We start from the raw sequence: 115,343 nt of genomic DNA on the forward strand, positions 1-115,343 counted from the left end.
ACCGTGGCGAGCGGCGACCTGCGCCCCAGCGCGAACATCAAATGCTGGCCGACGCAGGAGCAGCTCGAGACCGACTTCGCGGCGGCGATCGGAGACCTCGGCTGGAGCGTCGAGCGCGGGCACGCCTTCGATGCGGCGAAGGGGCACGGCTTCATCGACAGCCAGCGGGTGGGCATCGAGGTGTTCAAGAACATCCCCGCGACGGCACCGTTGGTGGTGGTCGACGCGGTCTGGCAGTACAGCCATCACGTGCTCGCAGGGCTACGCACGCACCAGGGACCGATCCTCGTCGTTGCCAACTGGGCGGGCGACTTCCCCGGACTTGTCGGCCTGCTCAACCTGACCGGCAGCATGACCAAGGCCGGCGTCGACTACTCCGCACTCTGGAGCCCCGACTTCAAGGACGATTGGGCGCGCGACGGCCTGCGCACCTGGCTCGACACCGGCAAGATCGAGCACGACCAGTCGCACGTGCGCGACCTGCCGCGGCTCGACCCGGCCCTTCCCGAGGTCGCACTCGGCGCGGCGCTCGCCAGGCAGCTGACGGATGAGAAGGCCATCGTCGGCGTCTTCGACGAGGGCTGCATGGGCATGTACAACGCGATCATCGACGACGAGCTGCTCAACCCGCTCGGTATCTACAAGGAGCGCCTCTCGCAGAGCGCGCTCGTGGCCGAGATGAAGAAGGTCGGCGACGACGAGGCTCAGGATGTGCGGCGCTGGCTCGACGAGCGCGGCTTCACCTTCCACTTCGGCTCCGACGAAGCCACCGAGCTGACCGAGGCCCAGGTGCTCAGCCAGTTCAAGATGTACATCGCGGCCCTGCGCATCAGCGACGACTTCGGATTGGATGCGGTGGGCATCCAGTACCAGCAAGGACTGAAGGACACCGTGCCCGCCAGCGACCTCGCCGAGGGTCTGCTCAACAACGTCGAGCGCCCGCCGGTATTCAGCCGCGACGGCTCGCGCGAGCTCTACGCGGGTCAGGCGCTGCCTCATTTCAACGAGGTCGATGAAGGTGTGGCCGTCGACGCCCTGGTCACGAATCGCATCTGGAACGCGATGGGCTTCGATCCCGCAAACACGCTGCACGACATCCGCTGGGGCGAGGAGTACGACGGCGAGTTCGTCTGGGTCTTCGAGATCTCCGGGTCCGTTCCCGCGTCGCACAACGGTGGCTACGACAAGAGCTACAGCATGCGCCAGCCTCCGATGTTCTTCCCTCTCGGCGGCGGAACCCTGAGCGGTGTCTCGAAGCCGGGCGAGATCGTCTGGTCGCGCGTCTTCATCATGGACGGCGTGCTGCACGTCGACCTCGGTCGTGGACACGTCGTCGAGCTCCCCGCGGAGGAGACCCGGCGCCGCCTCGACGCGACCGACCCGCAGTGGCCGATCATGCACGCCGTGCTCGACGGCGTCAGCCGCGACCAGCTGATGGCCCGCCACAAGGCGAACCACGCTCAGGTGGCATACGCTCCGGACGCGGACGCAGCCGATCGCGCCCTCCTCGCCAAGGCCGCCCTCTTCTGCGAGCTCGGCGTCACCGTGCACCTCTGCGGCACCGTCAACATCTGACGCGCGCGTCCCGGCCCTGCCGCTCGCTGAGTCGCGTCGAACGCACCCTCCCAGCCCCCGGGAAGCTGCGTTCGGCGCGACTCAGTGCCGCGAGCGCGAGCGCGACCGGGCATGATGGCAGAGTGCGGATCGACGAGGTCACCCATTTTCTAGCGCTTGCCGCCGACGGGCATGTCGCGCATGCCGCCGAAGCTCTCGGCGTCTCGCAGTCGACGCTGTCACGGTCGATCGGGCGGCTCGAATCCGAGATGGGTGTGGAGCTCTTCGACCGCTCGAAGAACCGGCTGGAGTTGAACCGGTACGGGCAGATCCTGCTGACCCACGCATCCCGAGCCCTCACGGAGTTCGAGACCGCTCGGGCGCGGATCGACGCTCTGCGCGATCCGTCGGCGGGGACGGTGTCGATTGCCTACGTCACGTCGTTCGGATCGTGGCTGATCCCGCGGGTGGTCAGCGACTACCGCGCGCTCTTCCCGGCGATCCGGTTCGTGCTGAACGGCGGAACGGCAGACACCGTTCTCGAAGCCATCCGCGGTGGCGCGGCAGACATCGCCTTCCTCAGCCCCGATCCGCGCGATCCGGAGATCGACTGGCAACCGCTGACCTCCGAGCGGCTGGCCCTCGGGGTTCCGGATGCGCATCCGCTCGCAGCCACGCAGGGCGAGGTCGCGGTCAGCGAGCTGGAGGAGCTCGGCTTCGTCGCGCTCAAGCCCGGATCCGGCCTGCGAGGCATCGCCGACTCGTACTTCGCGATGCACGGTGTCGTTCCGCGGGTCGTGATGGAGGTCACCGAGCTGTCGACCCTGCGCGGGCTGGTGCGTGCCGGGATCGGTGTCGCGCTCCTGCCCGACACCGAGCAGGATGCCGGAATCACGCTCGTGCCGCTGAGCGACGAGGCGAACCGGGTGATCGGGGTGGCGACGAACCGCTCGCGGAGCACGTCCGCTGCGGCGGCCCAGTTCGCGCGATTCGTGCGGGAGGAGTGGTCCTGAGACCACGCCCCCGCGCTGAGTCAGCTCAGCTCACGGCTTCGACCGCGGCGAGGATCGCAGCGATGGTCACCTGCGGCTGCGACACCATCGAGACGTGGGATGCGGCGACCTCGGTGATCGTCGAGCCCGCGCGCTCCGCCATGGTGCGCTGGATGCCGATCGGGATGGTGCGGTCGTCGGTGCCGAGCACCGCCCAGCTGGGCAGCGTCTTCCAAGCGGGAACGCCCGAGGGTGCGACGTTCGCGCCCAGGGCCGCAGGCCGCTGACTCGCCACGATCAACCACCGGTCTGCTTCCGGCAGGTCCTGAGCGAACGCATCGTGCACCGTCGACGGCTTGAGGAACGCCTCGGCGTCACCCTCGGGGGCTCCGGGGTAGCCGGCGATGTCGAGAACGGTCGTCGGGTCGGGAACGTCGAGCGCGGATCCGGAACCGCCGAGAAGGGACACGACGGTGTCGCACTCGTCGGGGATGAATGCGTCGACGTACACGAGCGCCTTCACGTCGCCGCCGCCGAGCGCCGCATTAGTGATCACCGCGCCACCGTACGAGTGCCCCACGAGAACGACCGGGCCGCTCGTTCGCTGGGCAAGATAAGACGAGATGTAGGCCGCGTCGGCCGCCAGCCCGCGCAGCAGGTTCGGCGGAACCTGGACGGTGAATCCCTGCTCCTGCAGCTTGGACGTGACCGCGTTCCAGCTGGACCCGTCGGCCCACGCCCCGTGGACGAGCACGATGGTCGGTTTCTCAGACATGTGGTTCCCTTTCGTTCGCGCCGGGATAGCGACCCGAGAGTGACTCGGGTCACTCGAAAGCTAGTGCGACGATCGGACGACCCGCCAGGGTTGTCGCACGCTGTTAACACGGGCGACGGGCGCTCACATCTCCTCGTGCGTGTTCGGGTCGCCGCCGAAGAGGCGGCCGTCGGGCTTGCCCAGCGCCGTGATCGCGACGACCTCGTCGCCGTCGAGCTCGAAATCGAAGATCTCGAAGTTCTCCCGCTGACGTTCCGGCGAGGCGGACTTCGGGATGGGCAGCGAGCCGATCTGCGTGTGCCACCGGAGCACGACCTGGCCCGGAGTGACACCATGTGCCTCCGCCGCCCGCGTGATGGGCTCGGCCGTGAGCACGGGCGCGTTCTTACCGAGCGGGCTCCACGCCTCCGTCACGATGCCCTTTTCGCGGTGGTACTCGAGCAGTTCGGTCTGGGGGAAGAAGGGATGCAGTTCGATCTGGTTCACCGCGGGAAGAACCCCGGTCTCCGCCTCGAGCCGTTCGAGGAACTCGATCGTGAAGTTGGAGACGCCGATCGAGCGCACCGGACCGTCCGCACGCAGCTCGATCATCGCCTTCCAGGTGTCGATCCATTTGCCGACGCTGGGGTTCGGCCAGTGGATGAGGTAGAGGTCGAGGTAGTCGAGGCCGAGCGCATCGAGGGAGGCGTGGCACGAGGCGATGGTCTCCTCGTAGCCGTGGTGGCGGCCGGGGAGCTTCGTGGTGATCTGGATCTCCTCACGCGGCACCGAGGTCTCCGAGACCGCGCGGCCCACCGCATCCTCGTTGCCGTAGTTCACGGCCGTGTCGAGAAGTCGGTATCCGGTGTCGATCGCGGACAGCACGGCATCCGTGCCCTCCCGTCCACGTAGCGGGTACGTTCCGAAGCCGATGGCAGGCAGGGAGTTTCCGTCGTTCAGCGGGATTCTCGTGTCAGAGTTCATTCCTCTATAAGCAGCCGGATGCGCTCGCCGTGTCAAGCCCCGGGGCCCGGTTCGCCAGGTGGTGCCGGTGTTCCTTAGACTTTTTCGTGGAGGCCTGCCACATGACGACGACCATCCCGGAATCCGCCGCACCCCTGCTGCTCGGCCGCTACCGGCCGCACACGCTGATCGGACGCGGCGGCATGGCGTCGATCTTCCGGGCGCACGACGAGACCCTCGATCGGGATGTGGCCCTCAAGCTCTTCCGCGCGGGCGGCGCCGCCGACATGGACCAGCACCACACCGAATTGTCGGCGCTGGCGCGCCTGAGTCACCACGGCATCGTCTCGCTGATCGACGCCGGCATCGACTACTCGACGCCGGACGACCCGCGACCGTTCCTGGTGATGGAGCTCGTGCGGGGCACGGATCTGCAGGCGACCATCGATCAGCGTGCGCTCACGACAGAGGAGATCGCCGAGATCGCCTTCGACCTGGCCGAGGCCCTCGAGTACGTGCACGCCCGCGGCGTCATCCACCACGACCTCAAGCCGTCGAACGTGATGCTCGTCGAGTACGGCACGTCCACATTCCGTGCGCGGGCGCGTCTCGCCGACTTCGGCATCGCGCTCAATGCCTCTGAAGACACAGCCGACCACGGCCAGGAGACTACCGGCACCGCGGCCTACCTGAGCCCCGAGCAGGCGGCGCGGCTGCCGGTCACGACGGCATCCGACGTGTACTCGCTCGGACTGGTGCTACTGCAGTGCTTCACGCGCACGATCGCCTTTCCCGGTGGCCAGGTCGAGTCGGCGATGGCGCGTCTCTCGGCCGACCCGGCGATCCCCGCCGACCTCCCCGGACAGTGGACGCCGCTACTGACGGCGATGACCGCTCGCGATCCGGATGCGCGCCCCACGATGGCCGCCCTGGCGCTCGCGTTCCGCGACGAGATCTTCGCCGCGACCTCGTAACTCGGCGACGCGCTGGGCCGGTGACCGTCGAGGCCCGGCACAGGATGCGCAAAGCAGCCTCATAAGTTGATCCGCTCCACTGGGGTTCTGGCTAGGAGAAGGAGACTCCGATGACCGAGAAGAACACCGACCGGCGGTGGCGGGATGTGGACGGCGAACTCATCGACGAGGAGGACCGCGGTCTCGTCTACGACATCCGGACGCTGATCGACCGGCGACGCGTCCTCGGCATCTTCGGCGGCATCGCGACCGCTACGTTGCTTGCCGCGTGTTCAAGTCCCGGGGATGCGAGACCGAGCTCATCGGCCGCCGCTTCGACGCCGTTACCGAGCGGCTCGGCTTCGACCGACGCATCAGGAACCGTCTCGGAAGTGCCCGACGAGACGGCCGGACCGTTCCCCGGCGACGGCTCGAACGGCGTCAACGTGCTCGACGACTCGGGGATCGTGCGCAGGGACATCCGCTCCAGCTTCGGCTCGTCGACCAAGACCGCGCCCGGCGTCCCTCTGACGGTCCGCCTCGGGGTTCGGGATGCGTCGACCGGAGCCGCCCTCGCTGGCGCAGCCGTCTACATCTGGCACTGCGACCGCGACGGCGAGTACTCGCTCTACGGGAACGGCGTGCAGAACGAGAACTACCTTCGGGGCGTGCAACAGGTCGACGACACCGGCACGGTCACGTTCACGTCGATCTTCCCGGCCTGCTACTCGGGTCGCTGGCCGCACATCCATTTCGAGGTCTACAGAGACGTCGCGACCGCCATCGCCTCGGGCCCGATCGTGAAGACATCGCAGCTGGCCCTCCCGAAGGAGGTGTGCGACGCGGTCTATGCGACGAACGGCTACGAGCAGAGCGTCACCAACCTGTCCCGCACGAGCCTGGCGCGCGACATGGTCTTCGGCAACGACGGCGGGATCCACCAGATCGCGACGATGACCGGCTCGGTCGCGTCCGGCTACGCGGCGGCGCTGACGATCGGGGTGTGACCGCCAGCGCCCGGTCCCGACCGGCATCAGGCCCGGCCCGTAAGGATTGTGTTAGGAGTTTTCACAAAATTGTGAAACAAGCGTAGAGTCACGCGCATGGACACAGTGATTGAGGCCTCCGGCCTCGAGAAGCGTTTCGGTCGTGTGCGGGCCCTCGACGGGCTCGACCTCTCGGTCGCGGCGGGGGAGGTGCACGGTTTCCTCGGCCCGAACGGGGCCGGCAAGTCGACGACCATCCGCATCCTGCTGGGGCTCGCGAAGGCCAGCGGCGGCACGGCCACCCTCTTCGGGCGTGACCCGTGGAAGGATGCGGTCGACCTGCACCGACGCCTCGCCTACGTTCCGGGCGACGTCAGCCTCTGGCCGAACCTGTCCGGCGGCGAGGCCGTGGATCTGCTCGCCCGCCTCCGTGGCGGCACCGCGGACAAGGCCGGCTACGCGGCGCGCAAGAAGCGGCTCATCGAGGTCTTCCAGCTCGATCCGTCCAAGAAGGGTCGCGCGTACTCGAAGGGCAACCGGCAGAAGGTCGCGCTCGTCGCCGCCTTCGTGACACCGGCCGATGTCTACATCCTCGACGAGCCGACCAGCGGCCTGGACCCGCTCATGGAGGCGGTATTCAACGCCGAGGTCGCGCGCGTCGCCGGCGAAGGCGCGACCGTGCTGCTCTCCAGCCACATCCTCTCCGAGGTGGAGCTGCTCTGCGATCGGGTCAGCATCATCCGCGCGGGCAAGACCGTCGAATCCGGAACCCTGAACGACCTCCGGCACCTGACCCGCACCGAAATCGCGTTCTCCGACGAGGGGGTCACCGAGCAGCAGCTCGCACGGATCCCGGATGCTCACGACCTGCACACCGACAACGGCCGCGTGCGCTTCACGGCCGACAGCGACAAGCTCGCCGGAGTGCTGGCGGCGCTCGCCGAACTGGACACCAAGGGGCTGACCGTCGCGCCGCCCTCGCTCGAGGAGCTGTTCCTGCGCCACTACGGCGACGAGCTCGCGGAGGCGAGCGCACGATGAGCGCCACCACGACCGAGACCCGCCCTCCGTCATCGCGGCATGAGTCTCCTAGCAGCGCTGCCGCGCGCCCGCAGGGCGCCCTCCGTGTTCTCGGCGTGCTCCTGCGGCAGCGGCTCCGCCGCGACCGCTGGCAGCTCCTGATCTGGATCCTCGGGATCGCTCTGCTCGCACTGTTCTCGGCGTCGAGCATCCAGACCACGTACGGGGATGCGAATGGTCGCGTCGATCTGCTGACGCTCGCGATCGCGAACCCCGCCATCCTGATGCTGCGCGGTCTGCCTCAGGGATCGAGCCTCGGCGCCGTCACGTTCTTCGAGATCTTCACCTTCCTCGCCCTGCTCGCGGGGCTGATGAGCACGTTCCTCGCGGTGCGCCACTCGCGGGCCGAGGAGGAGAGCGGCCGTGCCGAGCTGGTCGCGTCGACGCCTGCCGCACGCATCCTGCCGACCGTCGCGACGCTCATCCACGGTGTGCTCGCGAACGTCGTTCTCGCCGTGGCCACGGCCCTCGGCTTCATGGCCCTCGGGCTGCCCGCCTACGGATCCTTCGTGGCCGGGGCTGCGGTCGGTGGGGCCGGCATCGCGTTCCTCGCGGTCGGCCTGCTGCTCGCCCAGCTGATGATGACGTCGCGCGGCGCCAACGGCTTCGCCTCGGCGGTCGTCGTGCTCGCGTATGTGCTGCGAGGCGTCGGCGATGCGACGGGAACAGTCACGGGCGACGGCACGCACATGATCGCATCCTGGCCCAGCTGGCTCAGTCCGATCGGCTGGGGTGAGCAGTTCGCCCCGTACACGGTGAACGATTGGCGACCTCTGCTGCTCGACCTCGCTCTCGCGGCCGTGCTCATGGTCATCGTGTTCGCACTGCAATCGGTGCGCGACTCGGGCGCCGGGCTCATCCCCGAACGAGCGGGGCGACGGGATGCGCGGCCGGCCCTCAACGGACCGCTCGGCCTCGCGTGGCGGCTGCAGTGGCCGACCATCCTCGGCTGGACCGTCGGCGGGCTGTTCACCGGACTCCTCGCCGGGGCGCTCGGAAGCGTCGTCAACTCGTCGATCGCCGACGATCCGAACCTGGCGGGCATCCGCGAGGCCATCGGCACGATCGGGTCGGGCGGATCCGGTCCGCTCACCCAGATCTTCGTGGCCGCGATCTTCTCGCTCGCCGGGGTGCTGGCCGCCGCCTGCGCAACGCAGGTCGCGATCCGGCTGCGGCAGGAGGAGGCTGCGGGCGCCGCCGAGGTGATGATGTCGACGCCGCTGTCGCGTGTGCGCTGGCTGCTCGACTTCCTGCTCGTCGGGGTGATCGCCATCGTGCTGGTGCTGCTGGCCGCCGGCATCGCGTCCGGACTCTCCGCCGTGGCGTCGGGCGAGGATGCGTCGCTCATCAACGACTCGTTCGCCGCGGCCGCTGCGCAGTTGCCGGTCGCGTTCGTCTACCTGGGCGTGCTCGCTCTGGTGTTCGTGGTGGTGCCCCGCTGGACGATCCCGCTCGCGTGGACGCTGCTCGGCCTCGGCGCATTCATCGGCATCTTCGGCGGGCTCATCGGGTTCCCGAAGGGCGTCCGCGACCTCTCCCCGTTCAGCCACGCCCCGGTCGTCGTCGGAACCGTCGACTGGACAGGCGGGTTCTGGATGTTCGGGATCGCCATCGTCGCCACCGCGGCTGCCGCGCTGCTGATCCGCCGCAGAGACTTCGCGATCGGGTGACGGATCGGGTGACGGCCCGCCGAACTGGAAGGATGGACACATGAGCAGGGACGAGCGGGCGCTGGGTGACGTCGTCGAGCGCGCCGCCGCCACCCTGACCGCCGCCGGGTTCCCCAAGATGCCCGCTCGCGTGCTCATGGCTCTCACCGTCACCGAGACCGGGGGCCTCACAGCCGTCGAGCTGTCCGAACAACTCGGCGTCAGCGCCGCCGCGATCTCGGGCGCGGTGCGGTATCTGCAGACTGTCGGGATCGCGCGGCGCGTCTCGCAGGCCGGGAGCAGGCGCGACATCTACGAGCTCCCCGAAGACGCCTGGTACGAGGCCCTCACGAGCAGCAACGACATCTACGAAGTGCTGGCCGTGCAGGCGGACGCGGGCGCGGCTGCGATCGACGACCCCGCATCCGTCGCCCGCGCCAGGCTCGTCGAGATGGGCGAGTTCTACCGCTTCATCGGCAGCAAGATGCCCGAACTCCTCGAACAGTGGGAGCAAGTCCGCAGCCGCCAAGCGGACTGACCCGGCACCCGCACTGCCGGTGCCGCGCCAACCCACCGCTCGCCCGCTCGCGGCCACTGTCGCGCGCCCATCCCGGTCTCGAGTCGCGCCTTGCGCACCTTCCCGCGCTCCCGGAACCTGCGCGAGCTGCGACTCACCCCGCCGCCCGGTTCGCGAGTGGCGCCGAATCGACCTTCCGCGCGGTCGGGAAGGTCGATCTGCCGCAACTCACCGCCACACCTCGCCGAGGCCGTGTCGTCCTGGTCTCGAGTCGCGCCTCACGCACCTTCCCGCGCTCCTGGAACCTGCACTCGCTGCCACTCACCACGCCGCCGGGTTCGCGGTTCGCGAGTTGCGCCGAATCGACCTTCCGCGCGGCCGGGAAGGTCGATCTGCCGCGACTCGGCGCCGGTTCGCCCGTAGGCTGGCACAATGACTGACTCTGCCACCGAATCCGGCATCGACACCTCTGAACTCGACCCCTCCGTCCGGCCGCAGGACGACCTGTTCCGGCACGTCAACGGCAAGTGGATAGACCGCACCGAGATCCCGGGCGACAAGGCCCGCTGGGGCTCGTTCATGATCCTTGCCGAGGAGTCCGAGGCGGCCGTGCGCGACATCATCCAGGAGGCCACGGATGCGGCCGAGGGCACCGAGGAGCGCAAGTTCGGCGACCTCTTCACCAGCTTCATGGACGAGGAGCGCATCGAGCAGCTCGGAACCCAGCCGATCGAGAGCCAGCTGGCGCTTGCGAGCGATGTGGACAGCATCCCGAGCCTCCTCGAGACGATCGGCAAGCTGGAGCGCCACGGCCTCGCCGGCTTTTACCAGCTGTTCGTGGACAACGACCCGGGCAACCCCGAGCGGTACCTCGTGTTCGCCGAGCAGGCCGGCATCTCGCTGCCCGACGAGTCCTACTTCCGCGAGGAGACGTTCGCGCCCATCCGTGAGGCGTTCGTGGCGCACATCCAGCGCATGTTCGAACTTGCCGGGCTTCAGGATGCGCCCGAGCGCGCCCAGCGCGTCTTCGACCTGGAGAAGGACATCGCCTCCCACCACTGGGACAACGTGAAGTCGCGCGACTCCGAGAAGACGTACAACCTGTACAGCTGGGCGGATGCGGAGGCCCTGTTCGCCGGAGACGCCAAGGACGGCGCCGACCTCAGCACCTGGGAGAAGGCGCTCGGCGCGCCCACGGGCGCCCTGGCCGAACTCGTGCTGCGGCAGCCGTCGTTCACTGCGGGGCTCGCGAGTTTGCTCACCGACGAGCGTCTGGAGAGCTGGAAGGACTGGCTCGCCTGGCAGGTCATCCACGGCACGGCTCCTTATCTCAGCGGTGACTTCGTCGAGGCGAACTTCGACTTCTACGGACGCACGCTCACCGGCACGCCGGAGATGCGCGTCCGCTGGAAGCGCGGCGTCTCGCTGGTCGAGGGCGCGATGGGCGAGGCCGTCGGCCGCATCTATGTGGAGCGGCACTTCCCGCCCGCGTCGAAGGAGAGCATGGATGCGCTCGTCGGCAACCTGATCGAGGCATACCGCCAGAGCATCCGGACCCTCGAATGGATGGGCGAGGAGACGCGCAACCGGGCGCTCGACAAGCTGGAGAAGTTCACGCCGAAGATCGGCTACCCCGTGAAGTGGCGCGACTACTCCACCCTCGTGGTCGACCCGGCCGACCTCATCGGCAACGTGCGCGCGGCAAGCCTGTTCGAGTTCAACCGCGAGCTCGGCAAGATCGGCAAGCCGCTCGATCGCGACGAGTGGTTCATGACCCCGCAGACGATCAACGCGTACTACAACCCCGGCTTCAACGAGATCGTGTTCCCGGCGGCCATCCTGCAGTTCCCGTTCTTCGATGCGAGCAGGGATGACGCGGCGAACTACGGTGCCATCGGCGCGGTCATCGGGCACGAGATCGGCCACGGCTTCGACGACCAGGGCTCCAAGTACGACGGCGACGGCCGCCTGCAGGACTGGTGGACAGAGGCCGACCGCACCGCGTTCGAGAAGCGCACGGGCAGCCTGATCGAGCAGTACAACGCACTCGCTCCGGCGCAGGTTCCCGACCACCACGTGAACGGTGCCCTCACCATCGGCGAGAACATCGGCGACCTCGGTGGGCTCGGGATCGCGTGGCGCGCGTACCGCATCTCGCTCGGCGGCGAAGAGCCGCCCGTGATCGACGGTCTCACCGGTGCGCAGCGGTTCTTCCTGTCGTGGGCGCAGGCCTGGCAGCAGAAGGGTCGCGACGCCGAGGTCATCCGTCTGCTGGCGATCGATCCGCACTCGCCGAACGAGTTCCGCTGCAACCAGATCGTGCGCAACATCGACGCGTTCTACGAGACGTTCGACGTGACCGAGGGCGACAAATTGTGGCTCGCCCCAGCAGAACGCGTCACCATTTGGTGAGTACATACAGACCCTGCGGAGAGGGCGCGCATGACCCCTCTCCGCGGGGTACTATCGAGCAGCAGCGGAGGGGCGGTCCGCAAGCCGATTAGCTTGACGAACAGGCCACACTCTTCAACCCGATGAAGGACCAACCTCCGCCGTGACGATCCAGACCCAGGCATCCGAACGCCGTAGCCGGCACAGCGCCATCAGGCGCGGCCGTCACCGTGGCGCAGAGTCGAACAGCAACTTCACGCGGGGTTTCGCGGCCCTCGGTCAACTGGCCATCAACGGCGTGCAGGTCTCGGCGCGCGCGACCGACCTCGCCACCGGAACGGTGCTGTTCTCGGTCGACGACCACGTGGTGATGCCCACCGCGAGCATCGGCAAGGTCCTGCTCCTCGTCGAGGTCGCGGCGCGGCTGCAGAGCGGGGAGCTCAGCCCCCTCACCGTGCTCGACCGTTCGCCGGCGGATGCGGTGGGCGACTCCGGCATCTGGCAGCACCTCCAAGCACCCGCGCTCCCGGTCGCCGATCTGGCCGCTCTTGTCGGGGCGACCAGCGACAACCTGGCCACCAACGTGCTGCTGCGTCGCGTGGGCCTCGAGGCGGTGAGCGCGCGCACGGAGGCGCTCGGCCTCACCCGCACCGCGCTGCTCGACCTCGTGCGCGATCACCGCGGGCCGGATGACGCCCCGCAGCTCTCCGTGGGCAGCGCGAACGAGCTCACCTGGCTCTTCTCGGCTCTCGCGCGCGGCGAGATCGTGGACCCGCCGACCAGCCAGCGCGTCATCTCCTGGCTCTCCCTCAACAGCGACTTCTCGCTCGTGTCGAGCGCGTTCGGGCTCGACCCGCACTCGCACCGCACTGCCGAGCACGGCATCCTCCTCGTCAACAAGACGGGTACGGATGCGGGCGTGCGCAGCGAGGTCGGCGTGCTCCGCGGCCCGAGCTCCGGAGTGACGTACGCGGTGTCGATGTACTTCGACGACTCGACGCTGCCGGCCCGACTCGCCGTGATCGACGGGATGCGCACCATCGGCCTCGACCTGCTCGAGTACGTCGCGTAAATCCTCGCGACCGCTCAGCCGTTCTTGACCCGATCCCGCAGGAACGCGTCCTCGTCGGCGTAGTCGAACCATCCGTCGGCTTGCGCCCGCGCCGCCATCGAGGGAAGACCTGCTCCCAGCTCTCGTCGCGACGCTCGGCGAGTTCGACTTCGCGCACCGTCCAGTCGACGGCCGCGGCTACCGACTCGGCGTAGCCGACCGGTTGCCGATACCCGAGCTCGACCGTCGCTGCAGCCATGCTCAGGATGAGCGGACGCGCCACGGTCCACGGCGTCGAGCCGAGGGTGCCGACCGGGGGACCGGCGAAGGTGACGACCTCCACCTCCCGGTCCATCGCCTGGAAGACGGTCCGCGCGATCTCGGCGACGCTCAGATTGTCCTCGTCGACGGCGTTCAGGATGCGCTTCCCCGGCTGCTCCGCGCAGAGCGCGACGAGCTCCGCGATGTTCACCGTCGACGACGTGCTGAACCGGTTGCTGCCGTTGTCGGAGAGCACGACCCGCTTGCGGTGGTCGAGGCCTCGCTTGATGAAGAACCACTCCCGGAGCGCCGGGCTGAAGGGTCCGTAGATGGCGCCCGGTCTCAGGATGCTCACGGGCAGGTCTTCGTAGTCGAGCAACCGCCGCTCCATCGCCGCCTTCAACGGGGAGTACGTCTTATCGTCGTTGTCGACCGTCGCATCCGTCTCGCGCAGCGGAATCGGGTAGTCGGGAAAGTCCTCGGGTCCGGTCACGATGTCGAGGTAGCCGCCGTTCGCGCCGGTGTAGACGCTGCCGGTCGAGATGACGACGAGCGAGCCGACGTCGCCTTGCAACTTCGCGAGCTGGTCGGCGTGCCGGGGCTCGTATGCGACGGTGTCGAGCACCAGGTCGTGCCCGCGGGCCTGCTCGAGCAGCGCATCCGTGTCGTCGCGGTCGAGGCGGATGGTGCTCACGTCGAGGTCGGCCAGTGCCGCATCCCCGGAGTGCTGCCCGCGGTGCGCGACCAGCACCGACCAGCCGTCGTGCGCGAGCCTTCTCGCGGCAGCGGCACCGATCTGGCCGGTGCCTCCGATGATCATCGCCGTGCGCGTGGTGTCCACTGCCATGTCAACAACCTACGCTCGCGCCCGCCCGACAGGCGACGGCCCCGGGCTCAGACCTCTTTGAGGCGCTTGGCGAGGTACGCGTCGAGCTCGTCGACGGGGATGCGCTCCTGCTTCATCGAGTCGCGGTCGCGCACGGTCACGGCGTTGTCCTCGAGCGAGTCGAAGTCGACCGTGACGCAGAACGGCGTTCCGATCTCGTCCTGGCGACGGTAGCGTCGGCCGATCGCGCCCGAGTCGTCGAAGTCGACGTTGCGGCGCTTGCGCAGGGAGTCGGCGAGCGAGCGGGCGAGCGGCGACAGGGCCTCGTTGCGGGAGAGCGGCAGCACGGCGACCTTGACCGGCGCGAGGCGCGGGTCAAGGTGCAGCACGGTGCGCTTGTCGGTGCCGCCCTTGGCGTTCGGCACCTCCTCCTCGTCGTACGCGTCGACCAGGAACGCCATGAGCGCGCGGGTGAGCCCGAACGACGGCTCGATCACGAACGGCACGAACCGCTCGTTCTTGTTCTGGTCGAAGAAGCTGAGGTCTTTGCCGGACGCCTCGACGTGCACGCGCAGGTCGTAGTCGGTGCGGTTGGCGACGCCCATCAGCTCGCCCCACTCGTTGCCGGTGAAGTTGAACTTGTACTCGATGTCGACGGTGCGCTTCGAGTAGTGCGCGAGCTTGTCCTTCGGGTGCTCGAACCAGCGGATGTTCTCCGGGGTCATCCCGAGGTCGACGAACCAGTCCCAGCAGAGGTCCATCCAGGTCTGCTGCCAGTCCTCATCCGTTCCCGGCTCGACGAAGAACTCGATCTCCATCTGCTCGAACTCGCGGGTGCGGAAGATGAAGTTTCCGGGCGTGATCTCGTTGCGGAACGCTTTGCCGATCTGGCCGATGCCGAACGGCGGCTTCTTGCGCGAGGTCTGCAGCACGTTGGCGAAGTTCGTGAAGATGCCCTGCGCCGTCTCCGGCCGAAGGTAGTGCAGGCCCGACTCGTCGTCGACGACGCCGAGGAAGGTCTTCAGCAGCCCCGAGAACTGACGCACCTCGGTCCACTGCCCGACCTTGTCGGGGTGCTCCGGGTCGGGGATGTCGGCGAGCCCGTTCTCGGGCGGGTGTCCGTGCTTCGCCTCGTACGCCTCGAAGAGATGGTCGGCGCGGTAGCGCTTGTGGGTGATGAGCGATTCGGTGAGCGGGTCGCTGAACACCTTCACGTGTCCGGACGCCTCCCAGACCGGCGTCGGCAGGATGACGGCGGAGTCGAGCCCGACCATGTCGCCGCGGCCGCGCACGAAGCTGTTCCACCACTCGCGCTTGATGTTCTCTTTGAGCTCGACGCCGAGGGGCCCGTAGTCCCAAGCCGATCGGGTTCCGCCGTAGATGTCACCGGAGGGGAAGACGAACCCGCGGTGCTGTGCCAGCGTGATTACCGAATCGAGTCTCGACTGCTCAGCCAATTGCTGCTCCCTGTATCGCCGTTGTGCCCTACTGGCGGGCGCACGGCCCGCCCGACAATCCTAGCGATGATGTCCAGGGTGCAGGATGCGCGGCCTGCGCGGTCAGCGGGCGCGGTACTCCGAGTCGAGCAGCGCGTAGACCGCGGTGCTGCTCCACTCGCCCTTGAAGATCTCGTTCTCGCGCAGGAGCGCCTCCTGGCGCATCCCGAGCCGCTCGCAGAGTCGTGCGGACGCCTCGTTGCGGGCGTCGAGCTGGGCGAAGACGCGGTGGGCGCCGAGCGTGTTGAAGCACACGTCGAGCACGGCCTCCGCAGCTTCGGTCGCGTAGCCGCGGCCGTGCACGGCGGGGTGGAAGACCCAGCCGATCTCGATCTTGCCGTGCTGGGCGCTCTTCAGGAAGACGCTGATGTCGCCGACGACACGGTCGTGTCCGCCCTCGGGATCGGGCAGCTCGACGGCGAACACGATGCCGTCGCCGTCTTCGGACAGCCGGTTCATCGCGAGACGCTTCTTGAGGTGCTTGGCCGACTCCTCGTGGTCGTGCACCTCCCAGTAGAGGTAGCGAACCACATCCTTGATGCGCTGGTACGCGTGCACGTCTTCGAGGTCGCCGGCGTTCAGCGGGCGCAGGCGCAGGCGTTCGGTCTCCAGCTCTTGCGGGCTGTACGGGAGACCTGTGATGCCGTGGGGCGCATCGGCGGCGGCAGTCTCTTCTTCGAGGGTGCTCACGGATTCCTCCAGCGGTAAGTGGTCAGGATGCGGCACTGTCGGCGGCCGCATCGCCGACGGCGCGGAGCCGTCCGGCCTGGGCCTGCGCGTCGGGAACACCGAGCCCGAACAGCGCGTTCGCTGCGTCGACGACGGCCTGGGCGTCGCCATCGCGGGCGAGCTCACGAGCGCGAACCGACGGCGTGTGCAGCAGAACCCCGGCAAGGTGACGTAAGGCGGTCTCGGTCTCGTCGCTGGAGTCGCCGCGGCCTCGGGCCCGTTCGATCTCCGCGTCGAGCACGTCGAACACGTGCTTGCGCAGAGCCACGAGCGCCGGGGTGACCAGCTGTTCGGCGGACTGGGCGGCGAACTCGGCGGCCGCCTCCCCGACGATGAGGCGTGCATCCTCGGTGGCGTTCAGCTCTTCGAGCGGTGCGTGCCGGCTGATCGTCTCGAGGTCGAGCAGTTCGGTGCCGGGCAGCTCGGCGACCGTGGGGTCGACATTACGAGGGAGGCCGAGGTCGATGATCAGGCGACGCTCGACGGCGTCGGGCATCTCGAGCGCACCGGCCAGCTGGCCACGGGTCAGGATGGGGTCTGTCGCCGCACTGCAGGTGACCACGATGTCGCTCTGCGCCAGAACATCGACGAGCTCGCCGGCGAGCACCGGCAGGATGTCGTGGGAGAGGGCGAACTTGGCGGCGCGGCCGGACGGGGAGAAGACCCGCACATCCGTCACCCCGCGGTCGCGCAGCGCGGCGAGGCTGGCGCCTGCGTACGCTCCGGTTCCGACGAGGAGCACACGGGTCTGCGACCAGTCGGTCACCCGGCTCTCGGCGAGGTCGAGCGCGAGACGCACCATCGACCGGCCCGCCGTGGTGATGCCCGTGCGGTTCTTCACCCCGCGCGACGTGCGCGACGCCCCCTGGAAGAGTCGTTCGAGCTCGCTCGTGACGGTTCCGAATGCGCGCGCTCCCTCGAGCGCACGGCGAACCTGCCCTGCGATCTCGCCCTCCCCGACGACGACGGATTCGAGACCGCTCGACACCGCGAACAGGTGCTCGGCGACGCCGTGGTCGCAGATGACCGTGCTGGAATCGCGGAGCTCGTCCGCGTCGATCCCGGTCGCCGAGCTGACGGCCTGGATCACGGTCTCGACCGAGACGGCGCGAGCGGCGGTGAGGGGCTCGTCCACATCGAGGTACGCCTCGAAGCGATTGCAGGTGGCGAGCACCACGGAACCGCTGATGATCTCGGAGTGTTCCGAGAGTGCCGCTTTCACGGCCGGAGCGTGAAGCTCGAGCCGTTCCAGGAGGTCGAAGTCTGCCGTCCGGTGACTCGACGAGAAGCACAAAAGCACGTAGTGAGCCTACGCTCGCCACGCCCGAACCTCGAATCCGGGAGGGCCCGGAAACGCGCGTACAGCAATCATTCCAAGCGCTTTGACAGAATCATGGGGTGAACACCCTCGACCCGACCCATCCGCTGAGTGCCGGCCGCACCGCATCCTCTCGCCTCGTGCGCGCCTATCAGGGCGTTCGGCAGGAGGTGACGCCGGTCTGGTTCATGCGCCAGGCGGGCCGCTCGCTTCCCGAATACCGCGAGCTGCGAGTGGGCACCATGATGCTCGACGCCTGCCTCGATCCCGCCCTCGCGAGCGAGATCACCCTGCAGCCGGTCCGCCGTCACGGCGTCGACGCGGGCATCTTCTTCAGCGACATCGTGATCCCGTTGCGTCTCGCGGGCGTCGACGTGGACATCGTCCCGGGAAAGGGCCCGGTCATGGGTTCGGCCGTGCGCACCGCGGAAGACGTGGCGCGGCTCACGGAGATCGATCCGAACTCCCTCGACCCCGAGACGTTCGCGCCGATCACCGAAGCGGTGAAGCTCACGATCGCCGAACTGGATGAGACCCCGCTCATCGGGTTCGCGGGGGCGCCGTTCACCCTGGCTGCCTATCTGGTCGAGGGCGGCCCGTCGAAGGACCACATCAAAGCGCGCACCCTGATGCACGCCGATCCCGCATCCTGGGCGAAGCTCATGGAGTGGACCGCCGACCTCACGGGAGCGTTCCTCCGCGCCCAGGTGCTGGCCGGAGCGAGTGCGGCCCAGCTATTCGACTCGTGGGCCGGCGCGCTGTCGCTCGGCGATTACACGGAGTACGTGGCTCCCGCGTCCACTCGCGCCCTCTCGCACGTGCGCGACCTGACGTATGAGGTCCCCGGAGCCGAGGAGCCCGAGACCCGCAACGTGCCGATCGTGCACTTCGGCGTCGGCACCGGTGAGCTGCTCAAGGCGATGCACGAGGTCGGGGCCGACGTCGTCGGCATCGACTACCGCATCCCCCTCGACGAGGCGAGCCGCCGACTCGGTCACGTCGTGCCGCTGCAGGGCAACATCGACCCGGCGATGCTCGACGCGCCCTGGGCCGTGCTCGAGGCACACGTCACCGACGTTCTGGCGCGGGGAACGGATGCTCCGTCGCACGTCCTCAACCTGGGTCACGGCGTGCCCCCGGAGACCGACCCGGCTGTGCTCACCCGGCTGGTCGAGTTCGTCCACGGGCGGTGACCGCAGTGGAGCAGCCTCCCGAAGACGCCGTCCGGCACGCGGCCGAGGCGCCTCCCACGCGGATCGTGGTGATCGGCGGCGGGATGGCGGGCCTGGTGGCGGCGTACGACTGCGCCCGCCCGGGCTTCACCGTGACGCTGCTCGAGGCTTCTGACCGCTTCGGCGGCTCGGTCGCCGCTCTCGAGGTCGACGGCGTCACTGTGGATGCGGGAGCCGAGAGCTTCGCGACTCGGGGAGGCCACGTCGCCGAACTCATCGGGCAGCTCGGCCTCGCCGACGATGTCGTCAAGCCGAACCCGTCCGGAGCGTGGGTGCGGTTCGGCCGTCAGACCGTGCCGCTCCCGAAGGCCGGACTCCTCGGCATCCCGAGCTCTCCGCTCGCGAGCGACGTCGTGCGGGCGATCGGGTGGGGCGGCGCCTGGCGCGCATACCTCGACCGGCTCATGCCCGTGCTGAAGATCGGTCAGGAGCGCAGCCTCGGCGTGCTGGTGCGCAAGAGGATGGGCAGGAAGGTTCTCGAGAGGCTGGTCGCCCCCGTCGCGACCGGGGTCTACTCGGCCGATCCCGACGACTTGGACATCGAAGTGGTCGCCCCGGGACTCAACTCGGCGCTCACCCGGCTCGGCACGCTCTCCGGCGCGGTCGGCGAGCTGCGCGCTCAGGCCAAGGCCGGCAGCGCGGTCGGCGGCATCCGGGGCGGGATGTGGCGGTTGCCCGCGGCGCTCGCCGAACGTCTCCGCGACGCCGGCGCCGAGCTCCGCACCACTGCTGCCGTCGCTGCCGTGGAGCCTTACGAGGAGCCGTCGGTCGAAGAGCGGCTCGAGGCGGAGTTGACACTGGATTCCGACGGTCGAGTCATCGAGACGGATGCGGCCGAAGCGGACCCCAGCCGTTGGGTCGTCCGTCTGGCCGACGGTGAAGAGTTGCCCGCGGATGTCGTGATCGTGGCGGTTCCCGCATCCGGAGCCCTGAAGATCCTCGGCACCGCCTCGGGGAGCCTGCTGCCGCTGGGCGACCTGGAGTGGCCTGATGCGTCGAGCGTCGAGCTCGTGACTCTCGTCCTCACGAACGCGAGCGTCGCGGATGCACCAAGGGGAACGGGCGTGCTGGTCGCCGACTCCGAGTCTTCGGACGTGACCGCCAAGGCGATGACGCACTCCACCGCCAAGTGGGCGTGGCTGGCCGAGAACGTCGGCGAAGGTAAGCACGTCATCCGTTTGTCTTACGGTCGGGCGGGCAAACCCTCCGAAACCGAAGCCCTCTCGGACGACAGGATGCGCGAACTCGCCATCGCGGATGCTGGCAGACTCCTGGATATTCCTCTCGCGGCATCCGACGTCTCCGGCTTCGCTCGCACGCGCTGGACCAACGCCCTGCCGTACGCCGCGCTGGGCGAAGGGGACCGCATCGCCCGCGTTCGTGCGGATGTCGCCGAGGTCGAGGGGCTCGAGGTCACGGGTTCCTGGCTGACGGGCACGGGCCTGGCATCGGTCATCCCGGATTCCCGCGAGGTGGCTACTCGCGCCAGGGGTCTACGCTGGAGGGCACTGACCGAGAACCTTTGACGAACGGGGTGGCAATGCGGGGCAAGCTTCTCTTTGTGGCCGGGGCGGCGGTGGGCTACGTGCTCGGCGCACGGGCCGGACGCAAGCGCTACGAACAGATCAAGTCGGCGGCGACCAAGGTCTGGGAGTCGCCGGGCATCCAGACCCAGGTGAACGCCGTCGAAGACTTCGTCGCCGCGAAGATCGGTGATGTTCCCGGTGCACTGTACGAGGGCGCCAAGAAGTTGGCGGGTCAAGCCGCAAACCGCCAGAAGAACCGGTCGTCGAGCAGCTCCCACGAAGCGGCAGCCGGCTCGACCGCCGGCGCAACGGCCGCCGGCACAGCCACGATGGATTCGGCCGACTCGGGCGCTTGAGGCGCACCGGCCTAGGAGTACGGTGCAGCTATGACTAACGACGAACGCGCGAGGACGCGATCGCTGTTCGCGCTGATCTCCGATCTGCCGCGTCTCCTCATCCAGTTGCTCAAGGCCGAACTCGCCCATCTGAAGGCCGAGTTCGCCGAAAAGGCCAAATATGCCGGTGTCGGCATAGGCCTCATGGTCGTGGCCGCTACGCTCCTGTTCTTCGCGCTCGGAACGCTGGTCGCAGCCGCGATCCTCGGCATCGCCGTCGCGCTGCCTGCTTGGCTCGCGGCGCTGATCGTCGCCGTCGCGATCCTCGTGATCGCCGCGATCCTGGTCTTCGCCGGCATCGCATCCTTCAAGCGGATGAACGGGGTGGCTCCCTCGGAGACGCTCGACAGTATCCGGGAAGACACCGAGGCGTTGAAGGGGATGGGTCGCTATGACAACTGAGAAAGACGCGCGGCCGAACGCCGACCAGTCGAAAGCCACGCCGCCGGTCGACGTGAAGCTGGCCCGGGCCGAACTCGCCGAGACCCTCGACGCGATCGAGTACAAGCTGAACGTCCCGAAGCGCACCGCCGAGAAGGTCGAGCGGCTCCGCAAAGAGAACCCGCTGGCTCTCGTCGCTATCGCCGTGACGGCGGCCGCGGCAGTAGCCGGGGCCGTCTGGTTGATCGTCCGGGGAACCAGGAAGTAGGCGCGGAGGGCGCCGCGCTTTTGGTGCTCACAGGATTCAGAGGGAGACTGTGAGGTATGACTAACCCGGCTGCCACACCGGCAGATTCGAGCGCCCCCGAAGAAACAACGAACGGCTTCACCCTCTGGGCGGTTCTCCGCCGTGATCCCGCCCGACCCGACGACCTCGACGGTACCGACGTCCCGCGCGCGGTGCAGGAGCTGGAAGGCGTGATCGCCGACCTCGAGCTCCAGAACGTGACCACTCGCGGCCTCTACGACGTCTCCGGCCTGCGCGCCGATGCCGACGTCATGATCTGGATCCACGGTCCCGAGGCCCACACCCTGCAGTGGGCCTTGCGCCAACTGCGCCGCACCCGTCTGCTCAAGGCGCTGCTGCCCACCTGGAACGCGATGGGTGTGCATCGCGACGCCGAGTTCAACAAGTCGCATGTGCCCGGGTTCCTCCGCGGCATCCCTCCGCGCGAGTGGCTGACGGTCTACCCCTTCGTCCGCAGCTATGAGTGGTACCTGCTTCCCGACGAGGAGCGCAGCAAGATGCTCTCGGAGCATGGCCGCAAGGGCGCCGCGTTCCGCTCGGTGCTCGCCAACACGGTCGCGTCCTTCGCGCTCGGCGACTACGAGTGGATCCTCCCGCTGGAGTCCGACGAGCTCACCGACCTCGTCGACCTGATGCGCGACCTGCGCCAGACGGATGCGCGCCGCCACGTGCGCGAAGAGGTCCCCTTCTTCACCGGCCGGCGCATCGAACCCGCCGAGCTCGTGGAGGTACTCCAGTGACCGAGGTCGATACGACCGCCCGGGTGCTGGGCGCGACGCCCGCCGCAGCCTCGGGTGCGCCGTTCGTCACCGAACCGGTGGCCTACGACGCGATCCTGCTCGCCGGCTTCGGCGGCCCGGAAGGCCAGGACGACGTCATCCCGTTTCTCCGCAACGTCACCCGCGGTCGCGGTATCCCCGAGGAACGCCTCGAGGAGGTCGCCCACCACTACCGCCACTTCGGCGGCGTGAGCCCGATCAACGACCAGAACCGCGAACTGAAGACCGCGCTGGAGGCGGAGCTCGCATCCCGAGGCATCGACCTGCCGGTGCTGTGGGGCAACCGCAACTGGGACCCGTATCTCAAGGACGCGCTGGCCGAGGCGAGCCAGCAGGGTCTCAAGAAGATCATCGCGATCGCCACGAGCGCGTACTCGTCGTACTCCAGCTGCCGTCAGTACCGCGAGGACTTCGCGATCGCACTGGAGGAGACCGGCCTCGAGGGCACCATCCAGATCGACAAGGTGCGTCAGTTCTTCGACCACCCCGGATTCGTCGAGCCGTTCATCGAGGGCGTGCGCGACGGGCTCGCCGAGATCCAAGAGAAGGTGCCGGGCATCGATCCGGCGACCGAGATCGAGATTCTCTTCTCAACCCACTCCATCCCCTCGGTCGACGCGGCCAAGTCCGGTCCGGCCGAGCGCGGCTTCGGAGAGGGCGGCGCCTATGCGGCGCAGCACCTCGCGGTTGCCGAGGTCGTCGCCCACGCTGCGACGGATGCTGCCATCAAGTGGCAGCTCGTCTATCAGTCGCGCAGCGGACCGCCGTCGATGCCGTGGCTCGAACCCGACATCAACGACGCCATCGCCGAGCTGCCGGCCAAGGGCATACGGGCGGTCATCATCGTTCCGCTCGGTTTCGTGAGCGACCACATGGAGGTGCTCTGGGACCTCGACAACGAGGCGATGGAGTCGAGCGAGCAGGCGGGACTCGTCGCGGTGCGCGTCCCGACGCCGGGGACCCACCACGCCTATGTGAAGGGTCTGGTCGACCTCGTGCTCGAGCGCCGCGATGGGGTTCCCGTCGACCAGCGTCCCGCCATGACGAAGCTCGGCCCCTGGTACGACGTCTGCCGACCGGGATGCTGCGAGAACGCGCGCCTCGGCTTCAAGCCGGCCGCCGCGGGGCTCGCGCCGTGAACGCCTCGGTGATCACCGCATCCGGCCCGTCCGAGCGACGGGATGGCGTTCTGCGCGTCGGCACCCGGGGAGTGCGCTGGCGCTCGCTCAGACCACGACCGTCGCCGAGGCGATCGCGAAGGCCACCGGTCACGACGTCGAACTCATCACGGTGACCACGCACGGAGACACCTCGAAGGATTCCCTCGCCGAGCTGGGCGGAACCGGCGTCTTCGCCAGCGCCCTGCGCGAGGCGCTGCTCGCCGATGAGTGCGACCTGATCGTGCACTCGCTGAAAGACCTGCCGACGGATGCTGTCCCCGGGCTCGTCATCGGGGCGATCCCGAAGCGGGCGGATGCGCGTGACGCGCTCTGCGCGCGTGACGGGCTCACCCTCGAAGCGCTCCCCGAGGGTGCGCGTGTCGGCACCGGATCGCCGCGTCGCGTCGCGCAGCTGAAGGCTCGCCGTCCGGATCTCGACGTGGTCGACATCCGGGGCAACGTCGACACGCGCCTCGGTCGCATCGCCGAGGGCGACCTCGATGCTGTCGTGCTCGCCGCCGCCGGCCTCAAGCGGCTCGGCCGCTCCGACGCTGCAACCGACACGTTCTCGCTCTCCGAGGTGCCGACGGCTCCCGGTCAGGGCGCTCTCGGCATCGAGGTGCGCACCGCCGACGAGAAGGGCCGCGGCCCGGTCGCCAAGGCACTTGCCGCGATCGACCATGCGACATCGCGCGCGTGCGCCATCGCAGAACGGACCGTGCTCGCCGGGCTCGAGGCGGGATGCGCGGCTCCGATCGGGGCGACCGCCATCGTCGACGACGGACTTCTCTTCCTCACCGCGACCGTGTACCGGCCCGACGGATCCGAGCAGCTCACCGCATCCCACGCCGCCACCCCCGACTCGATGAGCCGCCACGACCTCGAGGTCGCCGCCGTCGATGTCGGTAAGCGGGCGGCGGAGGAGTTGCTGGCAGCCGGCGCGGCGAACCTGGCGCCGCTCGGGGGCTCGCGATGAGCGCCTCCACCGGACCGATTCCCACCGTCGGCAAGCCCCTGGCCGGATGGCGCGTGCTCGTGCCGCGCGGCGGCCCCTGGGGCGACTCCGTCGCCGCAGACCTGCGCGCCAAGGGGGCGTCCCCGGTCGTCGCCGCAATGATCAACTTTGCGCCGACCGCGGATGCACCTGCCCTCGAGGCAGCACTCGCCCGCTTGGCCGCCGGGGAGTTCGACTGGATGACCGTCACGAGTGCCACCACCGTCGACGTGCTCAGCGCGCAGCGCGCGGTCGTGCCGGCGTCGACCCGTGTCGCGGCGGTCGGGGAGACGACCGCGGCTGCGCTCGTCGCTGCCGGCTACAAGGTCGACCTCGTGCCGTCGGACGACAACTCGGCCCGCGGACTGCTCGAGGAGTGGGAGACCGCGACCGCCGGGGTTGTGCCGCTGCGCGTGCTCACCCTCCGTTCCGAGATCGCGAAACCGCTCCTCACCGAGGGCCTCAAGCGCATCGGCCACGATGTCGAGTCGGTGGTTGCGTACCGCACGATCGGCGTCCCGGTGCCGGAGAACGTGGTGTCCGACGTCGCGGACGGACTGGTGCAGGCGATCCTCGTCACCAGCGGTTCCGTGGCGGAGCAGGTGCAGAGCCAGCTCGGCCCCATTCCCGAGAGCACCCTCGTCGCCGCTATCGGCCCCCAGACCGCTCGCGATGCTCAGTCCTTCGGCCTCCGCGTCGACGTCGTCGCCGAGGAGCGCACCGCCGCATCCCTCATCGCCGCAGTCGTCGCCGCCGCGACCGCCGCCCACTGACCGGCGCCTCACCCCCTCACCCCATCCCCACCCACCCGCCCTGCCCCCACCCGCCCCGGCCCCCATCCGGATGCAGGAGATTCGGCCCGGAAACGGCCGAGATCTCCGTAACGACGGAGACTTCAGCGGCGCGTCGGCCGAATTCTCCGGAATTGCGTCACAGTCCCACCCTGTGAGCGCGTGCAGGATGCGCGCCGCGGGCGGACGTAGGCTTGTTCGGTGACCGATGTGACGCATCCTGTTGTCCGCCCCCGACGTCTTCGGCAGTCCCCGGCTCTACGCCGGCTGACCGCGGAGACCCGCCTGCACCCCGCCGAGCTGATCCTGCCGATGTTCGTGCGGGAGGGCACGCCCGAGCCGCTGCCCATCCAGTCGATGCCCGGCGTCGTTCAGCACAGCATCGACTCCCTGAAGCGCGCCGTCGCCGAGGCGGCCGAGGCCGGCGTCGGCGGTGTGATGCTGTTCGGTGTCCCGGAGACACGGGATGCGGTGGGCTCCGGCGCCACCGACCCCGACGGCATCCTGAACGTCGCCACCCGCGCCGTCGCTGCTGAGGTGGGCGACGCGATCGTCCTGCAGACCGACCTCTGCCTCGACGAGTTCACCGACCACGGCCACTGCGGTGTTCTGGATGCGCGCGGGCACGTCGACAACGACGCCACGCTTATCCGCTACCGGGACATGGCGATCGCCCAGGCCGAGGCCGGTTCGCAGCTGCTCGGGCTCAGCGGGATGATGGACGGCCAGGTCGCCGCCGTGCGCGACGCCCTCGACGAGGCCGGTCACACCGACACCGTCATCCTCGCCTACGCCGCCAAGTACGCCTCGGCCTTCTACGGCCCGTTCCGCGAGGCCGTCGACTCCCAGCTCTCGGGCGACCGTCGCGCGTACCAGCAGGATCCCGCCAACCGTCGCGAGGGCCTGCGCGAAGCGCGACTCGACCTCGAGGAGGGTGCGGACGTGCTGATGGTCAAGCCGGCGCTCAGCTACCTCGACGTGCTGTCGGATGTGGCCGCGTTCAGCGACGTCCCGGTCTGGGCGTACCAGGTGTCCGGCGAGTACGCGATGGTCGAGGCGGCCGCCGCGAACGGCTGGATCGATCGTCGTCGCATCATCGAGGAGACGCTGATCGGCGCTCGCCGGGCGGGTGCCGACGCCGTCATGACCTACTGGGCGACCGAGGTCGCGAGGTGGCTTCGATGAGCGACGACATCGCCGCGCTCGCCGACGGCGCGCAGCTCTCCGACGTGAACCTGGCGCAGTTCGAGCGCGCCCAGCGCGTGATTCCCGGGGGTGTGAACTCGCCGGTGCGAGCGTTCCGCTCGGTCGGCGGAACCCCGCGCTTCATGGTCTCGGCGATCGGCCCGTACATCACGGATGCGGAGGGCCGCGAGTACGTGGACCTCGTCGCGTCTTGGGGTCCCGCGATCCTCGGCCACGCGCATCCTGCCGTCGTCGCCGCCGTGCAGGAGGCTGCCGCGCGTGGTCTCTCGTTCGGCGCATCCACCCCCGCGGAGACAGAACTCGTCGAGGCGGTGATCGCGCGGGTGCCCTTCGTGGAGAAGCTCCGCCTGGTCTCGACCGGCACCGAGGCGACCATGACGGCCATCCGTCTCGCCCGCGGTTTCACCGGTCGTCCACTGCTCATCAAGTTCGCCGGTCACTACCACGGCCACTCCGACGGTCTCCTTGCCGAGGCGGGCTCGGGCCTGGCCACGCTCGCGATGCCCGGCTCTGCGGGAGTCACGGAAGCCACGGCCGCGCAGACCCTCGTCCTGCCTTACAACGATCTGGATGCGGTCAGAGCAGCGTTCGAGCAGCACGGTCCCGACATCGCGGCCGTGATCACCGAGGCGGCCGCGGCCAACATGGGCGTGGTGCCGCCGGATGCCGGCTTCAACGCGGCACTGACCGACCTCGCCCATGAGTTCGGCGCGCTGCTGATCCTCGACGAGGTGCTGACCGGCTTCCGGGTGAGCGACGCCGGCTTCTGGGGACTCGACCGGGGCTATTCGCCCGACCTGGTCACCTTCGGCAAGGTCATCGGCGGTGGGATGCCCTTGGCCGCGCTGGGCGGGCGCGCCGAGCTGATGGACTTCCTCGCTCCGACCGGCCCGGTCTACCAGGCAGGCACGCTGTCCGGGAACCCGGTCGCCGTCGCCGCCGGGCTGGCCACGCTCGCCAACGCCGATGCTGCGGTCTACGATCGCCTTGACCTCGTCGCCGACACCGTGTCGACCGCCGTCTCAGATGCGTTCGCGGCCGCGGGAGTCGCGCATCGCGTGCAGCGCGCCGGCAACCTGTTCAGCTTCGTCTTCGGCGACTTCGCCGCAGAGCCTCGGACGTACGCCGAGGTGCAGACGCAGGAGGCCTACCGCTATCGGGCATTCTTCCACGCCATGCTCGACGCCGGGGTCTCGCTGCCGCCGAGCGTCTTCGAGGCGTGGTTCGTGACGGCGGCGCACGACGACACGGCGGTGGACCGCATCCTCGCGGCGCTGCCCGCGGCGGCCGCCGCTACCGCGGCGGCACGCCCCTAAGCGGTCGCGAGTCGAGACCCGACGCCGGGGGCCGAGGCCAGATGGTCACACGTCGGGGTCAGCCGCCGACCGGGACACCGACTCCACGTACGAGTACGTCGCCTCCTCGGGCCACCCGTCGGAGTCGACGAGCGAGTACACGTCGAACGTGAGCTGCCCGCCGCCGCCGGACGGGCGCCGCAGGGTGCGGGGCGGGCGGTCGGATGACGCGCGCACCGTGACCGTCTGCGGCCGCGCATCCTGTCGCAGGAGGCGGGCGTGAAAGGTGGTCGTGCGGCTCATCGTCAGGCCTGACCGTGGGATGCGCGGGACCGCCGTGAAAGGGAGTCGATGACGACAGCGAGCAGCGTCACGACACCGGTGATCATGTACCGGTACGAGCTGTCGAGGTTGAGCAGGATCAGCCCATTTGAGATCGACTGGATCACCAGGATGCCGACCAGCGCCGACCACGCCCGGCCGCGTCCGCCGAACAGGCTCGTACCGCCGATGACGGCCGCTGCGATGGCGTTCAGGCTGGTGTCCGTCCCGCCGCTCGACAGCGACACCGATGCGAGACGTCCGGCGGCGAGCACACCGCCGAGGGCGGCGAAGCTCGAGCACAGCACGAACACGCTGATGTAGACCCGGTTGACCCGGATGCCCGCCCTGCGTGCCGCCTCCACCGAACCGCCGACCGCGTACACCGACCGACCCCACTTCGTGCGCCGCAGCAGGTAGTTCATCAGCGTCACGAGCAGCACGAAGAGCAGGAACATCGCGCCGACGCCGCGGTCTTTCGCGAGGTACCAGACCACGACGCACAGGGCGATTAGGAGGAGCCCGGCCTTGAGCGCCATCAGCGAAACGGATCCCTCGGAGAGCCCGGCGTTGCGGCGACGCACGTTCGTGCGCCAGTCGGTCAGGAACATCCCGATGGCCGCCAGTCCCGCGAACGTGTACGCGAGCCAGGGCGGCAGGAACAACTGCTGCGTGAAGAACACCAGCGGGGAGTCGTACGGGATGTTGATGGTGCTGTTCTTGCCGAGCACCCAGAACTGCAGGCCGAGCACGGTCAGCAGCGCAGCCAGGGTGATCAGAAAGCTCGGCACCCCGAATGAGGTGAACAGGAGCCCGTAGATCAACCCGAGCACGCTGCCGGCCAGGATCGCACCGATGATCGAGAGGGGCAGCGGCCAGCCGAAGTTCACGAAGGTCACCCCGACGATCACCCCCGAGAGACCGCTCACCGAGCCGACGGAGAGGTCGATCTGGCCGATGAGCAGCACCAGCACGATGCCGATCGCGATCGTTCCGACGGCCGCGCATTGTACGGCCAGGTTCACGAGGTTCTGCGGCGACAGGAAGGTCGGATTGAGCAGCTGGAAGACCGCCCAGATCAGCACGAGGCCGACCACGACCGGCAGGGAGCCGAGGTCGCCGCCGCGCACGCGGTGCCCGAAGGCCGTCACCGCATCGCGGAGGCCGCCGGCGCGGGCGAGTCGCGCATCCGTCACCGGAGTGGGAGCCGTGCTCGGTCTGGTGCGGGTCATACGAGGCCGTCCCTGTTGAATCGGTCGAGCTCGTCGTCGAAACCGTCGTCGTCGAATCCGTCGGCATCGAATCGGTCGGTCGCTCCGAGTCGCTCGGCGCGGCGGCTCACCACGTTGTCGGTAGCGCCGGTGATGGCCGAGATGATGTCTTCATAGCTGACGTCGGGGATGCGGAAATCTCCGTTGTTGCGGCCGAGGCGCAGCACGATCACACGGTCGGCGACGGCCTGCACGTCGGCCATGTTGTGGCTGATGAGCACGACGCCGAGCCCGCGTTCGCGGAGTCGCTCGATCAGGTTGAGCACCTCGGCCGTCTGGGCGACGCCGAGGGCGGCGGTCGGCTCGTCGAGGATGACGATGCTCGGGTCGCCGACCAGCGACCGGGCGATCGCGACCGTCTGCCGCTGCCCGCCCGAGAGCGAGGCGACAGCGACGCGAACCGAGGGGATGCGCGCCGACAGCTGCCTGAGCAGCGTCCACGACCTGCTCTCCATCTCCTCCTCGTCGAGCGTCCCGTGTGTGATCTCGCGGCCGAGGAAGAGGTTCGAGACGACGTCGAGGTTGTCGCAGAGCGCGAGATCCTGAAACACGGTGGCGATCCCGAGTTCGCGCGATGCGGCGGGACTCGGGATGCTCACGGTCTCCCCGTCGAAGGTGATGGTCCCAGCATCCTGAGGGTGCACGCCCGCGAGGATCTTGATCAGCGTCGACTTTCCGGCGCCGTTGTCCCCGACGATCGCCACGACCTCGCCGGCGTGCACCTCGAAGTCGACGTCGACGAGTGCCTGCACGGCGCCGAACCACTTCGAGATGCCGCGCATCGCGAGTACGGGCCGGCGAGGAACGGTCTCGTCGGCGAAGTCGGTGGATTCCAGCGTCACTGTGTTTCTCCTATCCGATTCCGTGCTCGGCACAGGCGGACTTGTAGTCGGTGCAGATCTTGGCGACGGTGTTGGGACCGTAGAACTTGTCCTTCACGACGGTGTCTTCTACGTTGTTGGCCCGCACGGGCGTCACACTCAGCAGGAACGACGGGATGTCCGTTCCGGCCACCCGAACCATCGTCTCGCCCTCGGGATGCTCGCGTTTGGTGAGGGCGACCGCCAGCTGAGCCGCCTTCTCCGCCTCGGGCTGAATGGCCTTGTACACGGTCATGTACTGGTCGCCCGCGAGGATGCGCTGAATAGCGGCGAGTTCCGCATCCTGACCGATCACCGGTCGGATGGGCGACACGTCGGCCGCCTTCAGCGACGCGATCGCCGCCCCCGCCAGCACGTCGTTGGCCGCGTAGATCCCGTCGATGCGGTCGCCGTACTGGGTGATCTGGCCGGTGACCCAGTCCTGCGCCTTGGCCGGGTCCCAGCCGGGTGTGTCGTACTCGGCGAGCAGCTTGTACCCGCTCTTGTCGATGACCTCGTGGGCGCCCTTCTTGAAGAGCGACGCGTTGTTGTCGGTGGGCGATCCGTTGAGCATCAGGATGCCGTGGTCGCCTTTGCCCTTGTCGTCGGCCCGCAGCTTCTCCACGAGCGCCTGCGCCTGCAGCTTTCCGACCTTCTCGTTGTCGAAGGAGATGTAGTAGTCGAGGTGCTCACTGTTGACCAGACGGTCGTAGGAGATGACGGGGATGCCGTTCGACTGCGCATCCGCCGCGATGGAGGCGGCGGCCTCGGAGTCGAAGGGGTCGAGCACGAGCACGCTCACGCCCTGGGCGAGCATCGACTCCGCCTGTTGCTGCTGCTTGCTCGCGTCGCCGTCGGCGTTGGCGTAGAGCAGTTTGCAGCGCGGGCAGAGCGACTTGAGCTCGGCCGCGAAGTACGGCTTGTCGGCGTTCTCGTAGCGCGCCGTCACCGAATCGGGCAGCAGCAGTCCGATCTTCGCGGTCTCGGGGTCGACTTTCGGAGCGCTGCCGGGGGTGACGGCATTTTCGCAAGCCGAGAGCGCCAGGGTCACGAGAAGCGCTGATGCGGTCGCGGTCAGGATGCGCGCGATCTTCATGGGTGCCTCCGTTCGGCTGCTGGCAGTGGCTGGTTTCGGGTGGTCATCGGATTCCGGTGGTCATCGGTTCGGGTGGTCATCGGTTCGGGTGGTCATCGGGCTCATGGTCAGAAGGAGATCAGGTCGCCGCCGACGGTTGCGCGATCGACGGCGTAGACGACGGCGCCGAGGGTCGCGGCGCGGGTGCCGAGCTGGCCCTCGACGATCTCGGGCGTGAGAGAACCACCGCCGATCACCGACCGTTCGACGGCGTGCCGCAGCGGACCGAGAAGCAGTTCGCCCGAGCGGGCGAGCTCGCCGTCCACGACGACCAGCTCGGGGTCGAACAGGTTGCAGAGGTTCGCGGTCGCCTCGCCGATGTGCCGCCCGGCGTCGCCGATAGCACGGATGCAGCGCGCATCCCCAGCCTTCGCCTGCGTCACGACGTCACCGAGTTTCAGGCTGCCGAGGTGGTCGCGCAGCTCGTCCAGGATGGCGGGGCCGCCCGCGATGGCCTCGAGGCAGCCGCGGTTGCCGCAGCGGCAGAGTGGCCCGTTCTCCCGGATGACCATGTGGCCGAACTCGCCCGCGATCCCGTGGGCACCGCGGTACAGCTGTCCGTTCAGGCTGAGCCCCGCGCCGATGCTGTCGGCGATGTCGAGGGTGACGGTGTTGCGCCTCCCGCGTGCGGCTCCTAGGCGGGTTTCGGCGAGCGCGGTCAGGTTGGCCGCGTTGTCCACCCAGACCGGGCGCTTCACACGGCGTTCGAGGGATTCCGCGATGTGCACGCCGTCCCAGCCCCGCATCATCCCGAGGCGGGCGATCGTGCCCGTGGCCTGGTCGACCGGTGCGGGAAGGGCGACGCCGACGGCGAGCACTTCGTCACGACGTGCATCCACCGACTCGAGCATGTCGGTCAGCAGTAGCGAGATCTTGTCGAGCTCGTTGTCGGCCCGGTGGTCTTTCGCGAGCGGCATGTGGTGCTCGGCGACCACCGTGTGCGCCACGTCTGCGAGGGCGATCCGCATGTGCCGTGTCGAGACGTGCACACCGACCACGAGACCGAGTGCGTGGGCGAGCGTCACATGCTGGGCGCGACGGCCGCTCCGGATGCTCTGCGACGTGTTGAGGACGCCCGAGCTGGCCAGCTCCTTGACGATGTTCGACACCGTCGCGGGGGAGAGCCCGGTCGCTCCGGCGAGCTCGATCTGGGTCAGGCCGCCGTGCCGTTTGATGGCGTTGACGATGCGCGCCCGGTTCGCCTCGCGCAGCGAAGTCTGCGATCCCGGAGTCCGACGCTGCGTTGCCACCAGATGAGCGTACATTGCCGTGCTGGAGCCCGCCCGGCTGTGCGATCCCGCAGGCAAGAGGGTTATGTCTTTGTGAACATTCGACGCCCAGGATGCGCGTCCGAGTTGGCAGGATAGAGGCATGGCCGATTTGCACGTTCACCCCGACCGTCTTGAGATTCACCTCACGCCGGCGGAGAAGGTGCTCGCGCTCAAACGGGAAGACCTGGTGGTGCCGCGGGAGAGCATCCGGTCGGTCGCCATCACCGAAGACCCGTGGATCTGGATCCGCGGCATCCGTGCTCCCGGAGCCAGCGTTCCGCTCGCGCTCGCTGTCGGCACCTGGAAGTTCCACGGCGGCAAAGACTTCCTGCTCATCAAGGGCAAGCAGCGCGCCGCGGTCGTGATCGACCTGGAGGGCGAGGAGTACTCGCGCATCATCGTCTCGACCCCGCACGCGACGAAGCTCATCGAGACGCTCCGCCTCGACGCCAGCGAGACGGCCGACGGCGGCGAGTTCATCGACTAGCGAGCACCGCTAGCCGCACCGCTAGCCGATCGTCAGCAGCACCAGCCCGACGAGCGGCAGCACCCCTTGCAGCAGCGCGGCGCGCAGGTAGCGGCCGCCGGTGGTGAGCAGCACGATCGCTGCGAGCACCATGCAGGTCGCGCAGAAGAAGACCAGCCCGAATCCGACCTGGTGCAGGGTCGTCCAGTACAGCACCAGTCCCACGGCTGCGCCGCCGGCGAGGAACAGGTTGTAGAAGCCCTGGTTGTATGCCATCGGCCGCACCGCGTCTGCATCGCGCTGGTCCGGGATCCCGAATCTGCGCCAGACGCCCGGTGACGACCACAGCACGCTCTCCATCGCGAAGAACCCCACGTGCACGATGACGGCCGCCCCGATCAGGATTGTTCCGATGATGGCCATGGCGTGAGCCTACGCTTATGGCTTATGGAAGCAGTGGAGACATCTTGCGTGATCGCCGGGGGCGGGCCGGCGGGCATGATGCTGGGCCTGATTCTCGCCCGCGCGGGTATCGACGTCGTCGTGCTGGAGAAGCACAAGGACTTCTTCCGCGATTTTCGCGGCGACACGATCCACCCATCGACGATCTCGGTGCTCGGCGAGCTCGGGCTGCGCGAGCAGTTCCTGGGGCTGCCGCACAACAGCATCCGCACTCTGGATGCGGTCATCAACGGCTCCCGGCTGCACCCGATCGACTTCGGCAAGCTCGAGCCTCCCGACGACTTCCTCGTGCTCGCGCCGCAGTGGGACTTCCTGAACTTCCTCGCTGCTGAAGGCGCCGGGTTCCCGACGTTCCACCTGCTGATGGAGACCGAGGCGATCGACGTCATCGACGACGGAGGCGTGATCCGAGGCGTCGTTGTGCACGGTCCCGACGGCGAGCGGGAGGTGCGCGCGCCGCTGACGGTGGCCGCGGATGGACGCGATTCGCGCATCCGGACCGCCGCCGGTCTGCGCCCGCGCCGTTTCGGGGTCGGGATCGACGTGCTCTGGTTCCGGGTGCCGAAGCCCGAAGTGGTGCCGCCCAGCACACTCGCGTACATCGATCACGGGGCGATGGTGATCACGATCGACCGCGGCGACTACTACCAGGCCGGAATGATCATCCCGAAGGGCGGCTTCGACGAACTGAAGACCGGCGGCATCGAGGCGTTCCGCACACAACTGGTCGCAGCGGCCCCGGTTCTCGAGTCGGTCGCCGACGCGGTCGCCGGCTGGGACGACGTGAAGCTGCTCTCGGTGCAGATCAACCGCCTCGAGCGTTGGTACCGCAGCGGCCTGCTCGCGATCGGCGATGCTGCGCACGCGATGTCGCCGGCATTCGGGGTGGGTGTCAACTACGCCGTTCAGGATGCGGTCGCCGCCGCCAACGCACTCGCTGAGCCCCTGCGCTCCGGCTCCGTCGACCTGCGCGTCCTCGACGCCATCCAGGAACGGCGACTGCCGCCCGTGCGCCGGATGCAGAATCTTCAGTTGGCCGCCCACGAACGGATCGCGAAGCCCGGCGGCCTGGCCTTCCTGCCGAATCCGATGCCGCGTGCCCTGCACCTGGCGATCGGCGCGGCCACACCCGTGATCCAGAAGCTCACCGCGCGGATGATCGGCCGCGGCTTCCTGCCGGAGTCCGTCGCTCCCGAGCTGCGCGAGCCCGCCCGGGTCGGCGTGTGACTCAGGCCGGCAGCATCAGGCCAACAGCATCAGAACGAAACCGACGAGTGGCAGCGTTCCCTGGATGAGCGCCGCGCGAACGTAGCCGCGCCCGGTCGTCACCAGCACGATCGCGGCGGCGACCATGCTCGCCATCGTGAACAGGATCAGCGCCAGCCCGGCCGCGTGCATCCCGACCCCGTAGAGGATGAGGCCGACGATCGCCCCGATCGCGAGGAACAGGTTGTAGAAGCCCTGGTTGTACGCCATCGGCCGTGTCGTGTCCGCGGCCTCCTGGCTGGCTACACCGAAGCGCTTCCAGATGGCGGGTCGCGCCCAGGCGACGCTCTCCATGATGAAGATGCCGATGTGGAGGGCCGCTGCGAGGGTGACGAAAACCGTGGCGAGGACGATCATGCCGCCAGCTTAGGGGTGCGGATGCGCGGTCGCCGCCAGCCGCGCCCGCCCGGCAGTCAGAGGCCCTCGCGCCCCAACCCCTCGCGCCCCAAACCCACGCATCTCAGGCGCGCACGTCCACCACGGTACGGCCCCGCAGCTCGCCGGCGAGGATGCGCTCCGCAGCGGGCACCGCATCGGCCAGCGGGATCACCGTCGTCATCCCTGCGAGCGCGTCCGCATCGAGGTCCGTGGCCAGTCGACGCCAGGCCGTGTCGCGAAGGGCCGGCGGCGCCTCGACGCTGTTGATCCCCACAAGCGTGACGGCGCGAAGGATGAACGGCAGCACGGTCGCGGGCAGGTCCGACCCCTGCGCCAGTCCGCACGCAGTCACCGTTCCGCCGTAGACGGTCTGCGCGAGGGCGTTGGCGAGAGTGTGGCTGCCGACAGCATCCACCACCCCGGCCCAGCGCTGGCTCTGCAGCGGCTTGCCCGGATCGGTCAGCTCGGCCCGGTCGATGATCTCGCTCGCGCCCAGCCCCCTCAGATAGTCGGATTGTTCGGCCACCCGGCCCGTTGACGCCGTAACCGGGTAACCCAGTTTGGCGAGTATCCCGATCGCGACCGACCCGACGCCGCCAGCCGCGCCCGTGACGAGCACACTCAAGCCCGCCTGGCGAACGGCCTCGGGGTCGACGCCGTTGCGCTCCAGAGCCAGCACGGACAGCATCGCGGTGAACCCCGCGGTTCCGATAGCGGCCGCCTGCTCGGTGGTGAGCGATTCGGGAACGCGCACGAGGGCATCCCCGCGAACGCGAGCCCGCTCGGACAGGCCGCCGTGATGACTCTCGCCGGCGCCGTCACCGTTCAGCACCACGCGATCGCCCGGATTCCAACGCTCGTCGGCCGACTCCGCCACGACACCCACGATGTCGATCCCGGGGATGAGCGGCGAGACCCGAGCCACGCCAGGGCGCCCTGCGATCGCCAGTCCGTCCTTGAAGTTGAGCCCCGAGAACTCGACCGCGATCGTCACGTCGCCGGGCATGAGGAAGGCGTCGGTGACGCGCCTGACCTCCGCGGTGTGCGCGAGGATGCGCCCCGCATCCTTCTCCTGCTCGATCACGATGGCCCGGAAATCAGTCATGGCTGTCACCATACGCCGGGGTCGGGCGGGCACCGGAGCGTGCCTCAGGATGCGCTAGTTGAGCATCCGGGTGCCCGCCGGCACTGTGCCGCCCGCGTAGAGCGCAGTCGCCGTGTCCTGCAGTGTCGTGAGCACGACCCGCTGCGTCCACGGACCATAGGAGATGCGTGCGACGCCCAACTCCTGCAGCCTCGCGGGAGGCACGGATCCGGGGTAGCCGATCACACTCAGCTTGCGCGCGCCCAGGCCGCCGACGAGCTGTTCGATCGCCGCCTCGTCTAGGGGACCGGGGACGAAGACGCATGCGGCGCCCTCGTCGAGGAAGGCCCGGCCACGGCGCACCGCCTCGGCGATCTTCTCGTCGGGGGACAGTTCTGGCGCCTTGATGAACGCATCGGTCCGGGCGTTGAGCGCGAAGGGGACGCCCTCGGCCTCGGCGGCGGTGATCGTCGCGCGCACGGCAGCGACGGCCTCGTCGAACGGACGCATGGCGTCTTCGAGGTTCGCCCCGACCGCTCCGATGCCGATCGCGCGGCGGATGGTCTCGCCCGCATCCCCGTACCCGGCTTCGAGATCGGCCGAGACGGGCTGGTCGACGGCATCGACGATCCGTCCGATCGCGGTCAGCATCAGGTCGAGAGGGATGCGCTCGCCGTCTTCGTATCCGTGCGATGCGGCGATCGAGTGGCTGGCGGTCGCCAGCGCCCGCGTCTCGGGGAGAGCGGCGATCGCCTTGGCGCTCACCGCATCCCAGACGTTCACGACCTGCAGTAACTCCGGCGCCTCGTGCAGCCGCCACAGCTCGCGCGCCCGGTCGATCTTCTCGCTCTGCTCGCTCATGCACCCCACACTAGGCCGCCCCATTCGGCTGTGGACACCCCCGCCGTAGGATGGCCCCATGCCGCAGACGACGGTGACCAAGACCCGCTCCGCTCAGGCGCGTCCGCGCTCGGTCAGCGTCGTCGTTGACTACTCGTTCTTCGTCTTCGGCGGCGCCTCGGCTGTCTGGCTCGCCTGGCTGGTGTTCACCGAGAGCTTCAGCTGGGGCTGGTTCCTCTTCCTCTTCTTCGTTCTGTTCTGGGTCGTGCTCGCGTACCTGGTGCTGCCTCGGTTGCACCGCATCCTGACGTCCATCTACGTGCCCGACTACTTCATCGGCCGGGCCAGAACGAGCGACGGCCTGCTCGGCGACCCGATCAACCTGGCCGCACTCGGCACCGAGGCGCAGCTCGATGAGGCGATGCGCAAGGCCGGCTGGACCCGAGCCGACGACGTGACCCTTGGCACGAGCCTCCGTATCATCAGTTCGACCATCCGGCGCAAGAGCTACGACGAGGCTCCTGTCAGCCCGCTGTTCCTCTTCGGCCACCAGCAGGATGTCGCGTATCAGCAGGAGGTCAAGGGCAACCCGGCGAAGCGTCATCACGTGAGGTTCTGGCGCTGTCCCGACGGTTGGCTCCTACCAGGCGGCAACCGGGCGGATTGGATGGCCGCGGGCACGTTCGACAGGGCCGTCGGCTTCTCGCTGTTCACGATGCAGGTCACCCACAAGATCGACGCGAACACGGACATCGAGCGCGACCACATCGTCTCCACGCTTCAGGATGCTGAGGTCGGCGTGACCGTGGACCTCATCAAGGACTTCTCCACCGGCTACCACGCGCGCAACGGCGGTGGAGACACCATCGAGACCGACGGCGATCTGCCCGTGATCGACGTGCGTGGGGTGGCCGTCGACTCCGCGGCCATCGCCGTCTCGGATCAGGCGGATGCGCGCCGCGCCGCGCTCGCCGAACAGCGCCCGGTCCCGACGACCCTCGGCTTCCTCCTGATGCTGCTGCGCGTGGTCGCGGGCGGCCTCACTGTCGCGCTGACCGTCATCGAGTGGCACCGGGTCGTGCAGTCACAGCTGGTCGCCGAGGCCGGCATCGTCGACCCGCCGTCCAGGGCGACCGTCGAGATCGTGGTGGCCGTGGTGATGGGGTTGCTGGCGTTCGGGCTCGTGATCTACCTGCTCGTCGCGGTCCTGGTGTTCCGCGGCAGCAACTGGGCCCGCATCGCGGCGATGTCGCTGAGTGCGCTGTTCATCATTGCGACGGCGATCGACTACTTCAATGGCGGCCCTCAGGTCTCGCTCCACAACAACCTTCTCGGCCTGCCGCTCGACATCCTCGTCGTCCTGGCGCTGTCGTCCCAGCGCGCCCGCCTGTGGGCCCGTGGCCGCAAGCAACGGCGGCGCGGGATCGATGCACTGCTCACGACGAACACGGCGGCCGACGACACGACGATCCGCTAGCGAACTCGTCCCTGAAGTCCCCGGAGTGATCTCCCGGATCCGGGAACCATTGCCGCCGCTTCCGTGTTGCCGCCATCATGAACAGCATGCCTCCAGTCATCGTCATCGTCTGGATCGTCTCGTTCGTGCTCGTGACGGTCACCGTCACGGGTCTGTCGCGCAAGGTCGGCTGGTCGGCGCCGGTCGTACTGGTGGCTGTGGGAGCGGCCGTCTCATTCATCCCCGGCGTGCCCGCGGTCGAGCTGGAGCCGGACCTTGTGCTGTACGGGCTGCTGCCGCCTCTTCTGTTCGCGGCTGCCATCCAGACCTCGTTCGTGGATGTGCGGGCCAGGCGCGACAGCATCCTGCTGCTCTCGGTCGGCTTGGTCGTGTTCACCGTGATCGTCGTCGGGTTCGCGACCTGGCTCGTGGTCCCCACGCTCACACTGGCTGCCGCTTTCGCGTTCGGTGCGGTTGTCGCTCCGACGGACACCGTGGCGGTCACCGCGATCGCCGGACGGTTGCACCTCCCGCGTCGACTCGTCACGGTGCTGGAGGGGAGAGTCTTCTCAACGACGCCACCGCCCTCGTCGCACTGAACGCGACGATCGCGGCCATCGTCAGCGTCGTCAATCCGTGGGCGATCGCCGGGGACTTCGTGCTGGCCGTGGTCGTCGGCGTCGCGGTCGGTCTCGGTCTCGGCTATCTGATCGCGGCCATCCGGAAGCAGTTGCGGGCCCCCGTGCTCGACACTTCGCTCGCGCTGATCACGCCGTATCTCGCGTTCATCCCGGCGCAGCTCCTTCACGGGTCGGGAATCCTCGCGGTGGTCGTCTCCGGACTGTTCCTCGGGTATCGGTCGCCGACCATCCAGACCGCCGAAGCGAGGATCGCCGAGACGATCAACTGGCGCACGATCTCGTTCCTGCTCGAGAACGCGGTCTTCCTCTTCATCGGACTCGAGCTCGCGGGCATCCTCAGCAGGGCATTCACGTCGGGGATCACGGCGCTTCAGACCGTTCTGATCTGCGTCGTCGTGCTCTTCGCCCTCTTCCTGGCGCGGTTCGTCTGGATGGTGCTGACGACCGCCATCTACCGATACGGCCCCGAACGACTTCGAGAGCGCGGCTGGAGCTGGCAGACCGGCATTGCGGTGTCGTTCGCCGGGATGCGCGGGGTGGTCACGCTCGCCGCCGTGTTCCTCTTGCCGAGCCAGACCCCGCACCTCGAGTTCCTGCAGTTCCTCGCCTTCGTCGTTGTCGCGGCGACGCTGCTGGAGGGGCTCGCCCTGCCGTGGATCATCCGCAGGCTCAAACTGCCGGCGCCTGACTTCGCGCAGGAGGCGAGCGAGATGCAGCGGTTACTGGCGGAGGCCCAGACGGCCGGGCTCGCGAAGCTCGACGACGAGGTCACCGGTGACGAGGATGAGCGCGTCATCGAGCGACTCCACATCAACGCGGTCTTCCTGGCGCAGGCCCTCGAGAACCCGACACCCGACGGAAGCGTCGACGCACCGATCGAGTACCAGCGACTGCGTCGTTCGATGATCAAGGCCGAACGCGCAGCCGTCCTCCAAGCGCGGACCGAGGGCCGCTACCAGGAGCTCGCGGTGCGGTCGGTGCTCGCCTTCCTCGATGCGGAGGAGGCGGCGCTCAAGTCGTCCGGTCCGAAGAAGCCGCTGAACTGAGCCCGCGCGGCGTGCGTTCCGAAGGTGGTCAGGCCTGAACCGCGTGAGCCTCGCAGAACACATCGGACTCGTTCTCGCACACCACGAGCTGCTCGCGGCACGACGGATCGGCGCAGTTCCGCATCCGCTTCGAGGCGGTGCCGCACACCACACAGTGGCCGATGACCTCGGTGTGGTCGCTGAAGTCCATCGACCCCCGGCCGTCGAACACGTACAGCGAGCCGTCCCAGAGGCCGTCATCGCCGAACGTCTCTCCGTACCGCACGATCCCGCCGTCGAGTTGGTACACCTCTCCGAACCCGCGCGACTTCATCAGCCCCGACAACACCTCGCACCGGATGCCCCCGGTGCAGTAGGTGACGACGGCCTTGTCCTTGAGGTGGTCGTATCGACCGCTGTCGAGCTCGGCCACGAACTCGCGGGTGTTCGACACATCCGGAACCACCGCATCCCGGAACCGCCCGATCTCAGCCTCGAATCGGTTGCGGCCGTCGAAGAAGACCACGTCGTCACGCTCGGCGACGAGCGAGTGCAGGGCAGCCGGGTCGAGTTTCGTGCCGCCGCCGACGACTCCGGATGCGTCGACCTGCAGCTCACCCGGAGCGCCGAAGCTGACGATCTCGTCGCGTACCTTCACCGACAGGCGCGGAAAGTCGAGGCTGCGTCCGTCGTCGTCGAGCCCGGTTCCCTCGCTCCACTTCACGTCGAGGTTCTTGAACGCGGGGTAGTCCTTCGTCTTGCGCAGGTACCGCTTGAGCGCGCGCAGGTCGCCGCCGAGGGTGCCGTTCATTCCGTCGGCGGAGAGAAGGATGCGCCCGCGCAGCCCCAGCGACTCGCACAGGTCGCGCTGCCACAGGCGTACCGCATCCGGATCGGGCAGCGGCGTGAACGCGTAGTAGAGGATGATCTTCGGCTGGGACACCGCACAATGGTAGGCGGTTCGACCTGTGGGCACTCTCAGAGCCCGAGCGATGCGCGGATTTCGTTCGTTCATCTGCATCCGCAATGCTTGGGGCGTACAGTGCAATCGCATCCGGCGACGGCAAGGGGCGACAGGCGTCAGAAGGAGGTGGGTCGATGAGCACCCTCGTGATCATCCCTACCTATAACGAGCGCGAGAACGTGGCCTCGATCGTGGGACGGGTGCGCGCGGCGACGCCCGAGGTCGAGGTGCTCGTCGTCGACGACAACTCTCCCGACGGAACCGGGGCGCTCGCTGACGCGCTCGCCGCAGCCGACGCGAATGTGCACGTCCTGCACCGCGCTGGCAAGAACGGCCTCGGTGCCGCGTACCGCGACGCGATGCGCTGGGCGCTCGACGCGGGATACACGCGGATCGTCGAGATGGACGCCGACGGCTCCCATCAGCCCGAGCAACTCCAGCGGCTCCTCGCCGCGCTGCGACCGGAGGGCGCCGAAGGTGCCGAGTCCGCCGGGACCGGCGCGGACGTGGTGCTCGGCTCGCGCTGGGTGGCCGGCGGAGGCGTCGAGAACTGGCCGGCCCATCGCCGCCTGCTCTCCCGGGGCGGTAGCGCATACTCGCGGATCGCTCTCGGAATCCGCGCCCGAGACGTGACCGGCGGTTACCGCGCCTTCACCGCCGATGCTCTGAATCGCATCCATTTCGCCGATGTCGACAGCCAGGGTTACTGCTTTCAGATCGACATGCTCCGACGCGCATATGGGGCCGGGCTCACCGTCGCCGAAGTTCCGATCACCTTCGTGGAGCGGGAGCGGGGCGCCTCCAAGATGACGAGCGGCATCGTCGCCGAGGCCATGCTGCGCGTGACCGGCTGGGGGATCACCGGCCTGCCGACGCGTTTCCGTGGTCGCCCGCAGCCCGCCCCGACTGTCGGCCACACGGTGGAGCACTGACCGTCCGCTGACAGTCCCACAGCCGCTGTCGACCTCCGGGCACCGCCGGGCGTAGCGTGAACTTCATGTCTGTGAACGATCCGTTCGAGCGCTTCGGCGCCGTCCCTCATTTCGACCTGACCAGCGACGATGTCGCAAACGACCAGCCCCTCACACGGGCGCAGTGGGGTTCCGGCGGTGGCGGGCAGGATCTCTCGCCGCAGCTCAGCTGGAGCGGCTTCCCGCCGGAGACCAAGAGCTTCGTCATCACGGTCCACGATCCGGATGCGCCCACCGGCTCAGGATTCTGGCACTGGGCCGTGTACAACATCCCGGCCTCGGTCACCTCGATCGCAAGCGGTGCAGGTGCAGAGGGAGGAGCATCCCTGCCCCAGGGAGCGGCGATGCTGTCGAACGAACTCGGCGCGAAGAGCTTCACCGGGGCCGGGCCGCCACCCGGAACGGGCACGCACCACTACAACATCGTCGTTCACGCACTCGACGTCGAGAGGCTCGACCTCGATCCGTCGTCGACCCCCGCGATCCTCGGGTTCAACGCGCACTTCCACACCCTCGCGCGCGGCTTCCTGGTCCCTATCGCCACGGCGGGGGACATCTAGCTCGGCCACAGCCGCGCTCGGCGGGCGACCGCTAGTGCTTGTTCCCCGTGAGGGCGAGCACTCCGCCCAGCCCGATCATCATCACGCCGCCCGCTGCCCCGAGTCGCTCCACGCGCTTCGGGGAGTGGGCGAACCAGCCGCGCGCCGTGCCGGCGACCAGCGCCCAGACGCTGTCGCAGGCCAGAGCGATCACGAGGAACACCACGCCGAGCTCGAACATCTGCCCGGGGATCCAGCCGCCCGTGTAGTCCACGAACTGCGGCAGCACCGCCACGAAGAACACAAGCGTCTTCGGGTTGGTCACCCCGACCAGAAACCCCTCGGTCAGGATGCGCAGCTTCGAGCCGCGCGGCGGCGTCGCCTCATGCGTCACCGCAGTGTGCCGCCGGTGCCGGATAGCCTGCACGCCCAGGTACACGAGGTATGCCGCACCGGCGAACTTGATGACGGTGAACACGATGATGGACTGTGCGACGACCGCCCCGATCCCCACGGCGACGGCGGTGATCAGGGGGAGCATCCCGAGCGCGTTCCCCAACACGCTGAGCAGGCCGCCCGCGCGGCCGAGCGCGAGCGACCGCCCGATCACGAACAGCACGCTCGGCCCGGGGATCACGATCAGCGCGAGGGACGCGAGTGCGAACGCGAGCAGCGACGGCGTGGGAACCATGCGCAAACGATACCCACCCGGAACACCGCTGGGCCACAGCAGGTAGGTTCTTCATGTGAAGCTTCCACTCCGTGCGCGTGCACAAAAGCGAAGAGAACCTCGCCCGCCAGAACCAGCTCGCCTGGGCCATCGCCGAGGTGGCGGCCGATCCCGTGGAGGTCACGGCCGACGTTACCGAGATGGTCGTCAACCGGGTGATCGACAACGCCGCGGTCGCCGCAGCCTCGCTCACCCGCCGCCCGGTCGTGTCGGCCCGGGCGCAGGCGCTGGCGCATCCCCTACCCGTCGCTGAGCTGGCGGAGCTGACCGAAGAGGTCGAGCATCCCCAAGACGGATCGACCGTTTTCGGCGAGCGGCCGGCCGTGCGTGTCTCGCCCGAATGGGCCGCCTGGGCCAACGGCGTCGCGGTTCGCGAGCTCGACTACCATGACACCTTCCTCGCCGCGGAGTATTCGCACCCGGGAGACAACATCCCGCCCATCACAGCCGTCGCGCAGCACGCTGCGCGAGCCCTGCACCTGAGCGGGCGCGACCTCGTGCGCGGCATCGCGACCGGCTACGAAATCCAGATCGACCTCGCCAAGGCGATCAGCCTGCACGCGCACAAGATCGACCACGTCGCCCACCTCGGGCCGAGTGCAGCGGCCGGCATCGGCACCCTGCTCGGGCTGCCGACCGAGGTCGTCTTCCAGGCCATCGGACAGGCACTGCACACCACTACCGCGACGCGGCAGTCTCGCAAGGGTGAGATCTCCAGCTGGAAGGCGCACGCCCCGGCCTTTGCCGGCAAGATGGCGGTCGAAGCGATCGACCGCGCGATGCGGGGCGAGACCAGCCCCACTCCGATCTACGAGGGCGAAGACGGCGTCATCGCCTGGCTCCTCGACGGCCCGGATGCGCGTTACGAAGTTCCGCTGCCCGAGCGCGGTGAAGCCAAGCGCGCCATCCTCGACAGCTACACCAAGGAGCATTCGGCCGAGTACCAGGCGCAGGCGTGGATCGACCTGGCGCGCAAGCTGCACCGCGAGCATCCCGAGGCGGCGGACCCGTCGCGTGTGGACAGCATCGTCATCCACACCTCACACCACACGCACTTCGTGATCGGGTCGGGAGCGAACGATCCGCAGAAGTACGACCCGACCGCGTCTCGCGAAACGCTCGACCACTCCATCCCGTACATCTTCACGGTTGCGCTCCAGGACGGCGGCTGGCACCACGTCGACTCCTACCTCCCATCACGCGCTCAGCGTCCGGACACGGTCGAACTCTGGGGCAAGGTCACCACCACCGAGGACCGGGAGTGGACCCGCCGCTACCACTCGCTCGACCCCGCGGAGAAGGCGTTCGGCGGGCGCGTCGAGATCCGCATGGCCGACGGAACTGTCATCACCGACGAGATCGCCGTCGCCGATGCGCATCCCCTCGGCGCCCGGCCGTTCGCCCGCGCCGACTACGTGGACAAGTTCCGGATGCTCGCCACCGACGTCCTCGAGCCAGCCGAGATCGAGCGCTTCCTCGACGTCGCCCAGCGACTGCCCGACCTCACCGCCGCCGAGCTCGGCGGCCTGACCATCACGGCCAAGCCCGGACTCCTGGCGACGACCCCGGCCCCGAAGGGACTCTTCTGATGCTGTACTCGCAGATTCCCGCACATGAGAAGCGCGCGGCCTTCCGTGCCCGCCTGAATTCGGGCGAGCTCGTCCGGATGCCCGGCGCGTTCAATCCGCTCTCCGCCCGCCTGATCGAGCGCAAGGGCTTCGAGGGCGTCTACATCTCGGGTGCGGTGCTGAGCGCCGACCTCGGGCTTCCGGATATCGGGCTCACCACCCTCACGGAGGTCGCCGGTCGCTCGGCCCAGATCACCCGCATGACGGATCTGCCCGCTCTCGTCGACGCCGACACCGGCTTCGGCGAGCCGATGAACGTCGCACGCACCGTGCAGACCCTCGAGGATGCCGGGGTTGCCGGCCTGCACATCGAAGACCAGGTCAACCCCAAGCGCTGTGGACACCTCGACGGCAAGCAGGTCGTCGACGAGAACACCGCGCTCAAGCGCATCCGGGCCGCCGCCGATGCCCGTCGCGACCCGAACCTGCTGATCATGGCGCGCACTGACGTGCGTGGTGTCGACGGTCTGGAGGCGGCGATCGACCGGGCGAAGGCGCTCGTGGATGCGGGTGCCGACGCGATCTTCCCCGAGGCGATGGCCGACCTGTCGGAGTTCGAGGCCGTGCGCAGGGCCGTCGACGTGCCGATCCTTGCGAACATGACCGAGTTCGGCAAGAGCGACCTCTTCACCGTCGATCAGTTGCGAGACGTCGGCGTGAACATCGTCATCTGGCCGGTCTCGTTGCTCCGCCTCGCGATGGGGGCCGCCGAGCGCGGACTCGACCAGCTGCTCGAGACGGGAAGTCTCGAGCCCAAGCTCGGCGAGATGCAGCATCGCGCCGACCTGTACGACCTGATTGACTACGAGGGCTACAACACGTTCGACACTTCCGTTTTCAACTTCGAAGTGAAGCGCTAGCGAAGGAGCAGCAGTGACCGATCCCGAGATCCACAAGGGCCTCGCCGGCGTCGTCGTCGACACGACGGCCATCTCGAGCGTCAACCCTGAGACCAACTCTCTGCTGTACCGCGGCTACCCCGTGCAGGAGCTGGCCGCGCACTGCTCCTTCGAGGAGGTCGCCTATCTGCTCTGGAACGGCGAGCTCCCCGGCGATGACGATCTCGTCGCGTTCGAGGCGCTCGAACGGTCGCTGCGCCAGCTCGACGACCGTACCCGGCGCGCGATCGACGACGTACCGCTCAGCGCGCATCCGATGGATGTGATCCGCACCGCGGTCAGCCAGCTCGGTGGACTCGACGCCACCCTGACTCACACCGACGGCGTGCTCGATGCTGACCTCAACGACGGTCGCGCGGTCTACCTGCTCGCGCAACTGCCTACGATCGTCGCCTACGACCAGCGTCGTCGTCGCGGCCTTGAGCCCGTCGCCCCGCGCGACGACCTCGACTACTCCCGCAACTTCCTCTGGATGACCTTCGGCGAGATCCCCGACGACGTCGTGGTCGACGCCTTCCGCGTCTCGCTCGTGCTCTACGCCGAGCACTCGTTCAACGCGTCGACGTTCACCGCGCGGGTCGTCGCATCCACCCTCTCTGACGTGTACTCGGCCGTCACCGCGGCGATCGGCGCCCTGAAGGGCCCGCTCCACGGCGGCGCCAACGAGGCCGTCATGCACGCCTTCGACGAGATCAAGACGGCCGACAAGGCCGAGGCCTGGCTCGAGGATGCGCTGGCTGAGAAGCGCAAGATCATGGGATTCGGTCACCGCGTCTACAAGAACGGCGACTCCCGAGTTCCCACGATGAAGGCCGCGCTCGAGAAACTCGCCGACCACTACGACCGGCAGGACCTGCTCGATCTCTACAACGCGCTCGAGAAGGCCATGGGCGACCGCAAGAACATCAAGCCGAACCTCGACTACCCGTCCGGCCCGGCCTACAACCTGATGGGCTTCGACACCGAGACGTTCACCCCGCTCTTCGCGGCGGCCCGCGTCGCCGGCTGGACGGCCCACGTCTTCGAGCAGTACGCAGCCAACTCGCTCATCCGCCCCCTCTCCCTCTACAACGGCCCCGCCGAACGCCACCTCACCCGCTAGCCGCTCGCCGCGCAGCACCCGCTCGCACGCTGGCGCCCGCGTGCTCGCTCGCGCCCACGCGCCCGCTCGCGCCCTTCCGTAATTCCGGAGTTTCCGCCCCACCCGCGCGGAATCTCCGGAATTACGGAACAATCACCGGCGCGTCGCTCGATCCTTCCTGCATTACGCGCGGCCCCGCAGCCCGCCATCACAGCGACAGCAGCAACGCCTCACCTTGCCCGCCGCCACCGCACAGCGCGACAGCCGCACGCCCACCACCCCGCCGTGCCAGCTCATGCGCGGCATGCACCGCCAACCGCGCCCCCGACGCGCCGATGGGATGCCCCAGTGCGATAGCGCCGCCATGGATGTTCACCTTCTCGGCGTCCAACCCCAGGTCGGCCATCGACTGCAGCGCCACCGCCGCGAACGCCTCATTGATCTCCACGAAGTCGAGCTCGTCCACCGACCAGTCGCCTCGCTTCAGCGCGGCAGCGATCGCGTTCGATGGCTGCGAGTGCAGGGAGTTGTCCGGTCCCGCCACCTGTCCGCTCGCCCCGACCACGGCGAGCCACGACAGCCCGAGCCGCTCGGCGTTCTCCCGGCTCGTCAAGACCAGCGCTGCGGCGCCATCGCTCAACGGCGACGAGTTCCCTGCGGTCAGAGTGCCACCCTCGGCGAAGCTCGGCTGCAGGAGTGCCAGCGTCTCGGGCGTCGAATCCGGCCGCACCCCCTCATCCGTCGTCACGACGAGCGGGTCGCCCTTGCGCTGCGGGATGCTCACGGGCGCCAGCTCCGCATCGAACGCCCCAGAAGCCGCGGCCTCTCCCGCCCGCCGGTGCGAGGATGCAGCGAACGCATCCTGTGCCTCGCGCGTCAGCCCGAGCTTCTCGGTGTACCGCTCGGTCGAGGCGCCCATGGAGATGCCGTCGAAGGCGTCCGTGAGCCCGTCGTGCGCGGCCGAGTCGACCGCCGGGATCGATCCGTACGTCCACCCCATCCGGGAACCTGGCAGCACGTGCGGCGCATTGGTCATCGACTCCTGTCCGCCGGCCACCACGACCTCGGCATCGCCCGACCGGATGAGTCTGGCCGCGTCGATCACGGCCGCCAGTCCTGACAGGCACACCTTGTTGATGGTCACCGCCGGCACATCCCAGCCGAGCCCGGCGGCGATCGCCGTCTGTCTGGCCGGATTCTGCCCGGCGCCCGCTTGAAGCACTTGTCCGAAGATCACGGCGTCGACCGTTCCGGGCTCGATCCCGGATTCGTCGAGCGCGCGCCGAAGCGCGACGGCTCCGAGCTCGACCGCGCTCAGCGAGGCGAGCGCGCCCTTGATCTTGCCCTGCGGTGTGCGGGCGGCGGACAGTATGACGACGTCTCTTGGACTGGGCATGGCGACTCCTTCGTTGCCTGTGTCTGGCGGCTTGTGGCCGGATTCCTTCACCATCTCACACCGCAACTGGGTTTTCCACAGGGCCGGGCTTTCCACAGATTTGCCGGTGCCGTCTGGGCGGGCGGCCTCCACTCGTACCGTGGGCTCATGCCTCACAACGAACAGGAGGAGTCGCTTGCAGACATCCCACCTCACGATCGGCCACGCGAACGGATGCGCCGCCTCGGCGTCGGCTCGCTCACCGACGACGAGGTGCTCGCGCTCGTCCTCGGCTCCGGCCAACCGGGGCAGAACGTCCTCACGTTCGCGCGATCGATTCTCCGCCGCACGGGTGGCTTTCCCGGTCTCGCGACGATGGACTACGCCCGGCTCGAGACCCTTCCCGGTATCGGGCCTGCGACGGCCGGCAAGCTGGTCGCCATCATCGAGATCTGGCGACGGGCGGGCAGCTCATCGACGTGGACGAGGCTCGTCGACCACGACGCGATCGCCAAGATCGTCACGCCGGAGCTGCTCCACCGGGACACCGAGAGATTCGTGGTCGTCGTCGCCGATCGCGCATCCCGGCCGATCGAGGTCGTGCTGCTGCGCGACGGCGCTGTCGACCAGATCACGATCGAACCCGCCGAGGTGCTGCAGGCCGTGCTCACCCGTGGTGGCAGGTCGTTCGCGATCGCCCACAACCATCCGAGCGGCAACCTCGATCCGAGCGTCTCCGACATCGCCGTCACGAGACGGCTCGATCAGGCAGCGGCCACGATCGGTTTACGGTTCCTCGGTCACATCCTGGTCGCGGGCGACGGATGGGCGGCCCTGCAGCCGCGCTCCGCTACGGGAGCAGGCGGGTCGGTCCGCGGAACAGGTAGGTCGTCTCGCGCAGGTTCGACAGGTGCAGCATGAGCATCAGAACGCGGGCCAGCCCCATTCCGAAGCCACCGTGCGGCGGCACTCCGTAGCGGAAGAACTCGAGGTAGAAGTCGAGCTCCTCCGGCTCGAGCCCCTTGTCCCGGGCCTGCGCCTCGAGAACGTCGATGCGGTGCTCGCGCTGGGCTCCGGTCGAGATCTCCACACCGTTGAAGATGAGGTCATAGCTGTTCGTGAGCGAAGCGTCGTCGTCGTGACGCTTGTGGTAGAACGGCCGGATACTGGACGCGTAGTCGGTGAGGAACACGAACTCGTGCCCGTAGGTCTCTTTCACGTAGGCCGAGATCTGACGCTCGCCCTCCGGGTCCATGTCGTCGTCGTGACGCGGAACCTCATAGCCGCGCTCGGCGACGATGCGCTTCGCCTCGGCGAGAGGGATGCGCGGGAACGGCTTCGAAGGAACGGTCACCTCCACGTCGAACAGTTCCTTGATCTTGTCGCCGTACTTGTCCTTCACGGCCTGGAAGCCCGCGACGATGAGGTCTTCGTGCATCGACATGACGTCTTCGTGGCTGTCGATCCAGCTGATCTCAGCGTCCACGCTCGTGAACTCCGTCGCGTGGCGGCTCGTGAAGCTGGGGTCGGCGCGGAACGCCGGACCGATCTCGAAAACCTTGCCGAATCCGGCCGGCTGCGCCATCTGCTTGAAGAACTGCGGGCTCTGCGCGAGGTAGGCCGTGGTGTCGAAGTAGCCGACCTCGAAGAGCTCGGCGCGCGACTCGCTCGCGCTGGCCATCAGCTTCGGGGTGTGGATCTCGATGAAGTCGTTGTCCACCCAGTACTCGCGCAGCGCGTGCTCGAAGGTCGTCTGGATGCGGAAGATCAGGTTGTTCTTCGGCTCGCGCAGGTCGAGGAAGCGCCAGTCCATCCGCTTATCGATCCCGCTGTCTGCTGCGATCGGCGTCTCGGGGATCGAGGCAGTCTCCACCGTGAGGGTCGCGAGCTTGATCTCGATACCGCCGAGTTTCACGCGCTCGTCGTGCTTGAGCTCGCCCGTCGCGACGACGAAGCTGCCCTGCGAGAGGGCGGAGATCGTCGTGGCGGGCTCGTCGGCGACGACGACACCCTCCTCGTCGACGGTGCGGGGGTTCACGAGCTGAACGGCGCCGGACTCGTCGCGAAGAACGACGAACTGCACCTTCTTCTGGTCGCGAACGGTCTCCACCCAGCCGGCAACGGTCACGGGGCCGTCGGGGGAGGCGGCCAGGTCCTTGATCAATACGCGTTCGGTCACGATCGTCAAGCCTACCGTCCGCCCATACCGGCTGCAGAGGCGGTCTCCTCAGGCGCCAGACCCGGCGCTCAGTAAATTCAAGGGAAGCCCCTCCGTAGACTGGGGCGGTGGTAGCAAGCCAAGTACATCTCGTCCGTCACGGCGAGGTGTTCAACCCCGACGGCATCCTGTACGGCAGGTTGCCGGGCTTCGGCCTCTCCAAACTCGGTCACAGGATGGCGCAGTCGGCCGCCGACGAGCTCAGCTCGCGCGGCCGCAAGGTCAGCGCTCTGCGGGTGTCGCCCCTGCAGCGCACCCGCGAATCGGCCGCTCCGATCGCTGCGGCGTTCCAGCTCGAGCCTCTCGTCGACGAGCGGATCGTCGAGCCGACCAACCACTTCGAGGGCACCGTGATGAAGCGCGCCCTGAAGAACCCCGTGAACTGGCCGTTCCTCGTGAACCCGGCGCGACCCACCTGGGGCGAGGCCTACCGGTCCATCGAGAGGCGGATGCGCGCCGCCATCGACGAAGCGTTCGACTCGGTCGACGACGGCGACGTCATTCTTGTGAGCCATCAGCTGCCGATCTGGGTGGCCCACCTGTCTGTCATCGGCGAGCGCTTCTGGCACGACCCGCGCAAGCGACGCTGCTCGCTCTCCAGCATCACGACGTTCGAGCGCACGACCGATCCGGTTCCGGATGCGTCGGCCGCGCCGCATCCCGCGGCTTCTGCCGACCAGAACGGGGAAACCCCCATCCCCGTCGAGCGCCTCATCGAGGTGGGCTACACCGAGCCGGCGGCCGATCTCCAGGCCACCGCCCGCGATGTGGGGGCCGTGTGAACCGCCGCACCAGACTGCTGCTCCCCGCCGTCGGCTTCCTGGCCGCGGCCGGCCTCCTGCTCACCGGATGCACCACGACAGACAAGCTCGCCGAGCAGTACCGCTCAGGCTCCGGCCAGAACTACATCGCCGGCGACGGCTCCGTGAGCGAGTTCGCGGCAGACAACCGCGGCGAGCCGGTGGCCTTCAGCGGCGTGACCGCCGACGGCGACGCCGTCAGCTCCAAGCAGTACGCGGGCAAGGTCCTGGTCGTGAACTTCTGGTACGCGGGATGCCCGCCGTGCCGGCTCGAAGCGCCCGACCTCGAGGCGCTGTCGCAGAAGTATCAAGCCGACGGTGTCTCCTTCCTCGGCGTGAACCTCTACGACTCCAAGCAGACGGCCGCCAGCTTCGAGAAGGAGAAGGGCGTCACGTACCCATCCGTTCTCGACCGGGACACGGGCTCCGTGCTGCTCGCCTTCAGTCGGTCGGTACCTCCCAAGGCGACGCCGACCACCCTCGTCATCGACAAGAAGGGTCGGGTCGCCGCACGAATCCTCGGGGCTGTCCCCGAACGCGGAATCCTCGACACGCTCATCTCCGACACCCTCGCGGAAAAAGACTGAGGTGGGCGGCGTCGGAGAAATAGTGTTCAGCGGTCAGCTCATCCTGGCCCTGCCCATCGCCGTACTAGCCGGACTCGTCTCGTTCGCCTCGCCTTGCGTGCTGCCGCTCGTGCCGGGATATCTGGCCTACGTCGGCGGGTTCAGCGATCCGGGCGAGAAGCGCGACCGTTCCCGATTGTTGACCGGCGTGGCCCTGTTCATCCTCGGCTTCGCAGTGGTGTTCATCGCATACGGAGCAGCATTCGGAGCGCTCGGACTGTGGCTGGTGCGCTGGCAAGACGTCGTCGTTCGCATCCTGGGCGTTCTGGTCATCGTGATGGGCCTTGTCTTCATCGGCCAGTTCTCGTTCCTGCAGCGAACCATCAAGCCCAACTGGCGGCCCGCCACCGGACTGATCGGCGCTCCGCTGCTCGGAATCGTCTTCGGTCTCGGCTGGACCCCCTGCATCGGCCCGACCCTCGGCGCGATCAGCGCTCTGAGCGTCGGCTCGGGTTCCCCGTGGCGCGGAGCCCTGCTCGGGCTCTTCTACTGCATCGGTCTCGGCATCCCTTTCGTTCTCGTAGCTCTCGGCTTCGAGTGGGTGGCGGGTTCGGTTGCCTTCCTCAAGCGGCACATCCGTGCCATCAACATCATCGGAGGGGTCCTACTCGTCATCATCGGAATCCTGATGGCGACCGGACTCTGGAGCGACCTCATGTCCCAGTTCTTGGCGGTGATCACAGGTTTTGAGCCGGCCATCTGATCACATCGACTCCGCACCACCGCGCGAAGATCCCGACGTCGTCCAGCCGAAGCTGGGTTTCGTCGGATGGGTGCGCTGGTTCTGGCGTCAGCTCACGAGCATGCGCACCGCGCTCTTCCTCTTGTTGCTGCTCGCGATCGCGGCGGTGCCGGGGTCGCTAGTACCGCAACGCACCTCCGACCCGAACGGCGTCGTCAAGTACTTCAACGACTACCCCGATCTGGCCCCCATCCTCGACAAGCTGCAGGCGTTCGACGTCTACACCTCGGCCTGGTTCTCGGCCATCTACCTGCTGCTGTTCGTCTCGCTCATCGGCTGCATCATCCCGCGCACGAAGCATCACTTCACCGCTCTCCGCGCGAAGCCGCCGCGCACCCCGGTCAGACTGACCAGAATGTCGGGCTTCCGCGCACGGCTGCTTCCCGCTGACCTCGCCGCCGACGGTCCCGAGCCGATCGGCGCTGCGCGTGACGTTCTCCGCAAGGCCGGCTATCGCGTCGCCCTGTATCAGGATGCGAGGTCCACATCGGTCTCGGCCGAGCGCGGCTACCTCCGCGAGACAGGCAACCTCGTCTTCCACACCGCTCTTGTAGGTGTGCTTCTCGCGGTCGGGTTCGGCGGCGGATTCGGGTTCACGGGCCAGAAGATCGTGGTCGTCGGGCAGACCTTCGTCAACAGCATCCCGTCGTACAACACGTTCAATCCGGGCAGATTCTTCTCCGACGGTTCGCTGTCGCCGTTCTCGATCCGGGTCGACCGGCTCGATGTGAAGTACGAGACGAAGAACAAGAACGCCGTCGGCACACCGCTCGACTACACGGCCCACGTCACGGCGACCGAGCCGGGCCAGGCCCCGCGGCAGGAGACGATCAAGGTCAACGATCCGCTCGCCATCGGCGGAACGAACGCCTATCTGCTCGGCAACGGATACGCCCCGACGATCACGGTTCGCGATCCGAAGGGCACCATCGTCTTCCAGGACTCCGTGCCGTTCATCGTGCAGGATCCGAACAACACGTCGGTGGGCACGGTCAAGGTTCCGGATGGGCTGGCCAAGCAGGTGGGCATGACCGGCTTCTTCTATCCCACCAAGGGAGACAGCCAGACCGCCTCCGGTGCGATGACGTCGATCTTCCCCGGACTCCGGGATCCGCTCGTCACGCTCAACGTGTACGTCGGCGATCTCGGGCTCGACGCTGGTGTGCCTCAGAACGTCTACAGCCTCAACACCGACAAGATGACACAGGTCGCCGGGCCGGGCACCGATACAAAGTCCCTCGAGATCGCGCCTGGACAGACCGTGCAACTGCCGAACGGTCTGGGCTCGGTCTCCGTTGACGGGATCAAGCGCTACGTCGGTCTCGACATCCACCACGACCCGGCTCAGGGCTGGGTGCTGCTCTTCGCGATCCTGATCCTGGGCGGGCTCTTGACCTCGCTGTTCGTTCCGCGCCGGCGGATATGGGTCAAGGCGGTGCCGAACGACGACGGCACGGTCACTCTCGAGTACGCGGGGTTGGCGCGCGGGGAAGACCCGAACCTCGAAGCAGCCGTCAGCGGGATAGCCGAGCAGCACTCGGCTGCGCTCTCGCACACACCAGTACGCACCCGAACAGAAAACACTTAGGCTTGCACCGTGACTGACCTCCTCGCTCAGCTCTCAACCGTCTTCATCTACGCGGCCATGGGCGTCTATGTACTCGCCTTCATCGCGTTCGCGCTCGATCTGGCTCGACGCGGGGCGAGGGCGACAGCGGAAGAAGCGGCCGTCGTACCGAGTGCGGTGGCCCGGCGAACGGATGCGCACTCCGCGGGAGGCGAGAAGCCGGCTGTCTTGACAAGCGAAGCCTCCGGAGGCGGGGGCAGCCCCGGCAACGGCGCGACCACCACCCTCACCCGGCTGAGCTCGCGGATCAGTTCCCGGGTCGAAGACGAGGTCACCAACGGCGGACCGGTCTCGTTCAGCATGCGTGCGGCGTTCGTCATCACCATCGTCGGCTTCACCTTCCACCTCGTGGCAACGGTGCTGCGAGGCATAGCGGCCGACCGGGTGCCGTGGGCCAACATGTGGGAGTTCTCGATGACGGGAACCCTCGTCATCATCGGAGTCTTCCTCCTGGTGAACCTGAAGCTCGACCTGAAGTACCTCGGAACCTTCGTACTGGGGCTCGTGCTCATCCTGCTCGGCATAGCGCTCGTGCGGTACTACGTTCCGGTGGTGCCGTTGCAACCGGCCCTGCAGTCGTACTGGCTGGTGCTGCACATCATCGTCGCCGTGCTGGGCACGGCATTCTTCGCGCTCGGGTTCGCTCTGTCGGGGTTGCAGCTCTTGCAAGCCCGGCGCGAGCGGCAGGTGCTCGAATCCGTGCCCCAGCAGTTCAAGTTCTTGGCGACTCTCCCCACAGCGAAGACGCTGGAGAACCTCGCTTACCGGGTGAACATCTTCGGCTTCATCGCCTGGACCTTCACCCTCATCGCCGGCGCGGTCTGGGCCGAAAAGGCGTGGGGTCGGTATTGGGGTTGGGACACCAAGGAAGTCTGGACGTTCATCATCTGGGTGATCTACGCCGGATACATCCATGCGCGTGCCACTCGCGGTTGGCGTGGCTCGCGGTCCGCGTGGTTGGCGATCATCGGCTTTGCCGCCGTGATGTTCAACTTCGGCATCGTGAACGTCTTCTTCCACGGACTGCACGCGTACTCGGGTCTCTGATCCGGTCCGTCGTCCGGGCAGCCAACCCGAGCAGTACACAGAGAGCGCGTGAAGATCACGCGCTCTCTCGCGTTTAATCCGAGGCTTCTCGATGCGCACGACGACCGCCGTCTCAGGATGCCCGACTGCCGCATCCGGCGCCGGCGACCACCCGAGAGCGGTCACTTCCGCGGAATTCCGGGGTAGAGGGCCGCGACACGCCCGGGCTGCGAGCCGGATTTGCGAGCCCCTGAGGTCCTGCGTAAAGTACTTACTTGTCACCCCAAAGGTGCGGGAGAGCCGAAGAGCTCCCCGGCCTCAAGCGGGACCGAATCCCAAGCATAACGGCAATCTTCACTTGATGAAGAGCGTCCAAAATGCTTAGGATATAAACCCCACTCACTGAGCAGGTCTAACCGACTCGGATCGTGTGAAACGGTTGCGTCCAGATTAGGGCCGCCGCGAGAACGCGAAACGGCCGACTTGACAAACTGACTGAGAGTGGTAAGGTAGAGAAGTTGCCCCAGAGAGACGGCCGAGAGGTCAGAAACTGGGAGCGTCCGATCCTTGAGAACTCAACAGCGTGCACAATGTCAAATGCCAAAAACCTCGACGCTTAGCTTCGGCTAAGTAAGAGATTCCTTTGGAAACAGATTAAAACAACAAAGCAAGTCAGTAATGATTTGTTCTGTCAGTTTCAAACTTGCTGAGGTGCCCACCCATTCCGGTGGCCCGAAGCACTAGATGTGCCGAAGCGCTTGCGTTTCGTGCAATCAAACATTTACGGAGAGTTTGATCCTGGCTCAGGACGAACGCTGGCGGCGTGCTTAACACATGCAAGTCGAACGATGAACCTGGAGCTTGCTCTAGGGGATTAGTGGCGAACGGGTGAGTAACACGTGAGTAACCTGCCCTTGACTCTGGGATAACCTCCGGAAACGGAAGCTAATACCGGATATGACGCACGGAGGCATCTCCTGTGCGTGGAAAGAATTTCGGTCAAGGATGGACTCGCGGCCTATCAGGTAGTTGGTGAGGTAACGGCCCACCAAGCCTACGACGGGTAGCCGGCCTGAGAGGGTGACCGGCCACACTGGGACTGAGACACGGCCCAGACTCCTACGGGAGGCAGCAGTGGGGAATATTGCACAATGGGCGCAAGCCTGATGCAGCAACGCCGCGTGAGGGACGACGGCCTTCGGGTTGTAAACCTCTTTTAGTAGGGAAGAAGCGAAAGTGACGGTACCTGCAGAAAAAGCACCGGCTAACTACGTGCCAGCAGCCGCGGTAATACGTAGGGTGCAAGCGTTGTCCGGAATTATTGGGCGTAAAGAGCTCGTAGGCGGTTTGTCGCGTCTGCTGTGAAAACCCGAGGCTCAACCTCGGGCCTGCAGTGGGTACGGGCAGACTAGAGTGCGGTAGGGGAGATTGGAATTCCTGGTGTAGCGGTGGAATGCGCAGATATCAGGAGGAACACCGATGGCGAAGGCAGATCTCTGGGCCGTAACTGACGCTGAGGAGCGAAAGCGTGGGGAGCGAACAGGATTAGATACCCTGGTAGTCCACGCCGTAAACGTTGGGAACTAGATGTGGGGACCATTCCACGGTCTCCGTGTCGCAGCTAACGCATTAAGTTCCCCGCCTGGGGAGTACGGCCGCAAGGCTAAAACTCAAAGGAATTGACGGGGGCCCGCACAAGCGGCGGAGCATGCGGATTAATTCGATGCAACGCGAAGAACCTTACCAAGGCTTGACATATACGAGAACGGGCTAGAAATAGTCAACTCTTTGGACACTCGTAAACAGGTGGTGCATGGTTGTCGTCAGCTCGTGTCGTGAGATGTTGGGTTAAGTCCCGCAACGAGCGCAACCCTCGTTCTATGTTGCCAGCACGTAATGGTGGGAACTCATAGGAGACTGCCGGGGTCAACTCGGAGGAAGGTGGGGATGACGTCAAATCATCATGCCCCTTATGTCTTGGGCTTCACGCATGCTACAATGGCCGGTACAAAGGGCTGCAATACCGTAAGGTGGAGCGAATCCCAAAAAGCCGGTCTCAGTTCGGATTGAGGTCTGCAACTCGACCTCATGAAGTCGGAGTCGCTAGTAATCGCAGATCAGCAACGCTGCGGTGAATACGTTCCCGGGCCTTGTACACACCGCCCGTCAAGTCATGAAAGTCGGTAACACCCGAAGCCGGTGGCCTAACCCTTGTGGAAGGAGCCGTCGAAGGTGGGATCGGTGATTAGGACTAAGTCGTAACAAGGTAGCCGTACCGGAAGGTGCGGCTGGATCACCTCCTTTCTAAGGAGCATCTGGCACTCCTCGGAGTGTCCAGGCGCCGGATCTGAGCGAATGTCTCAGCCGGTTAGCTCATGGGTGGAACATTGACATTGGTGCGGAGCTGAAAAGCTCGAAATCAGTACGCTCTTCGGAGAAGGAAAGTTTCGAACTGGGAAGCACCGCACATGCACGCTGTTGGGTCCTGAGGGACCGGGCCTCGTCCACATGGATGAGAACTGGACCTCTGGACCTTTTCTCGTTGGCATCACTTGCCGGCAGAAAAGGTACCGCCCGTACTTTGAGAACTACACAGTGGACGCGAGCATCTTAGATTCGAGACTTTCGAGTCTCGGATCACAAAGATCTGATTTATTTAGATCATTGGTCAATTTTTCCTTCACCTCTTATGAGGTGTGAAGAATCGATTCAAACTCATGTGATTTCAAATTTCTAAGAGCAAACGGTGGATGCCTTGGCATCTGGAGCCGAAGAAGGACGTAGTAATCTGCGATAAGCCTCGGGGAGTTGATAAACGAACTTTGATCCGAGGATTTCCGAATGGGGAAACCCCGCTGGGCCCGTAAGGTGACCCAGTGACTCCCGCCTGAATATATAGGGCGGGTAGAGGGAACGTGGGGAAGTGAAACATCTCAGTACCCACAGGAAGAGAAAGCAAAAGCGATTCCGTTAGTAGTGGCGAGCGAAACCGGAAGAGGCTAAACCGATCATGTGTGATAGCCGGCAGGCGTTGCATGATCGGGGTTGCGGGACTTTTCTGCTGATTCTGCCGAACAGCAAGCGTTACAAAGGAATATAGACGAATGGCATTGAAAGGCCAGTCATAGAGGGTGCCAACCCCGTAGTCGAAATGTTCCAATGGCGCGAAGAGTATCCCAAGTAGCACGGGGCCCGAGAAATCCCGTGTGAATCTGTCAGGACCACCTGATAAGCCTAAATACTCCCAGATGACCGATAGCGGACAAGTACCGTGAGGGAAAGGTGAAAAGTACCCCGGGAGGGGAGTGAAATAGTACCTGAAACCGTTTGCTTACAAACCGTTGGAGCCTCCTTGTAGGGGTGACAGCGTGCCTTTTGAAGAATGAGCCTGCGAGTTAGCGATATGTGGCGAGGTTAACCCGTGAGGGGTAGCCGTAGCGAAAGCGAGTCTGAATAGGGCGATTCAGTCGCATGTCCTAGACCCGAAGCGAAGTGATCTATCCATGGCCAGGTTGAAGCGACGGTAAGACGTCGTGGAGGACCGAACCCACTTAGGTTGAAAACTGAGGGGATGAGCTGTGGATAGGGGTGAAAGGCCAATCAAACTTCGTGATAGCTGGTTCTCTCCGAAATGCATTTAGGTGCAGCGTTGCGTGTTTCTTGCCGGAGGTAGAGCTACTGGATGGCCGATGGGCCCCAAAAGGTTACTGACGTCAGCCAAACTCCGAATGCCGGTAAGTGAGAGCGCAGCAGTGAGACGGTGGGGGATAAGCTTCATCGTCGAGAGGGAAACAACCCAGACCACCAACTAAGGTCCCAAAGCGCGTGCTAAGTGGGAAAGGATGTGGAGTTGCACAGACAACCAGGAGGTTGGCTTAGAAGCAGCCACCCTTGAAAGAGTGCGTAATAGCTCACTGGTCAAGTGATTCCGCGCCGACAATGTAACGGGGCTCAAGCACGCCACCGAAGTTGTGGCATTGACATTATTGGTAGGCCTTCGTGGTCCAGCCGTGTTGATGGGTAGGAGAGCGTCGTGTGGCCAGCGAAGCGGCGGTGTAAACCAGCCGTGGAGGCTACACGAGTGAGAATGCAGGCATGAGTAGCGAAAGACGGGTGAGAAACCCGTCCTCCGAAAGACCAAGGGTTCCAGGGCCAGGCTAATCCGCCCTGGGTAAGTCGGGACCTAAGGCGAGGCCGACAGGCGTAGTCGATGGACAACGGGTTGATATTCCCGTACCGGCGAAGAACCGCCCAAACTAATCCAGTAATGCTAAGTGTCTGAATCCCCTTGATCGAAGCCTTCGGGCCTAGACGAGTGGGCCTAGCACACGACCCTATGCTGGTGCGGTTAGCGTATTAACAGGTGTGACGCAGGAAGGTAGCCGAGCCGGGCGATGGTTGTCCCGGTCTAAGCGTGTAACCCGAGAGATAGGCAAATCCGTCTCTCATATAGGGCCAGGCGCGATGGGTAGTCTTAATTGACGAAATCGGTGATCCTATGCTGCCAAGAAAAGCATCGACGCGAGGTTCCAGCCGCCCGTACCCCAAACCGACTCAGGTGGTCAGGTAGAGAATACCAAGGAGATCGAGAGAATCGTGGTTAAGGAACTCGGCAAAATGCCCCCGTAACTTCGGGAGAAGGGGGGCCTGAGGCGTGTAGGGATTTACTCCTGAAGCGTTTGAAGGCCGCAGAGACCAGTGGGAAGCGACTGTTTACTAAAAACACAGGTCCGTGCTAAGTCGCAAGACGATGTATACGGACTGACGCCTGCCCGGTGCTGGAAGGTTAAGAGGAAGGGTTAGCTTCGGCGAAGCTCAGAATTTAAGCCCCAGTAAACGGCGGTGGTAACTATAACCATCCTAAGGTAGCGAAATTCCTTGTCGGGTAAGTTCCGACCTGCACGAATGGCGTAACGACTTCCCAGCTGTCTCAACCGCGAACTCGGCGAAATTGCACTACGAGTAAAGATGCTCGTTACGCGCAGCAGGACGGAAAGACCCCGTGACCTTTACTATAGTTTGGTATTGGTGTTCGGTGTGGCTTGTGTAGGATAGGTGGGAGACTTTGAAGCTGGCACGCTAGTGTCGGTGGAGTCATTGTTGAAATACCACTCTGGTCACTCTGGATATCTAACTTAGAACCGTAATCCGGTTCAGGGACAGTGCCTGATGGGTAGTTTAACTGGGGCGGTTGCCTCCCAAAAAGTAACGGAGGCGCCCAAAGGTTCCCTCAACCTGGTTGGCAATCAGGTGTCGAGTGTAAGTGCACAAGGGAGCTTGACTGTGAGACTGACAAGTCGAGCAGGGACGAAAGTCGGGACTAGTGATCCGGCAGTGGCTTGTGGAAGCGCTGTCGCTCAACGGATAAAAGGTACCTCGGGGATAACAGGCTGATCTTGCCCAAGAGTCCATATCGACGGCATGGTTTGGCACCTCGATGTCGGCTCGTCGCATCCTGGGGCTGGAGTAGGTCCCAAGGGTTGGGCTGTTCGCCCATTAAAGCGGTACGCGAGCTGGGTTTAGAACGTCGTGAGACAGTTCGGTCCCTATCCGCTGCGCGCGTAGGAAATTTGAAAGGATCTGACCCTAGTACGAGAGGACCGGGTTGGACGAACCTCTGGTGTGTCAGTTGTTCCGCCAGGAGCACCGCTGATTAGCTACGTTCGGGATGGATAACCGCTGAAAGCATCTAAGCGGGAAGCCGGCCTTGAGATGAGATTTCCATGCCTTCGGGCGAGAGGCTCCCAGCTAGACTACTGGGTTGATAGGCCGGATGTGGAAGTGGGGACTAAAGACCCATGGAGCTGACCGGTACTAATAAGCCGATAATTTGATAATCATTACTCTCATACTGTTGTAAGGCTGGTATGAGGGGCCATGAGAATGCTTGCGTCCACTATGTGGTTCTCGATGTACGGTCGAGAACTGAAACAATCGTGATGATTGTTCGTTCACTTTGATACATCAATAGTGTTTCGGCGGCCATAGCGAGAGGGAAACGCCCGGTTACATTCCGAACCCGGAAGCTAAGACTCTCTGCGCCGATGGTACTGCAGGGGGACCCTGTGGGAGAGTAGGACACCGCCGGACTTCTTTTGTGAAATGGCCACCCAGCTTTGGGTGGCCATTTCGCGTTTAACAGCATTCGCAATGAGCGACATGCTCGCACTACCCACACAACACCACAGCGCGTTCACCACCGTGTCGACTTGAGAAGCATCGTCGTAGGCTGAGCACGTTGTGCCCACCACCTACAGGAGCAGTCGTGAGCGATACGCCAGCAGACGACAAGAACGACAAGCACGAGCCCGGGCGGGGTGCCCGCAAGGACGGCTCGAGCAGTCGCAGCAATGATCGCGATCGCCGGCCGTCGAACAACCAGCGTGGCGATCGCGGCAACAGCAGCGGTCGAAACGACCGCCCCGGCGCAGATCGCGGACGTTCCGGGAACGGTCAGGGCGGCGGGTATTCACGCGGCGGCGGCTCCCGAGACGGCAAGCCGGCGGGGCGTGGAGCTTCTTCGCGTGACGGTGAGCGTGCTGGTGGATATCGCGGTGCTGGCGCTCCGCGCGATGGTGAGCGCTCCGGCGGGTATCGCGGTGCCGGTGCGCAACGTGATGGTGCTCGGCCCCCGCGCGACGGTGAGCGCACCGGTGGCTACCGTGGCGGCCAGGGCGATCGCGGACGAGACGCGCAGCACGGCGGTCAGCGTGCCGGTCAGCGCGACCCGAGGCGGGACGGTCAGCGGCAGAGCGGTGGCCGAGGCGGCCGGGACGAAAAGCTGTGGACGCGCGAAGGCCGGCCGGCGCGAGGCGACCGGGATGCGCGTGACCAGGAGCGCGAGCTCACCGAAGAAGAGCGGATGGCGCGTGAACTGCGCTCCGTTCGCACGCGTCACGATGATCCGGACATCCCCGAAGGCATCGAGGCCCGTGATCTCGACAAGGGCGCTCGCGTCGAGCTGAAGACTCTGAGCAAGGAGAACGCCGACTGGGTTGCGCAGCACCTGGTGATGGCCGCTCGTCTGATCGACGAGGATCCAGAGCTGGCCCATCTGCACGCCACCTCGGCAGCGCGTCGTGCGGGCCGCATCGGTGTTGTCCGGGAGACGCTGGCGATCACGGCATACGCCACGGGTGACTTCGCCCTCGCGCTTCGCGAGCTGAGAACCTACCGGCGAATCTCCGGATCCAACGACCAGCTTCCTCTGATGGTGGACAGTGAGCGCGGAGTGGGTCGTCCCGACCGAGCGCTCGAGCTGGGTCGATCCGTCGACCGCAGCACCCTTCCGAACGACGTGCAGGTCTCGTTGGCAATCGCCATGTCCGGCGCGCGGCTCGATCTGGACCAGAACGAAGCAGCCCTGGCCGAGCTGGAGATCCCTCAGCTGGACCCGAACCGGGCGTTCAGCTGGAGCCCGGACCTCTTCCACGCCTATGCGGACGTGCTGGAGGTGCTGGGTCGAGAAGACGAGTCCGAGACCTGGCGGGAGCGTGCGGCGCGGGCCGAGGATGCCATCGGTGCCGCGCAGAGTGTCGACGAGCACGAGACGATCGACGTGGTCGAGGAGGAGTTCGAGATCTTCGACGTCGATGGCGAGGACAGCGTGGCTATCGGTGACGAAACCGATGACGATACCGAGGTTGTCGGCGCTGACGCGACGGAAGACGAGAGTGGGAGTGACGCATCCGATGGCACTGTTTCGACGGACCGCTAAGGCCGTGACACCACTCGATGGGGTCGATGTCGTCCTCGCGGACCTCGACGGGGTGGTCTACAAGGGTGCCGCCGCAATCGACAATGCCGTGGAAAGCCTCAACGGCGTAAGTGAGACGGTGCGTGTCGGGTACATAACGAACAATGCTTCCCGCACCGACGCATCCGTCGCCTCGCACCTCACCGAACTGGGATTGAGCGTGAAACCGGCTGACGTGGTTACTTCGCCGCAGGCGGCTGTACGGCTGCTCGCGCAGCATGTCACTGCGGGCGCGAAGATCCTCGTCGTCGGTGGCGACGGCCTTGTCGACGAGGTTCAGAAGGGCGGGTTCACCGTGACCCGCTCGGCCGACGACGATCCGGCTGCGGTCATCCAGGGATTCGCTCCAGAGGTCGGATGGACTCATCTCGCCGAGGCGGCGTTCGCGTTGCAGGGGCGCAGCGAGAGCGAGCGGCCGTGGGTAGCGACGAACACCGACTGGACGATTCCGGTTGCGCGCGGCATCGCGCCGGGAAACGGCACACTGGTTTCAGCCGTGCACACGGCGATCGGGCGGCTTCCGCTGGTCGCAGGCAAACCCGAGGTGGCCATTTTCGAGGAAGCGGTTGCGCGTTTCGGCGCGAGCAAGCCGCTCTTCATCGGTGACCGCCTCGACACGGACATCCTCGGGGCGAACCGTGCAGGGATCGATTCCGTGCTGGTGCTCACCGGCATCGATCGGGCCAAGCAGCTCATCGCGGCGGATGTGAATTCGCGGCCGACCTACATCCTGCAAGACCTGAGAGGGCTCACGGAAGAGTATCCCGCGACGACGTTCTCGAAGGATGGATCGAGTGCGACCGTGGGCGATGCGACGGTCCGGCTTTCCGGGAATGATGTGCAGATCGTTGCCGAGGGATCGTCCGAGCTGAACCTGTTGCGGGCGGCCTGCGCCACGATCTGGAACTCGGGTCGCGCGATCTACGGCCTTGAGGTGCCGGAGAGCCTGTACAGCTGACCGGGCGCAAAAGTCAGAGCGCCGTCGACCGCTCGACGATGCGGTAGCACCGACGGATGCGGTCGAGCCACCAGTCTCTGCGATCGGAGTCGGCCGCCAGGGCATCGAGGCGCGCAACCGAAACCACGGGACGGACGACAGGGATCGAACCGTCGACCGGAAGCAGCGGTTCGTCGGTGACGTCGTCGTCGAACATCGCCGCCGTGCCGAGCCCGCAGTCGAACTCGAGCGAGGGGATGCTCGCGGCGAGGTGCGCCCCCATCGCGATGCCGACCGAGGTGTCGATGGCGCTCGAGACGACCACCGGGAGGCCTGCTTCCTCGATGATGCGGAGTGCCGAGTGGATGCCGCCGAGGGGCTGAGCCTTGACGATGAGGATGTCTGCTGCTCCGGCGCGGGCCACAGCCAGCGGGTCGGCGGCCTTGCGGACGCTCTCGTCGGCCGCGATCGGGACATCCATGTACGAGGTGCGGCGCCGGATCTCCGACAGTTCCTCGATCGTGGCGCAGGGCTGCTCGACGTACTCCAGGTCGAACGGCGCGAGGGAGTGGATCGCATGTTCGGCCTCGTCGACATTCCAAAGCGTGTTGGCGTCGATCCGGATGCGTCCCTCCGGTCCCAGATAATCGCGCACCGCTCGAACGCGCGCGATATCGTCAGCGAGCGTCTGGCCGGGCTCTGCCACCTTCACCTTGGCCGTCCGGGCACCGGGATAGCGGTCGAGAATGGATGCGACGTCTTCCGCGGCGACTGCCGGGATCGTGGCATTGACCGGGATGCGGTCGCGCAGGGGGTCGGGCTCTCCCGCCAGCCGAAGTCGATTGCGGCGTGCAACCAGGCGGCCGATTCCTCATCGGAGTACTCCACGAAGGGCGAGAACTCCGTCCAGCCCCGCGGCCCCTCGAAGAGCACCGCCTCGCGCACCGTGATTCCACGAAAGCGAGTGCGCATCGGAAGCGCGACGATGCGGGCGTTCCTCCACAGGTCGGCAAGCTCGGGCAACATTCCCCAAGTCTGGCACGCGCGGTTCGTCGTGGACCGGCGAACCGTAGTCTGGTGGCATGGCAAAGGCAGTCTCAGACATCTTCGACGCGAGCGCATGGCGGGCGGTTCCCGGCTTCGAGGGCGCGACCGACATCACCTATCACCACGATCTGGCCGGGCGGGTCGCCCGAGTGGCGTTCAACCGTCCGGAGGTGCGCAATGCCTTCCGGCCGCACACCGTGGACGAGCTGTACGCAGCGCTCGAAGACGCTCGCACGAATCCGCGCATCGGGGTCGTGCTGCTTACAGGCAACGGGCCGAGCCCGAAAGACGGCGGGTGGGCGTTCTGCTCGGGCGGCGACCAGCGCATCCGTGGTCGCGACGGATACAAGTACTCGGAAGGCGAGACCGCGACGGGCATCGATGCGGCGCGCGGGGGCCGCCTGCATATTCTCGAGGTGCAGCGGCTGATCCGGTTCATGCCCAAGGTGGTGATCGCCGTCGTGCCCGGGTGGGCTGCCGGCGGAGGCCACTCGCTCCACGTGGTCTGCGATCTCACGATCGCGAGCGCCGAACACGCTCGGTTCAAGCAGACGGATGCGGATGTCGGGTCGTTCGACGCCGGCTACGGCAGTGCGTACTTCGCACGCCAGATCGGGCAGAAGTTCGCGCGCGAGGTGTTCTTCCTGGCACGCGAATACTCGGCGCAGCGAGCGTATGAGATGGGGGCGGTGAACGCCGTGGTGCCTCACGAGGAGCTCGAGAGCACGGCGCTCGACTGGGCCAACGAGATCCTGACCAAGTCGCCGACCGCTATCCGGATGCTGAAGTTCGCGTTCAACGCGGTCGACGACGGGCTGGTCGGGCAGCAGGTGTTCGGGGGCGAGGCCACCCGCCTTGCCTACGGAACGGATGAAGCCGTCGAGGGTCGCGACTCGTTCCTCGAGAAGCGGGAGCCGGAGTGGTCGCCGTTCCCGTGGCAGTACTGAGGATGGTCGGGCTCGAATGACTCGAAAGATTCGCGTTCTCGGATCTGACCGGCCCGCCGAGGTGTTCCTCGCGCTCCGCGAAGCCCTGGGCGGCGGCGGGCCAGCGGTGGTCCCACGGGAGTCCACTGAGAGCAAGGGAGCGCCGTGGCCGGAGCCGGGAGCGACGGTCGCGCAGAATGTGGCGTTAGTGATCGAGACGTCGGGGTCGACCGGCGTGCCGAAACGTGTGGCTCTGTCGGCGGATGCGCTGCTTGCGAGCGCTGCGGCATCCGCAGGGGCAATGGGAGGCCAGGGACAGTGGATCCTCGCGCTCCCGCCGCACTATGTTGCGGGAGCACAAGTGCTGGTGCGCTCGATCGCGGCACAGACGGAACCGCTCTATTACGGACGGGGTCATTTCGATCCGGTACAGTTCGCGGCGCTCGCCGCACAACTGACTCACGATCTGAGGTTCGTTTCGCTGGTCCCGGTTCAGCTGGCGAGGCTCGTCGACGCCGCCGAGGAAGGGGCGACCGACGTGATGGCGGCCCTTCGACGATTCGACGGGATCCTCGTCGGTGGGCAAGCGCTGGCAGGGGCACTTCGGGAGCGGTCCGAGCGCCTGGGGGCGCGCATCCTGAGCACCTACGGGTCCAGCGAGACGGCGGGCGGGTGCGTCTACGACGGTTTGCCGATCGGCGCCACGACCGTGCGGGAGGTCGACGGCGGGTTGGAGATCGGGGGCCCGGTGCTCGCCGAGGGGTACATCGGGGATCCGGAGCGCACCGCGGCCGCCTTTCACGAAGCGGACGGACTGAGGTGGTACCGAACGGGCGACCTCGGCCGGGTGACCGCTGACGGACGAGTGGTCGTCGAGGGGCGCGCCGACAACGTGATCATCTCGGGCGGCGAGAAAGTGCTTCTCGACTCGGTCGAGAGGTCCGTGCGGATGCTCGACGGGTTCGGAAACGCGATCGTGCTCGCCGTCGACGACGATGAATGGGGGCAGGTGCCGGTCGTCGCGGTCGAAGGCGCGGAGCCGGCTCGCCTCTCGCCGAGGTGCGGGAGTTCGTTGCCGACCGGTTGGGGCGCGCCGCGGCTCCCGCCCGGATCGTCGCGCTGAAGAGTCTGCCGATGTTGAGCAGCGGCAAGCCCGACAGGGTCGCCGTCGCGCGTCTCGTCGGCGACGCACCCGATTCGCCAAGAACCGCATAGCCGGTGTCGTTACAATTCGCACTGTGATGAGTCAGAACAAGCCCCGGATGCAACGGATGACGCCTGCGCAACAACGCGCACGCAACAGCAAGGGTGGGCGGCCGGGAGCGCCGAAGGCGAAGGTCAAGCCGGCCACGGCGTCCGACTGGATCGCGGGCGCTCGACTGCGCACTCTTCCGCTGGCGATCGCTCCGGTGATCATCGGCGTCGGTGCGGCGAAGATCGTTGACGGCGCCGGAGTGTGGCACCCCATTCGAGCGCTGCTCTGCCTCGCGGTGGCGGTCTGCCTCCAGATCGGCGTGAACTACGCGAACGACTACTCCGACGGAGTGCGCGGCACCGATCAGTACCGAGTCGGTCCGAGCCGGCTGACCGGCTCCGGCCGTGCCGCCCCCCGTCGCGTGCTGACCGTTGCCCTGGTCTTCTTCGCGCTGGGCGCGCTGGCGGGCCTGGTGCTCGTTCTCCTCACGCAGCACTGGTGGGTTCTGCTGGTCGGTGCGGCGGCGATCGCGGCCGCCTGGTTCTACACGGGCGGCAAACGGCCATACGGATACTACGGTTTGGGCGAAGTGTTCGTGTTCCTGTTCTTCGGCGTCGTGGCGACGGCAGGAACGACGTACATGCTCTCCGGAACCGTCAATCAGGAGGCTTGGTACGGTTCGGTCGTTGCGGGGCTGATCGCCTGCGCCGTGCTGATGGTCAACAACATCCGGGACATCCAGCCCGACAAGGCGGCGGGCAAGCGCACGCTCGCGGTACTGCTCGGCAATGTCGCTTCACGCATCGTGTTCTGCGTGTTTCTGCTGGTGCCGTTCGGCATCCTCGCCCTGCTGGCTCTGTTCTATCCGATCGCGTGGCTCGGGTTCTTCGCGCTGCTGGCGGCGCTCCCGGCATGCGTGATCACTCTGTTCGCGAAGACTCCGCGCGAACTTGTGACGGCGCTGCAGCTGACCAGTCTGACCGGGCTGCTCGTGGCGATCGCGCTGGGCGCGGCCTTCGTCTTCTAAGCCGACCTGACGTCAGGATCTGGTGTCGGGTGCGGAGGGTTTTTCCGTCGAGGCGTCGACGTGGACGTCCGCTGCAGCGTCGATCGCCGCGTCCTCCGAGTCGTCGTCGGCGTTCGTGACCGGGGTCGTGCGGTGGCGAACGGCATAGAGGTCGCGCGCTACAGCATCCCTCGGCTTGCGCAGCACGATGTACGACAGGCACAGACCGATCAGCGCGGCCGCGATCACGGCGATCCACCAGTCGATGCGAAGAATCAGAAGGATCGCGAGCGGAACCGCGAACAAGAGAAGCCGGAGCACCGAATAGATGACCCAGGAGGGAATGCCTTTCACCCTCCCAGCTTAGAGACACACTCTGAGAGTTACGATTGACCTATGGTTCGCCTCTGGATAGTCCTCGGCGTCGCTGCCGCGGTCTTTTACATCTATTCCGTGGCTGACTGCGCCTTTTTCGACCGGTCACGTGTTCGCGGACTCCCGAAGCCCGTCTGGCTTCTCATCATCATCCTGTTCCCCGTCATCGGCGGCGTGCTCTGGTTCCTCATCGGCCGAGGCCGGCGCCGCAATCAGGGTGTGCGTCGATCCGTCGCTCCGGATGACGACCCCGAGTTCCTGAAGCGCCTCGGCCAGGACAGGGACCAGGAAGAACGCATCCGGCAGCTCGAAAAAGAGCTCTCCGACCTCGACGACAACGGACCAGACGACCCCACCACCGGCCGCCGGGATGGTTGACGGCGCACAGACGCACGGAGCGGAGAACGGCACGGGAAACCCGGCCACCGACTACGCTGTCGCGCTCTTGAGCGGGCTCGTCCGCGCCGGCGTGCGCGACCTGATCGTCAGCCCGGGGTCCCGCTCGCAGGCGCTCGCGCTCGTCGCGGCCGAGCTGGAACGCTCGGGCTCGGCACGACTGCACGTGCGCATCGATGAGCGCGTTGCGGGATTCCTCGCGCTCGGGCTGGCCCGGGAGAGCGGGGTTCCGGCCGTCGTGATCACCACGAGCGGAACGGCGACCGCAAATCTTCACCCGGCCGTGCTCGAGGCGCACGAATCCGGGATCCCCATGATCGTGCTCACGTCGGACAGGCCGACAGAACTTCGCGGCATCCGCGCGAACCAGACCACCCAGCAGTACGGGATGTACGGAGCGGCGCCGCGGCTGGAGCTCGACGTTCCGGCGCCAGACGGTTCCGATGGCGAAGCTGAGGCCGCGGCGCGTCTGGCTGTGGCCGCTGTTCGCGCGGCGGTCGGGGCGGACTCCGCGGATCCGGGACCCGTGCACCTCAACGTGGCGTTGCGCGCGCCGCTCTCCGTCGCCGTTCCCGAGATCGCGCTCACGGATGTGGAACCCCCGTGACCCCGCCGATCGCCGCTCCCGAGGTGCTCGGCCGCACCACGATCCAGCTCGAGGACGGACCGCGAACGGTCGTCATAGCCGGTGCCGATGCCGGCGAGGACGCCGAAGCACTCGCCAGAGCGGGCGGCTACCCCCTGCTCGCGGAGGTCTCCAGCGGAGCGCGGTTCGGCCCCAACCTCGTTGTCGCGTACCGCGAACTGATGAGCGACGACTCGTTCGGCCGAAACGTCGAGCGTGCGGTGGTCTTCGGCCACCCCACGTTGAGCCGCGAGGTTCCGGCGCTGCTCGAGCGAGCGGACGTCGAGACCATCGTCGTGGCCCCGCACGGAGCTCAGGCGTACAACCCGGGACACCGGGCACGGATCGTCGGTGGCGTGACCGCTCCCGCATCCGTCGATCTGCGCTCGCCCGAGGTGCGCGCGTGGGTCGGCAGTTGGGTGTTCGCGAGCCGCCGGCTGGTCGACGCGGCCGAAGCAAAGGCCGATCCGGGCGCAGTGGCTCCCGATGTCGACAAGGCACGATCGTTCGCGCCGGCGGATGCGCTGGCGTTCGCGAAGGCGGAGCTCGCGGCCGTGCGCGCACCGATCACGCGACCGCTTCTCGCCGAGGCGCTCTGGCGATACACCTGGCCGCACGATCGTCTGGTGCTCGGAGCATCGCGCCTCATCAGGGACGCCGACCGTATCGTTCCCGGCAAGAAGATCAGGGTGCACTCGAACCGTGGGCTCGCCGGAATCGACGGAACGATCGGGACGGCGATCGGAATCGCGCTCGCCAGCCAGGGTGCGGCAGAGGCAGCGGGAACCGCGACCGGCGTGACGCGCGTGCTGTTGGGGGACCTGACTCTGTTGCACGACGTCGGATCCCTGCTGTTCGGCGCCGGTGAGACACGCCCGCACCTCCAGGTGATCGTCGGCAACGACGGCGGCGGAACCATCTTCGACGGGCTGGAAGTAGCCGCGACCGCTCCCGAATCGGCATTCGATCGAGTGCTCTACACGCCCCAGGCCGTCGACATCCGTGCGCTCGCCGCGGCATACGAGTGGAGTTTCAGCAAGGTGAGCACCAAGGGCGAGCTCGATCAGGCGCTCTCGGCTCCGCCGGCCGGAGTGAGCATCGTCGAGGTTCCGCTCGACCGCTAGCTCCATCTCTGCAAAGGCGCGAGGCATTCACCGGGCACAGCGGGGACCCACAACGCCGGCAGCGCGACACTGCGCGCGGTTTGGAGGCTGTTCACAACGGAAGTGAGATGTCGTTGGCGGATGGCTAGCATGACCGGGTGCACATGATCTTTCGAACGATGCTTCACGCGCTGATCTCGCGGTTCGGGACGCGGCTCGGCCACTGGGATGTGGCACGCACCAGATTTCGCGTGGTGCCGACAGACCTCGACATTCTCAAGCACATGAACAACGGCGTATATCTCTCGATCGCGGACATCGGGCGTTTCGATCTGCTCACCCGCAATGGCGTCTGGGCGATCTTCAAGAAGCGTGGCTGGTACCCGGTCGTCGCGTCCGAGACGATCTCGTTTCGCAAGTCGCTCGAACTGTGGCAGCCGTTCGTGGTCGAGTCGCGCATCCTGGGCTTCGATGAGAAGGCCGTGTATGTCGAGCAGCGGTTCACCGTCGATGGCGAGATCTACACGCAAGCGTTCATCCGGGGCCGGTTCCTCAAGCGAGGCGGCGGTGTCGTGACGATTCAAGAGCTGCTGGATGCCGTCGGCCCCGCGCCGACAGACGTCACCGTTCCCGAGTGGCTGCTCGAGTGGGGCGGGGATGCCGCCCTTCCGTCGACTCGAGCCGCCGCACCCAGCGTCTGGCGCTGAGCAATTGGCGCTGCTCGAGCAAGTGACACTGCTCGCGCAACTGACGCCGCGACCCCCCGGCTATTCGGGGCCGAAAGCGAAGACGCCGCGCGGGTCCCACTCGGAGCGCGCCGCGGCAAGTCTGTCGAATATCGCGGGCGGCCAGGTCTTCTCGAAGGCCGCCTTGTCGATGAGGCCGACCGACCAGTTCACGTTGGTGGTCTCCGACACTCTGTCGGCAAGGGCTGCGGTGATCTCAGCCGCGCGGGCAGGCGCAAGCTCGGCGAAGGTTGAGGGATCGCCGGCAATCGTGGACAGGGTGTATCTGCTCTCACGCCCGCCGACTGACGTTCCGTCAGTGGTGTCGCGAGCCGTGGCACCACCGATCTGCCGGATCTCGACCGCGACGAACGGGGAGCCGGATGCGGGTGTCACCAGGTCGAGGATGGCCTGCCCCGCTGCCTGATCGAAAGAGTCGAGCATGAGCCCGCGCACCCAGCTCGGCGTTCCGACCTCAGGATCGTTGTGGATGCTCGCCACGGCCGTCGTCGGCATCTCGCCGACGAAGTCGAGGTACACGGGTGCTGCCTCGCGGAGCGGCGCGATCAGTTTTTCGCCCTCGGTGGCGCTTCCCGGGTACGCGAATCGCACGCTCAGCACGAACCGGCCGCGTAGCGGCGGCGGCGCGCCCTCGACGTCGGGGACCTGGAGGAAGACGATCGAGGTGGTCGCCTCGTCTGACAGGGTGGCGGACCAATCGATCCATGCGCGGAAGGCGGGCTCGATGGCATCCCCCTCGAAGAAGAGGCTGCCTGCGTAAAGCGTGCGCAGCGGAACGAGCTCGAGCGTCATCTCGGTGACGACGCCGAGTCCGCCTTTGCCGCCTCGAAGCGCCCAGAAGAGTTCGGGGTTGGTGGAGTCGTCAGCCGTGACGATCTCCGCGTTGGCGGTGACGACACGGAAGCTCCGCACCCAGTCGGCCGTGAAGCCGTACTTGCGGGCGAGGGGTCCGAGACCACCACCGAGCGTGTAGCCGACGGCGCCCACGCTCGTGGAGGAACCGGTGATCGGGGCGAGCCCGAGATCGGCCGACGCCTCGATGATCGGTGCCCAGCGGAGCCCAGCGCCGATATGCGCGAGAGCAGTGGTCGGGTCGATCGAAAGGCTGTCCAGCCCGCGGGTGGAGATGATCAGACCGTCGGTGATCGGGAGTTCCGAGCCGTGGCCGGTGGCCTGAACGCGCACCTCGAGCCCGTTCTCCGCGGCAAAGGTCACCGCCTGAGCGACATCGTTCTCGGTGACGGCCGCGACGACGACGTCGGGGTCGTGGATGACAGTCGGGTTGAAGCAGGCGACTTCGGCTGCGAGGCCCTCTTCGCCTCGCAGGTAGACGGTTCCGGACACGGCGAGGCGCAAGTGCGCGACCGCGCGGCTTTCGAGTGCTGATCCCATGGGGCGAGGGTATTGGAGCCTACCGACATGAGGGAAGGCCCGGCCGAACATCAGACGGCTGACGTAGCATTCCCTGCATGAGCACCGCGATCCCCGCCGCCGCCTCCGCGGTACCGGTATCGCCGCATCCCGAGGCTTCGACGGTGTATTCGCCCGCCGAACCCGTCGACGTACGGAGCACGCTCGGCCTGCTCGGACGCGGTCCGCACGACCCGACGACGAAGTGGGATGCGCGCGGGGTGTGGCGCGCCTTCCGCACGCCGGACGGGGTGGCGAGTCTGCGCATCCTGAACCCGGCTGCCGACGGCAAAATCGAGGCCGCAGCCTGGGGACCGGGCGCTGAGTGGGCGATCGAGGCCGTGCCGGGGATGCTCGGCCGAGACGACGACTGGAGCGGGCTGGATGTGAGCGGCACGCCCCTGCTGCACGAGAGCCGCCGGCGCAACGCGGGTCTGCGGTTGATGCGAACCGGGCGGATGTTGGAGGCTCTGGTTCCCGCGGTCATCGAACAGCGGGTGACCAGCCTCGAGGCGTACCGGTCGTGGGCACGACTGCTTCGCTGGTACGGTGAGCCCGCCCCCGGGCCGGCGCCGGACGGGCTGCGAGCGGTGCCGACCGTCGAGCAGTGGCGCGGCATCCCGTCGTGGGAATGGCACCGAGCGGGAGTGGATCCCGGCCGGGCCCGAACGGTCGGCGCTGCGATGGCGGTGGCGGGTTCTCTCGAGCGCGCGACGGATGCGGCGGAGACTCTCGCCGTTGCCGCCGAGAAGCTGCGGACCGTCCCAGGAATCGGGGTGTGGACCGCAGCCGAGACGCTGCAGCGCTCGCACGCCGACCCGGATGCGGTCAGCGTCGGCGACTACCACCTCGCGCACTACGTGGGCGAGGCGCTGATCGGGCGTCGGGTCGACGACGACGGGATGCTCGAACTCCTGGAGCCGTGGACCGGGCACCGGCAGCGCGTGATCAGGCTGATCCTCGCATCCGGACACCGCTTCGAGCGTCGCGGACCGCGCATCACCCTGCAAGAGCACCGCTGGCACTAGGCACACGGATGCGCGATTCGGGTCAGAGCGGCGCTCAGCGCCCGTCCGTGCCGGTGGCCTCACGATCGACCGCGTGCGCCGCGGCGTGCTCGGCGCGCACGTCGGAGTTGACCTCGCGGCAGATGTTCTCGTAGTGCTCGAGCATCGCCGGGTAGTAGTCGTCCCAATTCGGCATCGGCTTGCCCGCGCGGGCAGCGACGAGCCGGTCGAGGTAGTAGTCCCAGCCGACGCCGACCTCCGCCTCTTCAGTGAGCGAGCGGAGTCGCTGGGCGAACGTCACGGTCGTGTGGCCGCTCGCCTCGGTGAGGTGCCAGTACACGCGCCATGAGTCGCCGGCAGGGCCGACATCCGCCGCGAACTTGTGGGGCGCAACGCATTCCATGATGGAGACGTTCTGCCAGTCGGTCTCGTCGCCCTCGGCGTTCATCCGGAACCGGACGGCACCGGTGGCCGGCGTCCCGGTGAACTCGCCGACCCATTCGGCGAGGCGGGGCGATCGGGAGAAATACGACCAGACATCCTCGATAGGCGCCTTGAAGATCCTGTCGAGGACCACGTAGACACCGTCATCTTTGCGGACGAGCCGCCCTGTCGGTTGTGGCAACATGATGCACCTCCCACTGACCTTCAGACTAGTCACGTCGGCTCGAATGCGGCAGTGCTGTCACTGCGAGAGCTCTCAGCTCAGGATTCGAGCACGGCCATGGCTGCGTTGTGCCCGCCGATGCCGCTGACCGCTCCTCCGCGGCGTGCGCCCGCCCCGCAGATGAGGATGCGCGGGTGACGCGTCGCGACGCCCCATCGCTGTGCCGGGGTCGCGAGGTCATCGTCGTCCTCGGCGAACGGCCAGGAGAGCGGACCGTGGAAGATGTTGCCGCCCGGCATGTTGAGGGCGAGCTCCAGGTCGCGCGTGGTCTTGGTCTCGATGCAGGGCCGGCCCTCCGCATCCGTCAGCAGTAGGTCTTCGATGGGTTCGGCCAGCACCGAGTTGAGGGATGCGAGCACCGACTTCTGCAGGCGTTCGCGCGTCGCGTCGTTGTTCGCCTCGCTCAGCCAGCGGTCGGGGGTGTGCAGACCGAAAACCGTCAGAGTCTGTGCGCCGCTCGCCGCGAGATCGGGGTCCAGGATGCTCGGATCGGTGAGCGAGTGGCAGTAGATCTCGCAGGGGAGCAGCTCGGCCATGACCCCGCGCACGGCGCCGGCGTACGCATCCTCGAGCTGGGAGTATGTCTCGTTGATGTGGAACGTTCCGCCGAACGCGGCTGCGGGGTCGACGCTGGAGTCTCGGAGCTTCGGCAGGCGTTTGAGGAGCAGATTCACCTTGACCTGCGCACCTTCGGCCTTGGCGCGCGAGGGTTGGGCATCCTGTTCGCCGAGGAGGCGGTCGAGCACCTCAGGCGCGACGTTCGCGAGCACGTGACGGCCGACGACGCGACGGTCGTGCTTCTTGCGCCGGTAGTCGACAGTTCCATCGGGCCGGATGCTCGTCACTTCTGCGCCGGTAACGATCCGGGCTCCGGCATCGCGGGCGACGCGGGCGAGCTCGGTGGTGACTGTTCCCATGCCCCCGACCGGTACGTCCCAGTCACCGGTGCCGCCGCCGATGACGTGGTAGAGGAAGCAGCGGTTCTGCGGCAGATCGGGATCGTCGACGCTTGCGAACGTGCCGATCAGTGCATCCGTCGCCACCACGCCGCGCACAAGGTCGTTGTGGAGCCGCGACTCGATGAGCTCGCCGATCGGGCGCTCGAACACCGCCTGCCAGAGCTCATCGTCGTTGACCAGGGCCTTCGCTTCGCTGCGGGTCAGCAAGGGCTCGGTGACGGTCGGCCAGAGGGATCGGGCGAGCTCGGTGGTGGACTCGTAGAAGTCGGCGAAGGAGTCGGCGTCTTCAGCGGCACCGATTCTGGCGAAGGATGCGGCCGTCGCCTCGGCGTCGGTGTTATCGATGAGAAGACCGAAGCCATCGGGATCGCCGGGAACCGGTGTGTAAGAGGAGTACCTGCGGCGGGCCAGTGTGATGCGGAGCCCGAGGTCGTCGATGATGCGCTGGGGGAGCAGGCTGACCAGGTAGGAGTAGCGCGACAACCACGCGTCGACCCCGTCGAAGGCCTGCGCGCTCACCGCCGCCCCACCGACCACGCCCAACCGCTCGAGGACGATCACGCTGAGGCCGGCCTTTGCGAGGTACGCGGCCGCAGTGAGTCCATTGTGTCCTCCGCCGACGATGACGACGTCGTGGGTCGGCTCGGGGGTGGCGTCGGCCGTGCTCTGGGTGGCGTCGGTGGAGGCTTCGGTCATGAACCGAGCCTAGGACGTCGGGGCGTCAGACGCTCGCGACCGCCCTGGCCAGGGCATTCCGGCAGGCGACCACCCCTGGCCGGGTCGCGGATGCACGTCGGGCGGACGTGAAGATCGTGCGCTGCGGCGACCCCGGCAGGTCGATCAGGCGCACGGTCGGCTCGTCACCTGCCCAGACGAGATCGGGGAGCAGGCCGACGGCGTTGCCCGAGCGGATGAGCCGGATGTGCGCAACCAGATCGGCGGTCTCGTACCGCACGTCCGGCTCGAAACCGGCAGCTCGGCAGAGCTGCACGGCCCAGGTGCGGGCGGCGGTTCCTTCGGGCTCCATCACCCAGGGGAGGTCGGCGGCGTCGGCCAACGAATGCGCTGCGATCCGCGCATCCTGTGCCAGCGAGGTCGCGAGGTGGATCGGGTCGGTCGTGAGGTCGATGCGGTCGAGGTCGGCTCGGAGACCGCGGGTGCTGCCCGGGTACTGTTCGGCGACGACCAGGTCGAAGTCGCGCGCGGAGACCTCGAAGAGTCCCAGCTCGGGCTCGCGCTCGGTGACCTCTACGCGCAGTTCGGGGTATTCGGCCGCCAGGATGCTCAACGCACTCGGGATCACGGCGTGCGCCGCCGACTGGAAGACGGCAATCCGCACGACGCCCGTGACGGTCGTCAGCGATGCGGCCAGGTCGGCCTCCGCCTGGTCGAGAAGGTCCAGGATGTCAGCGGTGTGCTGCACGAGGATCTCGGCCTGCGGGGTGAGCTGCACGCGGCGGCCCACCTTGACGAGCAGGCTTACTCCTGACTCCTTCTCGAGGGCGGCAAGTTGCTGTGAGACCGAGGAAGGACTGTACGAGAGCGCCTCGGCGACTCCGGTTACCGTCCCGCGCACGCTGAGCTCGCGGAGGAGGCGGAGTTTGCGAACGTCGAGCATCCTGACTCCTCATCATTCGGTTTAAGCGAACAATACCGTTCATAAACATTCGCTTTTACTAACCGAAGAATAGCCTCACACTGTATCCACAGCAGCGAGTTCTCCACATTTCCGGTCTGCCCGGAGCATCCCCGAACAGCGAGGAATACAGTCGTGAGCATGGTCAATGACACGGAGGGCACCGAGGCGCGCCCGTCGCAGATCGCTGGCGAGGCTGTCGAACTCGTTCGAACCTGGCTCGCCCAGAGTGCGAGCGAGGTCGACGGCGCAAAGCCGAAGGACGATCCCGCGGCCGAGCGTCTGGCCGGCGTGCTGAAAGACCCGAACGGGCTCGATTTCGCTGTCGGCTTCGTCGACGGGGTTGCGCGGCCGCAAGACCTGTTCGTCGCCGGATACAACCTGCAGCGGATCGCGAAGAAGATCCCGGCGTTCCTGCCGTGGTACATGCGCTTCGCCATCTGGCTGGGCGGGGTCTTCGGCCCGGTTCTTCCGTGGATCGTCATTCCGATCGCGCGTCGAGTGCTGCGCGGGATGGTCGGACACCTCGTCGTCGACGCGACGCCGGAGAAGCTCGGCCCGGCCATCGCGCACCTGCGCAAGTCGACGGATCCGCAGGGCCACGGTGCCCGGCTGAACCTCAACCTCCTCGGCGAGGCCGTACTGGGCGAGAAGGAGGCGGCGCGACGTCTCGAAGGCACGCGGGCGCTCCTCGCTCGGGACGACGTCGACTACGTGTCGATCAAGGTCTCCTCGATCGCCTCGCAGCTGTCGATGTGGTCGTTCGATGAGACGGTCGCCCGGGTAGTGGATCGCCTCACGCCGCTCTACGAGCTCGCGGCCTCGTCGCGCGAGCCCAAGTTCATCAACCTCGACATGGAGGAGTACCGCGATCTCAACCTGACGATCGCGGTGTTCACGGGCATCCTCGCCAAGCCGCAGTTCGTCCGCCTCGAAGCAGGGATCGTCCTGCAGGCCTACCTCCCCGATGCGCTCGACGCTCTGCAGGGGCTCACCGAGTGGGCGACCGAGCGACGGATGCGCGGGGGAGCGCCGATCAAGGTGCGTGTGGTCAAGGGCGCGAACCTCGCGATGGAGCGGGTCGATGCGGCGATTCACGATTGGCCGCTCGCGACGTACGACACCAAGCAGGCTACCGACACGAACTACAAGCGGGTGCTCGACTGGGCGTTGACGCCCGAGCACACCAACGCGGTGAAGATCGGCGTGGCCGGACACAACCTGTTCGATGTGGCATACGCGTGGCTGCTCGCTTCGCGACGCGGAGTCACCGACAGGATCGACTTCGAGATGTTGTTGGGCATGGCGACGGCGCAGGCCGACGCGGTCAAGCAGACGGTCGGCTCGCTGCTGCTCTATACGCCGGTGGTCAATCCGGCTGAGTTCGATGTGGCCATCTCCTACCTCATCCGTCGGCTTGAAGAGAACGCAAGCCAGGAGAACTTCATGTCGGCGGTGTTCGAACTCGAGTCGAACGCTGCCCTCTTCGAGCGGGAGAAGCAGCGTTTCCTCGCCTCGATCGCAGACCTCGAGTCCGATCCGAGTCCCCGCGGAGTGGCTCCGCTGCCGAACCGTCGGCAGGACAGGCAGCGCGAGTGGGAGGACGCCGAGTCCTTCACTCGCCCACCGGCCGCGCCCGAACCCGAGGGAGCTGCCGAGGGTCTGACCAGCGCGGTGCTCGGTCTGGAGCGCGGTTCGAGCGGAGGGGCCGGTGTAGGGGCTGCGGGCACTGCACTCAGCGGCTTCCACAACGCCGCTGACACCGATCCGTCGCTCGCGGTCAACCGAGCTTGGGGCCGCAAGATTTTGAGCCGGTCGGCCAACTCGGAGCTCGGTCTCGAGACCGTCGCGCGGGCTGCCGTGACGGATGCGGTCACCCTCGACCACCTCATCCGTACCGTGCAGGCGAACGGAGAAGCCTGGGGCCAGCGCAGCGGGTTCGAGCGGGCGAGCATCCTGGACCGGGCTGGGCTCGCTCTGGCGGCGAACCGCGACCGACTCATCGAGATCATGGCCGCCGAGACGGGTAAGACCATCGCGGAGGCCGACCCCGAAGTGAGCGAAGCGATCGACTTCGCGCACTACTACGCCACCCGCGCGCGTGAGCTCGACACCGTTCAAGGGGCGACCTTCGTACCGTCGAAGCTCACCGTGGTGACGCCGCCCTGGAACTTCCCGGTGGCGATTCCCGCCGGGTCGGTGCTGTCGGCGCTCGCCGCAGGCAGTGGCGTGATCATCAAGCCGGCACCGCAGGCGATCCGATCGGGTGCGGTCATGGTCGAGGCTCTGTGGGAAGCCGGCATTCCGCGAGAGCTGCTGGCGCTCGCCGACGTGTCCGAGAACGAGCTCGGCCAGGCCCTGGTGTCCGACCCGCGCGTCGACCGAGTGATCCTCACGGGCGCGTACGAGACCGCGAAGCTCTTCCGCTCGTGGCGCCCCGATCTTCCGCTCCTGGCCGAGACCAGTGGAAAGAACGCGATCATCGTCACTCCGAGTGCGGACTACGACCTCGCGGTGGCCGACATCGTCAAGAGCGCTTTCGGGCACGCCGGTCAGAAATGCTCGGCGGCCAGCCTGGTGATCCTCGTCGGCTCGGTGGCGAAGTCTGAACGATTCCGGCATCAGCTCGTCGACGCGGTGGCGAGTCTGCGGGTCGGCTATCCGCAAGACCCGACCAGCCAGATGGGGCCGCTGATCGAACCGGCGAGCGGAAAGCTGCTGCACGCGCTCACGACCCTCGGCGGCGAGGAGGAGTGGCTTGTGCAGCCCAAGCAGCTCGACGGCACCGGACGGTTGTGGACACCCGGCGTTCGCACCGGTGTGCAGCCCGGCTCTTACTTCCACCTCACCGAATTCTTCGGGCCTGTGCTCGGCGTCATGAGTGCGCGCAACCTCGAAGAGGCGATCCGCTATCAGAACGCGATCGAGTACGGGCTCACCGCAGGCCTGCACTCGCTCGACTCCGAAGAGCTCGCGCATTGGCTCGACACCGTCGAGGCCGGCAATCTCTACGTGAACCGAGGGATCACCGGAGCGATCGTGCAGCGTCAGCCCTTCGGCGGTTGGAAGCGGTCGTCGGTCGGTGCGGGTACGAAGGCCGGAGGCCCGAACTACCTGATCGGCTTGGGCTCATGGAAGCCTGAGGCCGGCAACTCCAGCACGAGTCTGCACCTGCGCGGCCTCGACAAGCGCGTGAGCGAACTGATCGAATCCGGGCAGTCCTCGATGGACTACACGGCCTTCGACCTCGTTCGGCGGTCGGCGCTCAGCGACGCGATCGCGGCCGCAACGGAGTTTCACACGGTGAAAGACGTCTCCGCCGTTGGAGCGGAGCGCAACCTCTTCCGCTACCGTCCGGTACCTGTCGCCATCCGTCTCGCCGACGACGCCGAGCTGCCCGCGCTACTCAGGATTCTCGCGGCGGCGACCGTCGCCAGGTCGCCGTACAGCGTCAGCACGTCCGCGAAGCTGCCACGCGCTGTCCACCAGATCCTGCGCGACCGCGACGTGGAGGTCACCGTCGAGACCGACCAGCAGTGGCACGGGCGCGTCGCCGCAGGAACCGTGAAGGAGCACCGCATCCGGCTCATCGGGGGAGACCCGAGAGCGCTGGCCACGGCGCTCGGTGGGACTCCGGATGTGGCGGTGTACGCGAATCCGGTAACCCCTTCCGGCCGCATCGAACTGTTGCCGTTCGTGCATGAGCAGGCAATCTCGATCACCGCTCACCGTTTCGGCAACCCGTCGCGACTGTCAGAGGGTGTCATCTAGAGGCACGAGCGACCCGCTGGTGATTAGCCTGGACGTATGACCATTCCCAGGATCGCCCTCAACTCCGGCACCAGCATCCCGCAGCTCGGACTCGGAACGTCACCGCTCAACGATGCCGAGGTCGAACGCGCCGTGATCGAGGCCCTGGAGATCGGCTACCGGCACATCGACACGGCCGTCCGGTACGGCAACGAGGTCGGCGTCGGGCGTGGCATCAGCGACAGCGGGGTGCCGCGCGAGGAGGTCTTCGTCACGACCAAACTCGACGGAGAGTTCCAGGGTGACGATCGAGCGATCGCCGGGCTGGACGCATCCCTCGACCGGTTAGGACTCGACTACGTCGACCTTCTGCTCATCCACTGGCCGCTCCCGGCCCGCGACGACTTCGTCTCGACGTGGAAGACCTTCGCGAAACTGCAGACAGCCGGCAGAACTCGCGCGATCGGCGTCTCGAACTTCAAGCCGGCGCACCTCGACCGTCTCATCGCCGACACCGGTATCACCCCGGCCGTGAACCAGATCCAGCTCAACCCGTATGTCACCCGTCACGAGCAGCGCGAGTACAACGCCGAGCACGGGATCGTCACCGAATCGTGGAGCCCGCTCGGCGCCGGCGGCGACCTGCTCACGTCCTCGCTGCTCGCCCGCATCGGCGCGAAGTACGACAAGACGCCCGGTCAGGTCGTGATCCGGTGGCACCTCGACAACGGGCTGGTCGTCATCCCGAAATCGCAGAACGCGGAACGCCTCGCCCAGAACCTCGATGTGTTCGACTTTGCTCTCGACGCGGACGATCTCGCCGAGATCGCCACGCTCGACCAGGGACCCGGCGCGGGCGTCGATTCCGACGCCTCGGGACACTGAGCGCGCGTCGGCCCTAAGAGGAGGGATGCGGTGCGAGCGGCAGCACTACGGTCGCCACCAGCCCGCCGCCCTCCGCGTTCGCCAGAACGACGCTTCCCCCGGCTGACCCGGCCAGCGCACCCACGATCGCGAGCCCCAGGCCGCCCCCCGAATGGCCCGTGCGCGCGCCATCGGCACGGGTGAACCGGTCGAGCGCCACCGGGATGAAGTCCAGCGACATCCCGGGCCCGCTGTCGTGCACGGTGAGGATCACCTCTGCGGGTGTGGCCGTCAACTCGGCAGTGACGATCCGCTCGGGGCGACCGTCGCCGTCCGGGTCGGCGACGTCCCCAGTCTGGTGGCTCGGCGCTCGCGATCGCGGTGATCGCGTTGCCGAGCAAGTTGTCCAGGATGCGCCCGAAATCGGTCGGCGACAGAGCCACGAGCGCGTTGAGGGACTGGCGTTCGCGCGGTCGGTAGTCGAAGTCGATCGAGATCTCGGGGGCGTTCGTCTCGTCCGTGCGACGGGATGCGATCAGCCGCGCCCGGTCGATGGCGTCAGCGAGCTCGTCCGTGAGCGTGCGCCAGTCCGTGCGACCGCTCGACGGGCCGGCCTCGATCCGCGAGAGCTCGAGAAGGTTGCTCGCGAGCTGCCCGAGCCGCATGGCTGTGGCATGCGAGGAGCGGATGGCGGCTAGCAGCGCATCCGCATCGCCCGCGTCGAGCTCCGCGAGCTCGAGCTGACCGCGCAGCACGGCGAGAGGCGTGCGCAACTCGTGGCTCGCATCCGACACCATCTGACGCTCACGGTCGGCGGATGCGCGAAGCCGGCGGATCAGATCGTTCAGCGTGGTGGCGAGGGCGGCGAGCTCGTCGTTGGCCGGGCCCACAGGAAGCAGACCGGTCGAAGAGACGTCGGCGATACTTTCGGCGCGCTCGCGCATCCGACTCACCGGGCGCAGAGCTGCGCGCGCGAGGAGCCAGGATGCGCCACCGAATCCCACGATCACCACCGCTGCTCCCACCAGCAGCAATGAGGTGAGTCGATCGAGCACAAGATCGGTCGTCTCGTTGTTGCGCGCCGCAATCACGCGGAACGTTCCGTCGCTGGTCGGCACCGCCCGCACGAGCACGACATACCGCTCGTCGCCGGTCTGCACGGCGGTCGGGTCGTCGCCCAGATTCAGGAGGCTCGGCGTTCGCGCCTCGAGGGCGGCGGGGAGGCTCGAGTGGAGGATGCGCCCGTTCGGGCCGACGATAGCCAGCTCCTGTCCTCCGCCGGGAAGTGCAAACGGTCCTCTCGGATCGGCCTTCACCGCTTGCGTGGGCGCCGCGACATCGTTGTTGAGCAGGGTGACCGTGGCGTTGTGCAGGATCGACGCGACGCCGAGGCGCACGACCTCGACCGCGACGAGGCCGAACAGGGTTGCGACGATGAGGCTCCCGATGGTGATGCGGGCCGTGATCGAGAGCCGCCGCAGCCAGCTCACGACGACGGCGCCTCGGCGTTCTTGGCATCCAACCGATACCCGCGGCCGCGCTCCGTGACGATGGCGAGACCGGCTCCCGCGATCTCCAGCTTCTTGCGGAGGTACGACACGTACTGGTCGATGACGTTCGTGCCGATATTCTCGCTCGTGCCCCACACGGTCTCGAGGATGTCGGAGCGCGCGAGCGTCTTGTCCGGGTTGGTCGCGAACAGTCGCAGCAGCGTGAACTCGCGGCGGCTGAGCGGCATCTCGTGTCCGGCGACGAGTGCGCGGTGCTCGTGGGAGTCGATGGTGAGGCGTCCGACGGTGACCTGGGGGCGCATCCCGCTCGGCTCCCGCCGCAGCAGGGCGCGAATGCGCGCCGCGAGTTCCGCGAACGCGAACGGCTTGGTGAGGTAGTCATCGGCGCCGGAGTCGAGCCCGTGCACCCTGTCCTCGATCGCATCCCGAGCCGTGAGCAGCAGGATGGGCATCGGGTTGGCGGCCTCACGCACGTGGCGGCAGAGTTCGAAGCCGCTCATCCCGGGCAGCATCACGTCGATCGCTGCCGCCGAGAACGGCTGGGCGCGGAGCGCGATCATCGCGTCCACACCGTTCGTGACCAGTGTCACGTCGTAACCCTCGGCGGTGAGCCCTCGCTCGACGAGGCCGCCCATGTCGGGATCGTCTTCGACAACCAGCAGTTTCATGCGTTCATCGTGCCACCGTTTGCCGTGGTGGTGCTCGAAGTCTTCGGCTGACGGATGCGCTCTGGCTGTGGATTTTCGCAGGTGCGAGTCAGGTACGGGTCAGATCGCGCCCGGCTGGCCCCTGGCCTGCGCTCAGCTTGACCCCTCGACCACACCCTTCAGCCCCGTGAGCGTCATGCCCCAGTTCTCCGCCATCCGGTCGGCTTCCGCGCGGTCGGCGCAGCCGTCCTGCGTGACGGTCACTCGCGTGCCCGAGCCCTCGGCTGCCAGCGTGTACGTCACGTTCTGGTAGCTCTCGGGCACGTCCGGCTTGCCGCTGAGCGGGCTGTAGTAGCTCGACGCCAGCAGGCGCGGCGGTTCGATCTCGAGGATGGTGCCCTTGTCCTCGTAGGGCTTACCCTCCCACTCGCCCCGGTAGACGATCGGACTCCCCTTCTTCCAGTCGGTGGAGACCTCCGTGCCGTACATGTATTTCGCGATCGCCGCCGGGTCGGTCAGCGCGTGCCAGACGGATTGCGGCGACGCGGCGACGAGGATGCTCGTTTCTGCTGTCTCGGTCATGGGACCATGCTCCGCGCATCCGGAACCGAATGCTTGAAGAAATGCGACGGCTGTCAGTCGTGTGCACGGTGGATCAGCCGGGAGAGCACGATCGCGCTGCGCGTGTGGTCGACGTTGGGGGCCAGCCGCACCTTCTCGAGGGCGGCCTCGAGGCTCGGGATGTCCCGCGACCGGATGTGCACGATCGCGTCGGCGCTGCCCGTCACGGTTCCGGCCTCCACGACTTCGGGCACGGCCGACAGGATGCGCAGCAACTCGTCGGGCGCGACGGTCCCGCGGCAGAAGAGTTCGACGTACGCCTCGGTGCTCATGCCGTCGATGGTCGGATCGACCTGAATGGTGAAGCCGCGGATGACGCCATCCGCGACGAGCCGGTCGACGCGGCGCTTGACGGCGGATGCGGACAGGCCGACGACCGAGCCGATGTCACCGTAGCCCGCGCGCGCGTTCTGGCGGAGGAGGTCGAGGATGCTGCGATCGAGGTTGTCCACGCCGCCAAGCATACGGTGGATCGTTGCGCCATCGGCTGCCATTGCGCAGAAATCGTGCGCGACGTTTCCGTGCGTGACGGTGCTTGATCGCGGGCCGCGGCGGGTTGCTTTCGCGGACGATGAACGCAAATAATCCGCATGAGTTTGGGATTCACAGCGTTTTCGTGCGCACATCGCCCGAAAAGTGAGCACATCATTGTGTGACACTATCCCCATGTCGATGATTCATGAGGACGCGGAGCCGCGCGTGGAACGGCCCGAACGCACGTCCACCGCGAGGTCGGTGCTGATGTGCCGTCCCGAGCACTTCACCGTCGTCTACCGGATCAACCCCTGGATGGATCCGCAATTACCGACCGACACATCCCTGGCCGTGCAGCAGTGGGACGCGCTCTACCGCACGTACCTCGACCTCGGTTTCGACGTCCAGCTCATCGACCCGATCGCTGGGCTGCCCGACATGGTCTACGCGGCCAACGGCGGTTTCGTCATCGACAACATCGCTTACGGCGCGAGCTTCACCTATGCCGAGCGGCAACCTGAGGGGCCGGCGTACATGGACTGGTTCCGGGCTAACGGATTCGACGTGGCCGTGCCGGAGCACATCAACGAGGGGAGGGTGACTTCCTGCTCGTCGGCGACACGATCCTCGCCGGAACAGGGTTCCGCAGCGCGAGCGACAGCCACCTGGAATTGGGTCGGCTGTACGGCCGCGAGGTCGTGAGCCTCACCCTGATCAACCCGAGCTTCTACCACCTGGACACCGCTCTCGCGGTGCTCGACGGAACGCCGGGCCAGGAGCACATCGCCTACCTGCCGAGCGCGTTCGACGAGGCGAGCCTCAGCATCCTGCGCGAGCGCTACCCGGACGCGATCATCGTGAACGACGAGGACGCCTCCATTCTCGGCCTCAACTCGTTCTCCGACGGCTACAACGTAGTCATCGCATCCCGCGCTGTCGACTTCGAGCGCCAGCTGCGGAAGCACGGTTACAACCCGATCGGCGTCGACCTCTCCGAGCTCCTGCTCGGTGGCGGGGGCGTCAAATGCTGCACGCTCGAACTTCGACGATGAGAGGACAGCCATGACCGACACCGAGACGGCGGCCCCGGAATCCGCCGAGACGGTCGCCCACCGCATCCACGCCGAATCGAAGGCCGCGACTCCGCGTCAGGCCGAGGCGATCGAGCGCGAGGAGGCGCACGCTGCGCACAACTATCATCCGCTCCCCGTTGTTGTGGCCGAGGGTGACGGCGCCTGGGTCACCGATGTGGACGGTCGCCGCTACCTCGACTGTCTTGCGGCATACTCCGCGGTCAACTTCGGGCACTCGAACCCGGTGTTGCTGGATGCGGCGCGAGCGCAGCTCGACCGGGTCACGCTCACGAGCCGCGCGTTCCACAACGACCAACTCGGCCCGTTCGTAGAGGCGCTTGCGCAGCTCGCTGGCAAAGACATGGTGCTGCCGATGAACACGGGCGCCGAGGCCGTGGAGTCGGGGATCAAGGTCGCCCGCGCCTGGGGCTACCGGGTGAAGGGCGTGCCCGACGGGCTGGCGAACATCATCGTCATGTCGGGCAACTTCCACGGGCGCACGACCACCATCGTGAGTTTCTCCGACGACCCGACAGCGCGCGACGGCTTCGGACCGTTCACGCCCGGGTTCCGCATGGTTCCCTATGGAGACGCCGAAGCGCTCGCCGCGGCGATCGACGAGAACACGGTCGCCGTTCTGGTCGAGCCGATCCAGGGAGAAGCGGGCATCGTCGTGCCGCCTGCCGACTACCTCCCGGCCGTCCGCAGGCTCTGTGACGACAACAACGTGCTCTTCATCGCCGACGAGATCCAGTCCGGGCTCGGTCGCACGGGTGCGACGTTCGCCTGCGACCTCGTGGGTGTGGTTCCGGATCTCTACCTCCTCGGCAAGGCGCTCGGTGGCGGGATCGTGCCGGTGTCGGCGGTCGTCGGAAACAAGGATGTGCTGGGCGTGCTCCAGCCCGGGGAGCACGGCTCCACATTCGGCGGCAACCCGCTGGCCGCGGCCGTCGGACGAGCGGTCGTCGGGATGCTCGCGACCGGCGAACTGCAGGAGCGCGCGCAGCTTCTCGGTCAGCGGTTGCACACCGGACTCGAGCGCCTCGTCGGGCACGGCGTCGTCGCGGTCCGCGGTGCCGGACTTTGGGCAGGTGTCGACATCGACCCGGCGCTCGCGACCGGCCGCGAGGTCTGCGAGCTGCTGATGGAACGCGGCCTGCTGGCCAAAGATACGCACGGCTCCACGATCCGGCTCGCACCGCCGATCGTCGTTGACCCCTCCGACCTCGACTGGGCCGTCGATCAGCTGGCGGCGGTGCTGGAGGATCTGTCCGAACGGTGACCCGACACCGTGGACGGCGGGCGGATGTGCGGCTGACCCGATGCCGCGCATCCGCCGAATTCGTCTAAAGGACTCACCCCGCGCTCGCCGGAGCCCCGCCAAACGCGCTGAAAGCGTTCCATTGCGCGATGCGGAGTGGGAGCATGTCCGCATGAGCAACGCGACGGCGCGTAAGGAATCATCGGAGCCGGCGGGGGAGCGCAAGACCTTCTTCGGCCAGCCGCGGCCACTCGCCACCATCTTCGGTGTGGAGATGTGGGAGCGGTTCTCGTTCTACGGGATGCAGGGCATCCTCCTCATCTACCTCTACTACTCCGCCGCGCGCGGAGGCTTGGGCATCGACCAGGCGACGGCGGCCGGCATCGTCGGCGCATACGGCGGGGCGGTCTACCTCTCGACGATCCTCGGGGCGTGGCTCGCCGACCGTATGTTCGGTTCGGAGCGCGTGTTGTTCTGGAGCGCGTTCGTCATCGTGGTCGGCCACCTGTCGCTGGCGGTGCTGCCGGGGGTCAGTGGGGTGATCGCGGGTCTCATCTTCATCGCGCTGGGCAGTGGCGGGTTGAAGGCGAACGCGACGCGCATCGTCGGCACGCTCTACGACGAGCACGACAGCCGGCGGGATGCGGGATTCTCCCTCTTCTACCTCGGCATCAACCTGGGCGCGTTCTTCGGCCCCTCCTGACGGGACTCTTGCAGACCACGCTCGGCTTCCACTGGGGCTTCGCGCTCGCCGCGGTCGGGATGACGATCGGGCTCATCCAGTACTCCTTCGGGCGCAAGCGCTTCCCGGAGGAGGCCCACGAGGTGCCCAATCCGCTTCCGGCCTCGCGTCGCCAGCTCGTGATCTGGGTCGCGGTGGCGGCCGTGGTCGTCGTCGTGGTCCTGGTGCTGACCGGGGTGATCACCGCGCAGAACCTGGCGTTGATCGTGATCGGCCTCGTCATCGTGGCGACGATCGCCTACTTCGCGGTCATCCTGAGCTCGAAGCTCGTGAGCGGGGATGAGCGCAGCCGGATCGTGGCGTTCATCCCGTTGTTCATCGTCAACGCCGCGTTCTGGTCGCTGTACCAGCAGCAGTTCACCGTGCTGACGATCTACTCGGACGAGCGTCTCGACCGCAACATTCTGGGCTGGGACTTCCCAGTTTCGTGGGTGCAGTCCATCAACCCGATCTTCATCATCATTTTGTCGGGCGTTTTCGCGGCGATCTGGACGAAGTGGGGCGACAAGCAGCCGTCGACCCCGCTGAAGTTCGCCGCCGGAACGGTCGTGATGGGACTCGCCTTCCTCCTCTTCCTGTTCTGGGCCGGAGGAGGCAAAAACAGCACGCCGCTGCTCGCGATCATCGGCATCCTGTTCGTCTTCACGATCGCTGAGTTGCTGATCTCCCCGTGGGGTTGTCGGTGACGACCAAACTCTCTCCGCACGCGTTCCGCGCGCAGATGGTCGCGCTGTACTTCCTCTCGGTGTCGCTGGGGACCGCGCTGGCGGGACAGCTGGCCAAGCTGTACGCGCCGGAGACCGAAGGGATCTATTTCGGAGTGATCGGCGGCATCGCCATCGTGATCGGCGTCATCCTCGCGCTGATCAGTCCGTGGGTGCTCAAGATGATGCGCGGGGTGCGGTAGACCCTCTCTCCCAGGCAGTATGGAGGCATGGCTGAGCTGCTGGCGCTGTGCAGGGTGGAGAAGCTGCTTCCGGACGCGGGCAACGTCGGTGTGACCGCGATCGACAAGCAGCCCGTCGGCGAGCCGCTCCGGGTGCGTCCCTACGGCCTCTTCGGCGACGTGCAGGCCGACCGCAAACACCACGGCGGCCTGACGAAAGCGCTCTACGCATATGCGGACGAGGATGCGGACTTCTGGGCCGCCGAGCTCGGCCGCGAGATCGCCCCGGGCATGTTCGGCGAGAACCTGCGCACGGTCGGACTGGACGTGAACGGCGCCGAGATCGGCGAGCGCTGGCGCATCGGCGACGAGCTCGTGGTCGAGGTCACCTGTCCGCGAACGCCGTGTGCGACCTTTCAGCGCTGGATGCACGAGCCGCAGTGGGTCAAGCGATTCACGGTCGCCGGTCGGCCCGGCGCGTACCTCCGGATCGTTCATTCGGGCACGATCGGAGCCGGCGACGCCATCGAGGTGCTGTCACGCCCGGGTCATGGCGTGAGCGTCGCATCCTGGTTCACGGCGGCTGACGTCGAGCAGGCCGAGGCGCTGGAGGAGGCCGAGCGCGTTGGGTCTGTCGCGTTGGTGCCGGAGATGCGCGGGGCGATGGAGAAGGCGCTGGGCGTGGGGGCTCGGCGGTAGAACCGCTCTAGCCTGGCGCGGTTGCGCGTCTCGCACCCGCACTTTTCGCACGACTCGGCGTCCGGCGGAGACCGACAGGCTACCCCATTTCGGGGGTGATACTTCCCGTGAGTCGCCAGTGATACTCGACGAGTCCCATCGAGTCGTGGCATTCTGACAATAAAAGTATTAAATATAAGTATTGCAGATTCTGTTAGCTTCGCCGAATGGGGAAATTCGGGGGGCGCTGTGCTCGGCGACTGCTAGGGCGGTTGACGGTATTCGCTGTCGCGCTGGTGGGGCTATCGATCGGAATCGGAGGTGCGCCTGGTGCACACGCACAGGAGCAGATCGCTGTCTCCGCTCACTCGCACACACCATGCGCGGCTGAGCGCGACGTCTCCGACTGCGATGCCGACACTGACACCATCCCGGACACCGTCGAGCGCGTCGTCTGCGGCACTGCGACCTGCGCCACGGGCCGGGAGGACGTAGATGGGGACGGCATCCCCGACTGGACCGAGGTCCTTGCCTGCGGCACGGCGTCGTGTGCATCGCCGACGACAGACCGGGACGGCGATGGCATTCCCGACTATGCCGAGACGCTCACCTGCGGCACGGCGACATGCTCCAACGGATTCGAGGACGCCGATCACAACGGGGTGAGCGACTGGGCGAGCTTCGTCATCTGCGGAACGCGCGACTGCGCAACCGGCTCGGAGGACTACGACGGCGACGGCATCTCGGATGCGGTCGAGCTCGCGGCATGTGTGCGGCACCAAGACGACCTCGCGCGCACAGGGTCGACCATCGCGATCTGGCTGATCGCCTTGATCGGTGCAGGTCTTGTCGGCACGGGCCTCGCACTGGCGCGTAAGCGCGCGCTCTTCCGGGCGGCGCTCGGGCTTCCGGATGCGCTCGAGACCCGTGCGGCGGGAGCGCGAGCGTGACCGGGCCGCGTGCGACCGATTCGCGCATCCCTTCGTCTATCGGTCGTGGAGTGATCGCAGCCGTGGCTTCGGCTGCCTTGACATTGGCGGGCACTGTGACGGCGGCCGAGGCCTCTCCGGTGGAACAGGCGAGGCGCATCCAGGCGGCGACGTTGGCCGAGGTGCGGGAAGCATCGCGAGTTCAGGATGCCCGCGTCGTTGCCGAGACAGCCACGCCAGATCCTGCCGCGACGGGAACGATCATGCCTGAGAAGCCCTCGACGGTTGAGGCAAACGATCTCGGAGTATCGGCCACTTTTTCCGGCCACGATGTCGAGAGTGAATTGGCCGTCACGGTCGGTGCGGCATCGAAGGATGCGCTACGTGCCGCCCGAGCCGAGTCGCCCGGCAACGGCGCTGTGGTCTCCGATCCGGTGGAGATCGTTGCGACGACCGCTGAGGGTGAGGACATCACGTCTTTCGAGCCCAAAGCAGTGAACACCCGAGGTGGCGGCGAAAAGGGACCCATCGTGTCGGATGTGGTTCCGGGCGTGAAGCTCGAGATCGAGCCCGACAAAGCTTTGATGAAGGCGTCGAAGGTCAGGGCCTCCTCGCTGAAGATCTACACGCGCGAGCGGTCGGGGGATCCGTGGACGTTGCTGCCGTCGTACTACGACGCGAAGTCCCGCACGGTGCGCGGAGAGTCCGACCACCTGTCGCAGTTCGTTGTCATCGGCGTCCCTTTCCCGGTGCCGCCGGGTCCCGTGATCGTTCTCGACCCCGACAATGACGAGGGACACGTCTCGACGCCGGCGCCACCCGTCACCGAGTTCGGGTACAACAGGGCGCTGGCCAACGGGCTCAAAACCATGTTCGAGAACAACTGTCAGGCGACGGTGACTCTGACCAACGACGGATCCAACCGGATGCTGTCCCGCGATCTCCGAGCTGGGATCGCGGCTGCGGCCGCGCCGGCTCTCACACTCGGCATCGGGTTCAACACCAACCGTGGCAAGGCATGGGGTGATCCGACACAGGGTGGCACCCAGGTCTACTCGCGAGGGGAAGCGCTCGACCAGGCCGTCTCGTCGGCCTTAGTCGGAGTGCTGCCTTCGTACACCGGTCGTCCGGCCAAGACGATGCCGAACAACGGCAACTTTCCGCATCCTGAGTTCGCGGGGCTACCGGGGGCCATGACGCACATCGAGGCGTTGTTCATGGACAACAACTTCGACCGTCCGGTGATCGACGGCGCCTTCCAGCACATCACCGACGGGGTGTTCACGGGCCTCGGAGCGTACCTGGAGTCACAGGGCTTCGACTGCACGGATCCCGTCACGGGTGGATGGCCGACGCCGCCGTCGGCGGCCGAGCTGGCGAAGTGGCGTGACCTCGGTCACCAGAGCTACCTCACCTATGGCGGCGACCCCGTTTCCTTCTCCACGGGAAACCTCGTCGAAGACGAAAAGCTTTTCAGCGTGCCGGGCGTCGGCGGATCGTCAATGGACGTCACCCTTACTTACAACTCGCAGGATGGGCGCCTCACCCGGGTAGGAGCTGGCTGGTCCTTCGGACTGGGAGCGAAGGCGCAACGGTTCATCGACGGCTCGGTCCTTGTCGAAGGCGGCGACGGCGCCTCGTACGTGTTCACCTCGGATGGGCACGGAGGCTACGTCGGCGAGACTGGACAGCACGAGACGCTGACCGAGGCGGGCGGTGGACTACTGAAGCTCACCGCGGTGTCGGGTGAATCGTGGGTCTTCGACGCAGGCGACATCGATGGGATCGGTGAGCTCGTGTCGCACACGGACGCTAGCGGCAACACCACAGTCCTTGGCTATGGCCCTGCGAACCCCAAGGTGAACCAGTTCGTGCCGTTGACCTCGATCACGGACTCGGCCGGCCAGACCATCCAGGTGCAGTCGGACACGCTCGGACGAGTGACAGGATTCACTCGACCGGGCGGGGACAAGTGGAGCCTCAGCTACGACGGGAACGGCAATCTGACCACCATCACGCTGCCTGACGGTCGCACACGCGCCTTCAGCTACGACGCGACACACCAACTGCTCGAGGCGAAGGATGCGACCGGCACGCTCTATCTGAAAAACGAGTACGACGCTTCCGGTCGGGTCGTCAAGCAGTGGGACGCCGACGGCAACCTTCGAGTTTTCGACTACTCATCTGCGAACGAGACGGTCTACACCGACAACCTCGGTCGCATGTCCCGGTTTGCGTTCGACGACAAACATCGAATCACCAAAGTCACGCATCCCGACGGCACCAGCGCCGCTTACGCGTTCGACGACCAGAACAACGTCACCAGCGTGACCGATGAGGCCGGTCGCGCCACCGACTACGCGTATGACGTCGACGGCAATCTGACCCGCGAGACGGCTCCCGATGGCTCGGTCGCCAAGTACACGTACACGCCGACTGGGGATCTCGCGACGGTCACCGATGCGGGCGGGGCGAGTGGCGCATCCCGTACCACCGCTTATGACTACGACGCGGCCGCAAACGTCACCGCGATTCATCGCCCCGATGGCACCACCGTCACGAACAGCTATGACGCCTCCGGAAATCTGGTCGCTGTTCGACAACCGTCCGGTGCTACCACGAGTTGTGCCTACGGCGCGGCGGGCAAACTCCTCACGATGACCGACCCTGTCGGAGGCGTCACTCGGTACGCATACGACGAAGCCGGTCGTATGTCGTCGCAGACTGATCCGAACGGCAACCTCACGCTCTACGCCTGGGACTCGGGGGACCGCCTGATCACAGTGACGGATGCCGCTGGCGGGGTCACGACGTACGGCTACGATGCGAACGACCACGTCGCACGCGTCACGGATCCGACCGGTGCGGTATCGACGTACAGCTGGGACGCGATGTTCCACCTCACCGCCTCAACCGACCCGACCGGCGCCGTCACGACGTTCGCGAACAGTGCCGAGGATGCGCTTCTGGCGACCGTCGATCCCCTCGGAAACACGACACACTTCACCCTCGATGACCGCGACAGGATTACGAAGACGGTCGACCCGAATGGCGGCGCCTGGAAACAGTCGCACGATGCGACCGGACTCATCACCTCGAGCACCAGCCCCTCGGGCGCCACGACGAAGTACTCGTACGACGATGCCGGTCGGATGGTCGAGGCGACTGATCCCACCGGGGCGCAGACCACCTGCGCCTACGACGCTGTCGGACGCCTGACGAAGACCACCGACGCCGATGGCGTGGCGACGACGTATGCGTACGACGAGCTCGACCGGGTCACCTCCACGAAGGACGGCCTCGGCGAGCGAACCCGCTATGGCTACGACCAGGACGGCAATCTCACATCAGTCACCGACCGCAATCACGCGGTGACGGCCTACCGCTATGACGCGGCTGGCAGGGTCACGTCTGTGACCACGCCCCTGGGCGAGATCACCCGATACTCCTACGACCCGGCGGGCAATGTCACGTCGGTGACCGATCCGCTCGGCCGCGTGACGACGAGCGCGTACACGCCTCTGAACCTCGTCGCTTCGGTTACCGACCCCTCCGGCGCCACTACCACTTTCGCCTACGACGCGAATGGTCGTCCGGCAAAGACGACGGACCCGCTCGGACACTCGAGCACGCTTGCCTACGACGCGGCTGGACGCCAGTCGTCGAGCACGGACGCCACCGGCGCGGTCACGGCTTACGGGTACGACGCAGCAGGGAACCAGACGTCGATGACGGATGCCCTCGGCCACGTCACCCGTTACGGCTACGACCCGGCGGCGCAACTCACTTCGGCGATTGAGGGATTCGTCAAGGGAGCCAAACCGTCGACTGCCGTCAACGTGACGACCCGCTACGCCTACGACACCGACGGGAACCTCACCACGGTGACCGACCCGAACGGGCACAAGACGGCCTCCACGTTCGACAAGGCGGGGAGACGCCTTGCGGAGACGAACCCCGTCGGCAACACCACGCGCTACGCATACACGGCCGCAGGCAGGTCGGCCGCTGTCGTCAACGGCGCCGGCCAGACCACGCGCCTCAGCTACGACAAGCGCGGCGACCTGACCCGCCAAGACCTCGGCGGACAGACGGCGAGATATGAGTATGACCGCAATCAAAACCTGATCGCGATGGTCGACCCGACCGGAACCACGGGCTTCGTGTACGACGCCGACGGCCGTCAGACCAGACAGATCGACCAGACCGGCGGCCACCTAACCTCCAGTTACGACAAGGCAGGCCAGCTCACAGCCCTGACACTGCCGACGGGGCAGTCCCTCGACTACACCTACGACAAATCCGGTCGGGTCACTTCGCAGACCTCGCCGTGGGGGAGCTTGACGTACAGATGGGACGCTGCGTCGAACATCACCGCCCTCGACCGCTCCACCGGCGTATCCACCAGTTATGGCTACGACGCAGCCGATCGCGTCACGAGCATCCTGCACCAGACGCCACAGCCTTCAGGGGATGCGCAGCCGGCACCGTCGACGAAGCCTGTGCCGGTCGTGTCGAAGAAGGCGAACGGATGCACGACGGTCGCCTCGTACCTCGGCGACCGGGCGGCGCCCGGAGCCGGAATCAACAAGTTGTGCAAACCCACCAACGCTTATCTCAGCAATCGGACACTCCCTGTGCCGGCCAACCCGGTCGCCGACGGTGGTTCGCTCGAATTCCGCTATACCTACGACGCCGATGGCAATGTGAGCAACGCTGCCCGCACGATCACGCCTCCGACCGTCTCGTCGGCCATTGGCACGCTTGCCCCGACCGCGTCCCCGACCCAGGGATCGGCTTCCCATTCCAAAGCACGTGCATCGGCTCCTGAGGCTCCGAAGCCAACGACGCAATCGGCCAGTTACAGCTATGACCCGCTTGGCCGGCTTGCCGCATCCGTCAGCTCCAAGGGTGAGAAGAACGAGTATGGGTATGACGCGGCAGGCAACAGGACGTCGTGGACCCACGCGGGCGGCAAATCGGCGGCGGCGGCTCAGTCGGCGTCGTTCAACGACGCGAACCAGTTGACGCGCACGGACACAACGGGTGCTGGCGCAGGCGGAGCCACGTACGATTACGACGGCGCGGGGAACCGCACCAGGCAGTCGGTCAGTGGCACATCCACGAGCTTCCGCTACGACCCGACCGGTCGCACCACCGCAGTAGAACGGGACGGCCGCACAAACACCTACGCCTACGATGGTCTGGGTCGTCAGGCATCGAGCACGGACGCGACAAAGTACGGCACCAACACCACGCGCACGGTCTCATCCGGCACCTCCGCGATTCAGCAGACGGACACTCTGCACGGTACGACCACACTGGTCCGGGATGCGGCGGGCAGTCTCGCCGAGCATGTCACCGGCTCGGGCGCCCCGACCTGGGATCTGCTCGATGGTCTCGGCTCGGTCGTCGCGGGCGCCACCGGCACCTCGATCACCCACCTCGCTTCGTACTCCGACTGGGGCGTCCAAGATTTCGACACCACTGGATGGTCGTCCCCCGAGGGCTTCACCGGTCAAGCCGCCGACCCGACCCAGGGCCTCAGTCACTTCTCCGCCCGCAGTTACGACCCTGCAGCGGCCACCTGGACAGCCCCGGACACGTACCGAGGGCTCCTCACCGCTCCTCAATCTCTCGCCCGCTATGCCTACGTCTCCGACAACCCGGCCACCTACATCGACCCCCACGGACACGCCTGTGCACGCCGCGGCTCTGGCGACGGTCTTCCGCTCGGCTGCGGGGCGCCGCCTGTCCAAGCCCATAACAACGTCACAATGCCGCCTCAAACCAGGAGACCGGTTCCCGCGAACCCGCCGCCACCGGTCCACGTGGTGCCCGCAAAGCCTAAAGCGATTGGACCGAACACTAAGAATCAGGTGTCTGGTCGACACGCGTGTCCTGCTGGAAAGTCGATCTACAGTAATCCGTACTCAGAGTCGGAATGCGTGTCAACGGCCGCCTTGAAGCAGCGATCCAAGAATTGGGACTCCTTCTTTAGCGTTCTAGGGTGGATTGGTGCTCTCGCTGGATTCGCCTCGCTGTTTCCAGGGATGCAATGGCTGGCACCGATCGCTTTCGTCGCAAGTGCCGCGAGTACCATCTATGACTGCATCAAAGGGGCTCCCGACTTGTCGGATGCGTCATCGGCATAATTACGACCGCTATTCCGGGCGGCGGACGAATTATTGGACGAGCGTTGAAGCGTCGAATTCAAGATTGGGCGCAAGACGCGATTGCCCAGGCAACGCGGGCGCTTGGTATATCTGGTGATGCACTCGGTGTCGCTCAAGGGTGGGGATAGACGCATGAGAGTCCAATGGGTAAAGCTCGAATTGCTACCTGGGAAGACCGTCAAACAGTGGTCAACGTTAGCGCTGTTGTGCTTCGCGGTCGCGGCGGTCGGAGCAGCCGGAGCAGTCGTTTGTGCGTTGTCGATCGTCGCGCAGACTCAGCGGTGGGATCCCGTCACCGTATCTTTCCTGGCGCTCTTTGGACTCGGTTTTGGAGGCGGATGGATCTTTGACCGGATCGCCACCGCAAAGGAGAAGGCAGAGGTGCGCGCTGGCTACACTACGTCGGCGCAGGGCCATAACGATGTTGTGTATCTCCACTCACCGACAGGGGTAGTCATGCGTGAAGCGGGACACCCGAATCTCACAAAGCCGGAGTGGGACACCGCGATGCAACGCGTGAACGCTTATCGGGCTTCGCTCGCCGAGCTTCATGGAGAGGACGAGGGTTGAAAGCTAGACGATGCGGTCGCGAGCGGAGGCGAGTTGTGCATTAGGGAGACCTATTGTGAAGCGATTCGTTAGATCTTGGGAGCCGATAGTGGGGCTCGGCGGTGCTCGTTGGCTGGCTCGAGCGCACATACCGCTCGTAGTAGTAGCGGCCACGATAGTTCTTTCCTGGCCTGTTGGGATTCTTCGAACGGTTCTCCCCGGAGAAGCGCAACGAACACTCGTTATTGCGAACAGTTTTGTTTTCCCCCTTCTAGCCGCTCAGGTGATCGTATGGCTCGCATTTATATCGAACCGCCGACGCAAGATCGGCGATCTGCTGCGTGAATCGGGTATCGGGTATGGGAGGCGCCCAGCGATTCTCACGGCGTCACGGTTTGTTCACTGGTCGCGAAGCGAGTCGATCCCGCAGGCGGATATCCATGCTGTTCTGGCTGCGGCTTTTGATCCGAGAACGTGATCATTCTCATCCGAGGCGCCGAACCATGGTCCGGCTCGGCGCTTACGAATCTTTTTGGCGGTTCACTGATATTCGGTGCCGGCTAGAAGGTTTCTGAATGTTGGGAGTCGGAAATGGTGCCGATGCAATTTCGGGCGTTGGACGGGGTCGTTCGTACGCCGTCGCGGCTCGACAGCTCCGCAGGATATTCCCGGAGGCGCTGAGTGTCTAGGAGGCTTGCCAGAGTCGCGGCTGGTTTCAAAAGAATGGATCGCAGTCCAACGGACACAATCTCAGCGTTTTTCGCGAAGCATACTCAGGCCGGCGTCATATTGCCCGATGGGTGGTTCGGGCGTCCATATGACTCGCTGTTTGTATTGCGAAGTACCAGTGAAACGGAACGCGCCTTGGAAATCGGACTCAGCGAGGCTCACCTGACTTTGCCTCGAGCGTCGACCACATTCGTTAAACACGGGCTGCTTGTAATCGAATGCGACGATGAAGTCGATTGGCAGTGGGACTTTGGCGACGGTGGAGGCAGGTCCCGATACCGCGAAGGCAGGGTAGTCTTTGTTTCTTCCGAAACCCGGGATCTTGGGGGCCTCAGGTGATTTTCAAGAACCGGAAACGTGTCGAACGTCGTACTAGTGGCGTCGCCGTTGAGACGTTGACGCAGTTGATCGATGTCGTCAGACGGGTGATCGAACTGTTGGAGCAGTGCGGACGACAGGAGAACGCTCATTGGATGCGGGAGCGGCTGAGGCTACTGCAAGTTGGGGATGCTTCCGAGACGTTGGCATGCACGAAAGAACTGCATTCGATTGTCCTTGGCATGGGCGGCTTGATCGACATCAGCCTTGAGCCTCGCGATCCGTTGAGCCTCTCCGCGAACGATGCTCGAGCAAGCATGGACGAACTCGCCGACCGGCTTTACCGACTGACGAGTGAATAGCGACGCTGCATAGTTCCTTTTGAGACGACCCCGCTCTAGGGCTAGCTCGGTGCTGAGTGGGCGCTGATTCACACGTAGAATCGCTGAATGGAACTTAGGCAGCTCGAGCACTTCGTCACGGTCGCGGAGGAGCGGCACTTCACGCGGGCGGCGGAGTTGCTGCAGATCTCGCAGTCGGGGCTGTCGGCGTCGATTCGGTCCCTCGAGCAGGAGCTCGGCACATCCCTCTTCATTCGCAGCACGCGTCGCGTCGAACTGACGACGGCGGGGCAGGCGCTCCTGGGGGACTCCGTGCGCACGCTGGCCAGTGCCGCTGCTGCGCGCAATGCGGTCGCCGCTGTGCGCGGTCTTGTTCGCGGGCGCCTCACGATCGGGGCTGAGCCGTGCCTCGGGTCGGTCGACCTTCCGGCCGAGCTCGCGTCGTTCCGGACGGCGAACCCGGGCGTCGAGGTGCGACTGCGCTACTCGGGCTCCGTCGAGCTGGTGGATGCGGTCGCCGGCGGACGGGTGGATGTCGCGCTTGTCGTCGACACCGGTCACACTCCGCCCCGGGTGCAGCTACGCCGGCTGAACACGCAGGAGATGCTCGTGCTGTGCCATCCGGAGCACCGATTCGCCGCGAACGAGAGCATTCCGCTCGAGGAGCTGCGCGGGGAGCCGCTCATCGGCTTCCAGGAGGGGTGGGGCGCCCAGGCGCTCGCCCGTCGAGCGTTCGCCGCGGCCGGGTTCGACTACCGGGCGGCGATGGAGGTCAACGACGTGCATCCGCTGCTCGACCTCGTCGGGTACAACCTCGGGGTCGCGGTTGTTCCGGCGAGCTTCGCCAAGAAGCGGCCCGACAAGCTGAAGGCGGTCGGTCTGCTCGGCGAAGTTCCGTCGTGGACCGTAGCGGTGGCCGTTGCGGACGAGCCGAGTCCGGCCGCCGGGGCGTTCCTGCGCCAGTTGCAAACGGCCTGAACAGAGTCCACAGGCGGTTGTAACAAACTCTTTACACGCCGAGCGTGGAAATAACTTGCAGAGTCTCGACCAATATCGGAGACTATTTCCAATCATGTTCCGGGCGTCAGCCCCCAAACAGTTTCGAAGAGGAGACAGCACCATGAAGAAGCGCTATCTCTCCATCGCCGCACTCGCGATCGCTGCGCTCGGGCTCACCGCCTGCTCCAGCGGCACGAGCGGAGACGGAGGCACGGTCGACGCGAAGGGCCAGAAGCTCACCGTGTGGATCATGCAGGGCACCAACCCCGACTCATCTGGATTCTTCAAGGAGGTCGGTGACGCCTTCAAGAAGGAGACCGGCGCGACGCTCAAGGTCGAGTTCGTGCAGTGGGCGGATGCGCACGACCGCTTCGTCACCTCGATCGCCGGCAACACCACGCCCGACGTCGCCGAGACCGGGACCACCTGGACCGCCGAGTTCGCCGATGCCGGAGCGCTCGCTCCCATCACCGACGACGTGAAGAAGGCCGGCCTCGAAGACGACCTGGTCAAGGGTCTCAAGGAGTCGGGAACCTACGACGGCGACCTCTACGGCATGCCCTGGTACGCGGGTGTGCGCTCACTGGTCTACCGCTCCGACGTGTTCGACGAGCTCGGCCTGAAGGCGCCGACGAGCTGGGACGACATCGTCGCGGCCGGCGAGAAGATCAAGGCCGCGAAGCCCGACATGATCCCGTTCGCCGTTCCGGGCAACGCCGAGTTCGGCGTGTATCCGTGGGTCTGGGGCGCGGGCGGCGACGTCGCGAAGCTCGAGGGCAAGAAGTGGGTCTCCGGGATGGACAGCGCCAAGTCGCGCGAGGGCATACAGTTCTACACCGACCTCGCCACAAAGTACGGGTTCTCCACTTCAGGTGCGACCACCTGGAAGGAGACCGACGTGCTGGACAACTTCAACCAGGGCAAGGTTGCGATGGCGATCCAGGGGTCCTGGACCCCGGCCACCATCGTCCAGAAGGCGCCCGACCTGAAGGGCAAGATCGCTGCGACGCCGATCCCGGGCCAGGACAGCGGTATCAGCCCATCGGTGCTCGGCGGATCGCACCTCAGCATCTTCAACACGGCCAAGAACAAGGATCTGGCCTGGCAGTTCGTGAAGATGATGACCACCGGCAAGTTCGCCAGCGAATGGGGCAGCCAGACCGGATACTTCCCCGGCCTGAACTCGCTGCTGAAGCCGGCGCAGAGTTCGGACGACCCGCTGGTCAAGCCGTTCGCCACGCAGATGGTCGAGGGCGGCGCATCCGTGCCCGTCACTCCGCAGTTCGGCGCGGTTCAGGCGAAGCAGACCACCAACGCGATGATGCAGTCCATCCTCTCGGGGCAGAAGTCGGTCGAACAGGCCACCAGCGACGCTGCCAAAGAGATGAACACCATCCTGAACACGAAGTAGCACCCTGTGTCCGTTGACGTTCAAACCCAGCCGCCGGCCGTGCGCGACCCGCGCGCGGCCGGCGCCGGGCCGCAGCGCCGCAAGCGCAAGCTCACGGTGGCGCGGCCTTGGCTCCTCCTCGTTCCCGCACTCCTCGTGCTGGCGGGGCTGCTGCTGTGGCCGCTCATCCGGGTGGTCCTGTTCTCGCTGCAGGACTACGGTCTGCGCGAGATCGTCAGCGGCAAGACGAACTTCATCGGCCTCGCCAACTACGCCGAGATCTTCGGCAACTCCACTCTGTGGACGGTCGCGCTGCCCAACACGGTCGTGTTCGCCATCCTGTCGGTGTCGTGCACGGTCATCCTCGGCACGCTCGTCGCCCTACTGATGGCCTCGCTCGGCTCCTTCTGCCGCACCATCGTGGGCAGCGCGATCATGATCGCGTGGGCCATGCCCGCCGTGACCGGCACGTACGTGTGGGTCTGGATCTTCGACGCCGACAACGGCATCGTCAACCAGGTCCTGAAGAACCTCGGGCTCATGCACGAGTCGTTCAACTGGTTCACCAATCCGGTTACCTTCTACGGGATCGTCCTGCTGAACATCGTTCACCACGGTTTCCCGTTCATCGCGATCACCATCCTCGCGGGCCTGCTCGGCGTTCCCAAGGAGATGCTCGAGGCGGCCGAGATGGATGGGGCGGGCGGCATCCGTCGGTTCTTCAGCATCATCGTGCCGTCGCTCAAGCAGGTGTTCGCCGTGGTGATCATCCTGTCGACGATCTGGGACTTCAAGGTGTTCGCGCAGGTCTACCTGATGCCGGGAGGCGCGGGTTCCAACCGCTCGGTGCTGAACCTCGGCGTGTGGTCGTATGTCGAATCGTTCGGTCAGAACCGGTACGGCTTCGGGTCTGCGATCGCGGTTCTGCTCACCCTCGTGCTGCTCGCCATCACCGTCGTCTACGTGCGCACCATGCTGAAGGAGGACAAGCTGTGACGCGAACCATCCGCGGCAATGTGGTCAAGGCGATCCTCGTCACGCTGCTCCTCATCTTCACGCTCTTCCCCGTCTACTGGATGATCTCGAGCGCCTTCGACAAGAAGGCGTCGAGCGGTGGTCAGTCGCTCATCCCGCAGGAGTTCACGTTCGACAACTTCTCCTACGTGCTGACGCAGGGTGGCTTCGACGTCTTCCTCCGCAACTCGGCCATCGTCGCGATCTCCGTTGTGGTGCTGTCGGGAATCGTCGCCCTGCTGGCGTCGGTCGCCGTCGCACGGTTCAAGTTCAAGTTCCGCACGGCCATCCTGTTCATGGTGCTCACCGTGCAGATGGTTCCGCTCGAGGCGCTCGTCATCCCGTTGTTCGTGCAGGTGCGCGACCTCGGGCTGCTCAACCAGCTTCTCGGCCTGGTGATCGTCTACGTCGCCCTCTCGTTGCCGTTCGGCATCTGGATGCTGCGCGGCTTCGTCGCGGCCGTTCCGGTCGAGCTGGAGGAGGCCGCGTATCTCGACGGCGCCAGCTGGTGGCGGATGTTCCGATCGGTGCTGTTCCCGCTGGTCATGCCCGGCCTTGTCGCGACGAGCGTGTTCGCCTTCATCACCGCCTGGAACGAGTTCATCTTCGCGATGACCCTGCTCGGCGGAGCGACCGACAATTACACGGTCGCCATCGGACTTAAGCAGTTCTTCGGCGAGCACTCCAACGAGTGGGGCTACGTCATGGCGGCGTCGACCATCATCACGATCCCGGTCATGATCTTCTTCGTGCTGGTGCAGCGCAAGCTCTCCAGCGGCCTGGTCGCAGGAGCGGTCAAGGGATGAGCCACAGCACCGATCCCGCGGTGCGCGCCCTTGTAGCCAGCGTGCTCTGGCCCGGATTCCTCGGCCACCGGGCCCCCGACTGGCTGCTGCGCGCCCTCGACGATGGTCTCGCGGGCGCCGTCTACTTCGGGCACAACATCGATGCGGGCTCGCCCGACCAGATCGCAGCGCTCTCCAGCCGGTTGAGGGATGCGCGACCCGGCGTACTGCTCGGCGTCGACGAAGAGGGCGGTAACGTCTCCCGCCTCGAGTCGGCGCACGGTTCGACCCTGCCGGGTGCCGCCCAGCTCGGTCGCGTCGACGATGTCGCGACGACGCAGGCGGTCGGAGCGGAACTCGGTCGTCGCGTGCGGGTTGCGGGAGCCAATGTCGTGCTCGCGCCGGTCGCCGACGTCAACACCAACGCGCGGAATCCCGTCATCGGGGTGCGTTCGTTCGGAAGCACACCCGACCTGGTCGGTCGGCACGTCGCGGCCATGACCGAGGGCATCCAGTCGGCCGGTGTCGCCGCGTGCGCCAAGCACTATCCGGGTCACGGCGACACCGTCGTCGACTCGCATCACGGCCTCCCGCGGGTCGACCTCGATCGTGCGACGCTCGAAGCCGACCACCTGCCGCCGTTCCAGGCCGCCATCGAGGCCGGCGTCGCGGCGATCATGACGTCGCACGTCGTCGTTCCCGTCTTCGGCGAGCTTCCCGCGACGCTCAACCCCACAGCGCTGGGTGAGCTGCGTGAGCGAGGCTTCTCCGGGGCCATCGTGACGGATGCGCTCGATATGGCCGCCATCCGTGCCGAGTACGGCGCGGGCAACGGCGCGGTGCTGGCTCTGAAAGCCGGGGCCGACCTGCTCTGCATCGGCAATCCCTCCGACCTGGGTCCCAAACGCGGAGCGACTGACGACCTCGCCGACTACCTCGAGGTTCGGGATGCGATTCTCGCGGCCCTCGACGACGGCACGTTGAGCATCGCCGACGTCGAGCGGGCGTCGCGATCGGTGTCGGGACTCTCGGAGTGGGTGATCGCGGGGGAGCGCATCCCGATGCCCGTTGTGAATGACTTGGACGCAGGTGCGGTGGTTCGCGAGGCGATCAGCGTGAGCGAGCCCGTGAGCCCTGCCGGGCGCGACCTGACGGTGCTCGATCTGCGCGACCGGGCGACGATCGCTGTGGCGTCTCGGGCAGATCCCTTCACCGAAGCGCTGTCGGCGGCTGCCGCGTGCGAGCGGGTAGCGGTCGGGCCGCTTCGGAAGCAGGATGTTGTTGCCGCGTTGGCCGATGTGCTCGCCGGAATCCCCGCCGACCGCACGATCGTAGCGTTGGTGGATGCGGTGCAGCCGGGATCGGCGCAGCGTCGCGCCGTGAAGCTGCTCGCGGCCGCGCGCCCGGGGAGCATCGTCGTCAACGCGGGACTCCCGGCTCAGAAGCCGCTGCCGGCGCCGACGATCGACGCGTACGGGGTGAGCCGGGTGACGGCGCAGGTCGTCGCGGAGATCGTGACCGGGGGTGCGGGCCGATGAGGATCCTGTCGCTCCAGTCGGGCACCTCCGCCGACGGCATCGATGTCGCGGTCGCGGATCTGCGGGCGCTCGACGACTCCTCGACGCCGGTCGTGCGCATCCGGACCCTGCTCGCCCGAACCGTTGACTGGTCGCCGGAGTTGCGTCAGCGCCTTCTCGCCGCGGTCGACGGAAGCAGTCTGACGCCGGCCGAGTTCTGCGAACTGGACACGCTCAGCGGACGCGAGTTCGCGGCGGCAGCCCGTGCCGCGGCCGACGAGTGCGGCGAGGTCGACCTGGTCGTTTCACACGGGCAGACGCTCTTCCACTGGGTCGAGGACGGGCGCGCTCAGGGCACCCTGCAGATCGGGGAGCCTGCGTGGATCGCGGAGGCGCTCGGCTGCCCGGTGCTCTCGAACGTGCGCTCGGCCGACATTGCAGCAGGTGGCGAAGGTGCCCCGCTCATGGGTCTGTTCGACCGCGCGTGGCTCACCGGCGAAACGGCGGCGAGCGGCCGGCCGATCGCCACCGTCAACCTCGGCGGCATTGCCAATGTGCAGGTCGTCTCACCCGATGGGGGGCTGATCGCTTTCGACAGCGGTCCGGCGAACGCGCTCGTCGACGGTGTGGTTGCGCGCGCGACCGAGGGGCGACAGACACGAGACACGGATGGCGTGCTCGCCAGCGCGGGGCGGGTGGACGAAAGGGTACTCGCTGAGCTGCTCGCGCATCCCTACTTCCTTGCTGCCCCGCCGAAGAGCACTGGTCGTGAGACGTTCGACCTCGGCGTCGTCGACCGGGCGGTCGCTGCCGCGGGTGCCGAGCCCGCGCTGGCCGACCTCGTCGCGACCCTCACCGCGCTCACAGCTCGAACTGTCGCCAATGCGGTGCGCTCCGCGACCGCAGAGCCGCCCTCGCGCGTGATCGTCTCGGGCGGTGGCGTGCACAACCCCGCTCTGATGCGTGCGCTCACAGCGGTACTCGCACTGCACGGTATCGAGGTGAGCACGAGCGACGAGTGGGGGATCTCGGCCGACGACAAGGAGTCACTGCTGTTCGCCTTCGTCGGGTTCCTGAGCTGGCACGGCATCCCAGCTGCACTTCCGGCCACCCCGGAAGGTCGCGCACGCGTGCTCGGACAACTGACGCTGACGCCGGAGACGATCCTCGGGCCGAGACTGCGCGGTGCCGCGGGGCTCACGATCGCGGGAGGCCACGAATGAGCGACACGATATCCGTCCTCGCCATCGACCTCGGCAAGACCAGCTGCCGCGCGCGACTCACGACGAACGACGCGGTGGTAGGCGAAGCGCACGGGATCGGCGCCCCGGGTCTGGCAGACGCCGACGGAGCGGTGCTCTCCTTCCGGGCGATCGTCGACGCGGTCGACCGGATGCGCATCCCTGTGCCCGAGGCGCTCGCCGTCGGCATCGGGGCGGCCGGTAGCGAGGCCGCACCTGAGTCGGCTCGGAGTCTGATCGGGATGCTGCGCGAACGCTTCGCCGGACCGATCGCCATCATCAACGACGCGCTCGCAGCCCACGCGGGCGCCTTCGCGGGCGAAGCGGGCACGGTGCTCATCGCCGGAACCGGCGCCGTCGTGTTCGCTGTCGACGAGCAGGGCCGAGTGCGTCAGGTCGACGGATGGGGCCCCTGGCTCGGCGATGAGGGCAGCGGCCAGTGGATTGGCCGGCACGGCCTGGTGGCCGCAGTTCGCGCCAACGACAAGCGAGGGCCGCAAACCGTGCTCCTCGATGACGCCACGGCGCTCACCGGAACGATCGCATCCCTGCCGCACTGGGCATCCCAGACCGGAACCCCCGCCCGCCAGCTCGGGTCGTTCGCGCCGACGGTCATCGACCGCGCGGCCGAGGGCGACGCCGTAGCGCTGGAGATCGTCGAACGGGCGGCAGGACATCTGGCCGACAGCTGTGCGGCTGCGGGCCTCGAGACGGTCTGCGTCGCGGGCGGGCTCGCCACGCATCCCTATTTCGCCGCACGAATCACCGCGGCACTCGAAGCGCACGGGCTGCGCGAACGGGCACCGAACGGCGACGCGCTCTCGGGCGCCGGGCTGATAGCCATGAACCGTTCACTGCCCTACGAAGAAAGGATCCTCCGTGGCTGAGCCGCATCCCCTCGCAGAACTCCGTGCCACCCTCGGCACGCTCTCGACCGAGGCCGTGAGCGACAAGTATGGCGACCTCGACCTCATGACGGTCGAGCAGCTCGTCGAAGGCATGAACGCGCACAACGCGGAGGTCCCGCTCGCAGTCGCCCGCGAGACGCAGCACATCGTCGCAGCGGTTGACGGGGTCGTCGAAGGGATGCGTCGCGGCGGCCGCCTGATCTACGTGGGCGCCGGCACCGCCGGTCGCATGGGCATCCTCGACGCCAGCGAGATCCCGCCGACATTCGGAGCGCCGCCCGAGCTGGTCGTCGGGGTGATCGCCGGTGGCAGCGAGGCCATCCGCACCGCGATCGAGAATGCGGAAGACGACGAGACGGCCGGAGTCGCCGACCTGCGCGCGCTCGATCTCGGGCCGGACGATGCTGTCGTCGGGATCTCCGCATCCGGACGCACGCCGTATGTTTTGGGCGCGATCGCCTATGCCCGGGAGGTCGGAGCGTTCACCGTCGGTCTCGCTTGCAATGCGGCATCCGCGCTCGGCGCAGCGGCCGACGTCGGGATCGAGGTCGTGGTGGGTCCGGAGATCCTGACCGGCTCGACCCGGCTGAAGGCAGGTAGCGCCCAGAAACTGGTCGTGAACATGATCAGCACCATCACGATGGTGCGGCTCGGCAAGGTGCACGGCAACCTCATGGTCGATATGCGGGCCACCAACGACAAGTTGCGGGCGAGGTCTGAGCGGACGGTTATGCTGGCGACGGGCGTCGATGCGGAAACCGCTGCGCAGACGCTGGATGCGACCGGCGGCTGGATTAAGGCGGCGATCCTGATGAGTGAGACCACCCTCGACGCGGACAGCGCCGTGCGGCTCCTCACCGAGCACGGCGGGCGTCTGCGCGACGCCCTCACGGCAGCTGTCTCTGGACCGATCGCCGAAGCGTCGGCGTCGGGGGATACGGCTGAGGCGGCCCATGTCCGCTGACGTGCTCTCCGCGGTGCGCCAGGCGCTGCCACGTCTGAGTGCCGCCGAGGCCCGCGTCGCACGAGTGATCATGGACGATCCGGCGCGCATGGTCGACCTCACGATCACCGAGCTCGCGGCCCTCTGCGACTCGTCCCAGGCGACGGTGGCCCGGTTCTGTCAGGGCCTCGGCTACTCGGGCTATCGGGACTTCCGACTGGCGGTTGCCGCTGCGACAAGTCGCGAGCAGGTCACGCGGGAACGTTTCGAGCTCACCGAGAGCGAGATCGACCCTGCCGACACGGTGCAGGAAGTGGTGGCGAAGATCGCGTACCAGGAGGTGCTCGCGATCGAGCAGACCGCGAAAGAGCTCGACGTCGAGACGCTCGACAAGGTTGCCGCCGCCATCGTGTCCGCACCACGCGTCGACGTCTACGGCGCCGGATCGAGCAGCCTCACCGCTCAGGATCTGCAACAGAAGCTCTCCCGCATCGGAATCACCGCGTTCTGCACGGCGGATTCGCACCTCGCGCTCTCCTCGGCGGCGCTGCAGAAACCGGGCAACGTCGCCATCGGCGTCTCACACTCGGGATTGACCGCCGAGACCAATCACGCGCTGGCCGTCGCGCACGCCGCGGGGGCGACCACGGTGGCGATCACGAATTTCCCGGACTCCCGGATCGCCGACGAGTGCGACTTCGTGCTGACGACACAGGCCCGCGAGAGTCTCTACCGGTCAGGAGCGATGGCGAGCCGCATCGCACAACTTGCGCTCGTCGACTTCCTGTTCGTCCGGATCGCGCAGCAGCTGTACGACCAGATGACCGAGTCGCTGCGGCTGACGTACGAGGCGGTGAAGAGCCAGCGGCTTGCGCCCGAGCGGCACGGGGAGCGCCATCCGGAGCGGCATCGCGGTTCGTCCGGCGCCTCTACCCAGCCCGACACCAAGAGCGCGACCGGGGGCGCCGGCGCACCGGACGCGAGCGTCGGGTGACGGCCGCGTCACGCTTGCTGCCTGCACCCGTGCGCGTCGTCGAAGGCGACGGCGAGTTCGTGTTCACCGCGGCGACCCGGTTCGAGGTCGATTCCGGAGCTGAGCGCCCCGCCGCGTGGCTGTGGTCGGTGCTCACCGCCTCGACCGGCTTCGTGCGAAGTGCCGCGGCACAGGATGCGCCGGGCGAGACAGCAGGCAGCATCCGGCTCGCCATCGACGCGTCCCTGGGCGCGGAGGCGTATCGGCTGAGTGTGACCGACGGGAGCGTGCGGATCGTCGGTGGCAGCGCATCCGGGGTCCACTACGGCACCCAGGCGTTTCTGCAGCTGCTGCCCGCCGAGGTGTACCGCCGCTCGCCTGTCCACGGTGTGCGCTGGGCGGCGCCGGTGTGCGAGGTCGAGGACGAGCCCCGGTTCGGATGGCGGGGTGTGATGCTCGACGTCGCCCGGCACTTTCTGCCCAAGCACGACGTGCTGCGTTTCATCGATCTGATGGCGATGCACCGCCTGAACGTGCTGCAGCTGCACCTGACGGACGACCAGGGATGGCGCATCCAGATCACCCGCTACCCCCGGCTCACCGAGGTCGGCGCGTGGCGGCGCGAGTCGCAGGTCGGCTACGGCAAGGATGCGCCCGGCGACGGCCGTCCGCACGGCGGGTACTACACGCAGGCCGATCTGCGCGAGATCGTGGCGTACGCGGAGGCGCGTGGGATCACGGTCGTGCCGGAGATCGAATCACCCGGGCATGTGCAGGCGGCGATCGCGGCGTATCCGGAGCTCGGCGTCACAGGTGAGGCGCTGGAGGTCGGCACGCGGTGGGGAATCATCCGGCACGTGCTCAACCTCGAAGACGCCACTGTCGAGTTCTTCCGGAACGTGCTCGACGAGGTACTCGACATCTTCCCGTCGCCGTACATCGGGGTCGGCGGCGACGAATGTCTGAAAGACCAGTGGCGAACGGATGCGCGAACCCAGGAGCGCATGCGTGAGCTCGGTGTCGACGACGAGGAGCAGCTGCAGAGCTGGTTCATCCGTCAACTCGACGACCACCTCATGGCGCGGGGGCGGCGGCTGTTCGGCTGGGACGAGATCCTCGAGGGAGGGCTCGCACCGGGTGTGGTCGTCGCATCCTGGCGCGGGGAGACGGGCGCGCTCGCCGCTGCGCGAGCGGGACACGACGTCGTGCTCTGCCCCGACCACACGATGTACCTCAACTACCGGCAATCGGAGCGACCGGATGAGCCCATCCCGCTGGTCGTCGTCATCACGGTCGAGGATGTGTACCGCTTCAACCCCGTACCCGCCGAGCTGAGCGAGGCCGAGCGAGCGCACGTGCTCGGCGGTCAGGCGAACCTGTGGACCGAGTACATGGACTCGCCCCGGACGCTCGACTACTTCGCGTTCCCGAGGTTGAGCGCCCTGGCCGAGGCTCTGTGGTCGTCGGCTCCGCGCGACTTCGACGGATTCTCGCGACGGCTCGAGACGCACCTCACGCGGCTCGACACGGTCGGGGTGGAGTATCGGCGCGCATCCGGACCCTTGCCCTGGCAGACGCGGCCGGGCATCCCGGGCCGCGTGGACACGCGGGAGCAGCGCGCCGCCGAGGTCGCCGCGCTCGTCAGCAACATCGACGGCTAGCGCCCGCCGGCCCTACGCGGCGTCGAGCGCGGCGAACTCCTCCGGGGTGAGCTCGAGGTCGACGGCCGTCACCGAGTCGCGGATGGACTCGGGGCGGGATGCGCCGGGGATCGGGATCACGTGCGGGCTCTTGGCGAGGTGCCAGGCGAGCGCCACGACCTGCGGGCTGACGCCGCGTGCATCCGCCACTTGCTGGAAGGGGGCGAACCGGTCGCCGAGCGCGCCGGCCGACTTGATGCCGCCGAGCGGGCTCCACGGGAGGAAGGCGATGCCCATCCGGTCGGCGAGCTCCAGTTCGGGCTCGCTCGAACGGAACGCCGGCGAGAACTGGTTCTGCACCGACACGAGACGGCCGCCCAGGATGCTCTGGGCCTGCTCGATCTGATCGGGGTCCGCATTCGAGATCCCCGCGAGGCGGATCACGCCGTCGTCGAGGAGGTCGCGGATCGCGCCGACCGACTCCTCGTACGGCACTGCGGGGTCGGGGCGGTGGAACTGGTAGAGACCGATCGCATCCCCGCCGAGCCGGGCGAGGGACGCCTTCGCGGCTTCCTTGACGTACTCGGGCCGGCCGTCGACGTACCAGCTGCCGTCGCCGGGACGGAGGTGGCCGCCCTTCGTGGCGATGAGCACCTGGGACGTGTCGCCGCCCCAGCTGCGCACAGCATCGGCGATCAGGGTCTCGTTGTGTCCGACTTCGTCGGCGTGCAGGTGGTACGCGTCGGCGGTGTCGAAGAAGGTGACGCCGACCTCGAGAGCGGCGTGGATGGTGGCGATGGAGCGTGCCTCGTCGGGGCGGCCCTCGATCGACATGGGCATGCCGCCCAGGCCGATCGCGCTCACTTCGAGGTCGGCGATGTTACGGGTCTTCATGGGTCGAAAGATCCTTTCGGGGGTCTTCGGGAGTTCGGAGTCGGGGTTCAGAGGTGCTCAGCGAGACATCGCGCTCAGGATGCGCGGATCACCACGCGTAGTGCTCCGGCGCGGTCTTGTGCCCGGGGAAGATCTCGTCGAGCCGGGCGAGCGCCGCGGCGTCGAGCTTGACGTCGAGCGCGCGAACGGCCGCATCCAGCTGCTCGCCGGTGCGCGGGCCGATGATCGGGGCGGTGACCGCGGGCTGGTGCAGCAGCCAGGCGAGCGCGATGTCTCCGGGCTCGTGGCCGAGCTCGTCGGCGAACGCCTCGTAGGCCTCGATCGCACTGCGGTGGGTCGCAAGTGTGTCGGCAGCGCGACCTTCGAGGCGACGCTTGCCCTCGTTCTGCTTGCGGATGACGCCGCCGAGCAGGCCTCCCTGCAGCGGCGACCAGGCGATCACTCCGACGCCGTTCGCCTGAGCGGCGGGCAGCACCTCGAGCTCGACCTGGCGCGTGAGCAGGTTGTAGATCGACTGCTCGCTGACGAGACCGGTGTAGTTGCGGCGGCGGGCCTCCGCCTGCGCGGTGGCGATGTGCCAACCGGCGAAGTTGCTGGAGCCCGCGTAGAGGATCTTGCCCTGCGCGACCGCGACCTCCATCGCCTGCCAGATCTCGTCCCAGGGGGTCTCCCGGTCGACGTGGTGGAACTGGTAGATGTCGATGTGGTCGGTCTTCAAGCGGGCGAGGCTCGCATCCAGTGCCCGGCGGATGTTCAACGCCGACAGCTTGCCCTCGTTCGGCCAGTCGCCCATGTTGCCGTAGAGCTTGGTCGCGAGCACGGTCTTCTCGCGGCGGCCGTCGCCCTTGGCGAACCAGTCGCCGATGATCGACTCGGTGGCGCCGCGGCCCTTGTGCTGGCCGTAGACGTTGGCGCTGTCGAAGTAGTTGATGCCGTAGTCGAGGGCGGCATCCATGATCGCGTGCGAATCCTCTTCGCTCGTCTGCGGCCCGAAGTTCATGGTGCCGAGGGCGAGACGCGAGACGACGAGGCCGGAACGGCCGAGGTGTGTGTACTCCATACCGCCAGCCTCCGCCCGGTCGAGTCAGATGTCCAACAGGAGGTGTGAATGGCATTGTGCACAGCGGGCTCTGAGTCGGGGCTGCTTCCCAGTTTCGGTGGTGGGATGCTGGACGTATGCGCGAGCTCACCGAAAACGTCTACGCCCTCGACAAGACCGCCGGTGCCCACGGGTATCTCGTGGCCGGTTCGGATCGCAGCGTGCTGATCGACCCGGGTCTCGCATCCGGAGCCAAGGCAGTCCTCGCCGAGCTGGCCGGTGCGCACAGCAAGATCCCTCGGGTGACGGATGTGGTGCTCACGCACTACGACCCCGACCACTCGGGCGCGGCCCCGGCGATTCAGGATGCGCTCGGCGTCACAGTGTGGATCGGGCGCGCGGATGCGGCCATCCTGCGCCGGGAGGTCGAGCCGCCCACGCGCGCGCGTCGGATGATGAAGAAGGTCAACCCGACGGCGCCCCCTGCGTCGCTGCGGGAGATCGATGGTGAGACGTCGATCATTCCGGGTCTCTCGGCGCTGCCGGCGCCGGGGCACACGCCCGGGCATCTGATCCTGACCTGGCACGGTGTCGTGTTCGTCGGGGACGCTGTGATGGTGCGGGGCGGGCGGCTGCGACAGCTTCCCGGCTTCTTGATCAGCGACAAGGATGCGGCACTCGCGACCACGGCGCTGATCGAGTCACTGCACCCGCGGCTCGTGTGCCCCGGGCACGGGAAGCCCGATCGGCTCGTCGCCGGCTGACGCGCGGTTTTCGCACGAGTCGATAGACCCTCAGGGCTGGCGGCGCGACGGATGCGCGGCTAGCGTGCGGGGTGTCGGCGACGGCGCCGATGTGTGGACTCGCTGGAGAGCAGGGAGGAGAGCGCGATGAGCGACCCGAGGGACGATGCGTTCGATGAGCCGGAGGCGTTCGACGTCGACGAACTGGCGGAGGGGCGCGGTGTAGGGCCATATGACGCAGACGGCGTCATCGAACCCGAACGCTACGACCCGGACGACGAAGACGACGAGCCGTAACGGGCAGAATTAAAGCAGAAGGTCAGCGCGCTGCGAGGGCGTCTTCGAGCTCGGCGTCGGTGGGCTCGACGAGATGTGCGCCGTCGGGGAAGACGATGACGGGGATGTTCGTGCGGCCGCTGATGGCCTTCGCGCGCTCGGCGCCATCCTGAACGGCCTCAAGGTCGACGTAGTCGAACTCGGTGCCGAGCCGCTCGAAGAGGGCCTTGGAGCGGCGGCAGTCGCGGCACCAGTCGGCGCCGAACATCGTCACACGGTCGAAGGTTTCGGGAGTCGAAGTCATCCGTCGAGCCTAACCGGCGTCTCTGGGTGCCGTTCCCAGGTGACCGCCGCAGTCGCACGCCGCAGCCGCAGCCGCAGGGGCTAGCGGCGGGCGGTCGGCTCGTATCGGGTGGGCGGGAAGGTCGCGGCGACCAGCGCACGGAGAGCCTCGGGCGACGCATCCGTCAGACCGACAGCGCCTGCCTGAACGAGGACGTTCCCGATCGCGGTGGCCTCGACAGGACCGGCGACGACAGGCAGGCCCGAACGGTCGGCGACCGCGCGGCACAGGAGAGTGTTGCGAGCGCCGCCGCCGACGACGTGCACCGTCTCGACCGGGACGCCGGCCAGCGAGGCCACCTGATGTACGGTCGACGCGAGCGCTTCGGCGAGGCTCTCGATGATGCTGCGGACAATCGAGACGTGATCCGTGGGCGCCGGCTGATCGTGCTCGCGGCACCAGTCCGCAATCCGCGCGGGGATATCGCCGGGCGCGAGAAAGCGGGGATCCTCCGCGTCGAACAGCGTGAACGGCACCCCGGGCTGCGCCGCACGCTCAAGCAGAGACGCGAGCTCGGCATCCTCGCCCCGCGCCTGCCAGGTGCGCAGCGACTCGCTCAGCAGCCAGAGCCCCATGACGTTGTGCAGGTACCGGATGCGCCCGCCAACCGCCCGCTCGTTGGTCACGTTCGCGAGACGTCCGGCCTCACTGAGCACAGGGTGGTCGAGTTCGACCCCGACGAGACCCCAGGTTCCGCAGGAGATGTACGCTGCCGATTCGGGGCGCATGGGCACGGCGAGCACGGCGGAAGCGGTGTCGTGGGATCCGACCGCCGTGACGACCGGGCCGGCGGCTGAACCCCGGCCCGAACCGGACCCGGCGGGCAGCCGCAGCTCGGCGGCGACCGCAGGGAGCAGCGACCCGATCACCTCGCCTGGATCGACGAGCTCCGGGAGGATCCCCGCGGGAGCCCCAGCCGCTCGATCAGCGCGTCGTTCCACTCTCCGTCCAGCGTGAGGAGCCCGGTCGTGGACGCGTTGGTCCGCTCGGCGACCCGTCGCCCGGTCAACCAGTAGGCGACCAGGTCGGGGATGAGGAGCGCGGTGTCCGCATCCTGAAGCAGCCCGTCCTCGGCGTCGGCCGTGAACTGGTACAGGCTGTTGAAGGGCAGGAACTGCAGCCCGTTCTGCTGGTAGAGCTCAGTAGGGTCGGCGATCCGGTGCACCGCTTCGACCCCGCGCTCGCTGCGCTCGTCGCGGTAGTGGTGCGGGATGCCGCGCAGCCGACCACTCGACAGCAGTCCGTAGTCGACGGCCCACGCGTCCACTCCGATGCTCCGGATGCCCGGCTCGGCGCGCACCGCCGCCGCGAGTCCCTGAACCGCCGCCGAGTACAGGCCCACGGCATCCCAGTGCAGGGCGGCTCGCGAGCCGTTCCAGAGCCGCACGGGGGTGTTGAGGAAGCGCGCGACCTCGGTCAGTTCGAGGGTGTTCGGACCGACCCGGCCGAGCATCACCCGCCCGCTGGTGGCGCCGAGGTCGACCGCCGCGACGGCCCCGGTCTCGCTCATCGCAGGAAGGCGGCAGCCACGCCGGCGTCGACCGGGATGTGCAGACCGGTGGTGTGGTCGAGGTCCGAGGTGCAGAGCACGAACACCGCGTTGGCGACGTGCTCCGGGAGCACCTCGCGCTTCAGCAGCGTGCGCTGGGCGTAGTACTGGCCCAGCTCTTCCTCGGGCACGCCGTAGACGGCGGCTCGCTTCGCGCCCCAGCCGCCGGCGAAGATGCCGGAGCCGCGCACGACACCGTCAGGGTTGATCCCGTTCACACGCACACCGTACTCGCCGAGCTCGGCCGCGAGCAGACGCACCTGATGCGCCTGGTCGGCCTTCGTCGCCGAGTACGCGATGTTGTTCGGGCCGGCGAAGATCGAGTTCTTCGAAGAGATGTAGACGATGTCGCCACCGAGCTTCTGGTCGATCAGCACCCGGGCAGCGGCACGTGAGACCAGGAACGAGCCCTTCGCCATCACGTTGTGCTGCAGATCCCAGTCGGCGACGGTCGTGTCGAG

94 protein-coding genes, 3 rRNA genes and 9 pseudogenes (2 of these 106 running past the window's edge) are annotated in these 115,343 nt (G+C 66.9%); 69 read left to right on the forward strand and 37 right to left on the reverse strand.

Annotated elements, in window-relative coordinates:
- Both ACQ86A_RS02140 and ACQ86A_RS02145 read left to right on the forward strand, forming a co-directional pair.
- Positions 1 to 1,575 carry the 3' portion of a fucose isomerase gene (locus ACQ86A_RS02140; RefSeq protein WP_431278990.1) on the forward strand. The gene continues 63 nt to the left of window position 1, outside the view, so 1,575 of the gene's 1,638 nt are visible here — the last part of the coding sequence; its start codon lies off the left edge, out of view; its stop codon occupies positions 1,573 to 1,575.
- A gap of 122 nt (positions 1,576 to 1,697) precedes the next feature.
- Positions 1,698 to 2,567, forward strand: a complete 870-nt coding sequence (locus ACQ86A_RS02145) for a LysR family transcriptional regulator (protein WP_431278991.1) — start codon at positions 1,698 to 1,700, stop codon at positions 2,565 to 2,567.
- A gap of 25 nt (positions 2,568 to 2,592) precedes the next feature.
- Here the strand turns inward: ACQ86A_RS02145 and ACQ86A_RS02150 are convergent, their stop codons facing one another.
- The gene (locus ACQ86A_RS02150; protein ID WP_431278992.1) at positions 2,593 to 3,321 is read right to left on the reverse strand and encodes an alpha/beta fold hydrolase; all 729 of its coding nucleotides are present in this window, start codon (positions 3,319 to 3,321) and stop codon (positions 2,593 to 2,595) included.
- Positions 3,322 to 3,444: 123 nt separating this feature from the next.
- Positions 3,445 to 4,284: an aldo/keto reductase gene (locus ACQ86A_RS02155; RefSeq protein WP_431278993.1), complete on the reverse strand. Its 840-nt coding sequence runs from the start codon at positions 4,282 to 4,284 to the stop codon at positions 3,445 to 3,447.
- 101 nt (positions 4,285 to 4,385) lie between these two features.
- On the opposite strand from ACQ86A_RS02155, the gene ACQ86A_RS02160 reads away from it, so the two are divergent.
- The 7 genes from ACQ86A_RS02160 to ACQ86A_RS02190 all read left to right on the forward strand — a co-directional run bounded on the left by ACQ86A_RS02160 (position 4,386) and on the right by ACQ86A_RS02190 (position 12,911).
- Positions 4,386 to 5,237, forward strand: a complete 852-nt coding sequence (locus ACQ86A_RS02160) for a serine/threonine-protein kinase (protein ID WP_431278994.1) — start codon at positions 4,386 to 4,388, stop codon at positions 5,235 to 5,237.
- 110 nt (positions 5,238 to 5,347) lie between these two features.
- Complete coding sequence (locus tag ACQ86A_RS02165) at positions 5,348 to 6,223, forward strand: intradiol ring-cleavage dioxygenase (protein ID WP_431278995.1); 876 nt, start codon at positions 5,348 to 5,350, stop codon at positions 6,221 to 6,223.
- A 96-nt stretch (positions 6,224 to 6,319) separates the two neighbouring features.
- On the forward strand, positions 6,320 to 7,243 hold the full coding sequence (locus tag ACQ86A_RS02170; RefSeq protein ID WP_431278996.1) for an ATP-binding cassette domain-containing protein: 924 nt from the start codon (positions 6,320 to 6,322) through the stop codon (positions 7,241 to 7,243).
- Positions 7,240 to 8,952, forward strand: coding sequence for an ABC transporter permease (locus tag ACQ86A_RS02175; RefSeq protein WP_431278997.1), 1,713 nt, complete (start codon positions 7,240 to 7,242; stop codon positions 8,950 to 8,952). The genes ACQ86A_RS02170 and ACQ86A_RS02175 overlap by 4 nt, the downstream gene beginning before the upstream one ends.
- Positions 8,953 to 8,992: 40 nt before the next feature.
- Positions 8,993 to 9,469, forward strand: coding sequence for a GbsR/MarR family transcriptional regulator (locus ACQ86A_RS02180; protein ID WP_431278998.1), 477 nt, complete (start codon positions 8,993 to 8,995; stop codon positions 9,467 to 9,469).
- Positions 9,470 to 9,880: 411 nt separating this feature from the next.
- Entirely contained in the window at positions 9,881 to 11,860 is a 1,980-nt protein-coding gene (locus ACQ86A_RS02185; protein ID WP_431278999.1) for a M13 family metallopeptidase, read from the forward strand.
- A 142-nt stretch (positions 11,861 to 12,002) separates the two neighbouring features.
- Positions 12,003 to 12,911, forward strand: a complete 909-nt coding sequence (locus tag ACQ86A_RS02190) for a serine hydrolase (RefSeq protein WP_431279000.1) — start codon at positions 12,003 to 12,005, stop codon at positions 12,909 to 12,911.
- Positions 12,912 to 13,386: 475 nt separating this feature from the next.
- Here ACQ86A_RS02190 and ACQ86A_RS02195 read toward each other — a convergent pair.
- The 4 genes and pseudogenes from ACQ86A_RS02195 to ACQ86A_RS02210 all read right to left on the reverse strand — a co-directional run.
- Positions 13,387 to 13,998: pseudogene (locus tag ACQ86A_RS02195) on the reverse strand (NAD-dependent epimerase/dehydratase family protein); the annotation flags it as partial.
- A 47-nt stretch (positions 13,999 to 14,045) separates the two neighbouring features.
- Positions 14,046 to 15,434: a glycine--tRNA ligase gene (locus ACQ86A_RS02200; RefSeq protein WP_431279001.1), complete on the reverse strand. Its 1,389-nt coding sequence runs from the start codon at positions 15,432 to 15,434 to the stop codon at positions 14,046 to 14,048.
- A gap of 102 nt (positions 15,435 to 15,536) precedes the next feature.
- Positions 15,537 to 16,163 (reverse strand): GNAT family N-acetyltransferase, encoded by a 627-nt coding sequence (locus ACQ86A_RS02205; protein WP_431279002.1) that lies wholly within the window; start codon positions 16,161 to 16,163, stop codon positions 15,537 to 15,539.
- Positions 16,164 to 16,185: 22 nt separating this feature from the next.
- Positions 16,186 to 17,502, reverse strand: coding sequence for a glutamyl-tRNA reductase (locus ACQ86A_RS02210; protein WP_431279003.1), 1,317 nt, complete (start codon positions 17,500 to 17,502; stop codon positions 16,186 to 16,188).
- Between the two features lie 98 nt (positions 17,503 to 17,600).
- On the opposite strand from ACQ86A_RS02210, the gene hemE reads away from it, so the two are divergent.
- The 11 genes and pseudogenes from hemE to hemL all read left to right on the forward strand — a co-directional run bounded on the left by hemE (position 17,601) and on the right by hemL (position 27,607).
- A complete protein-coding gene (gene hemE / locus ACQ86A_RS02215; RefSeq protein ID WP_431279004.1) occupies positions 17,601 to 18,713 on the forward strand; it encodes a uroporphyrinogen decarboxylase in 1,113 nt (370 codons plus the stop codon).
- Positions 18,710 to 20,278, forward strand: coding sequence for a protoporphyrinogen oxidase (gene hemG, locus ACQ86A_RS02220; RefSeq protein WP_431279005.1), 1,569 nt, complete (start codon positions 18,710 to 18,712; stop codon positions 20,276 to 20,278). The genes hemE and hemG overlap by 4 nt, the downstream gene beginning before the upstream one ends.
- A 14-nt stretch (positions 20,279 to 20,292) precedes the next feature.
- Positions 20,293 to 20,634 carry a hypothetical protein gene (locus ACQ86A_RS02225; protein WP_431279006.1) on the forward strand — a complete coding sequence of 114 codons (342 nt, stop codon included), beginning with the start codon at positions 20,293 to 20,295 and terminating at the stop codon, positions 20,632 to 20,634.
- Positions 20,635 to 20,664: 30 nt separating this feature from the next.
- The gene (locus ACQ86A_RS02230) at positions 20,665 to 21,075 is read left to right on the forward strand and encodes a phage holin family protein (protein ID WP_431279007.1); all 411 of its coding nucleotides are present in this window, start codon (positions 20,665 to 20,667) and stop codon (positions 21,073 to 21,075) included.
- Positions 21,065 to 21,322 carry a DUF3618 domain-containing protein gene (locus tag ACQ86A_RS02235; protein WP_431279008.1) on the forward strand — a complete coding sequence of 86 codons (258 nt, stop codon included), beginning with the start codon at positions 21,065 to 21,067 and terminating at the stop codon, positions 21,320 to 21,322. The genes ACQ86A_RS02230 and ACQ86A_RS02235 overlap by 11 nt, the downstream gene beginning before the upstream one ends.
- 56 nt (positions 21,323 to 21,378) lie before the next feature.
- On the forward strand, positions 21,379 to 22,101 hold the full coding sequence (gene hemQ / locus ACQ86A_RS02240) for a hydrogen peroxide-dependent heme synthase (protein WP_431279009.1): 723 nt from the start codon (positions 21,379 to 21,381) through the stop codon (positions 22,099 to 22,101).
- Entirely contained in the window at positions 22,098 to 23,279 is a 1,182-nt protein-coding gene (locus ACQ86A_RS02245; RefSeq protein WP_431279010.1) for a ferrochelatase, read from the forward strand. The genes hemQ and ACQ86A_RS02245 overlap by 4 nt, the downstream gene beginning before the upstream one ends.
- Before the next feature lie 8 nt (positions 23,280 to 23,287).
- A pseudogene (gene hemC / locus ACQ86A_RS02250) lies at positions 23,288 to 24,276 on the forward strand (hydroxymethylbilane synthase).
- Entirely contained in the window at positions 24,273 to 25,067 is a 795-nt protein-coding gene (locus ACQ86A_RS02255) for a uroporphyrinogen-III synthase (RefSeq protein ID WP_431279011.1), read from the forward strand. Before hemC ends, ACQ86A_RS02255 begins: the two are co-directional and overlap by 4 nt.
- Positions 25,068 to 25,295: 228 nt before the next feature.
- Positions 25,296 to 26,270 carry a porphobilinogen synthase gene (hemB, locus tag ACQ86A_RS02260; RefSeq protein ID WP_431280510.1) on the forward strand — a complete coding sequence of 325 codons (975 nt, stop codon included), beginning with the start codon at positions 25,296 to 25,298 and terminating at the stop codon, positions 26,268 to 26,270.
- Complete coding sequence (gene hemL, locus ACQ86A_RS02265) at positions 26,267 to 27,607, forward strand: glutamate-1-semialdehyde 2,1-aminomutase (RefSeq protein WP_431279012.1); 1,341 nt, start codon at positions 26,267 to 26,269, stop codon at positions 27,605 to 27,607. The genes hemB and hemL overlap by 4 nt, the downstream gene beginning before the upstream one ends.
- A 45-nt stretch (positions 27,608 to 27,652) precedes the next feature.
- On the opposite strand, the gene ACQ86A_RS02270 is transcribed toward hemL, so the two are convergent.
- The 5 genes from ACQ86A_RS02270 to ACQ86A_RS02290 all read right to left on the reverse strand — a co-directional run bounded on the left by ACQ86A_RS02270 (position 27,653) and on the right by ACQ86A_RS02290 (position 32,423).
- A complete protein-coding gene (locus ACQ86A_RS02270) occupies positions 27,653 to 27,889 on the reverse strand; it encodes a hypothetical protein (RefSeq protein WP_431279013.1) in 237 nt (78 codons plus the stop codon).
- Between the two features lie 2 nt (positions 27,890 to 27,891).
- A complete protein-coding gene (locus ACQ86A_RS02275; protein ID WP_431279014.1) occupies positions 27,892 to 29,139 on the reverse strand; it encodes a sugar ABC transporter permease in 1,248 nt (415 codons plus the stop codon).
- Positions 29,136 to 29,960 carry an ATP-binding cassette domain-containing protein gene (locus ACQ86A_RS02280; RefSeq protein ID WP_431280511.1) on the reverse strand — a complete coding sequence of 275 codons (825 nt, stop codon included), beginning with the start codon at positions 29,958 to 29,960 and terminating at the stop codon, positions 29,136 to 29,138. Before ACQ86A_RS02280 ends, ACQ86A_RS02275 begins: the two co-directional genes overlap by 4 nt.
- Before the next feature lie 70 nt (positions 29,961 to 30,030).
- Positions 30,031 to 31,134, reverse strand: coding sequence for an ABC transporter substrate-binding protein (locus ACQ86A_RS02285; protein WP_431279015.1), 1,104 nt, complete (start codon positions 31,132 to 31,134; stop codon positions 30,031 to 30,033).
- A gap of 107 nt (positions 31,135 to 31,241) precedes the next feature.
- Positions 31,242 to 32,423, reverse strand: a complete 1,182-nt coding sequence (locus tag ACQ86A_RS02290; protein WP_431279016.1) for an ROK family transcriptional regulator — start codon at positions 32,421 to 32,423, stop codon at positions 31,242 to 31,244.
- Positions 32,424 to 32,544: 121 nt separating this feature from the next.
- On the opposite strand from ACQ86A_RS02290, the gene ACQ86A_RS02295 reads away from it, so the two are divergent.
- Positions 32,545 to 32,931, forward strand: coding sequence for a hypothetical protein (locus tag ACQ86A_RS02295; protein ID WP_431279017.1), 387 nt, complete (start codon positions 32,545 to 32,547; stop codon positions 32,929 to 32,931).
- 21 nt (positions 32,932 to 32,952) lie between these two features.
- Here ACQ86A_RS02295 and ACQ86A_RS02300 read toward each other — a convergent pair whose 3' ends face one another.
- Positions 32,953 to 33,333: a DUF1304 domain-containing protein gene (locus ACQ86A_RS02300; protein ID WP_431279018.1), complete on the reverse strand. Its 381-nt coding sequence runs from the start codon at positions 33,331 to 33,333 to the stop codon at positions 32,953 to 32,955.
- Positions 33,334 to 33,357: 24 nt separating this feature from the next.
- Here ACQ86A_RS02300 and ACQ86A_RS02305 point away from each other — a divergent pair, with 24 nt between their 5' ends.
- The gene (locus tag ACQ86A_RS02305; protein ID WP_431279019.1) at positions 33,358 to 34,599 is read left to right on the forward strand and encodes an FAD-dependent oxidoreductase; all 1,242 of its coding nucleotides are present in this window, start codon (positions 33,358 to 33,360) and stop codon (positions 34,597 to 34,599) included.
- Between the two features lie 15 nt (positions 34,600 to 34,614).
- Here the strand turns inward: ACQ86A_RS02305 and ACQ86A_RS02310 are convergent, their stop codons facing one another.
- The 3 genes from ACQ86A_RS02310 to ACQ86A_RS02320 form a co-directional block, all read right to left on the reverse strand.
- Complete coding sequence (locus ACQ86A_RS02310; protein ID WP_431279020.1) at positions 34,615 to 34,995, reverse strand: DUF1304 domain-containing protein; 381 nt, start codon at positions 34,993 to 34,995, stop codon at positions 34,615 to 34,617.
- Between the two features lie 103 nt (positions 34,996 to 35,098).
- The gene (locus ACQ86A_RS02315; protein ID WP_431279021.1) at positions 35,099 to 36,121 is read right to left on the reverse strand and encodes an MDR family oxidoreductase; all 1,023 of its coding nucleotides are present in this window, start codon (positions 36,119 to 36,121) and stop codon (positions 35,099 to 35,101) included.
- Positions 36,122 to 36,175: 54 nt separating this feature from the next.
- Positions 36,176 to 36,961 (reverse strand): isocitrate lyase/PEP mutase family protein, encoded by a 786-nt coding sequence (locus ACQ86A_RS02320; RefSeq protein WP_431279022.1) that lies wholly within the window; start codon positions 36,959 to 36,961, stop codon positions 36,176 to 36,178.
- Between the two features lie 58 nt (positions 36,962 to 37,019).
- On the opposite strand from ACQ86A_RS02320, the gene ACQ86A_RS02325 reads away from it, so the two are divergent.
- Entirely contained in the window at positions 37,020 to 38,417 is a 1,398-nt protein-coding gene (locus ACQ86A_RS02325) for an LssY C-terminal domain-containing protein (RefSeq protein WP_431279023.1), read from the forward strand.
- Positions 38,418 to 38,503: 86 nt separating this feature from the next.
- A pseudogene (locus ACQ86A_RS02330) lies at positions 38,504 to 40,083 on the forward strand (Na+/H+ antiporter).
- Between the two features lie 28 nt (positions 40,084 to 40,111).
- On the opposite strand, the gene ACQ86A_RS02335 reads toward ACQ86A_RS02330, so the two are convergent.
- Positions 40,112 to 41,005: a rhodanese-related sulfurtransferase gene (locus tag ACQ86A_RS02335; protein WP_431279024.1), complete on the reverse strand. Its 894-nt coding sequence runs from the start codon at positions 41,003 to 41,005 to the stop codon at positions 40,112 to 40,114.
- A 155-nt stretch (positions 41,006 to 41,160) separates the two neighbouring features.
- Here ACQ86A_RS02335 and ACQ86A_RS02340 point away from each other — a divergent pair, with 155 nt between their 5' ends.
- Together ACQ86A_RS02340 and ACQ86A_RS02345 are read left to right on the forward strand one after the other, a co-directional pair.
- On the forward strand, positions 41,161 to 41,958 hold the full coding sequence (locus tag ACQ86A_RS02340; protein WP_431279025.1) for a polyprenol monophosphomannose synthase: 798 nt from the start codon (positions 41,161 to 41,163) through the stop codon (positions 41,956 to 41,958).
- Positions 41,959 to 42,023: 65 nt separating this feature from the next.
- A complete protein-coding gene (locus ACQ86A_RS02345; protein WP_431279026.1) occupies positions 42,024 to 42,557 on the forward strand; it encodes a YbhB/YbcL family Raf kinase inhibitor-like protein in 534 nt (177 codons plus the stop codon).
- A gap of 31 nt (positions 42,558 to 42,588) precedes the next feature.
- Here the strand turns inward: ACQ86A_RS02345 and ACQ86A_RS02350 are convergent, their stop codons facing one another.
- Entirely contained in the window at positions 42,589 to 43,227 is a 639-nt protein-coding gene (locus tag ACQ86A_RS02350; RefSeq protein WP_431279027.1) for a LysE family translocator, read from the reverse strand.
- A gap of 71 nt (positions 43,228 to 43,298) precedes the next feature.
- Between ACQ86A_RS02350 and ACQ86A_RS02355 the strand changes: the two genes are divergently transcribed.
- Genes ACQ86A_RS02355 through ACQ86A_RS02365 form a run of 3 tightly spaced genes read left to right on the forward strand, consistent with a single transcriptional unit; the run spans position 43,299 to position 46,895 of the window.
- Positions 43,299 to 44,855 (forward strand): MmgE/PrpD family protein, encoded by a 1,557-nt coding sequence (locus ACQ86A_RS02355; RefSeq protein WP_431279028.1) that lies wholly within the window; start codon positions 43,299 to 43,301, stop codon positions 44,853 to 44,855.
- Positions 44,855 to 45,754: a methylisocitrate lyase gene (gene prpB, locus ACQ86A_RS02360; protein WP_431279029.1), complete on the forward strand. Its 900-nt coding sequence runs from the start codon at positions 44,855 to 44,857 to the stop codon at positions 45,752 to 45,754. Before ACQ86A_RS02355 ends, prpB begins: the two co-directional genes overlap by 1 nt.
- 13 nt (positions 45,755 to 45,767) lie before the next feature.
- A complete protein-coding gene (locus ACQ86A_RS02365; protein ID WP_431279030.1) occupies positions 45,768 to 46,895 on the forward strand; it encodes a bifunctional 2-methylcitrate synthase/citrate synthase in 1,128 nt (375 codons plus the stop codon).
- A 187-nt stretch (positions 46,896 to 47,082) separates the two neighbouring features.
- Here the strand turns inward: ACQ86A_RS02365 and ACQ86A_RS02370 are convergent, their stop codons facing one another.
- Complete coding sequence (locus tag ACQ86A_RS02370; protein WP_431279031.1) at positions 47,083 to 48,270, reverse strand: acetyl-CoA C-acetyltransferase; 1,188 nt, start codon at positions 48,268 to 48,270, stop codon at positions 47,083 to 47,085.
- 147 nt (positions 48,271 to 48,417) lie between these two features.
- On the opposite strand from ACQ86A_RS02370, the gene ACQ86A_RS02375 reads away from it, so the two are divergent.
- On the forward strand, positions 48,418 to 49,170 hold the full coding sequence (locus tag ACQ86A_RS02375; RefSeq protein WP_431279032.1) for a JAB domain-containing protein: 753 nt from the start codon (positions 48,418 to 48,420) through the stop codon (positions 49,168 to 49,170).
- On the opposite strand, the gene aspS is transcribed toward ACQ86A_RS02375, so the two are convergent.
- Positions 49,100 to 50,428: an aspartate--tRNA(Asn) ligase gene (aspS, locus tag ACQ86A_RS02380; RefSeq protein ID WP_431279033.1), complete on the reverse strand. Its 1,329-nt coding sequence runs from the start codon at positions 50,426 to 50,428 to the stop codon at positions 49,100 to 49,102. The genes ACQ86A_RS02375 and aspS overlap by 71 nt on opposite strands.
- Positions 50,429 to 50,535: 107 nt before the next feature.
- On the opposite strand from aspS, the gene ACQ86A_RS02385 reads away from it, so the two are divergent.
- From ACQ86A_RS02385 to rrf, 8 genes are all read left to right on the forward strand, one after another.
- On the forward strand, positions 50,536 to 51,249 hold the full coding sequence (locus ACQ86A_RS02385; RefSeq protein ID WP_431279034.1) for a histidine phosphatase family protein: 714 nt from the start codon (positions 50,536 to 50,538) through the stop codon (positions 51,247 to 51,249).
- Positions 51,246 to 51,854: a TlpA disulfide reductase family protein gene (locus ACQ86A_RS02390; protein WP_431279035.1), complete on the forward strand. Its 609-nt coding sequence runs from the start codon at positions 51,246 to 51,248 to the stop codon at positions 51,852 to 51,854. Before ACQ86A_RS02385 ends, ACQ86A_RS02390 begins: the two co-directional genes overlap by 4 nt.
- Position 51,855: 1 nt before the next feature.
- Positions 51,856 to 52,596, forward strand: coding sequence for a cytochrome c biogenesis CcdA family protein (locus ACQ86A_RS02395; protein WP_431279036.1), 741 nt, complete (start codon positions 51,856 to 51,858; stop codon positions 52,594 to 52,596).
- A complete protein-coding gene (gene resB, locus ACQ86A_RS02400; protein WP_431279037.1) occupies positions 52,580 to 54,223 on the forward strand; it encodes a cytochrome c biogenesis protein ResB in 1,644 nt (547 codons plus the stop codon). The genes ACQ86A_RS02395 and resB overlap by 17 nt, the downstream gene beginning before the upstream one ends.
- A gap of 9 nt (positions 54,224 to 54,232) precedes the next feature.
- On the forward strand, positions 54,233 to 55,309 hold the full coding sequence (gene ccsB / locus ACQ86A_RS02405) for a c-type cytochrome biogenesis protein CcsB (RefSeq protein ID WP_431279038.1): 1,077 nt from the start codon (positions 54,233 to 54,235) through the stop codon (positions 55,307 to 55,309).
- Between the two features lie 759 nt (positions 55,310 to 56,068).
- Positions 56,069 to 57,592: ribosomal RNA gene (locus tag ACQ86A_RS02410) — 16S ribosomal RNA — on the forward strand.
- 419 nt (positions 57,593 to 58,011) lie between these two features.
- Positions 58,012 to 61,126, forward strand: a 23S ribosomal RNA gene (locus tag ACQ86A_RS02415).
- Between the two features lie 136 nt (positions 61,127 to 61,262).
- A 5S ribosomal RNA gene (gene rrf, locus ACQ86A_RS02420) occupies positions 61,263 to 61,378 on the forward strand.
- Together the 16S, 23S and 5S rRNA genes form the textbook arrangement of a ribosomal RNA operon.
- Before the next feature lie 379 nt (positions 61,379 to 61,757).
- On the opposite strand, the gene ACQ86A_RS02425 is transcribed toward rrf, so the two are convergent.
- Positions 61,758 to 62,186, reverse strand: coding sequence for a hypothetical protein (locus ACQ86A_RS02425; protein ID WP_431279039.1), 429 nt, complete (start codon positions 62,184 to 62,186; stop codon positions 61,758 to 61,760).
- Between ACQ86A_RS02425 and ACQ86A_RS02430 the strand changes: the two genes are divergently transcribed.
- Together ACQ86A_RS02430 and ACQ86A_RS02435 are read left to right on the forward strand one after the other, a co-directional pair.
- Complete coding sequence (locus ACQ86A_RS02430; RefSeq protein WP_431279040.1) at positions 62,151 to 63,005, forward strand: hypothetical protein; 855 nt, start codon at positions 62,151 to 62,153, stop codon at positions 63,003 to 63,005. The genes ACQ86A_RS02425 and ACQ86A_RS02430 overlap by 36 nt on opposite strands.
- On the forward strand, positions 62,980 to 64,002 hold the full coding sequence (locus ACQ86A_RS02435) for an HAD-IIA family hydrolase (RefSeq protein WP_431279041.1): 1,023 nt from the start codon (positions 62,980 to 62,982) through the stop codon (positions 64,000 to 64,002). Before ACQ86A_RS02430 ends, ACQ86A_RS02435 begins: the two co-directional genes overlap by 26 nt.
- A gap of 13 nt (positions 64,003 to 64,015) precedes the next feature.
- Here ACQ86A_RS02435 and ACQ86A_RS02440 read toward each other — a convergent pair.
- Positions 64,016 to 65,007, reverse strand: a pseudogene (locus ACQ86A_RS02440) (o-succinylbenzoate synthase).
- A gap of 56 nt (positions 65,008 to 65,063) precedes the next feature.
- Between ACQ86A_RS02440 and ACQ86A_RS02445 the strand changes: the two are divergent.
- The 3 genes from ACQ86A_RS02445 to ACQ86A_RS02455 all read left to right on the forward strand — a co-directional run bounded on the left by ACQ86A_RS02445 (position 65,064) and on the right by ACQ86A_RS02455 (position 68,176).
- Complete coding sequence (locus ACQ86A_RS02445) at positions 65,064 to 65,975, forward strand: 1,4-dihydroxy-2-naphthoyl-CoA synthase (protein WP_431279042.1); 912 nt, start codon at positions 65,064 to 65,066, stop codon at positions 65,973 to 65,975.
- Positions 65,976 to 65,991: 16 nt separating this feature from the next.
- The gene (locus ACQ86A_RS02450) at positions 65,992 to 67,077 is read left to right on the forward strand and encodes an AMP-binding protein (protein ID WP_431279043.1); all 1,086 of its coding nucleotides are present in this window, start codon (positions 65,992 to 65,994) and stop codon (positions 67,075 to 67,077) included.
- Between the two features lie 118 nt (positions 67,078 to 67,195).
- A complete protein-coding gene (locus ACQ86A_RS02455; RefSeq protein ID WP_431279044.1) occupies positions 67,196 to 68,176 on the forward strand; it encodes a 1,4-dihydroxy-2-naphthoate polyprenyltransferase in 981 nt (326 codons plus the stop codon).
- Positions 68,177 to 68,188: 12 nt separating this feature from the next.
- On the opposite strand, the gene ACQ86A_RS02460 is transcribed toward ACQ86A_RS02455, so the two are convergent.
- A complete protein-coding gene (locus tag ACQ86A_RS02460) occupies positions 68,189 to 68,509 on the reverse strand; it encodes a DUF4229 domain-containing protein (protein WP_431279045.1) in 321 nt (106 codons plus the stop codon).
- 42 nt (positions 68,510 to 68,551) lie between these two features.
- Between ACQ86A_RS02460 and ACQ86A_RS02465 the strand changes: the two genes are divergently transcribed.
- The 3 genes and pseudogenes from ACQ86A_RS02465 to ACQ86A_RS02475 all read left to right on the forward strand — a co-directional run bounded on the left by ACQ86A_RS02465 (position 68,552) and on the right by ACQ86A_RS02475 (position 71,361).
- On the forward strand, positions 68,552 to 68,908 hold the full coding sequence (locus ACQ86A_RS02465; protein WP_431279046.1) for a PLD nuclease N-terminal domain-containing protein: 357 nt from the start codon (positions 68,552 to 68,554) through the stop codon (positions 68,906 to 68,908).
- Positions 68,901 to 70,675: pseudogene (gene menD / locus ACQ86A_RS02470) on the forward strand (2-succinyl-5-enolpyruvyl-6-hydroxy-3-cyclohexene-1-carboxylic-acid synthase). Before ACQ86A_RS02465 ends, menD begins: the two are co-directional and overlap by 8 nt.
- Before the next feature lie 143 nt (positions 70,676 to 70,818).
- Positions 70,819 to 71,361 carry a thioesterase family protein gene (locus ACQ86A_RS02475; RefSeq protein ID WP_431280354.1) on the forward strand — a complete coding sequence of 181 codons (543 nt, stop codon included), beginning with the start codon at positions 70,819 to 70,821 and terminating at the stop codon, positions 71,359 to 71,361.
- A gap of 60 nt (positions 71,362 to 71,421) precedes the next feature.
- Here the strand turns inward: ACQ86A_RS02475 and ACQ86A_RS02480 are convergent, their stop codons facing one another.
- Positions 71,422 to 72,792: an FAD-binding oxidoreductase gene (locus tag ACQ86A_RS02480; RefSeq protein ID WP_431279047.1), complete on the reverse strand. Its 1,371-nt coding sequence runs from the start codon at positions 72,790 to 72,792 to the stop codon at positions 71,422 to 71,424.
- A 77-nt stretch (positions 72,793 to 72,869) separates the two neighbouring features.
- Here ACQ86A_RS02480 and ACQ86A_RS02485 point away from each other — a divergent pair, with 77 nt between their 5' ends.
- Positions 72,870 to 73,838 (forward strand): DNA-3-methyladenine glycosylase family protein, encoded by a 969-nt coding sequence (locus ACQ86A_RS02485; RefSeq protein ID WP_431279048.1) that lies wholly within the window; start codon positions 72,870 to 72,872, stop codon positions 73,836 to 73,838.
- A gap of 34 nt (positions 73,839 to 73,872) precedes the next feature.
- Here ACQ86A_RS02485 and ACQ86A_RS02490 read toward each other — a convergent pair whose 3' ends face one another.
- From ACQ86A_RS02490 to ACQ86A_RS02500, 3 genes are all read right to left on the reverse strand, one after another.
- Positions 73,873 to 74,445, reverse strand: a complete 573-nt coding sequence (locus tag ACQ86A_RS02490; RefSeq protein ID WP_431279049.1) for an SRPBCC domain-containing protein — start codon at positions 74,443 to 74,445, stop codon at positions 73,873 to 73,875.
- Positions 74,446 to 74,522: 77 nt separating this feature from the next.
- Entirely contained in the window at positions 74,523 to 76,139 is a 1,617-nt protein-coding gene (locus ACQ86A_RS02495; protein WP_431279050.1) for a phytoene desaturase family protein, read from the reverse strand.
- Positions 76,140 to 76,164: 25 nt separating this feature from the next.
- Positions 76,165 to 77,061, reverse strand: coding sequence for a LysR family transcriptional regulator (locus tag ACQ86A_RS02500; RefSeq protein ID WP_431279051.1), 897 nt, complete (start codon positions 77,059 to 77,061; stop codon positions 76,165 to 76,167).
- Positions 77,062 to 77,220: 159 nt separating this feature from the next.
- Here ACQ86A_RS02500 and ACQ86A_RS02505 point away from each other — a divergent pair, with 159 nt between their 5' ends.
- Together ACQ86A_RS02505 and ACQ86A_RS02510 are read left to right on the forward strand one after the other, a co-directional pair.
- The gene (locus ACQ86A_RS02505) at positions 77,221 to 80,850 is read left to right on the forward strand and encodes a proline dehydrogenase family protein (protein WP_431279052.1); all 3,630 of its coding nucleotides are present in this window, start codon (positions 77,221 to 77,223) and stop codon (positions 80,848 to 80,850) included.
- A 36-nt stretch (positions 80,851 to 80,886) separates the two neighbouring features.
- Complete coding sequence (locus ACQ86A_RS02510; protein WP_431279053.1) at positions 80,887 to 81,714, forward strand: aldo/keto reductase; 828 nt, start codon at positions 80,887 to 80,889, stop codon at positions 81,712 to 81,714.
- A gap of 13 nt (positions 81,715 to 81,727) precedes the next feature.
- Here the strand turns inward: ACQ86A_RS02510 and ACQ86A_RS02515 are convergent, their stop codons facing one another.
- The 5 genes and pseudogenes from ACQ86A_RS02515 to ACQ86A_RS02535 all read right to left on the reverse strand — a co-directional run bounded on the left by ACQ86A_RS02515 (position 81,728) and on the right by ACQ86A_RS02535 (position 84,924).
- A complete protein-coding gene (locus tag ACQ86A_RS02515) occupies positions 81,728 to 81,967 on the reverse strand; it encodes an ATP-binding protein (RefSeq protein ID WP_431280355.1) in 240 nt (79 codons plus the stop codon).
- A gap of 394 nt (positions 81,968 to 82,361) precedes the next feature.
- Positions 82,362 to 82,637 (reverse strand): annotated as a pseudogene (locus tag ACQ86A_RS02520) (histidine kinase dimerization/phospho-acceptor domain-containing protein); the annotation flags it as partial.
- A 542-nt stretch (positions 82,638 to 83,179) separates the two neighbouring features.
- The gene (locus ACQ86A_RS02525; protein WP_431279054.1) at positions 83,180 to 83,872 is read right to left on the reverse strand and encodes a response regulator transcription factor; all 693 of its coding nucleotides are present in this window, start codon (positions 83,870 to 83,872) and stop codon (positions 83,180 to 83,182) included.
- Positions 83,873 to 84,004: 132 nt separating this feature from the next.
- Complete coding sequence (locus ACQ86A_RS02530) at positions 84,005 to 84,433, reverse strand: SRPBCC family protein (RefSeq protein WP_431279055.1); 429 nt, start codon at positions 84,431 to 84,433, stop codon at positions 84,005 to 84,007.
- 53 nt (positions 84,434 to 84,486) lie between these two features.
- Positions 84,487 to 84,924, reverse strand: coding sequence for an Lrp/AsnC family transcriptional regulator (locus tag ACQ86A_RS02535; protein WP_431279056.1), 438 nt, complete (start codon positions 84,922 to 84,924; stop codon positions 84,487 to 84,489).
- Between the two features lie 220 nt (positions 84,925 to 85,144).
- Between ACQ86A_RS02535 and ddaH the strand changes: the two are divergent.
- From ddaH to ACQ86A_RS02625, 18 genes and pseudogenes are all read left to right on the forward strand, one after another.
- Positions 85,145 to 85,998 (forward strand): annotated as a pseudogene (gene ddaH, locus ACQ86A_RS02540) (dimethylargininase).
- Between the two features lie 10 nt (positions 85,999 to 86,008).
- The gene (rocD, locus tag ACQ86A_RS02545) at positions 86,009 to 87,301 is read left to right on the forward strand and encodes an ornithine--oxo-acid transaminase (protein ID WP_431279057.1); all 1,293 of its coding nucleotides are present in this window, start codon (positions 86,009 to 86,011) and stop codon (positions 87,299 to 87,301) included.
- A 151-nt stretch (positions 87,302 to 87,452) separates the two neighbouring features.
- Positions 87,453 to 88,929, forward strand: a pseudogene (locus tag ACQ86A_RS02550) (peptide MFS transporter).
- 27 nt (positions 88,930 to 88,956) lie between these two features.
- On the forward strand, positions 88,957 to 89,607 hold the full coding sequence (locus tag ACQ86A_RS02555) for an MOSC domain-containing protein (RefSeq protein ID WP_431279058.1): 651 nt from the start codon (positions 88,957 to 88,959) through the stop codon (positions 89,605 to 89,607).
- Between the two features lie 251 nt (positions 89,608 to 89,858).
- The gene (locus tag ACQ86A_RS02560; protein ID WP_431279059.1) at positions 89,859 to 90,536 is read left to right on the forward strand and encodes a hypothetical protein; all 678 of its coding nucleotides are present in this window, start codon (positions 89,859 to 89,861) and stop codon (positions 90,534 to 90,536) included.
- 95 nt (positions 90,537 to 90,631) lie between these two features.
- The gene (locus ACQ86A_RS02565) at positions 90,632 to 96,670 is read left to right on the forward strand and encodes an RHS repeat-associated core domain-containing protein (RefSeq protein ID WP_431279060.1); all 6,039 of its coding nucleotides are present in this window, start codon (positions 90,632 to 90,634) and stop codon (positions 96,668 to 96,670) included.
- Positions 96,671 to 96,823: 153 nt separating this feature from the next.
- Positions 96,824 to 97,261, forward strand: a complete 438-nt coding sequence (locus ACQ86A_RS02570; protein WP_431279061.1) for a hypothetical protein — start codon at positions 96,824 to 96,826, stop codon at positions 97,259 to 97,261.
- A gap of 1,043 nt (positions 97,262 to 98,304) precedes the next feature.
- Complete coding sequence (locus ACQ86A_RS02575; protein WP_431279062.1) at positions 98,305 to 98,649, forward strand: hypothetical protein; 345 nt, start codon at positions 98,305 to 98,307, stop codon at positions 98,647 to 98,649.
- Between the two features lie 87 nt (positions 98,650 to 98,736).
- The gene (locus tag ACQ86A_RS02580; protein ID WP_431279063.1) at positions 98,737 to 99,606 is read left to right on the forward strand and encodes a LysR family transcriptional regulator; all 870 of its coding nucleotides are present in this window, start codon (positions 98,737 to 98,739) and stop codon (positions 99,604 to 99,606) included.
- Between the two features lie 142 nt (positions 99,607 to 99,748).
- Entirely contained in the window at positions 99,749 to 101,038 is a 1,290-nt protein-coding gene (locus tag ACQ86A_RS02585; protein WP_431279064.1) for a sugar ABC transporter substrate-binding protein, read from the forward strand.
- A 6-nt stretch (positions 101,039 to 101,044) separates the two neighbouring features.
- Positions 101,045 to 102,013: a carbohydrate ABC transporter permease gene (locus ACQ86A_RS02590; RefSeq protein ID WP_431279065.1), complete on the forward strand. Its 969-nt coding sequence runs from the start codon at positions 101,045 to 101,047 to the stop codon at positions 102,011 to 102,013.
- Complete coding sequence (locus ACQ86A_RS02595) at positions 102,010 to 102,837, forward strand: carbohydrate ABC transporter permease (protein ID WP_431279066.1); 828 nt, start codon at positions 102,010 to 102,012, stop codon at positions 102,835 to 102,837. The genes ACQ86A_RS02590 and ACQ86A_RS02595 overlap by 4 nt, the downstream gene beginning before the upstream one ends.
- A complete protein-coding gene (locus ACQ86A_RS02600; RefSeq protein WP_431279067.1) occupies positions 102,834 to 104,354 on the forward strand; it encodes a glycoside hydrolase family 3 protein in 1,521 nt (506 codons plus the stop codon). Before ACQ86A_RS02595 ends, ACQ86A_RS02600 begins: the two co-directional genes overlap by 4 nt.
- Positions 104,351 to 105,556 (forward strand): anhydro-N-acetylmuramic acid kinase, encoded by a 1,206-nt coding sequence (locus ACQ86A_RS02605; RefSeq protein WP_431279068.1) that lies wholly within the window; start codon positions 104,351 to 104,353, stop codon positions 105,554 to 105,556. The genes ACQ86A_RS02600 and ACQ86A_RS02605 overlap by 4 nt, the downstream gene beginning before the upstream one ends.
- Positions 105,553 to 106,461, forward strand: a complete 909-nt coding sequence (locus ACQ86A_RS02610; protein ID WP_431279069.1) for an N-acetylglucosamine kinase — start codon at positions 105,553 to 105,555, stop codon at positions 106,459 to 106,461. The genes ACQ86A_RS02605 and ACQ86A_RS02610 overlap by 4 nt, the downstream gene beginning before the upstream one ends.
- Positions 106,454 to 107,446 (forward strand): N-acetylmuramic acid 6-phosphate etherase, encoded by a 993-nt coding sequence (gene murQ, locus ACQ86A_RS02615; protein WP_431279070.1) that lies wholly within the window; start codon positions 106,454 to 106,456, stop codon positions 107,444 to 107,446. Before ACQ86A_RS02610 ends, murQ begins: the two co-directional genes overlap by 8 nt.
- Positions 107,436 to 108,419 (forward strand): MurR/RpiR family transcriptional regulator, encoded by a 984-nt coding sequence (locus tag ACQ86A_RS02620; protein WP_431279071.1) that lies wholly within the window; start codon positions 107,436 to 107,438, stop codon positions 108,417 to 108,419. The genes murQ and ACQ86A_RS02620 overlap by 11 nt, the downstream gene beginning before the upstream one ends.
- A 29-nt stretch (positions 108,420 to 108,448) precedes the next feature.
- On the forward strand, positions 108,449 to 110,059 hold the full coding sequence (locus ACQ86A_RS02625; RefSeq protein ID WP_431279072.1) for a beta-N-acetylhexosaminidase: 1,611 nt from the start codon (positions 108,449 to 108,451) through the stop codon (positions 110,057 to 110,059).
- A 12-nt stretch (positions 110,060 to 110,071) separates the two neighbouring features.
- On the opposite strand, the gene ACQ86A_RS02630 is transcribed toward ACQ86A_RS02625, so the two are convergent.
- Positions 110,072 to 110,932 carry an aldo/keto reductase gene (locus tag ACQ86A_RS02630; RefSeq protein WP_431279073.1) on the reverse strand — a complete coding sequence of 287 codons (861 nt, stop codon included), beginning with the start codon at positions 110,930 to 110,932 and terminating at the stop codon, positions 110,072 to 110,074.
- An 88-nt stretch (positions 110,933 to 111,020) separates the two neighbouring features.
- A complete protein-coding gene (locus tag ACQ86A_RS02635; RefSeq protein ID WP_431279074.1) occupies positions 111,021 to 111,992 on the reverse strand; it encodes an aldo/keto reductase in 972 nt (323 codons plus the stop codon).
- Positions 111,993 to 112,108: 116 nt separating this feature from the next.
- Between ACQ86A_RS02635 and ACQ86A_RS02640 the strand changes: the two genes are divergently transcribed.
- A complete protein-coding gene (locus tag ACQ86A_RS02640; protein ID WP_431279075.1) occupies positions 112,109 to 112,735 on the forward strand; it encodes an MBL fold metallo-hydrolase in 627 nt (208 codons plus the stop codon).
- Between the two features lie 126 nt (positions 112,736 to 112,861).
- A complete protein-coding gene (locus ACQ86A_RS02645) occupies positions 112,862 to 113,011 on the forward strand; it encodes a hypothetical protein (protein WP_431279076.1) in 150 nt (49 codons plus the stop codon).
- Positions 113,012 to 113,033: 22 nt separating this feature from the next.
- Here ACQ86A_RS02645 and ACQ86A_RS02650 read toward each other — a convergent pair whose 3' ends face one another.
- From ACQ86A_RS02650 to ACQ86A_RS02665, 4 genes and pseudogenes are all read right to left on the reverse strand, one after another.
- The gene (locus ACQ86A_RS02650) at positions 113,034 to 113,294 is read right to left on the reverse strand and encodes a glutaredoxin family protein (protein ID WP_431279077.1); all 261 of its coding nucleotides are present in this window, start codon (positions 113,292 to 113,294) and stop codon (positions 113,034 to 113,036) included.
- Positions 113,295 to 113,374: 80 nt separating this feature from the next.
- Complete coding sequence (locus tag ACQ86A_RS02655) at positions 113,375 to 114,202, reverse strand: FGGY-family carbohydrate kinase (protein WP_431279078.1); 828 nt, start codon at positions 114,200 to 114,202, stop codon at positions 113,375 to 113,377.
- Positions 114,199 to 114,843, reverse strand: a complete 645-nt coding sequence (locus ACQ86A_RS02660; RefSeq protein WP_431279079.1) for an FGGY family carbohydrate kinase — start codon at positions 114,841 to 114,843, stop codon at positions 114,199 to 114,201. The genes ACQ86A_RS02655 and ACQ86A_RS02660 overlap by 4 nt, the downstream gene beginning before the upstream one ends.
- A pseudogene (locus ACQ86A_RS02665) lies at positions 114,840 to 115,343 on the reverse strand (bifunctional aldolase/short-chain dehydrogenase) (it continues 1,532 nt past the right edge of the window). Before ACQ86A_RS02665 ends, ACQ86A_RS02660 begins: the two are co-directional and overlap by 4 nt.

The sequence above is a fragment of the Leifsonia poae genome, from assembly GCF_050632195.1.
Taxonomy (GTDB): Bacteria; Actinomycetota; Actinomycetes; order Actinomycetales; family Microbacteriaceae; genus Leifsonia; species Leifsonia poae_C.

What these genes read in the sequence shown, in the direction of transcription:
- ACQ86A_RS02155 (WP_431278993.1), bottom strand. Translation starts at nt 4,284, where the DNA reads ATGAACTCTGACACGAGAATCCCGCTGAACGACGGAAACTCCCTGCCT.
- ACQ86A_RS02275 (WP_431279014.1), bottom strand. Translation starts at nt 29,139, where the DNA reads ATGACCCGCACCAGACCGAGCACGGCTCCCACTCCGGTGACGGATGCG.
- ACQ86A_RS02455 (WP_431279044.1), top strand. Translation starts at nt 67,196, where the DNA reads ATGAGTCAGAACAAGCCCCGGATGCAACGGATGACGCCTGCGCAACAA.
- ACQ86A_RS02490 (WP_431279049.1), bottom strand. Translation starts at nt 74,445, where the DNA reads ATGTTGCCACAACCGACAGGGCGGCTCGTCCGCAAAGATGACGGTGTC.
- hemQ (WP_431279009.1), top strand. Translation starts at nt 21,379, where the DNA reads ATGACTAACCCGGCTGCCACACCGGCAGATTCGAGCGCCCCCGAAGAA.
- ACQ86A_RS02150 (WP_431278992.1), bottom strand. Translation starts at nt 3,321, where the DNA reads ATGTCTGAGAAACCGACCATCGTGCTCGTCCACGGGGCGTGGGCCGAC.
- ACQ86A_RS02175 (WP_431278997.1), top strand. Translation starts at nt 7,240, where the DNA reads ATGAGCGCCACCACGACCGAGACCCGCCCTCCGTCATCGCGGCATGAG.
- ACQ86A_RS02430 (WP_431279040.1), top strand. Translation starts at nt 62,151, where the DNA reads ATGGCGCGTGAACTGCGCTCCGTTCGCACGCGTCACGATGATCCGGAC.
- ACQ86A_RS02305 (WP_431279019.1), top strand. Translation starts at nt 33,358, where the DNA reads ATGGAAGCAGTGGAGACATCTTGCGTGATCGCCGGGGGCGGGCCGGCG.
- ACQ86A_RS02225 (WP_431279006.1), top strand. Translation starts at nt 20,293, where the DNA reads ATGCGGGGCAAGCTTCTCTTTGTGGCCGGGGCGGCGGTGGGCTACGTG.
- ACQ86A_RS02310 (WP_431279020.1), bottom strand. Translation starts at nt 34,995, where the DNA reads ATGATCGTCCTCGCCACGGTTTTCGTCACCCTCGCAGCGGCCCTCCAC.
- ACQ86A_RS02320 (WP_431279022.1), bottom strand. Translation starts at nt 36,961, where the DNA reads ATGAGCGAGCAGAGCGAGAAGATCGACCGGGCGCGCGAGCTGTGGCGG.
- ACQ86A_RS02580 (WP_431279063.1), top strand. Translation starts at nt 98,737, where the DNA reads ATGGAACTTAGGCAGCTCGAGCACTTCGTCACGGTCGCGGAGGAGCGG.
- ACQ86A_RS02480 (WP_431279047.1), bottom strand. Translation starts at nt 72,792, where the DNA reads ATGGGATCAGCACTCGAAAGCCGCGCGGTCGCGCACTTGCGCCTCGCC.
- ACQ86A_RS02345 (WP_431279026.1), top strand. Translation starts at nt 42,024, where the DNA reads ATGTCTGTGAACGATCCGTTCGAGCGCTTCGGCGCCGTCCCTCATTTC.
- ACQ86A_RS02370 (WP_431279031.1), bottom strand. Translation starts at nt 48,270, where the DNA reads ATGCCCAGTCCAAGAGACGTCGTCATACTGTCCGCCGCCCGCACACCG.
- ACQ86A_RS02230 (WP_431279007.1), top strand. Translation starts at nt 20,665, where the DNA reads ATGACTAACGACGAACGCGCGAGGACGCGATCGCTGTTCGCGCTGATC.
- ACQ86A_RS02530 (WP_431279055.1), bottom strand. Translation starts at nt 84,433, where the DNA reads ATGACCGAGACAGCAGAAACGAGCATCCTCGTCGCCGCGTCGCCGCAA.
- ACQ86A_RS02485 (WP_431279048.1), top strand. Translation starts at nt 72,870, where the DNA reads ATGAGCACCGCGATCCCCGCCGCCGCCTCCGCGGTACCGGTATCGCCG.
- ACQ86A_RS02555 (WP_431279058.1), top strand. Translation starts at nt 88,957, where the DNA reads ATGGCTGAGCTGCTGGCGCTGTGCAGGGTGGAGAAGCTGCTTCCGGAC.
- ACQ86A_RS02280 (WP_431280511.1), bottom strand. Translation starts at nt 29,960, where the DNA reads ATGCGCGGCATCTCGAAGTGGTTCGGCGCCGTGCAGGCACTCGTCGAC.
- ACQ86A_RS02170 (WP_431278996.1), top strand. Translation starts at nt 6,320, where the DNA reads ATGGACACAGTGATTGAGGCCTCCGGCCTCGAGAAGCGTTTCGGTCGT.
- ACQ86A_RS02340 (WP_431279025.1), top strand. Translation starts at nt 41,161, where the DNA reads ATGAGCACCCTCGTGATCATCCCTACCTATAACGAGCGCGAGAACGTG.
- ACQ86A_RS02525 (WP_431279054.1), bottom strand. Translation starts at nt 83,872, where the DNA reads ATGAAACTGCTGGTTGTCGAAGACGATCCCGACATGGGCGGCCTCGTC.
- rocD (WP_431279057.1), top strand. Translation starts at nt 86,009, where the DNA reads ATGACCGACACCGAGACGGCGGCCCCGGAATCCGCCGAGACGGTCGCC.
- ACQ86A_RS02465 (WP_431279046.1), top strand. Translation starts at nt 68,552, where the DNA reads ATGGTTCGCCTCTGGATAGTCCTCGGCGTCGCTGCCGCGGTCTTTTAC.
- ACQ86A_RS02600 (WP_431279067.1), top strand. Translation starts at nt 102,834, where the DNA reads ATGAGCCACAGCACCGATCCCGCGGTGCGCGCCCTTGTAGCCAGCGTG.
- ACQ86A_RS02645 (WP_431279076.1), top strand. Translation starts at nt 112,862, where the DNA reads ATGAGCGACCCGAGGGACGATGCGTTCGATGAGCCGGAGGCGTTCGAC.
- ACQ86A_RS02445 (WP_431279042.1), top strand. Translation starts at nt 65,064, where the DNA reads ATGGCAAAGGCAGTCTCAGACATCTTCGACGCGAGCGCATGGCGGGCG.
- ACQ86A_RS02475 (WP_431280354.1), top strand. Translation starts at nt 70,819, where the DNA reads ATGATCTTTCGAACGATGCTTCACGCGCTGATCTCGCGGTTCGGGACG.
- ACQ86A_RS02375 (WP_431279032.1), top strand. Translation starts at nt 48,418, where the DNA reads ATGCCTCACAACGAACAGGAGGAGTCGCTTGCAGACATCCCACCTCAC.
- ACQ86A_RS02325 (WP_431279023.1), top strand. Translation starts at nt 37,020, where the DNA reads ATGCCGCAGACGACGGTGACCAAGACCCGCTCCGCTCAGGCGCGTCCG.
- ACQ86A_RS02635 (WP_431279074.1), bottom strand. Translation starts at nt 111,992, where the DNA reads ATGGAGTACACACACCTCGGCCGTTCCGGCCTCGTCGTCTCGCGTCTC.
- ACQ86A_RS02620 (WP_431279071.1), top strand. Translation starts at nt 107,436, where the DNA reads ATGTCCGCTGACGTGCTCTCCGCGGTGCGCCAGGCGCTGCCACGTCTG.
- ACQ86A_RS02450 (WP_431279043.1), top strand. Translation starts at nt 65,992, where the DNA reads ATGACTCGAAAGATTCGCGTTCTCGGATCTGACCGGCCCGCCGAGGTG.
- ACQ86A_RS02180 (WP_431278998.1), top strand. Translation starts at nt 8,993, where the DNA reads ATGAGCAGGGACGAGCGGGCGCTGGGTGACGTCGTCGAGCGCGCCGCC.
- ACQ86A_RS02255 (WP_431279011.1), top strand. Translation starts at nt 24,273, where the DNA reads ATGAGCGCCTCCACCGGACCGATTCCCACCGTCGGCAAGCCCCTGGCC.
- ACQ86A_RS02300 (WP_431279018.1), bottom strand. Translation starts at nt 33,333, where the DNA reads ATGGCCATCATCGGAACAATCCTGATCGGGGCGGCCGTCATCGTGCAC.
- ACQ86A_RS02185 (WP_431278999.1), top strand. Translation starts at nt 9,881, where the DNA reads ATGACTGACTCTGCCACCGAATCCGGCATCGACACCTCTGAACTCGAC.
- hemL (WP_431279012.1), top strand. Translation starts at nt 26,267, where the DNA reads ATGAGCGACGACATCGCCGCGCTCGCCGACGGCGCGCAGCTCTCCGAC.
- ACQ86A_RS02285 (WP_431279015.1), bottom strand. Translation starts at nt 31,134, where the DNA reads ATGAAGATCGCGCGCATCCTGACCGCGACCGCATCAGCGCTTCTCGTG.
- ACQ86A_RS02495 (WP_431279050.1), bottom strand. Translation starts at nt 76,139, where the DNA reads ATGACCGAAGCCTCCACCGACGCCACCCAGAGCACGGCCGACGCCACC.
- ACQ86A_RS02630 (WP_431279073.1), bottom strand. Translation starts at nt 110,932, where the DNA reads ATGAAGACCCGTAACATCGCCGACCTCGAAGTGAGCGCGATCGGCCTG.
- ACQ86A_RS02650 (WP_431279077.1), bottom strand. Translation starts at nt 113,294, where the DNA reads ATGACTTCGACTCCCGAAACCTTCGACCGTGTGACGATGTTCGGCGCC.
- ACQ86A_RS02270 (WP_431279013.1), bottom strand. Translation starts at nt 27,889, where the DNA reads ATGAGCCGCACGACCACCTTTCACGCCCGCCTCCTGCGACAGGATGCG.
- ACQ86A_RS02160 (WP_431278994.1), top strand. Translation starts at nt 4,386, where the DNA reads ATGACGACGACCATCCCGGAATCCGCCGCACCCCTGCTGCTCGGCCGC.
- ACQ86A_RS02165 (WP_431278995.1), top strand. Translation starts at nt 5,348, where the DNA reads ATGACCGAGAAGAACACCGACCGGCGGTGGCGGGATGTGGACGGCGAA.
- ACQ86A_RS02585 (WP_431279064.1), top strand. Translation starts at nt 99,749, where the DNA reads ATGAAGAAGCGCTATCTCTCCATCGCCGCACTCGCGATCGCTGCGCTC.
- prpB (WP_431279029.1), top strand. Translation starts at nt 44,855, where the DNA reads ATGCTGTACTCGCAGATTCCCGCACATGAGAAGCGCGCGGCCTTCCGT.
- ACQ86A_RS02350 (WP_431279027.1), bottom strand. Translation starts at nt 43,227, where the DNA reads ATGGTTCCCACGCCGTCGCTGCTCGCGTTCGCACTCGCGTCCCTCGCG.
- ACQ86A_RS02500 (WP_431279051.1), bottom strand. Translation starts at nt 77,061, where the DNA reads ATGCTCGACGTTCGCAAACTCCGCCTCCTCCGCGAGCTCAGCGTGCGC.
- ACQ86A_RS02295 (WP_431279017.1), top strand. Translation starts at nt 32,545, where the DNA reads ATGGCCGATTTGCACGTTCACCCCGACCGTCTTGAGATTCACCTCACG.
- ACQ86A_RS02660 (WP_431279079.1), bottom strand. Translation starts at nt 114,843, where the DNA reads ATGAGCGAGACCGGGGCCGTCGCGGCGGTCGACCTCGGCGCCACCAGC.
- ACQ86A_RS02610 (WP_431279069.1), top strand. Translation starts at nt 105,553, where the DNA reads ATGAGCGACACGATATCCGTCCTCGCCATCGACCTCGGCAAGACCAGC.
- ACQ86A_RS02505 (WP_431279052.1), top strand. Translation starts at nt 77,221, where the DNA reads ATGGTCAATGACACGGAGGGCACCGAGGCGCGCCCGTCGCAGATCGCT.
- ACQ86A_RS02315 (WP_431279021.1), bottom strand. Translation starts at nt 36,121, where the DNA reads ATGACTGATTTCCGGGCCATCGTGATCGAGCAGGAGAAGGATGCGGGG.
- ACQ86A_RS02510 (WP_431279053.1), top strand. Translation starts at nt 80,887, where the DNA reads ATGACCATTCCCAGGATCGCCCTCAACTCCGGCACCAGCATCCCGCAG.
- ACQ86A_RS02640 (WP_431279075.1), top strand. Translation starts at nt 112,109, where the DNA reads ATGCGCGAGCTCACCGAAAACGTCTACGCCCTCGACAAGACCGCCGGT.
- ACQ86A_RS02435 (WP_431279041.1), top strand. Translation starts at nt 62,980, where the DNA reads ATGGCACTGTTTCGACGGACCGCTAAGGCCGTGACACCACTCGATGGG.
- ACQ86A_RS02235 (WP_431279008.1), top strand. Translation starts at nt 21,065, where the DNA reads ATGACAACTGAGAAAGACGCGCGGCCGAACGCCGACCAGTCGAAAGCC.
- ACQ86A_RS02605 (WP_431279068.1), top strand. Translation starts at nt 104,351, where the DNA reads ATGAGGATCCTGTCGCTCCAGTCGGGCACCTCCGCCGACGGCATCGAT.
- ACQ86A_RS02570 (WP_431279061.1), top strand. Translation starts at nt 96,824, where the DNA reads ATGAGAGTCCAATGGGTAAAGCTCGAATTGCTACCTGGGAAGACCGTC.